This window comes from Arthrobacter sp. TE12232, from assembly GCF_054062615.1.
This window is the reverse complement of record NZ_JBSSFK010000001.1, coordinates 4,678,331-4,782,822: the sequence shown is the minus strand read 5'-3', so window position 1 is coordinate 4,782,822 and position 104,492 is coordinate 4,678,331. Positions and strand designations below refer to the sequence as shown.

The following is a 104,492-nucleotide window of genomic DNA, read 5'->3' as shown; positions in this document are numbered from 1 at the left end:
GGCGGCGGCTCGGACCTGATCTTCCCGCACCACGAAATGGGTGCCGGCCACGCCTACTCGCTGGCGGGTGTTCCGCTGGCCCGCCACTTCGCGCACGCCGGCATGGTGGGCCTGGACGGCGAGAAGATGAGCAAGTCCAAGGGCAACCTGGTCCTGGTGTCCCGGCTCCGCGCTGACGGTGAGGAGCCGGCTGCGATCCGCCTGGCGATCCTGGCCCACCACTACCGCACGGACTGGTCCTGGACCGAAGCCGGGTTCGCGGAGGCCAAGGACCGGCTCCGCACCTGGCGCGAAGCCCTCGCGGTGGCTCCGCACGGCTCCGCCGCGTCCCTCCTCGGGCGGCTGCGGACCGAGCTCGCCAACGATCTCAACGCGCCCGGCGCCCTGGCCGCCATCGACGCCTGGGCCCAGGCCGCGCTGGCCACCCCGGGAACCGCGTCAGCCACGGACGCCGCACTGGTGGGCGATGCCGTGAACGCCCTGCTCGGCGTCGAACTCTAGGAGCCGACAGCCGCGGCCTGGCCGTTAGGGTTTGTCCTTGTTGCGGCGCTTGAGGTAGCGCTCAAATTCACGGGCGATAGATTCGCCGCTGGCCTCCGGGAGGTCAGCGGTGTCCTTGGCCTCCTCCAGCTGGCGCACATAGGCCGCAATCTCGGGATCCTCGGTGGCGAGCTCGTCCACGCCGCGCTCCCACGCGTCGGCCTCTTCCACGAGTTCCTGTGTGTCCAGGGGGACCTGCAGGAGCTCTTCGATCCGGTTCAGGATGGCCAGCTGCGCTTTGGGCGACGGCGCCTGGGCCACATAGTGCGGCACGGCCGCCCAGAGCGAGACCGTCGGCAGTCCGGCAAGCAGCGCCACCTCGCCGAGCACGCCCACGATTCCCACCGGGCCCTCGTATTGTGACGCTTCAAAGTCCATCCGCTCCCGCAGGGCGTTGTCGTCGGTGGACGTGCTGACCGGAATCGGCCGGCTGTGCGGCACATCGGCCAGCAGGGCACCGACCAGAATGACGTAGTCCACGTGCAGGGCTTCGGCATGCACCAGCAACTCGGCGGTGTAGGCGCGCCACTTATAGGACGGCTCTGTGCCCTGGACGAAGATCACGTCCACATTCGAGTCGGGGACACTTGCCTTGAAGATCCGGGTGGACGGCCACTTGATCTTCCGCTCGCCGGACGCCGTCCGGCGAATCGTAGGCCTGGTGAACTGGAAGTCGTAGTACTCGTCGGCGTCGATCGACCCGACCTTTTTGCCGCCCCAGAGTTTGTTCAGGTAGCGCAGGGCGTCGCTGGCGGCCTCCCCGGCGTCATTCCAGCCTTCAAAGGCGGCCAGCATGACCGTGATGCGCCGGCCCTCGGGGACGGGCTGCAGCAGCCGCTCCGGCTCGGAGACGGCGCCTGGTTCGGTGGGGTCTGCCTCGAAGCTGTTCATGCCATCACCCTACGTCCAAGTCGCTTCCCCGTGCAGGCATTGAAGCGCCGCGAAGAGGCAAAAAACTGCACGGAGACTGCGGCCCGCCGGCCAAAATTCGCCGTAGGCGTAGCGCGGGCGCCCCGCATCCGGCTTCCCCGTAGACTGGAAGGCATGCGATCCTCAGCTTCCCGGCCCCTCCTTAAAGCAGCGCTATGGGACATGGATGGCACCATTGTCGACACCGAGCCCTACTGGATAGAAGCCGAACGCACCCTCGTTGAAGCGCACGGCGGACAGTGGTCCCATGACCAGGCCATGCAGCTCGTGGGACAGTCCCTGGTGTTTTCCGCCGGCCTGCTGCAGGAGGCCGGCGTAACGATGGAACGACGCGACATCATTGACACCCTCACGGGCCATGTGGTCAGCCAGGTCCGCAAGTCCGTTCCCTGGCGGCCCGGGGCCCGCGAACTGCTTGACGAGCTCTACAACGCCGGCGTCCGCTGCGCCCTCGTCACCATGTCAGAGGCCCCGCTGGCCCGGGAAATCGTTGCCAGCCTCCCCGCGCCCTACTTCGATTTTCTCGTCACAGGGGACACCGTCTCGCAGGGAAAGCCCCACCCGGAGGCCTACCTCAAGGCCGTTGAGCTCCTGCAGCAGCAGGACCCCGACCTCAGCCACCACCACTGCGTGGCCCTGGAGGATTCCGCCCCGGGCGTCGCCGCCGCCGTGGCCTCGGGCGTCGTCACCGTCGCCATCCCGCACATCGTGCCCCTCCCGCATGATCCCCGCCGCGCCACCTGGGATACCCTCGAGGGCCGCACGGTGGCGGACCTTGAAGAGCTGGTGGCCCTGCGGCACGAATTCCCCGATGCCACCTTCGGGCTCGACTCCGACGCCGGCTCCGTCGCCCGCACGACTGCGAGTCCCGTCCGTGGCTGACACCGGGGGCCAGGGACAGCCCGGCAAGGTGGCGGCTTCCCGCAAGGACGGTATCCCGCTGGGCCGCATAGCCGGCATCCCGGTATATCTCGCCTACTCCTGGTTCATCATCGCGGCCTTCACCGTGATCGCATACGGGCCGGTCCTCGAGACCAACAACCCGCATCTGGGCATCACCGCCTTCCTCGTGGCCTTCGCGTACGCCCTGCTGCTCCTGATCTCCGTGCTGGCGCACGAACTCGCCCACGCGCTGACCGCGAAGGTGTTCCACTGGCCCACGGAGAAAATTGTCCTCAACCTCTGGGGCGGCCACACCCAGTTCCAAAGCTTCACCGCCTCACCGGGCCGCTCGGTCCTGGTCGCGATGGCCGGCCCTGCGGCGAACTTTGTCCTCGCCGGCGCCGGCTGGCTCCTGCTCGCCTATGGCCAGTTGAGCGGTGTGGCCGACATCCTGGCCAACATCTTCGTCTGGGCCAACCTGCTGATCGGCATCTTCAATGTGCTTCCCGGTCTTCCGCTGGACGGCGGGCGCCTGGTTGAATCGGCCGTCTGGAAGGCCACCGGAAACCAGGACAAGGGAACCATCGCGGCCGGCTGGGCAGGGCGGATCATCGTGATCGCCCTGGCGCTGTGGTTCATTGTCCTGCCCCTGGTCAGCGGAGCGCGGCCGGACATTTCCTTCACCCTCATCACGGCCCTCGTCGGCAGCTTCCTGTGGATGGGCGCTTCGGCGTCGATCCAGCAGGCCCGCATGCGGGGCCGGCTGTACTTGGTCGACGCCGCGGCCCTCGCCGAGCCGGCCGTCGGCCTTCCAGACACCGCCACGGTTGCCGACGTCCTGCACCGGGCGCCGTCCGGCAGTCCCGCCGTGGTGGTGTGCGACCGGGACGGCCGTCCGGCGGGCATTGTCGACGCCGGCGCAGCGGCCATGGTGCCTGCCCCGTTGGCCGCGACGACCCCTGTTTCGGCAGTGTCGTACGCCCTGGGCGCGGGGGCCTACGTTCCTGAATGGTCCAAGGGCCAGGAGCTCGTCCAGTACCTGGCTCAGCTCGATGGCCAGGAGTACGCGGTGGTGGACCGCGATGGCGCCGTTACCGGGCTGCTGCACCAGTCCGCCGTCCTCGGCGCCATTACGGGCAAGTACCGGCCCCAACCCCAGAACCAGGGGCAGAACCGGTAGAGTTACTGGTCGGTCGTGAATTTCCGGCCCCCACGCGCAAGGACCGGTGCCCGCCGGCATGTCCGCGGCCACACAGCTTTACAGGAGCGAGGAACATTTTCATGAGCAGCGATACTGCCGCCACCGCCGCCGCAGGCATTAACACAGCCGCAGCCACTGGCACCGCCGATGCAGGCACTAGTACTGCCGCGGCCGGTGCTGCACGCCGCCGCGGACCGTTCCGCGAGGGCGAGCGGGTGCAGCTCACGGACGAGCGCGGACGCATGAACACGATCACGCTCGAGGTCGGCGGAGCCTTCCACACCCACCGCGGCTTCCTGAACCATGACGAGATCATCGGCAAGCCCGACGGCTCCGTCGTCGTGAACAACGTCGGACAGCAGTACCAGACCCTGCGCCCGCTGCTTTCGGACTTCGTGCTCTCGATGCCGCGCGGCGCCGCCGTCGTATACCCCAAGGACGCCGGCCAGATCGTCACGATGGCGGACATCTTCCCCGGCGCCCGCGTCGTTGAAGCCGGTGTCGGCTCGGGCGCCCTGTCCATCTCCCTGCTTCGCGCGGTGGGGGACAACGGCTACCTGCACTCCTTCGAGCGCCGCCAGGAATTCGCCGATATTGCCCGCGGCAACGTTGAGACCATCTTCGGCGGCCCGCACCCGGCCTGGAAGATCTCCCTCGGAGACTTCCAGGAAGAAGTGGTTCGCACCGAAGAGCCGGGATCCGTGGACCGGGTGGTTCTGGACATGCTCGCCCCGTGGGAATGCCTCGACGCCGTCGCCACGGTCCTGACGCCGGGCGGGGTCTGGATCAATTATGTCGCGACTGTGACGCAGCTTTCGCGGACAGCCGAAGCCATCCGCGCCGACGGCCGCTTCACCGAGCCCGACGCGTGGGAATCCATGGTCCGCGGCTGGCACCTCGAAGGCCTGGCCGTGCGCCCGGACCACCGCATGGTCGCCCACACAGGCTTCCTGCTGGTCACCCGCCGGCTCGCCGACGGCGTCACGGGAATCTCCGTGAAGCGCCGCCCGTCCAAGACCGATTTCAACGAAGAAGACGTCAACGCCTGGACTCCCGGCGCCGTCGGCGAACGCGCTGTCTCGGACAAGAAGCTGCGTCGCGCCGCCCGTGACGCAATCGCCGGAACAAACGTCGTGGACACCCCGGAGATAACGAACTAGGCAGCATATTTCGGATGTCTCCAGCGGCACCCGCCTTCTTAGGGCTAAGGTCTTAATAGAAGAGCAGGAAGGGGCTGATGCACGATGGAGACTCCGAACACTGACCCGGGCCGCACACCGGCCGAGGACGCAGCGGATGCTGCCGCACGGGCGGACGCGTCCCGGGCCGCTGCCGGCGAGGGGGAGCGGTACGCCGCCAATGAACTCTCCGTCGCCGAGCGGCAGGTCAATATCCTCCGGGACAAGCTCCGGCACATTGACCGCCAGCTCGCCGCGGCCACGCAAAACAACTCAAAGCTTGTCAGCATGCTGGAGACCGCCAAGGCGGAGATCCTGCGGCTCAAGAACGCCCTCGACCAGGAGGGACAGCCGCCGTACAGCTTCGGCACCATCCTTCAGCTGAACCCGAAGCGTCAGCCGACCGCCGGGAACAGCGGCCAGGCGGCCACTGAGGAATCGGTCGATATCTTCAACGCCGGCCGCAAAATGCGCGTGGGGATCAGCCCGCTGGTGAACATCAACCAGCTGGCAGTCGGCCAGGAAGTCCTCCTGAACGAGGCCCTGATGGTGGTCGCCGGGCTCGGCTACGAGCGCGCCGGGGACCTGGTCACCCTGAAGGAGATGCTGGGGACGGACCGCGCCTTGGTGGTGGGCCGGGCCGACGAGGAACGGGTCATCCGGCTCTCCGGGGCCCTGCTCGCCCAGCGGCTCCGGGTCGGCGACGCCCTCTCTATCGATTCCCGCACCGGTTACGCCCTGGAGAAGATCCCGCGCTCTGAGGTCGAAAACCTCGTGCTGGAGGAAGTCCCGGACATCACCTACCAGGACATTGGCGGTCTCGGCCCGCAGATCGAACAGATCCGCGACGCCGTCGAACTGCCGTTCCTGCACCCCGACCTCTACCGCGAGCACGGACTCAAGGCCCCCAAGGGAATCCTGCTGTACGGCCCGCCGGGCTGCGGCAAGACCCTGATCGCCAAAGCCGTGGCCAACTCGCTGGCCGCCCGGGCCGCCGAACGTGCCGGCAAGACGGACATGAAGAGCTACTTCCTGAACATCAAGGGACCCGAGCTCCTGGACAAGTACGTCGGCGAGACGGAGCGGCACATCCGCCTGATTTTCGCGCGCGCCCGCGAAAAAGCCTCCGAGGGCAGCCCCGTGGTCGTGTTCTTCGACGAAATGGATTCGCTGTTCCGCACCCGCGGCACCGGCATCTCCTCCGACGTCGAAACCACGATCGTTCCGCAGCTCCTCAGCGAGATCGACGGCGTCGAACGGCTGGACAACGTGATCGTGATCGGCGCCTCCAACCGCGAAGACATGATCGATCCGGCGATTCTGCGCCCGGGCCGCCTGGACGTCAAGGTCAAGATCCAGCGTCCCGACGCCGAGGCCGCCGCCGACATCTTCAACAAGTACATCACCACGGACCTTCCCTTCCACGAGTCCGACCTCGCCGAGCACAACGGCGACGTCCAGGCCACCGTGGACGCCATGGTCCAGCGGACCGTCGAGGCGATGTACTCCACCGAGAAGTCCAACGAATACCTCGAGGTGACCTACGCCAACGGCGACACCGAAATGCTCTACTTCAAGGACTTCAATTCCGGCGCCGTGGTGCAGAACGTCGTGGACCGGGCCAAGAAGTACGCCATCAAGGACCTGCTGACCATCGGGCAGAAAGGCCTGCGCATCGATCACCTGCTCCGGGCGGTCGTGGATGAGTTCCGTGAGCACGAGGACATGCCCAACACCACCAACCCGGACGACTGGGCACGGATCTCCGGCAAGAAGGGTGAGCGCATCACATACATCCGCACCATCGTCCAGGGCAAGGCCGGCCAGGAGCCCGGGAAGTCCATCGAGACGATGCCCAGCACAGGGCAGTACCTGTGACGGCTGGTGTCCCGGGACGGCCGGCCGACACAGCCGGCGGCCTGCCCGTCGGCGGTGCGATGCGGGTGATGGGCTCGGAGACCGAGTACGGCATCCACGCGCCGTCGGCCCCCGGCGCCAACGCCACCATGATGTCTGCCCGCGTCATCCAGGCATACGCCCAGGTCACGCGGCAGCGGGCGGCCGGCGGGGCCGAAACCCGGTGGGACTACACCGACGAAGAGCCGTTGCACGACGCCCGCGGCTGGACCTTGGAGCGCAGCAGCGCGGACCCCGAACAGCTCACGGACCAGCCTCCGGTCCTGGACGCCGAGGCCATAGCCCTCGCCTACGGCCGTCAGGAGCTGGAGGCCGACGGCGAGGACGAGGCCGGCACGCTGCTGATGAACATGGTGCTGGGCAACGGGGCACGGTTGTACGTCGACCACGCCCATCCGGAGTACTCCAGCCCCGAGGTCACCAACCCGCGCGCCGCCGTCACGTGGGACGCCGCCGGAGACCTCGTGGCGCTGGCCGCCGTCCGCCGCCTCGCCGCCGACCCCGAGCTGCCGCCGGTCAACCTCTACAAGAACAACACGGACAACAAGTCCGTCTCCTACGGCTCGCACGAGAACTACCTCATGCCCCGCTCCGTGCCGTTCGGCGAGATCGTTCGCGGGCTCACCCCGTTCTTCGTCACCCGGCAGATCATCTGCGGCGCCGGACGCGTGGGCCTCGGGCAGGACAGCTCCCGGCCCGGGTACCAGATCAGCCAGCGGGCCGACTTCTTCGAAACCGAAGTGGGACTGGAAACCACTATCCGCCGGCCCATCATCAACACACGGGACGAACCCCACGCCACCGCGGACAAGTACCGCCGGCTCCACGTCATCATCGGTGACGCCAACCTCAGCCAGGCATCCAACTTCCTCAAGTTCGGCACCACCGCGATGGTCCTGAGCCTGATCGAGGCCGGCCTGGCGCCCCGGATTGAGGTTCACGAGCCCGTCGCGGCCCTGCAGACGGTCAGCCACGACACCTCGCTGACCGCGATGCTGCGCCTGAGCGACGGCCGGCGGATCACCGCCCTGGACCTGCAATGGATCTATTTCGAGGCCGCCTCCAAACACGCTCAGGACACCGGCGTTGCGGATGCCGTGGACGGTGACGGGCACACCCACGAGGTCCTGGAACGCTGGTCCGGCACCTTGAGTGAACTCGGCGGTGACCGGGCGGCGGCCGCCTCCTCCGTGGAATGGCTTGCCAAACTGTCCCTGCTGGAGGGCTACCGCCAGCGCGACGGCCTTGAGTGGGACAATGCCCGACTGGGCCTCGTGGACCTGCAATGGGCGGACATCCGCCCCGAAAAAGGGCTCTACTACCGCCTGCTGGCCCGCGACCGGATGCAACGGATCGTCGACGACGCCGCGATCGGCCGCGCGGTGACCGAACCGCCGTCGGACACGCGCGCGTACTTCCGCGGACGCTGCGTCAGCCGTTTCGGCGCCGACCTTGCGGGAGCGAGCTGGGACTCGGTGATCTTCGATCTTCCCGGCCGCGGCCGGCTCCAGCGGGTCCCCACCCGGGAGCCGCTGCGCGGAACCGAAGCCCTCACCGGCGGCCTCTTCGCCCGGCACCGGGAGGCCGGGACGTTCCTGGCCGAGCTGCTGGGACTCAGCCCCGGTTCCTAGGAACAAAAGGCCCCCGCGGGCGCCCCGCTCGTGGCACTATTGCTACAGGATGTCCCTTACGAGAAAAAGGGACGGACATGAAGGAGAGAACAATGGCAGGCCAGGAGCAGCAGCAGCCGCAGTCGCGGGACACCGAGGTTGACGAGGACGTCCCCGCCGCGCCGCCGGCCCCCGCAGACGCCCAGGCATCGGCAGCCACCCAGGGCGTTGACGATCTCCTCGACGAGATCGACGGCGTGCTGGAATCCAATGCCGAGGAGTTCGTCCGCGCATTCGTCCAAAAGGGCGGCCAGTAGGAGCGCCGCCGGCCGCCGGATGAGGGCGGCAGGAGGGGCTAAGAGCCGGAAGAGTCGTTGATCCACCACGTTGAGGGAGCGTCAGTGCAGGAAACAACAGCCAACCGCGTAGCAGCCAACGCGACGTCCTCATTCACTGAGCATCTGCAGCGCGAGCGGCCCGACTTAATGCCCTTCGGCCACATGCCTTTCAACCAGCTGCCCGCCGCCGGCCAGGCCGCAGCACCCCTCCAGGCCCCGCACGGCACCACGATTGTGGCGATGAGCTACGCCGGGGGAGTGCTGATGGCCGGCGACCGACGCGCCACGATGGGCAACGTCATCGCGAGCCGGCACATCGAGAAAGTCTTCCCCGCCGACCAGTACTCCGTACTGGGCATCGCCGGAACCGCCGGAATCGCCCTCGACATCACCCGGCTGTTCCAGGTTGAGCTGGAGCACTACGAGAAGATCGAAGGCACGCTCCTGAGCCTGGACGGCAAGGCGAACCGGCTCGGCGCCATGGTCCGGGGCAACCTGCCCATGGCGATGCAGGGCCTCGCCGTCGTCCCCCTGTTCGCGGGGTTCGACCGGCCCGCCGGCTTCGGCAGGCTCTTCTCCTACGACGTCACGGGCGGCCGCTACGAGGAACAGGAACACCATGCCGTGGGATCCGGCTCGATGTTCGCCCGCGGCGCGCTGAAGAAACTCTGGCGCCCCGGGCTCTCGGAGCAGGATGCCGTGGCGGTCGCCGTCGAGGCACTCTACGACGCCGCCGACGACGACTCCGCCACCGGCGGACCCGACCCGGTCCGGCAACTGTGGCCGGTGGTCTACGTGGTGAACCGGACGGGCGCCGTCCGGGTCTCGGACCGCGACCTCGCCGCCGTGGCCGGCCGCATCATCGAATCCCGGGCCGTCGCCCAGCGGGAGGCCTAAGATGACGCAACAGTTTTATGTATCCCCCGAACAGCTGATGAAGGACCGTGCGGACTTCGCACGGAAGGGCATCGCCCGCGGACGCTCGGTGGTGGTCATCAGCTGCAAGGACGGGATTGCCCTCGTGGCGGAGAACCCGTCCCCGTCACTGCACAAGATCGGCGAGATCTACGACAAAATCGCGTTCGCCGCCGTCGGAAAATACAACGAGTTCGAGAGCCTGCGACAGGCCGGGGTGCGGTACGCCGACGTCCGCGGCTACTCCTACGACCGTGAAGACGTCACGGCCCGCGGTCTAGCCAGCGTCTACGCCCAGAGCCTCGGAGCGGTGTTCACGGCCGAGCAGAAACCCTTCGAGGTGGAACTGGCCGTCGCCGAAGTCGCCCAGACCCAGGAGGCGGACCACCTCTACCGGCTGACATTTGACGGGTCCATCGCCGATGAACACGGCTTCATCGTGATGGGCGGGCAGGCGGACAAGGTGTCCGAGGCTGTTGCGGCGGGCTGGCAGGGCGAACTCGACTTCGCCGGTGCCATCCGGCTGGCCCTCGCCGGGCTCGTCGCGGACAAGGAAACAACCACCCTGCCGGCGTCCGCGCTGGAAGTTGCGGTACTGGACCGCGGTTCGGAAACCGGCCGCGGCACCCGCCGGGCGTTCAGGCGGCTCGAGGACGCGGACATCGTGGCACTGCTGGCTGAGGAGAAGTGAGATGGACAAGCGCATATTCGGCATCGAAACCGAATTCGGAATTTCCTATTCAAGCCCGGAATCCCGGCCGCTCGCGCCGGAGGAAGTCGCCCGCTACCTCTTCCGCAAGGTGGTCAGCTGGGGACGGTCCTCCAACGTCTTCCTGACCAACGGCTCGCGCCTCTACCTGGATGTCGGATCCCACCCCGAGTACGCCACGGCCGAGTGCGACGACCTCGCCCAACTGATCGCGCACGACCGCGCCGGGGAACTGATCCTGTGCGACCTCGTGGACGAGGCCCAGGAACGGCTGGCGGCCGAGGGCTTCAACGGCACCGTCTACCTGTTCAAGAACAACACCGACTCGGCCGGAAACTCCTACGGCAGCCACGAAAACTACCTCATCCCGCGCCGCGGGGAATTTTCCCGACTCGCCGAGATCCTGATCCCGTTCCTCGTGACGCGCCAGCTGATCGCCGGGGCCGGCAAAATCCTGAAGACCCCGCACGGGGCCACCTTCGCCTTCTCCCAGCGGGCCGACCACATCTGGGAGGGCGTGTCCTCGGCCACCACCCGCTCCCGGCCCATCATCAACACCCGGGACGAGCCGCACGCGGATGCCGAGTTCTACCGGCGCCTGCACGTGATCGTGGGCGACTCCAACATGTCGGAAACCACGGCCCTGCTCAAGATCGGCACGGTGGACCTGATCCTGCGGATGATCGAGGCCGGGGTGATCATGCGCGACATGCGGATGGAGAACCCGATCCGCAGCATCCGGGAAATCTCACACGACCTCAGCGGCCGGGCCCTGGTGCGGCTAGCCAACGGGCGGCAGCTCACGGCCTTGGAGATCCAGCGCGAGTACCTAAGCAAGGTGACCGCGTTTGTGGCCGAAAACGGTGCCCACAACGCCCACGTGCCGCTCATCCTTGACCTGTGGGAGCGCACCCTGGATGCGATCGAAAGCGGTGACACCAGCACGATCGACACCGAAGTGGACTGGGCCATCAAGAAGAAGCTCATGGACAACTACAGCGAACGGCACGGCCTGGGGCTCGACGCCCCCCGGATCGCGCAGCTTGACCTGACCTACCACGACATCTCCCGCAGCCGTGGCCTCTTCTACCTGCTCCAGGCCCGCGGGGCCACCCGCCGGGTAGTGGACGACACCACAGTCAAGGACGCGGTGGACGCCCCGCCGCAGACCACCCGGGCCAAACTCCGCGGCGACTTCGTCCGGCGCGCCCAGGAACTGGGCCGTGACTACACCGTGGACTGGGTTCATCTGAAGCTCAACGACCGCGCCCACCAGACCATCCTGTGCAAGGATCCGTTCCGGAGCGTGGACGAGCGGGTCGATGCCCTGCTGGACTCGATGGGCTGATACCCAGCTTTGCACGTTATTCTGAGGTAGGGCCGCCTTGCGGCCGCCGCTTTCTTTGCCCCGGGAAACCGAACGGCACTGAGTCCACCCTGCCTCGACGAAAGTTTCCAAGTGCGCCGACTACTTGCAATTCTTCTGCCCGGACTGCTGCTGCTGACCGCCTGTGGCGGCAGCGAAGCGCCCCCGGCGCCGGAACCCACCAGCCAGTCCGCGGGTGAGACCGCCAAGCTGGACTCGGTCAAACTCACGGAGAACGGCGACAAGAAGGCCCCCGGTGTTGAATTCACCAAGCCGCTCGACGTCAAGGAACCCACTGTCAAAGTGGTCACCGAGGGCAGCGGCGACCGGGTGAAAGCCAACCAGATCGCCGACATCTCGATCGTGGCCTTCAACGGCACGGACGGCTCCACCCTCGAAGACACGTTCCCGAACGATCCCGAGCCGCTGGAGCTGAACGACGAGCTCAAGACCAGCAGCCCCGTGATCTACAACGCTTTCGTGGGCGCCAAGGTGGGCTCCCACATTGCCCTGGCCGTCCCCGGCCAGGCCGCAGCCGAAGGCACCGAGGCCAAGCCCACGCAGCTCCTGATCGTCAAGGTGCTCTCCGCCAAGGACGCCCCGCCGGTCCTGGACAAGCCGCAGGGCGACGCCGTCACCCCGCCGGCCGGACTGCCGACCGTCAAGGAAAACGACAAGGGCGTTCCGGAGATCTCCGTTGCAGGCGTCCCGGCACCGACCGCGCTGATCTCCCAGGACCTCATCACCGGCAAGGGCCAGGCCGTCAAGGATTCCGACACCATCACAGTCAACTACGTGGGCGTTGCCCTCGCGACCGGCAAGGTGTTCGATTCCAGCTTTGACCGCGGCCAGAAGGCCACCTTCCCGCTCACCGGCGTCATCAAGGGCTGGACCCAGGGCCTGACCGGCAAGACGGTCGGCTCGCGCGTCCTTTTGGTGGTCCCGAAGGACCTCGCCTACGGTGATCAGGGCCAAGGCGACGCCAAGGGCGACCTCGTCTTCGTCGTCGACATCCTCGGCGTCAAGTAATCCACCGCATTCACCACACGTCACCCCCAAAGGAGCAACCATGTCATTTGGACAGCGCAACCTCGACCGCGAAAAGCCGGAAATCGACTTCCCCCAAGGAGACGTCCCCACCGAACTGGTCATCACGGACCTGATCGAAGGCGACGGCGCCGAGGCCAAGGCCGGCGACACCGTTTCCACCCACTACGTGGGCGTCGCCTGGTCCACCGGTGAAGAATTCGACGCGTCCTGGGGCCGCGGCGCGCCACTGGACTTCCGGGTCGGCGTCGGCCAGGTCATCCAGGGCTGGGACCAGGGCCTCCTCGGCATGAAGGTCGGCGGCCGCCGCCGCCTCGAGATCCCCTCCGAGCTTGCCTACGGTTCGCGTGGCGCCGGCGGGGCGATCGGCCCCAACGAGGCCTTGATCTTCGTCGTAGACCTCATCGCCGTCCGCTAAGGGACGCCGAGCACCACTAGCAGGGCCGGCTGCATCAGCAGACTGAACCGGCACCTGATCACCCCCTTGGGGCGCAAGCGCGGTAACAATCGGAAAAGTTCTTCCGGCTGTTGCCGCGCTTTCGTCTTTTTCGGGGATCGGCTTTAGTAGCCTTGCGGGGTGTCCGCCTCACGTACAGAACGCCTCCTGAACCTGCTCATTGCCCTGCTCAACACCAAGTACGGCCTGCGCCGCAGCGAGCTGCGCGCAAAGGTCTACCGCGACACCACGAGCAGTGATGTCGCGTTCGGCCGCATGTTCGAACGCGACAAAGGAGAGCTGCGCCACTTTGGCTTCGATGTTGAGGCCGTGACGGACCCGGGCTGGGGCTCCGACGACCCGGCCACCACCCGGTACCGGATCGGCAAGGAATCGAACCGGCTCCCGGACGTCAGTCTCACCCCCGAAGAGTGCACGGTGCTGATCCTCGCGGCGCAGCTCTGGGAGCACGCCGCGCTCGGCTCCGCCGCCGTCGACGCGGTCCGCAAGCTGCAGGCCGCCGGCGGCCTCGTCGACGCCGAACTCCCCGTCGGGGTCCAGCCGCGCATCCGACCTGCCGGCCAGGCGTTCGAGGACCTGGTGGCCGCCATGCACGCCCAGCACCCGGTCAGCTTCAGCTACCTGGCCGGCAGCACCGGCAAGGAGCAGGAACGCCTCGTGGAGCCCTGGGGCCTCGGCAGCCGCTTCGGCCAGTGGTACCTCGTGGGCCACGACCGGGACCGTGGGGACAAGCGGTTCTTCCGGCTGTCCCGGCTGACCTCCGCCGTGACAGTGCTGGACAAGGAGAGCTTCACCCCGCCGGCCGGGTTCAACGTCCGCGCCGAACTGGCGGGCCTGGCCGAGCTGCCGCTGCAGACCGCCGTCGTCGACGTCGACCAAGGACGGCTGCTCGGCCTGCGCAAACGCGCCCTGTCAGGGCCCGCCGCCCCGGAAGCCGGTGCCGCCCTCGAAGCCGGGGAGCAGCCTGCGGCGGGACGGGACCGCCTTACGGTGCCCTTCCGCGACGCCGAAACGCTGGGCGAGGAGCTCGCCTCCTACGGTCCCCGGGCCGTCGTGGTGTCGCCGCCCGAACTCGCCGCCGCCGTCCGCCGCCGCCTCGCCGCGGCCGCAGCGTTCGCCGCCGCGCCGGTCCCGGAGGTGGCCTTCCCGGAGGCCGGCCGCGCCGCCCGGCCCCGAAAACGCACGTCCGAGGACCAGCTCAAGCGGATGCTGCAACTGGTTCCCTTCCTGGTCCACAACCAGGGGCTGCACATCAGCGAGGTCGCCGCCCGTTTCGGAATCACCCGCAAGGCCCTCGAGGACGATCTGCGCATCCTGATCTGCTCGGGCCTGCCGGAAGGCTACCCCGACGATCTGCTGGACATTCAGTGGGACGATGACCACGTCTTCATCACCCAGGACCTGGACCTGACCCGCCCGGTACGTTTCACCGTGGACGAGGCCTGCGCGCTCCTGACGGGCCTGGAGACGCTCAACGGCCTGCCCGAGCTCGCCGGAGGCGGCGCGCTCGAATCGGTGACGCTCAAGCTCATGGCCGCGGCGGGGGAGGAGGGGCTCAAAGCGGCCGCGCTCTCCGGCCCCGAGGTGGCCCCCGGCAACTCCGCCACCTTGGAGACCGCCCGCGCCGCGATCCGGTCCGGCGCGCAGCTTCATTTGAAGTACTTCTCCCCGCAGCGCGACAGCGTCTCCGAACGCGACGTGGACCCCCTGCGACTGTATTCGCTCGACAACACGTGGTACCTCGAGGCTTACTGCCACTTGGCCGGGGGCCTGCGCAACTTCCGCCTGGACAGGATTGAGGATCTCACCCCCAACGGGCGCCCGGCAGCCGAAACGGCGACACCGGCGGACAGCTTCCCGGTAAAGCTGTTCACACCGAACGACGACGACACGTTGGTGGTGGTGCAACTTGCCCCCCGCGGCACCGGCCTCGCCGACGACTACTATGCCGAACGGACCGCCGCCCTGCCTGATGGCGGCCTGCTGGCCGAGATCCGGTTCGGCAGCACGGACTGGCTGCCGATGTTCGTCTCCCAGCACGGAGGCATGGTGCGGATCCTGCAGCCGGCCACCCTCGCCGAGGCGTCGCGGCAGTGGCTCGCCGCCGCCCTGACGCAATACGAGGACTTACCGGACCTCCCGATAGACTAATCAGCATGCCTTGGTGGTCCTGGATCCTGATCTGGATAGCGCTCGTCGCGCTTTCGCTGTTGTTCTATGGCGTGCTCGGCGTGCGGTTGTACCGGCAAGCCACCACCGCGCTCAGGGAACTCGGTGAAGCCATGGACCGGTTTTCCCGCCTTCCGTCACCCGCTGAAGATGGCGCCGGCGCCTCGGGCGGCGCGGCCCCTCAACCGGTACCCGGTGGCGCCGTTTTTGCCTCGCCTGCCCGGATGCGTCATGATTACGACGCATCCAAGCTCGCCCGGCAGGACGCCCGCCGGCTGCGCCGCATCCAGCGCAAGAAGGAACGCGGGCAGCCCCAGGCGCTGTGCGACATCGAATTGGGTTAGACGTAGGATGTATTCAAACGAAAGGACCTCCTGACATGAGGCTTGAAGGCTGGCATCTCATCATCATCATCGTTCTGGCATTGGTGCTGTTCGCTGCACCGAAGCTGCCGGGCATGGCCCGCAGCCTGGGCCAGTCGATGCGCATTTTCAAGTCGGAAGTCCGGGAAATGAAGAAGGACGGCACCTCCGACGCCAAGGACGGCTCCGAGCCGGTGGAGGGCCGGGTTGTTAACCACCCGCAGGCCGCCGCCCCGGAAAGCCGCACGGGCGACGGAACCGACGTTCCGCCGTCGACCCGCGCCTAAGACCGCATGGCAGTAACCATGAGCCGTCGATCAAACCCCGAGGGGAAGATGGCGCTCCTTGACCACCTGAAAGAGCTGCGCAACCGGCTCTTCAAGGCGGCAATCGCCGTCGTCATCGGGACGGTGGCGGGCTTCCTCGTCTACCAGCCGTTTCTGGCTGCGCTGACCAAGCCGATCCGGGACCTGAACGAACAGCAGGGCCGGCAGGCCACGCTGAACTTTGACGGGGTCGCGAGCTCGTTCGACCTCATGATCCAGGTCTCCGTGTTCCTGGGCCTGATCATCGCCAGCCCCGTCTGGCTTTACCAGCTGTGGGCCTTCATCGTGCCCGGGCTGCACAAGAAGGAACGCCGCATCGCCCTGTCGTTCGTGGCAGCGGCCGTGCCGTTGTTCGTCGGCGGTGTCCTGCTGGCTTGGCTCGTGCTGCCCAACGCGGTGCGCGTGCTGACCGAATTCACGCCGGCGGGCGGCTCCAACTTCATCAGCGCCCAGGTGTACCTGACCTTTGTCCTGCGGCTGCTGCTGGCCTTCGGCATCGCCTTCCTCCTGCCGGTGGTCCTGGTCGGGCTGAACCTGGCCGGCATCGTCAAGGGCCAGCAACTTCTCAAAAGCTGGCGGATCACCGTGTTCCTGGTCTGCCTTTTCGCCGCCATGGCGGCTCCCGGCGCCGACGCCACGAGCATGTTCTACCTCGCCGTCCCCATGCTGGCCCTGTTCTTCGCCGCGATCGGGCTGTGCATGCTCAACGACCGCCGGCGCGAACGACGCGCCGTCAAACGCGCCGCCGAGACCGAAGCCACCGCGGACCAGGCCACCCCAAGTTCCGAGCTGGAGAATCTCTAGGCCTTCGCGCATTAGGCTGGAAGCATGTCGTCACACCCCGGGCCGGAGTCGCCGTCCGAACGTTACCGCGCCAGCGTCGAGCGGGCCACCGAAGCCAAGACCTACCTGGGGGGTTTCATCCGCTCCCTGGAATTCGAACTCGATGAGTTCCAGCGCGAGGCATGCCTGTCCCTGCAGGCCGGCCGCGGCGTGCTCGTGGCCGCCCCCACCGGGGCCGGGAAGACGATCGTGGGCGAGTTCGCCATCTACCTGGCCCTCCAGCGCGGGCTCAAGGCTTTCTACACCACGCCCATCAAAGCCCTGAGCAACCAGAAGTACTCCGAACTGGCCGCCAAGTACGGTGCCGCCCAGGTGGGCCTCCTCACCGGCGATACGAGCATCAACGGCGACGCACCCGTGGTGGTCATGACCACCGAAGTGCTCCGCAACATGCTCTACGCGGACTCGGACACGTTGGATGACCTTGGTTTCGTCGTCATGGACGAGGTCCACTACCTGGCCGACCGCTTCCGCGGCGCCGTGTGGGAGGAAGTCATCATCCACCTGCCCAGCGAGGTCCAGGTGGCCTCCCTGAGTGCCACGGTCTCCAACGCCGAGGAGTTCGGCGCGTGGCTCGATACCGTGCGCGGACAGACCGACGTGATCGTCTCCGAGCACCGCCCAGTGCCCTTGTGGCAGCACGTCATGGTGGGCCGGAAGATCGTGGACCTGTTTGCCGGCGATACCAGCTTCGACGAGATCGCACCGGCCGGTGAGGGCACTGGCAGTGAGGCGGCTGCCACTGCTGTGACAGCCACCGCCGTGAAGGCAGAGGTGCCCGGGCGGGCCGGATTCGAGGTCAACCCGGAGCTGCTCTCCATGGCACGGGCCGAGAGCCAGATGAATTTCCGCGGCCGCTTCGGCCATGGCGGCCGGAACCAGCGCCGCCAGCAGCGTGGCCAGCGGGACGAACCCCAGGGCGGCCAGCGCAGCCCTGTGCGGAAGGCCAGCCGGCCCCAGGTCATCGCCAGCCTGGACCGGCAGGACCTCCTGCCGGCCATCACGTTCATCTTCTCTCGGGCCGGCTGCGACGCGGCCGTGGCGCAGTGCGTCTCCGCCGGGCTCTGGCTGACCAATGAGCGCGAGCAGCAGATCATCGCCCAGCGCGTTGACGAAGCTGCCCAGGACATCCCCTCGGATGATCTCGATGTGCTCGGCTTCTGGAGCTGGCGGGACGGACTGCTGCGCGGACTCGCCGCGCACCATGCCGGCATGCTGCCGACGTTCAAGGAGGTCGTGGAGAAGCTGTTCGTCGACGGCCTGGTCAAGGCCGTCTTCGCCACCGAAACGCTCGCCCTGGGCGTCAACATGCCGGCGCGCTGCGTCGTGCTGGAGAAGCTGGACAAGTTCAACGGCGAGGCGCACGTCAACATCACGGCGGGGGAGTACACCCAGCTGACGGGCCGTGCCGGCCGCCGGGGCATCGACGTCGAGGGCCACGCGGTGGTGCTGTGGCAGCCCGGCACCGATCCGGCCGCCGTCGCCGGTCTCGCCTCACGCCGGACGTACCCGCTGAACTCAAGCTTCCGTCCCACCTATAACATGTCCATCAACCTCCTGGCGCAGTTCGGCCGGCCGCGCGCCCGGGAAATCCTCGAATCGTCCTTTGCGCAGTTCCAGGCCGACCGGTCGGTGGTGGGACTGGCCCGGCAGGTCCGGAGCCGGGAGGAGTCCCTCGAGGGGTTCAGCAAGTCCATGACCTGCCACCTGGGCGACTTCACCGAGTACGCCCGGTTGCGGCGCGCGCTGGCCGACGCCGAGAAGATGGCGTCCAGGAGCAGCTCCCGGGCGGTGAAGTCGCTCACGGAGGACTCCCTGAGCCGTTTGCTTCCTGGCGACGTGGTGGATGTTCCCTCCGGAAAGTCGCCGGGCCTAGCGGTGGTGCTCAGCTCCGACCACGAATCCAGGGAGCCCCGCCCTGCCGTCATGACGCTGGACAACCAGCTCCGCCGGATCGGCCTGCAGGACGTCGAGGGTCCGTTGTCGCCCATCACGCGGATCAGGATTCCCAAGTCCTTCAACGCCAAGGTCCCCAAGTCGCGCCGCGACCTGGCGTCCTCGGTGCGCAACGCCATCCGCGAGCACCGTCCGCCGGCGCCGCCGCGCCGCGACGAGGACTTCGGCCGGTCTGCGGCCGCGCCCAACCAGGAGAAACGGATCGCTGAGTTGCGCAGGGAGCTCCGCGCCCACCCGTGCCACGGCTGCAGCGAACGTGAGGACCACGCCCGCTGGTCCGAACGCTGGTGGAAGCTCCGCCAGGAGACGGACGGGCTGATTCGTCAGATCCAGGGCCGGACCAACACCATCGCCAAGACATTCGACCGTGTGTGCGGCGTCCTGACGAGCTACGGCTACCTGGAAACCTCGGACACCGGCGTGCTGTCCATCAGCCCGGACGGTCAGCGGCTGCGGCGGATTTACGGCGAAAAAGACCTGCTGATCTCGCAGTCCCTGCGGATGGGTGCATTCAATGACCTCGACGCCGCCGAGATCGCCGCCCTGGCCAGTGTGCTCGTCTACCAGGCTAAGCGCGAGGACCGCGGCTTGCGGCCCAAGATGCCGAACATCTCGCTGGAATCCGCCGTCGATACCGTGGTGCGCGAGTGGTCCGCCCTCGAGGACGTGGAGGAGGCCAACAAGCTGCCGCTCACCGGTGAGCCGGAACTCGGGCTGGTCTGGCCGATCTTCAAATGGGCCAAGGGCCGGCACCTCCAGGACGTGCTCAGCGGCACCGACCTGGCCGCAGGCGACTTTGTCCGCTGGGTCAAACAGGTCATTGACCTTTTGGACCAGCTCGCCGACATCCCGAACCTCGACCCCCGGATTGCGCGGCTCTGCGCGGAGGCGATCAAGCTCATCAAACGCGGCGTCGTCGCCTATTCCTCAGTGGCCTAGGCTGCTGGCCGTACCGGGCCGCTCGCTGGCCCGCTAACACGGCCTGCCAAGACTTTTAAACCCGCCGGCGCCACGCCGGCCACCGTTACAAGGAGTTACCGACCCATGACCGATTCGCCGGCTGCCGCAGCCCCGCAAAGTCACGCTGTACCGCAACGGCTCCGTCTACACGGCGGCCGACCCTTTCGCGACCGCGATGCTGGTCGACGGCGATACCGTCGCCTGGGTCGGTTCCGAACAGGCTGCCACCTCCATTGCGGACTCTTCGATGGAGGTGATCGATCTGCAGGGCGCGCTGCTCGCCCCCGGTTTCGTCGACTCCCACGTCCACCTGACGGAAGCTGGTATCGCGCTCGATTCGCTGCAGCTGGCGGGCGTGCGCTCCGCTGCTGAACTGCTCGACGCCGTCTCCGCCTCCAGCGCCTCCGCCTCCAGCGCGGGCGGTACCGTGCTGGGCCACGGCTGGGACGAGACCACCTGGACCAACCCCGCGCTGCCCAGCCGGGAGGAAATCGAACGTGCCGCCGGCGGCCGCAAGGTCTACCTGGCCCGTGTGGATGCCCACTCGGCCCTCGTGTCCAGCTCCCTGGCGGCATCGGCGGGGCTGGAAGGGCTCGACGGCTTCGCCGCCGACAGCCAGGTCAAGCGCGGCGCCCACACCGCGGCCCGCCAGGTGGCCCGCCAGCTGCCGGCGGACACCCTGCGCGGCTACCAGCGGCGCGCCCTCGCCGAGGCGGCCGCGAACGGATACGTGGCCCTCGCGGAGATGGCCGCTCCGCACATCGGGACGGTTGAGGACCTGCGGGTCGCCGCGGGCTGGAACAGAGCCTCCGGCGCAGTGGTCGATGCCGCGCATCCGGTGCCGGAGATCCTGCCCTATTGGGGCGAGCTGGCCACCTCCGAGGACCACGCCCGGTCCATCCTTGACGGGCTGGGCGTCCCGGTTCTGGGCCTTGCCGGCGACCTCAACATCGACGGCTCGATCGGCTCACGGACCGCGTCCCTGCGTGCCGACTACGCGGACGCGCCGGGGGAGCGCGGCAGCCAGTACCTCTCCGTGGCCGAGGCGGCCGCCCACCTTGCGGCGTGCTCGCTCCTGGGCGTTCAGGCCGGCTTCCACGTGATCGGTGACGCCGGCCTGGACGCAGCCCTGGATGCCCTCGACCTGGCCGCTGCCGAGGTGGGCGAACAGCGCGTCCGCGCCGCGGGGCACCGCTTCGAGCACGTCGAGCTCGCGGATCCCGCGGCAATCACCCGGCTGGCCCGCTACTCCGTCACCGTCAGCGCCCAGCCGGTCTTCGACGCGCTGTGGGGCGGCGGGGACAGCCTGTACCAGCAGCGCCTCGGCGACCGCAGGCTGGGCATGAACGCTTTTGCAAGCCTTTACGCGGCCGGTGTGCCGATCTGCTTCGGCAGCGACACCCCCGTCACGCCGCTACGGCCGTGGTCCAGCGTGCGGGCGTGCCTGGAGCACACCAACCCGGCGGAGCGGATCTCGGCCCGCGCAGCGTTCCTTGGCCACACCCGGGCCGGCTGGCGGGCAGCCCGCTACCGCAACCCGATGGCCGGGCAGCTGGTGCCCGGGGCCCCGGCCAGCTTCGCGGTCTGGGAGGTCGAGGAACTCATGGTCCAGGTTGCCGACGGCCGGGTGCAGTCCTGGAGCACCGACCCGCGGGCCCGCACGCCGCTCCTGCCGGCACTGGATACGGGCACGGACCCCGTCTGCCTCCAGACGGTGCGCGACGGCCAGGAACTCTATGCCAGCGGTGCGCTCGGCGCCTGACCGTACGGGCGACGCATACAGCCGGCTGCCCAGAAACATTGACCCGCGGACCCCTGCCCTGAGCTGGGGCGATGGATGAAACGGCAGGTCACGGCTCGGTTGACAGATTGGGGCACCGCCGTAGCATTGAGGGTCAACGGAGGGTTGCGTACGGCGCAGGCTCCGCAGTCCCCGGTCCATTCCAGGTTGCCGCACCCGCGGGAGCTTTACTGGTCATGACCACGGGCACCCCGAGGGGGCGGGTCTACTTCGCAGCAGAAAACGGTTCCGGCGCCGAAATTTTCAGGCCTGCCGGTACTGGCCCGAAGCGGGTGGACCTGCCCGGGGCCGCCATGCGGCCCGTCACGCGCGTGCGACTCCCTATAATGGGAAGTTGCGCCTGAAAGTCTTCGACGATTCTCTGCCGGCGCACCGACTGCTCCCTTCAAGGAAAGGCCTCGCTGTGCGTGTCCTCACCATCATCCCCACCTATAACGAGCTGGAATCGTTGCCCAAGACGCTCGGTCGCCTGCGCACAGCCGTGCCTGCCTCCGATGTGCTGGTTGTCGACGACAACAGCCCGGACGGCACAGGACAGCTGGCGGACCGAATGGCCGCCGACGACAGCCAGATCCACGTCCTGCACCGGGCCGGTAAGGCAGGGCTCGGCGCCGCGTACATCGCAGGCTTCAAGTGGGGCCTGGACGCCGGCTACGACATCCTCGTGGAGATGGACGCCGACGGCTCGCACCAGCCCGAGCAGCTGCCCCAGCTGATCGAGGCCGTGGAGCAGGGCGCGGACCTCGCCATGGGCTCACGCTGGGTTCCCGGCGGCAGCGTCGTCAACTGGCCGCTCTACCGGCAGGCCATCAGCCGGGTCGGCAGCACGTACGCCCGGATCATGCTGGGCGTTAAGATCAAGGACGTCACCGGCGGCTTCCGTGCCTTCCGCCGGACGACGCTCGAGAAGCTGAACCTGGATGCGGTGGACTCGGTCGGCTACGGCTTCCAGGTGGACCTGGCCTGGCGCGTGGCCAAGCTCGGCCTGACGATCGTGGAACGCCCCATCACCTTTGTTGAGCGTGAACTCGGGGCCTCGAAGATGAGCGGCAACATTGTCATCGAAGCCATGATCAACGTCACGAAGTGGGGCCTGACTGCCCGCTGGAACAAGCTCAGGGGCAAGAAGGACGCCTAGCGGCCCGGACGGCACCGTCCCGGAAGCAGACCGCCCACGAAAAAGGACAGGGCCCGCATCACTAGTGATGCGGGCCCTGTCCTTTTTTAGCCGGTGGTATCAGCTGGCCGTCTAGGCCGACCGGCGTTCGCCGCGGCGTTCGCGCAGGATCGTGAGACGGTCTTCGAGGATCTGCTCAAGCTCGGGGAGGCTACGGCGTTCCAGCAGCATGTCCCAGTGCGTGCGCACTGCCTTTTCGTTGCTGTTGACGGGGCGTTCGCCGTCCACCAGCAAGGCCTCCTTGCCCGTCTTCGAAACCCAAACCGGGGGGATTTCGGCTTCCGAGGAGAACGTCACAAACACCTGCTCGCCGTCCTCGCAACGGTATTCAACCCGCTGGCGCGGAGCCGGTTCGACGCCGGATTCGGTCTCCATGCTCTGTGCGCCAAGGCGCATACCCCGCAGGCTGCGATCGCTCATCTTTTCTCCCTCTATTCGGTTCGCAGGGTCCAGCCCTGCGTTATCCGGGGACCGTCAGGCGCCGGACTTCTGGTTGCACTGTGCTGTACCGCGAGTGGCCCGCTGACCGGGCCGGATGACAGTCACCAGTGACAAAAACTGTTTGGCACGTCATTGGAATCAACGCTGTACGAAGCGTTTTTGTTCCGGACGGCTGAACCGGCCGGACAAATACCCAAGTATACGGCAGCGGTGCACACGAGGTAAAGCGAGTAGCCGGGCAGCGCGGACCACGTAAGGAGTACCCGCCTGCCTGGTCCGGCCTTAAACGGCGGGCCCCACGGCCGGGCCTCAATGACCGGGCCATGGGGCCTGCGGGGGCTCCCTTGAACCGTGATGCGGGCGGTGCCCGACGGTCCGGGAGGTGCCGGGCGCCTAGGCCTGGCTTCCCGGGGTGTCGACCCCGCCGGGCGCGGCCAGCGTTTCGGCATCCGACGACGTCGCCGTCGGGGGAGCTGGAGCCGGAGCCGGAGCTGGTCCGGTACCCAGGACGCTCCCGATCCCCTTGAGTGCGTCGCCGACCTCGCTGGGAATGATCCACAGCTTGTTCGACGAGCCCTCGGCGATCTTCGGGAGGGTCTGGAGGTACTGGTAGGCCAGCAGCTTCGGGTCGGGGTTGCCCTTATGGATGGCGTCGAAGACCTTCTGGATGGCCTGCGCCTCGCCGTCGGCCCGCAGGATCGCCGCCTTGGCGTCGCCTTCGGCCTTCAGGATGGAGGACTGGCGCTGGCCTTCGGCGGTGAGGATGGCCGATTGTTTGGTTCCCTCCGCGGTCAGGATGGCGGCGCGGCGGTCGCGTTCGGCCCGCATCTGCTTCTCCATCGAGTCCTGGATCGAGTGGGGCGGATCGATGGCTTTGAGCTCCACCCGGGAGACGCGGATGCCCCATCGTCCCGTCGCCTCGTCGAGCACTCCGCGGAGCTGGCCGTTGATCTGGTCGCGCGATGTCAGCGCTTCCTCGAGGTTGAGCCCGCCGACCACATTGCGCAGTGTTGTGGTGGTGAGCTGCTCCACGGCCTGGATGTAGTTCGCGATCTCATAGGTGGCGGCGCGGGCATCGGTGACTTGGAAGTACACCACGGTGTCGATCGAGACCACCAGGTTGTCCTCGGTGATGACGGGCTGCGGCGGGAAGGAAACCACCTGCTCGCGGAGGTCCAGCAGCGGCAGCAGGCGGTCCACAAACGGAATGAGCAGGGTGAGGCCGGGATTCAGGGTGCGTTGGTATTTGCCCAGCCGTTCAACGACGCCGGCCCGGGCTTGCGGAATGATCCGGACCGACCGGACCAGCACAATAATTACGAACGCAATCAGTACCAGCAGCACAATTGCGATTGCGATATCCATACATCACCTATTCCCCAGTTGTTTGATTTTGGTGTCGCTGTGGCAGATCCGCGGCGGTGCGGCCCGCTGCCGGTGCCGCAGGATGTCCTGCCGCCTCTTTATTGGATGGCCGATTCCGGCTGCGGGGCCACGATCGCCGTGGCCCCGTCGATGGCGCTGACCACGGCCTGCTGGCCTGGCGCGAGCACCCCGGATTCGGACCGTGCGCTCCAGACGTCCCCGCCAATCTTGACGAGGCCGCCGGTCTCGCTCACTGCCTCCATGACGAGGGCGGATTCGCCGATGAGTCTTTCGATGTTGCTGCGCTGGTCCGCCGGGCCCTTGTGGAGGTGCTTGAGGGCCACCGGCCGGACAAAGCCGATCATCAGCAGGGACACAACGCAGAAGGCGATGATCTGCAGCCACAGATCGGCGCCGGCGAAGTCCGCCACCAATCCGGCGAGGGCACCTCCGCCGAGCATGATGAAGAACAGGTCCAGGGTGAGCATCTCGACCACGGCAAACAGGAGGAACAGGGTGAGCCACAGCGCCCACCAGTTCTCGACCAGCCATACAGACATCAATTCCCCCTTGAGTTCCGGGAGCTGAAAGCACAGCTCCTCAGTAACTGTCTTTCCATCCTAAACTGAAGGGCAACGACTGGACCCGGGCGCCGAAAATTGGTGGACAACGTGGCCAAGTCGTTACGTGCCGGGCTGATTCCCCGCCCCGGGGACGGGTTCAGCGGTGCGGACGCGGTGCAGGCGTGCCGCACCGCCGCGCCGGGTCAGCTCGCGGGAACCGGTTCGAAGACGCTGATCCGGAATCGGGCCGAGACGGCGGTGCGCGGCGGAAGTCCGGCCTCAAGCGCCGCGAGGGCGCTCCGGTCCAGATGGTGTCCCGCCGGACCCATCAGGGCAAGGTTGGTGACGTCGCGCGGGCTCAGGGAGAGAGCCAGGTCCAGATCCCGGGTTCCGACGGGAGCGAAGTGCGTGCCCAGGGATGCCGCGAGCCGCTCGTCCTTGGCCGGCTCGATCCCCAGCATGCCGGTCTGTCCGGCGATCTCGGCCAGGTGGCCGGGCCGGGGCGTGACCACCACGAGGCGGCCGCCGGGCCGGAGCACCCGGGCGAACTCCGGCGCGTTGCGCGGCGCAAAGACCACCGTAACGACGTCGACGGCGTTGTCCTGGACCGGCAGAGGCTGCCAGACGTCCCCGGCCACGTTGAGGGCTTCCGGGTTCATCCTGGCGGCGCGGCGCAGCGCGAACTTGGAAATGTCCAGACCGATGGCCGCAGCCGAAACACTACCCGCCGGAGGGCGCTCGGGGTCCGCCCCCTCGGATTCAGCCCTGTCCTGGTCAAACCTGTCCAGCAGTGTCCTGAGGTAGTGGCCTGTGCCCGTTCCGGCATCCAACACCGTGGGCCGCCCGCCCGCTGAAGCTGCGAGCGCCGGTAAGGACACCTCGGCAACGGCATCGGCCAGCGGCTGATAGTGCCCTGCGGAGAGGAAGTCGAAGCGGGCCGCGACCATGTCCGCGCTGTCCGCCTCAAATACCGTCCCCTTGCCGACCAGAAAGTTGAAGTACCCCTGCTTGGCGGCATCGAAGCTGTGGCCGGCGCCGCACTGCAGGGTCGGGGCGCCAGCGTCGCTGGACCGGAGGCTGGTCCTGCACACCGGGCACAGCAGGGGGAAGTCGGGGGCGGGAGGCATACCTTCATCCTAAGCGCGGATGCCGGGGGAGCTTCGCGGAATCGCCCCTGCGGAATCAACCCTGCGGAATCACTCCTGCGGAATCAGCCTCGGGGGATCGGGGGTGGGCCGGAGGCATCGCCGCTGGGACCGCCGTGTCAGCTGATCCGCTCAGCCAAGGCCACGATGATTCCCTCCGGACCCCGCACGTAGGCCATGCGCCAGACGTCCTCATACTGGCCGATGCCACCGACCAGCCCGTACCCCTCCCCGGCCAGCCGATCGACGTGCGCCTGGAGATCATCGACCTCGAAGGCGACACTGCGCAACCCGAGTTCGTTGGCCATGGCGGCGGGCGATCCCGGCTCGGGGTCGGGCCGGACGAAGCTGGAAAGCTCCACCCCTGTACCTCCGTCAGGCGTTCGCAACATAACGATCTCTGTGCGGGAATCAGGGATCGCTATGACCGTGTCGATGAACTCGCCCTCCACGAACGTCCGGCCCTCAATCTCGAGACCGAGTCCAACGAAGAACGCTGTCACCTTGTCGAGGTCCTGGACCGTGACGCCGACGTGGTCGAACCGCATGATGCGCGACATGAGCAAAGCCTCCAAGTGTTCGTTCCAAGCCGCCCAAGACCGAGCCTACGGTGAAATCACAGCGCGAGGAACACTCTCGAAATAGGAGCTGATCGAAGGGATAAGACATGCCGTCGGTATCGGCGGGAATCGACAAACGACATGTCCCCAGTCCGCGCCGCACCGGACCGGCGTGAGGTATTTCACAGTCTGCGTACCTCGCGTTAGGCTCGCAAGCGTGAAATCTGAACATCTACCGCTGCTCAATTCCGTTTCCACCCCCGCCGTGCATCCGGACGGCTCACGTGCCGTGGTGTCCGTGATCCGCCCGGACTTCGATGCCGACACCTACGTGGGCCAGTTGTGGACCGTCCCGCTGGGCTCGGACCACCCTGGTCAGGTCCCCCTCGATCCGGACCGGCGGCCCCGCCGCCTGACCCGCGGTTTCCGTGACACGGCGCCGGATTTTTCCCCGGACGGCCGGGCCCTTGCGTTCCTGCGGGCGGCCGCGGGCGGGAAGCCGCAGCTCCACGTCGTGGAAGCGGCCGGCGGCGAACCCCAGCAACTCACCGCAGCACCGCTGGGTGTCAGCTCGTTTGCGTGGTCGCCCGATTCCGGGAGCATCGTCTTCAGTGCCAGGACCCCGGAGGAGGGCCGGTACGGCAGCGTCGACGGTGTCGGTGCCGGCAGCGAGGACGCCCGGCTCATCACCGACTTCAAGTACCGGATGAACGGCCTTGGCTATACCGCCGACAAGCCGCTGCAGCTGTTCATCGTGGACGTGCCGCCGCTTGACGCTGAACCGAAGGTCGCCCCGGCCGGACGCGCATTGAAGGCCCTCGGCGCCGCGGCCGATCCGCATGAGCCCGCCGCCAGCCTGCTGCCGGCCGCCCGGCAACTCACCAGCGGGGCGGCCGATCACGACGGCGCAAGCTTCAGCGCCGACGGCGGCACGATCTTCTTCACCGCGGCCCTCCACGAAGGGAGCGACACCGACCTCGTCAGCGGCATCTACTCGATCCCCGCCGCCGGAGGGGAGCCGGAGGCCATCCGGCCGGCCGATGCCGGGCGGCAGAGCATCAGTGCCGTCCGCCAGTCCGCCGATGGCCAGTGGATCTTCTTCCTGGCCCAGGACATGGGACCCTCAGGCCACGACTTTGTCGCCAGGAACACCGCCCTGTTTGCCATGCCGGCCACAGGCGGCCACGCCACTGCGCTCAGCGATGTGGAGACCTTTGACCTGTCCGGCGGCAGCCGGATCGAACTGCGCGGCGCCGCGGGCGCCCTGGTGCTGAACAACGCGCGGGGAACCGTGGAACTGCACGAGTTCCTCGTCGACGGCGGCCACACCGTGCTCCTGGACGGCAACCGGGTAGTCACCGGCGCCGCCGGCGGCGGAGGCTCCCTGGCGGTGAGCTTCAGCGACTCCACCACGGCCGGCGACGTTGCCGTGCTCGACGGCGGGCAGCTGCGGCGGCTGACGGACTTCTCCGCGCCGCTGCGGAGCGTGGCGGACATCGGCGAGCCGCAGGAACTCACGATGCCCTCGACCGACGGCTACCCGGTCCATGGCTGGCTCGTCAAACCTGCAGGCCCCGGCCCGCACCCGGTGCTGCTGACCATTCACGGCGGCCCGTTTGCCCAGTTCAGCGTGGCCTTGTTCGACGAAGCGCAGGTCTATGCCGGGGCCGGCTACGCCGTGCTCATGTGCAACCCGCGGGGCTCGGCCGGCTACGGGCAGGCCCACGGGCGGTCCATCAAGGAGCGGATGGGCACCGTGGACATGCAGGACGTTCTGGCTTTCCTGGACGGGGCCGTGGAGAAGTTCGACGAACTGGACGCTGCCAACGTCGGCATCATGGGCGGATCCTATGGCGGCTACCTGACGGCCTGGACCATCAGCCACGACCACCGCTTCCGGGCGGCCATCGTGGAACGCGGCTTCCTGGATCCGGTGAGCTTCACCGGGTCCTCGGACATCGGCTGGTTCTTCGGCGGTGAATACACGGGCCGTACGGCGGAGCAGATGGCCGCCCAAAGTCCCATGGCGCGAGTGCACAACGTGCGGACGCCGTCGCTGGTGATCCACAGCGAGGATGACCTCCGCTGCCCCGTGGAGCAGGGCCAGCGCTACTTCACGGCCCTCAAGCAGCAGGGGGTTGAGACCGGATTCCTGGTCTTCCCGGGCGAGAACCACGAGCTATCGCGCTCCGGCACCCCACACCACCGCAAGCAGCGCTTCGACGAAATCCTCAAGTGGTGGGCCCGCTACCTGCCGTCCGGGAAGAATCCGGCACCGCAGCCCTAGTCCTCCGCCGGGTCCGGCAGGAAACCGAGTTCCTGCCGGGCACGGCTGATGTCCGGCTGGGCCCAGCGGGCGGAGTATTCAGCGTTGTTGCTAATGGAGCGCAGCTCGGCCCGGTCGAGGTACAGGATGCCGTGCAGGTGGTCGGTTTCGTGCTGGACAATCCGGGCCTGCCAGCCAGTGAAAGTCCGCTGCAGCTGTGTGCCGTCCGGTGTTGTGAAGTCGAGCTGGACCGACTCCGGCCGCAGCACGGCAGCCTGCAGGCCGCCGACGGAGAGGCACCCCTCATAGAACGCCACGGACGTCCTGCCAAGGGACTGATAGCGCGGGTTCAGCATGGCAAAGAACGGCAGCGGTTCCCGTCCGCGGACGGCAGCCACCTCGGGATCGACGGCAAACTGGTCCTCCAGGACGGCGATCTGCAGGGGGATCCCGAGTTGGGGTGCTGCCAGGCCAACGCCCGGTGCCTTGTGCATCACGCTGCGCATGAGGTCGATGAGGTGACCGAGTTCGGCGTCGGTCACCTGGCCTTCGAACGGCGCGGCCACGTGCCGGAGGACTGGATGCCCGGCCTGGACGATCGGCGGCAGGATGCCCGCGCTCAGGATCTCCTGGACGGTCTCCTGGATCCGGGCGGCGCTGTAGTCGGTGGGCCTGGCGTCAATGGACATGCCCTCAGACTACTGGCGGCCGCAGGCAGTTGTAACAAAATCGTAGATCTGTCCCCGAAGTTTGTCGCCGGCAGCGATCTTTAGGACGCCCTCCCGGCCCGCCACCGTGATGCGCAGCGGCAGGAGTGTGCCCACTTTGTCTTCGGCCACGGCGTGGGGATCGCAGCGGGCTGGCCGGATTCCAAGCCGCAGTTCCGCAGCCGCCCCGCCGGCGCGAACCGTGAACGCCCGCGGCCACGGAGCAGCCGGGGACTCGGCCAGCAGGGTGGTTTCGTCAATTCGGTCTATCACCAACTCACCGGCGCCCGCTCCGCCGGTGCCCCCTGCCTTGGCGGCGGCCGGTGTAACGAGCAGACGCACGACGGCGGTCCGGCCGTCCGCGGCGACCTCAAGGTCCGGAGCCAGTGCGAAAGCCGCCACCGCTGCGGCTTCGCGGGTCAGGCACATCTCAGCGTTGTTACGCGCCAGGACCCCGAAGGGATCTTCAGCCGTGGTTGGGCCGGTGGCCGGGTCTGTTGCAGCGGCTGCTGGCGGCGCCAGCCGGAGGGTCACCTGCGCTGATCCGGTGGTTCGGGTGGTCCCGCCGGTTTCGTCCCCGGGCACCCCGCGGGATGCGCCAGTGCTGTTACATTCCGGCGCGGATAACGGTGCCGGCAGACTCTTCATCTGGCCGGGCGGCAGCACGATACCGCCGGCGGTCGCCGGCCAGGCGATCGGGGCCGCGAAGAGCGGCGTGCTCAGTTCAGCACCGAGGACCGTCAGAGGAGCGACCGTGGTGTTCGTGAGTTGGATTTCGATGATCTGATTGCTGTAGTTGTCGCGAAACTGGTTGAGTTCAACGGTCACCGGCCCGGCGGAGGTGGCTGTCGCTACGGCTGTTGGAGCGGAGGGCGTGCCGGCGGACCCGCCACCGGTGCCCGTGCTGCAGGACGCTGCGGCACCCAGTACGGCCACGGCGGACGCTGCGCTGCACAGTATGCGGAACACTGTGCGGAACACTGTGCGGCGCCGCGGCACCGAGAGGCCGTCCATGCGCACAGTCTATTCCGCGCCACGGTCACCCATGGGCCGGGCAGCCACGGGAGCTTCAATGCATGGTGAACCGGCGCGCGATCAACGAATTCACCGCCGGGACTGCGGCCACGCCGCCGATGGCCCGATTCCGCGCTGCCAAGAGGCCGTCCGCGAGGGGCCGGCCCAGGGCCATGTTGATTTCCGCCCGGCGGGCGGCCTTGGCGGCTGCCCTCAGGCGGGCGAGTTCAAAAGTCCGCAGACGGTCCGCCACATTGTGACCGCGCGCCGCTGCCGTCATGATCGGCGCCAGGTCCGCGGCATCCAGCCAGCCCAGGTTCATGCCCTGCCCGCCGATGGGGCTCACCTCGTGGGCCGCATCCCCGATCATCACCACCCGGCCGGCTGCCATTCGGCGCACCAGGCGCGTGCGGACACCAAAGCTGCTGAGCATGCTGTTGGTCCCGGCATCGATCTCGAATCCCGTCCGGTCCCGCACACACTGCATCAGCCACCGGGCATCGCCGTCACGATCGCCGGCGGCCGGGTCGCGGGCAGCGAGTTCACGGCCAATGAAGTCTCCGGGGCCCAGCCGGACCACCCAGCGGCGCAGACGACCGGGCAGGGGAAACGACTCCACGATTCCCGCACCGGCCAGGAACAAAGCCGCGTCGGGACCAAAGCCGGTCCCGTCCGCGAAGTCGCCCATGAGGTAGCTGTCCGGATGGTCCTTGGTGCGCAGGGCGATGCCCTGCACGGACCGCACGGTGGATCGCACGCCGTCGGCGGCGATGACCAGCGGCGCCGTGTATCGGAGGGCGCCCCCCGGGGATGCGGCTTCCACCGTGACCCGGACGCCGTCGTCAGACAACCCGGTGACACGGACGGTGCGGTGCACAGCGCCGCCGTCGAGCTCGTTGACCCGCTGTTCCAGCAGCGCCTCAGTACGGCCTTGCGGCAGTGACAGCACGAACGGGAAGCGGTCCGAGACTCCGGCGAAAGACATCGTGGCGAGCGTCCTTCCGCGGGCCAGGGCGACGCCGCGGCGGATCTGGACGCCCTCGGCAACCAGGGTTTCCCCGACTCCTGCGCGGGAGAGGGCCTCGAGGGCCGGCGGATGGATGCCGATGGCCCGCGAATGGGGTTCCGGGGCGCTCCGTTGCTCCAGCACCTGCACCTCCACCCCCTCCTGGAGCAGCAGGGCGGCCATGAAAAGTCCCACCGGGCCGCCGCCGATGATCAGCACATCAGCCACCGGCGGGTGGTCCTTCCGGGTGGCCGGCGTCGGCGGTGTCCAGCAAAAGGAGGTTGCGGAAGGGGGCGTGGCGGGCAACCGTCCAGCCCGGGGGAGCGGCGGCGGTCAGTTCCGCTGCGGTGAAGCTTCGCCGGATCGAGGTCAGCCCGTCCTGCCGGATGTAGGAGCCGGTGAACACCCAAGAGGCTGCACCGAAGAGCGCGTAGGCGGCGGGGCTGCGGCGGATGTCGTTGTGGATCACCGTGCCGCGGGACAGCCTGGCGGATTCGGCCAGGAATCCCGGCAGTCCGTCCAGGTGGTGCAGTACATGGTTGGACACCACGAAGTCATAGCGGCGGCCTTCTGCGACAAGCTCGGCGGCGGCCGCCTGGCGGAAGGTGATACCCGCAGACGCGTGCCGGTCCGTGGCGAACAGGCTGGCCCGCGGATCCGGGTCAATGGCCGTGATGTCCAGCCGCAGCCCGTCCCGGCCGGCCCAACGCGACAGCAGGACCGGAACATCGCCCCCGCCGCAACCGATGTCCAGCAGGGTCATCGGGGTGTCCGGGGTCAGCCGCGGCCGCACACGGCGCCGATAGATGCCGCGCCACCCGGCGACCGCGCGGTTGACGAGCGCGAACTGGGCATAGGTGCGCTCCAGTCGGCCGGGATCGCAGCCGGGCAGGTCCATTTCCTCGACGGCGTCGGACGCGCGGTCCCGCAGAAGGACCGAACGGAGTCGGTCCGTCGTGAATAGCCGCACGTTGGAGGGTTTCAGCGTGGCCGCTTTCAGGCCCGCACCGAGACCGGGCGCGCCGGGTCTGCGCCGGCGGTCTCGGCGTCGGGAGTTTCCGCGGCTGCGGCGGCCCGCCGCACCGGAAGTCGGGTGAAGAGCGCTGTTTCCACGGTCAGGCCCGGGCCGAAGGCCATGGAGCAGATCCGTTCCGCACCCGGATTGACTGCAGGAACGTCTTTCCCGTCCCGGTCCTCGCCGGCGGCCGGCAGGTCAAGGATGTGCTTGATGACGAACAGGACGGTGGCACTGCTCATGTTGCCGAAGTTTCGCAATGTTTCCCGGGCAGGGACAAGTTGTTCATCGCTGAGCTCCAGCCGGGACTGAACCTTGTCCAGGATGCTCCGGCCGCCGGGATGGATGGCCCAGTGCTGGATGTCGCCGTAGCGGAGTCCGTGCAGCGAGCCGTCCCGTGACAGGAGAGGTTCGAGGGCGCCGATAATGTGGTCGTCGATGATGTGCGGGACATAGTTCCCCAGAACCATCTCGAAGCCTTCGTCGCCGATGTTCCAGGCCATGGATTCCTCCCCGACCGGCGTCAGGACGGTTTCGAAGTGGTCCAACTGCAGCAGGGCAGGCTCACCGGGGATATCCCGGGCGGTGACGACTGCCGCAGCGGCGCCGTCGGCAAACAGTGCCGACCCCATGATGGTGTCGGGGTCGTTGGAGGTCCGGACGTGGAGCGAGCACAGTTCGGCGCAGACCACCAGGACCACAGCCTCGGGATCTGCCTCGCAAAAGGACTTCGCCGCCCGCAGCGCCGGGAAAGCGGCGTAGCAGCCCATGAAGCCCAGGTGGTACCGCTGAACGGCCGGGTTCAGGCCCAGGGCGCGGACGATCTTGTAGTCCGGCCCGGGATTGAAGAATCCGGTACAGGAAACGGTGATCAGGTGGGTTACGTCCAGCACATCGACCCCGGGACAGGCATCCAGGGCTTTTTGGGCGGCTTCAATGAAGAGCTTGGTGGCTTCCGTGGCGAAGATGTCGTTCCGGACCTTGGTGCTCGGGCTGAGCAGCAGGCCCGTGGCAGGGTCGAAGAATTGCGGATCTTGCGCCCGGCTGTCGGTGGTGAGCTCCTTGACCGCCGTATGCCGGGTGTCGATGGCTGCGGAGTCAAAGCAGGTGTTGACGAGCCGGGATCCGAGCCGCGTCAGGCCCGGCTGGGCGGCGAACACGGCCCTGGCCTCGGGCTGGACCAGAATGGTTGGCGGGACTGCAGTTTCCAAAGACCTCAGGTAGACCGTCATGGTTCATTCTCAGTGAGCCCGGCGTCAAAGACAATGCATGGGACGGAGATTCGGGGGCGCCGGCGGCGCTGGACAAGTCCGGCGGAGCGTAGCACGATCACAGATGTGACCAGCATGCCCGCCCCGGATCCGCAGCAAAGTGATCCACAGCCACGAGACGAGCAACGCCTCCGCGATCTCGCGCGGCTGCGCCGCGTCCGCGACCGGATGGACAGGGAGTACGCGCAGCCACTAAACGTCGAGGCCCTTGCCCGCGGCGTGCACATGTCCGCCGGACACCTCAGCCGCGAGTTCCGTCTGGCCTACGGTGAGTCCCCGTACAGCTACCTGATGACGCGCCGGATCGAGCGCGCCATGGCACTGCTGCGCCGCGGCGACCTCAGCGTCACTGAGGTCTGCTTCGCCGTCGGCTGCTCCTCGCTGGGCACCTTCAGCAGCCGCTTCACCGAGCTGGTCGGGGTGCCTCCCAGCGTCTTTCGGCGGGAGGCAACGCGCACGACGGCGGGCATGCCGTCCTGCGTGGCGAAACAGGTCACCCGACCGGTCAGGAATCGAGAAGCGCGGGCCCACGAGCCGCAGCTAGCATGAACGCCATGGACATCACCATTCTCTCGAGTTTCCTCCCACACACCGATCCGGACGCCTCGCTGGCCTTCTACCGCGACACCCTCGGTTTCGAGGTCCGCAACGACGTCGGCTACGGCGGGATGCGCTGGCTCACGGTCGGCCCCGCCGGGCAACCGGGCACGTCAATCGTGCTGGAACCGCCGGCCGCGGACCCCGGAATCACCGACGACGAGCGCGGCACCATCGCCGAGATGATGGCCAAGGGCACCTACGCACGGGTCCTCCTGGCCACGACCGACGTCGACGGCACGTTCGAGCGGCTGCAGGCCAGAGGCGCCGAGGTCGTCCAGGAGCCCACCGACCAACCCTACGGGGTTCGTGACTGTGCCTTCCGCGATCCCGCGGGCAACCTGATCCGCATCCAGGAACCGCGCTGAGCCCTCCGCGGACCAGCCCATGAAACAGGACCGTGGCTGCCTCCCGATGCTGGTTAGATAGAGCACAGCGACGCCGACAGAGACCGCGAAGGCGGTCCCGTAGAACAGATGGAGACACCATGAGCATGGCCACGGGGACGGACACGGAGGCGCCCGCGCAGCAGATTGCCGATACCCACGACATGATCCGTGTGCAGGGCGCCCGCGAGAACAACCTCAAGGATGTCAGTATCGAGATCCCGAAGCGCCGCCTGACGGTGTTCACCGGCGTCTCCGGCTCGGGTAAGAGCTCCCTGGTGTTCGGCACGATCGCCGCGGAGTCGCAGCGGATGATCAACGAGACCTACAGTGCCTTCGTGCAGGGCTTCATGCCGACGCTGCAACGGCCCGATGTCGACCTCCTGGAAGGCCTGACGACGGCGATCATCGTCGACCAGGAACGGATGGGCGCCAACCCGCGCTCCACCGTGGGCACCGCCACCGACGCCAACGCCATGCTCCGGATCCTCTTCAGCCGACTCGGGCAGCCGCACGTCGGTTCGCCAACCGCGTTCTCCTTCAACGTCCCGACGCGCAAGGCGAGCGGGGTGATGAGCACCGAGAAGGGCGGCAGGGTCGAGAGGAACGTGGTGCGCGACGTGGTGTACCAGGGCGGCATGTGTCCGCGCTGCGAGGGCATGGGCGCGGTGACCGACTTCGACCTCACGGCGCTGTACGACGACACCAAGTCACTCAGTGAAGGTGCGCTCACGATCCCCGGTTACAGCATGGACGGCTGGTACGGCCGCATTTTCAGCGGTTCCGGATTCTTCGACATGAACAAGCCGATCAGCAAGTTCACCAAGAAGCAACTGGACGACCTCCTCTACAAGGAGCCGACCAAGATCAAGGTCGAGGGCATCAACCTCACGTACGAGGGGCTGATCCCGAAGATCCAGAAGTCGATGCTATCCAAGGACGTCGACGCGCTGCAGCCGCACGTGCGCGCGTTCGTGGAACGGGCGATCACGTTCACGACCTGCCCCGCATGCGGCGGCACCCGGCTCAGCCAGGAGGCGTTGTCCTCGAAGATCAAGGGGAAGAACATCGCTGAGGCCTGCGCCATGCAGATCAGCGACCTCGCCGACTGGGCCCGCGGCCTTGACGAACCCTCCGTGGCCCCGCTGCTCGCCGGACTCCAGCACATCCTCGACTCGTTCGCGGGGATCGGCCTGGGCTATCTCTCCCTTGACCGGCCGGCGGGCACCCTGTCCGGGGGAGAGGCACAGCGGACCAAGATGATCCGCCATCTTGGCTCCTCGCTGACCGACGTCACCTACGTCTTTGACGAGCCGTCGATCGGCCTGCATCCCCATGACATCGAGCGGATGAACAGGCTGCTGCTCCAACTTCGCGACAAGGGCAACACCGTGCTCGTCGTGGAGCACAAGCCGGAGATGATCGCGATCGCCGACCACGTCGTCGACCTCGGCCCCGGCGCCGGCACCGGGGGCGGCAGCGTGTGCTTCGAGGGCACGGTAGAGGGCCTGCGGGGGAGCGGGACCATCACCGGGCGTCACATCGACGACCTGGCCAGCCTCAAGGACTTGGTGCGTTCGTCGTCGGGCACGCTGGAGATCCGCGGCGCGTCCATGCACAACCTCAAGGATGTGGACGTCGACATTCCGCTCGGGGTGCTCTGCGCCGTCACTGGCGTCGCAGGCTCCGGGAAGAGTTCGTTGATCCACGGCTCAATCGACGGCCGCGAGGGCGTAGTGGTGGTCGACCAGAGCGCGATCCGCGGCTCAAGGCGGAGCAACCCGGCGACGTACACCGGGCTGCTGGACCCGATCCGCAAGGCGTTCGCGAAGGTCAACGGGGTGAAACCGGCGCTCTTCAGCTCCAACTCCGAGGGCGCCTGCCCCGCGTGCAACGGCGCCGGCGTCATCTACACCGACCTGGGAGTCATGGCCACGGTCGAATCCGTTTGCGAGGAGTGCGACGGGAAGCGATTCCTGGCGTCAGTGCTGGAGTACAGGCTGGGCGGCCGGAACATCGCCGAAGTCCTCGCGATGTCGGTGGCCGAGGCCTTGGACTTCTTCGACGACGGCGAGGCCAAAACACCCGCCGCGCACAAGATCCTGGGCCGGCTCGCCGACGTCGGCCTCGGCTACCTGACCCTCGGCCAGCCACTCACCACGCTGTCCGGCGGGGAACGGCAGCGGCTCAAGCTCGCCACCCAGATGGCCGAAAAGGGCGACGTCTACGTCCTCGACGAGCCGACCACCGGCCTGCACCTGGCCGACGTCGAGCAGCTGCTTGGTCTTTTGGACCGCCTCGTGGATTCGGGCAAATCGGTCATCGTCATCGAGCATCACCAGGCGGTCATGGCGCACGCCGACTGGATCATCGACCTTGGCCCCGGCGCCGGCCACGACGGCGGGAGACTGGTCTTTGAGGGAACACCCGCTGACCTCGTCGCCGGACGTTCAACACTCACCGGCCAGCACCTCGCGGCTTACGTCGGCGCCTGAACACGGCGGCGGCTTGCCGGCTTGTCCGGAGCCGGCAAGCACCGCATCCGCGGGCTGTCCCCGAAGGGCCTAGTCACTGGTTTGTGCCCTGAGATGTTGGCGCAGGCCGGGGATGGCGAAGTCGACTTTTCCGTGGCCGGCGGCTTCAATGAGGCCCGCTGCCAGCAGTCTTGAGCGGTAGTTCGCGACGAGATTTGTCCTGGCTCCGATGCGCCGTCCGATGTCCCCGGCCACGGAGGGTCCGTCGTCCTCGGCCATGGCGTGCAGGAAGTCGAGGTCTTTGGGGGAGACGGTGGCGAGCGCGGCTTCGATCACGGTACGGGCGTTGCGTCGGTGTGCCGCCGCGATACCGCGTTCGACTGACTCGGGAGTGAGTGTTCCCTGGTTGATCTCCGCTTCCCTCCAGAGGAAGTATCCGACCAGTTGGATGAGGAACGGATACCCTCCCGTGGCTTCTGCCGCACGGCGGACCAGGGCGGGGGAGACCTCGAAGGACGCTTCGGCGAAGGTGTGGGCGAACGACTCTTCCACTTCCCGCACGGCGGCAGCGTGAAGGTCAATCTTGTCGGCCCGGCGGAGGAAAGTGGCGACCCCTTCGTTGAGCAGGTCCGACACTGCGGCCGGCAGTCCGGCGAAGACCAAACCAATGGGGAGACGGTCCTGGGTGAAGTGCTGGACACTGGCGGCCAGCTGGGCCAGTTCGCCGCGGTCGGCGGCATGAATCTCGTCTACCGTGATGACCAGGCCGGTGCCGTGCTTGTCAAGAAGCGTCAGGAGGTTCTGGCCCAGGGTCCGCCACGCTACCTGGCGTTCGGGCGGGAGCTGCGTAGTGATGCTGAAACCTGCGGCGGCCACCGCAGTGATGCGCCGGACCACCGGGCCAGTGCCGAGCTCTTCGGCGAGCTGGCGCATGGATTCGCCAATGCGACCCATGAAACCTGCGGTGGCGGTCTCGGAAATCACGGCCCAGCCGTGTTCGCGGGCGACATCGTGGGCGGCGCCGATCATCACGGTCTTGCCGATTCCCCGGGCGCCGGTGAAGATCGTCAGGAGGCCGGGGGCGCCGGAGCCCAGGCGCAGCCCATACTCGAACTCATCCAGCACACCGGCCCTGCCGAGGATTTCCGGCGGTGTGGCACCTGCCGAGGGTCGAAACGGGTTTTCCATCGGCGGGCTCCTATGAGTTCCTGTGTGTCTTGTGAGTTTGGTTGAACGCTATGAGCATATGTGAGTTTTGTGAGTTATCGCGTGACGTGACGTTTGGGCGTCCATAACCTGGCTGGAATGGATCCAGGTGCGAGGGCGGGCTTGTTCGTCACGTCCAGCTCGCTCGCCGGTTTCCGAGGTCGATCTCAGCCGCCGGAACCCAGCCGATTCTGATTGTCGCGGCAGGCGCCGATACTTTGGCGATGCAGCTATAGCGCGGAATTCTAAGACGCAGCTCTGATAGCACCGACACGCAAAGGGTCGGGCTCCGCTAAGCCACTTCCGGCTGATTTCTCAACGCCGATAATCAACATTATGTAAAGTAGAATCGTGATTATTGCACCTGATGCAATATCGCCCCTCCTCCGCAAACCTTTCCGGCGCGCATCACCTCGACCCCAATACCCTGCTCTGGCCTGCGGGAATACTGCGTTCGTGGGCCCACTGGAATCGGGGTTAGAGCGTTGGCGTAAAACCAGCGTGACCGTCCGTGCATTGCGTGAGACGTGCTCCTGACCCGGGGGTTGGCATGAATTTTGCATTAGTTGCATGGATCATTCCTCAACTGCAATGTGACGGAGGGTTCACGGCGGTTGATTCTGCGCTAGGAGTGTTGGGTGGCTAAGTTCGGCCCCGGACGGCGGCTGGGAACGGCTCTGTGAAGTGTTTTTCCGAACGCATCCTGTCCAGGTCTGCTTTGACTGGAACACCGCGGGGTTCTCCCCCAAGCCTGCAGTGTCCTGAGCGTGTTCAACGGGCCGGGAGAAATCGCCGCCGACTGGTTCGAGCGCGGTCAGGAGCACATGAACGACGGGCTGGATCTCTTTCCCTCCGAACGCGACACACTTGTGTCCGAATCCGCTTTTAACCGGCGGTTCAACCCTACGGCGAAGCTCTGGGCCTCTCCCCCGGCCTGGACAAACCCAAAGTGCGTTGCGCTGCGGGATTCAAGGGTTTGTGATTTCTCAACGGCGCGGATCCAGGTCTTGTTCGGTACGTCCTCTGCGAACCATTCATAGGCCAAGCTAAGTGCGGTCAATCCGTCTCCAGCATTTACCGACGCCACCATGAGCGGCCCGGTCCCCCGCAGGCCTTGAGGTAGAGACTCTAACCAATTTCGGCCTTGCGGCTGCTTCCAGGCGTCGGGACGTGATCCGTCTTATCCCTCGCACTCAATGCAGTATTGGTGGCCGTCCTTTTCGCGAGCGAGCTGGGACCGGTGACGGACCAGGAAGCAGGAATAGCAGGTGAACTCATCCTGCGCCTGGGGTATGACCTGAACGATCAGCTCCTCGGCGACAAACTCGCCGCCCGGAGTCATCGCTTCATCCAGTGCGTCGGCCTCGTCCAACTCACGTGCAACGCTGCGGGCATCCGGTGCGTTGGCGGACTGCAACGCCTCAAGGGACCGGTCCTGGGATTCCTTGACGTCGGAACGTACTTCGTCGTAATCAGTTGCCACTGGGGTCATTCTCTTCTCTGACGTTCTTACCTGACGGAACTGCAACGTATATCACGGCTCCGTTGTTCCCCAGTCGAGAGGACCGGTTGGCCGGCCGCGGGAAATGTGTCGCGAGCCGACGGCGCATCGTCGTGCGTGTCCCGCCAGGCGGTCGGTGCGGCCGCAGCAGCACGGTCTGAAATAGATAGACCGTGCTGCCCGGCGGGTGTGCCGCCTGCCGCTCCCTCGGCGTCGTGCCGTCAGTTCGCCTCGGCGCCGACTCCTGCCTCGACGGCCCCGCCGGCGAGCCTGAGCCAGGTATCCACCACGGTATCGGGGTTCAAGGAGACGGAATCGATGCCTTCCGCCACCAGCCACTCAGCGAAGTCCATGTGGTCACTGGGACCCTGGCCGCAGATGCCCACATATTTGCCGCGCGCCTTGCAGGCCTTGATGGCCATGCTCAGGAGCTTCTTGACGGCAGGGTCGCGTTCGTCGAAGCCGCCCGAGACAATCGCGGAATCCCGGTCCAGGCCCAGGGCCAGCTGGGTCATGTCATTGGAACCGATGGAGAATCCGTCGAAGTAGTCCAGGAACTCGTCGGCGAGCAACGCGTTGGACGGAATCTCACACATCATGATCACCTCGAGGCCGTTCTCACCGCGCGTGAGGCCGTTCTCCGCCAGCAGGTCAATGACGCCGCGGGCCTCGTCCAGGGTCCGCACGAACGGGATCATCAGCTTGACGTTGGTCAGCCCCATCTCGTTGCGGACAAAGGACAGGGCCTCGCACTCGAGGTCGAAGCAGTCCCGGAAGGACGGCTCCAGGTACCGTGAGGCGCCGCGGAAGCCGAGCATCGGGTTCTCTTCGTGCGGCTCGTAGGCGGGACCGCCAATCAGGTTGGCGTACTCGTTGGACTTGAAGTCGGACATGCGCACGATCACGGGTTCCGGCGCGAAAGCCGCCGCGATGGTGGCCACGCCTTCGGCCAGGCGCTTGATGTAGTACTCGCGCGGGCTGTCGTACGCGGCGATCCGCTCGCGGATTTCCGCGGCGACGTCCGCCGGCTGCTCGGCCAGGTTAAGCAGCGCCTTCGGGTGGATGCCGATCTGTCGGTTGATGATGAATTCGAGCCGGGCCAGTCCCACTCCGTGGTTGGGCAGCTGCGCGAAGGTGAACGCCTGTTCCGGGGTGCCGACGTTCATCATGACCTTGATGGGAGCCTCGGGCAGCTGGGTGATCTCGGTTTCCTCGACGCTGAAGTCCAGGAGCCCTTCGTAAATAACACCGGTCTCACCGTCGGCGCAGGAGACGGTCACTTCGAGGCCGTCGGACAGGGCTTCTGTGGCGTCCCCGGTGCCGACGACGGCGGGAATCCCCAGTTCCCGGGCGATGATGGCCGCGTGGCACGTGCGGCCGCCGCGGTTGGTCACGATGGCAGAGGCGCGCTTCATGATCGGTTCCCAGTCCGGGTCGGTCATGTCGGCGACGAGGACATCGCCGGTCTTGAAAGCGGCCATCTGGTCGATCGCGGTGAGGATGCGGACGCTGCCGGCGCCGATGCGCTGGCCGATGGCACGGCCCTCGACCAGCACCCGGCTGGTTCCGTTGAGGCGGAAACGGCTCAGGCTTCCGGAGGCCCGGCGGGACTGCACGGTCTCCGGGCGGGCCTGCAGGATGTACAGGCCGCCGTCGATCCCGTCCTTGCCCCATTCGATGTCCATCGGGCGGCCGTAGTGGTTTTCGATGGCGACAGCGTGCCGGGCGAGCTGTTCGACGTCGGCGTCGCTGAGGCTGAAGCGGTTCCGCAATGACGCCTCAACCGGCACGAAGTCGATGGTGCGGCCGATTTCGCGGCTGGTGGTGTAGGTCATCTGGAGGGCCTTCTCGCCCAGTCCTCGTTTGAGGATGGCGGGGCGTCCGGCCTGCAGCGCGGGCTTGTAGACGTAGAACTCGTCGGGGTTGACCGCGCCTTGAACGACGGCCTCGCCGAGACCGTAGGAGGACGTGACGAACACGGCGTCCTGGAACCCGGACTCCGTGTCCATAGTGAACATGACGCCGGAGGCGCCGACGTCGGAGCGCACCATGCGCTGGATGCCGGCCGAGAGCGCCACCTCAGCGTGCTCGAATTTGTGGTGCACGCGGTAGGCGATCGCCCGGTCGTTGTAGAGGGACGCGAACACATCCTTGATGGCGAGCAGGATGTTCTCGATCCCGCGGACGTTCAGGAACGTTTCCTGCTGCCCGGCGAAGGAGGCATCGGGAAGGTCTTCCGCGGTGGCGCTGGAACGGACTGCCCAGGACAGGTCCTCCGAGCCGCCGTGCTTGTCCACCAGTTGCTGGTAGGCGTTCCGGATCTGCGCTTCGAAGTCCGGCAGGAAGGGCGTCTCGCGCATCAGGGCACGGATCTCCTGCCCGGCGGAGGCCAGGGCCGTCACATCGTCAGTGTCCAGGCCGACCAGCCTGTCGGCAATCTTCTGGTCCAGGCCGGAATCTGCCAGGAAGTTGCGGTAGGCATCCGCTGTCGTGGCGAAGCCGTCGGGGACCTGAACCCCGGCCGAGGTCAGGTTCTGCACCATTTCGCCGAGGGAAGCGTTCTTTCCGCCCACCCGGTCCAGGTCCTTGAGTCCGAGTTCTGAAAACCACAGGATGTCTGTCGTCATAATTACTGCTCCTTTGCAGAAGATGGCATGCAGGTGCACCGCCCCGCTCGCGGCGATGGCCGGTTGATGGGCGCAAGTCCTGTCCACACTGACAGGTCTGAGGCTCTCTTTCCATATGACGTCCGCCACACAGGGTTTGTGAAACTTTTCCCTAATGCTTGAGGTTCATCCGCTGCAGAATGGTGGCCGCCATTTCCTCCACGGAGACCGTGGCTGAATTCAGGTACGGAATCCTATGGGAGACGTATAACTGCTCGGCGCTGCGCAGCTCGAACCCGCACTGCCGCAGCGAAGCGTACGATGAGCCGCGGCGCCGTTCCGTGCGGATCTGGCTCAGGCGCAGGGGGTTGGAGGAGAGACCGAAACATTTCTCCACAAAAGGCCTCAGCGGCTTGGGGAGCCCTTCGCGTTGGAAGTCTTCATCCACCAGCGGGAAGTTCGCGGCGAAGATGCCGTGTTGCAGCGCCAGGTACATGGTGGTGGGCGTTTTGCCGCATCGTGACGGGGCCACCAGGATGACCTGGGCCTTTTCGAGCGCACGCAGGCTCTGGCCGTCGTCGTGTTCCATGGCGTATTCGACGGCGGCCATCCGGGATTGATACCGCTCCGCATTGCCCAGGCCATGCGCCCTGCCGGGTTCGCCGCTGGCCGGCGAACCGAGGGCCCGCTCCAGCTGTCCGACATGCGTACCGATCAGGTCCACGATGATCCCGTTGCACGTCGCCAGGACCTGCCGGATGTCGCTGCTGACCGCGGTGGAAAAGACGATCGGTTGGAGGCCGGAGACGGCCAGGCTGTCGATCGTGCCGACCACGGTCTTGGCCTGCTCTACGGTCGTGATGAAAGGGACCGTGATGCGGTCAAAGTTATTCGCGGGGAACTGGGTGAGCAGGGTGTTGCCGAGGGTTTCTGCGGTGATGCCGGTGCTATCCGAAAGGAAGTAGACAGGCCGAAGATCGTCTTTGGTCATGAACGCATTCTCCACCAGAGCGGACCTGGTCCGGTATCGGGCAGCCGGCGGGGTCCTTTCCGGCCTCTGGGTCCAGACGTAGACTGCTCGCGTACGAGTCGCCAATGCCACCAACTGTCGGGGAGATGGACATGAGCTATGCAGGAACCGGGAACGAGAAGGCCGTCGCGGCAAGCGACCTGAGCCGGGCGCATGTCGGGCTGACCGTGAGCTTCCAGCCGGACGAATTTACCGTGGTCTTCGGCCGGATCGGCGCCATTGCGCGCAAGGAAGGCAGCGTGACCATCGCACTGGAAGGCGTGGACGGCACGGGTGGCCTGCCGTCCCACTACAGCTTGTCTCCCGCCCAACAGGTCTACGTCCAGCCGGACATGCTCACTAATACGGAGTCGACCATCAAGGATTTGTTCGGCAAGGTGCAGGAGAACCTGCGGAGCCACAAGGGTGATCAGCGGCCCGACGCCGTCTAGGACACTTCCCGGCGTACGCAGGCTGAAAATGGCCTTCTTACTTTGACGACGTAGCCCGACTACCGCAGCACAGGGCCGTGGAGTGCCACTCCCCCGCGGTGACCGCTCCCTATAACTCCGAGGCGGCCCTCGCTAAACTTAAACTGCGCCGCAGAAGACGCAAAGTTCGCTTCGGGAAAGGCACGATCATGACCGACAACAGCGGCTTCGAGAACACCCCGGATGAAGCGGGAACGAAGAAGAAGCCCGAAGAGCCAGACCTGCGGGGCCGTTACGTGGAAGGCAACTATGGCAAAGCCGGCGCGCAACCCGGCCGCCACGCGGAGGACGAGGAAGGCCAATATACCGAAGGGGATTACGGCGCGGCCGGCAGCGAGGGCGGCCTGCCCGAGCCCCTGGGCGACAAAGCCACGGAATCGGGACGGTATGTGGAGGCCGACTATGGCGACGCCGGGACTATTCGCGGCCGCACGGCAGAATCTGAAATAGGCCGATATTCAGAGGGCGACTACGGCGCGGACGGCACCGTAGATGCCACCCGTAAACCCGGTGAGGATTCCGGCCCACATACCCAGAAGTAGTCCAGCGGCCCGAGCATCGACTACCCCGGTCGGCGAACACCGCCGTCCGCGTTCAGAGCTGACTCCCGCCTGGGGCACCTGTATTGAGCACCCATTGACCCGGTACACCCCCGGACCCGGAAAGATACGGCTCAGAAGGCCCCGCATGACAATCAAGCTCAACACTGCGGCGCTGCGTCACGCCAAGCGCCTGTGGACCGCGTGTCGCCGCGGTCGTTACAAACAGGAAGACAGTGGATTTATTCTCGAACAGGGCAACTGCGCCACGCGTCCGACGGCCGATCGAATCGCCAATCTCGCACGGGTTCCCCTCGCTCCCCCGTGGACCACAGGCGCCCGCGACTGTGCTGGTAGAAGGCCCGGATGAAGCAGGTGGCCCAGCGGGCCCTCCATGTGGCGCAATCAGGTTTTCGCCTAAACAACGGCGAACACGAAGGGCGGAGCCGGACTGACGAGTCGAAAAACTTCGTCATTCGCCGTTCACCCGGTATTGCGAACTACTAAGCATGCTGATTGAATCATGCTTACGGCCGCATTCCACGGCCAGTCCACGGAAAGGAAGTACAGTCATGGGGATTCTCGCTTTTCTCATTCTCGGGCTTATTGCAGGGGCCATCGCCAAGGCACTGCTTCCCGGCCGGCAGGGAGGCGGCTGGGTAGTCACGCTCGTGCTGGGCGTCGTGGGCGCGATCCTCGGCGGCTGGATCGGATCGTTGATTTTCGGAGGAGGCCTCGGGAACTTCTTCGACCTGCGGACCTGGCTCCTCTCCATTCTGGGCGCCGTCATTGTGCTGCTCATCTTCGGCGCAGTAGCCGGTCGCAGAAGCAGGGCATAGGGGCCGCCAGGCCGTCCAGGCGCTAGAATTGTGTTGACCCTCCAGTCCCCCAGCTTGGAGAGTCGGGAGCCTCCGCGCTTGAGTCCTTGACTCGCGCGGAGGCTTTCCTATTGGACCGATGCCGCGTGAGCGTGCGCCGCCGCCGGGAAATCGCACCCGCCGCGCCGGTCCCGGCATGGCCTCCATCCGATTTTCCGTCCAGCAGCGGTTGACGCGTAGGATTTTTCCTAAATAAAAGGGTGCTGTGCCTGTCAGAACGAAAGCCTCGCCAGCCGACCTGCTCTTTGCTGCACTGGCCAACCCGACCAGGCGGGACATTCCTTTTCTCCTGCCTGGTGGCCCTCGAACTGCCGGCGAAATTGCGAGCAGTTCGATATGGACCGGCCCAGCTCGATTGTTGGAGAAGCGCAGCGCCCGGACACCAGCTCTCAAACGATTCTTGGTTATCGGGTCAGCACCCGCGTCGAGGACAGGCCATGCCGCTATTTTTGTCGGAGGGTCCTGAGATGCTGTGGGTGTGGAGAGCAGAGCAGCCTCGAGTGTGGATCGCGGCGCGGACGCCAACGCGGCGGCGGAGGCCGTTGCGGCGTCTGTGGCTGTGCTGGCTGCCTTGCTCGGGTCCGGTGCCGGCGGCCCGGACCGCTCTGATCCGGCCGCCGCCGATGCCCAGCGGGATGCCAATGACTTGCGGGATGCTGATGCCCTCCGGGACGCTGATCCGTTGCGGGATTTGGCGGATGGGTTGTTGGACGGGTTGGCCGAGGTGGCCCGGTTGGAGGCCCGGACGGCGGCGCTGAAGGTTCAGCTGGCCGCCGATTACGCGCGGGCGGCGAGGTTCCTGGCCCCGCCGGCGGGATCCGTGCGGGACCGTGCCGTCCAGGAGATGGCCCTGGTCGCCGAGGTGGCGTGTGTCCTGACCGTGAGCGAACGCACCGCCGGGGCGCTGTTGTCCGAGGCCCGGGCGTTGACGACCGGGCTGCCGCTGACCTGGGCGGCGTTGCGGGCCGGGACGATTTCCTGGCAGCACGCCCGGATCCTTGTCGAGGAAACCAGCGGCCTGGATTCTGCCGGGGCGGCCTCGCTGGAGGGGCATTTCCTGGACCCGGCCGCGCCCGGGGCGGCCCGGGGCTGTGCGGCCGGGGAGCTCGTGCCGTCCCGGTTCCGGGCCAAGGCCCGCACCTGGCGCGAACGCCACCATCCGGAGAGCATCGAGGCACGCCACACCGTGAGCGTCGCGGACCGGCGGGTCGAGTTCGTCCCGGACCGGGACGGCATGGCCTGGCTCTCGGCCCGGCTCCCGGCCGAGACCGCGGCCGGAATCTGGGAACGGACCACCGCCGCCGCCCGGGCCCTGCAGGGCCCGGCCGAGACCCGGACCCTGGCCCAGCTGCGCGCCGACATCGCCGCGACCTGGCTCCTCACCAACGCCACCGGCGGAACAGGCGACGGCACCACCAACGTACTTGCCGGCGGGGGCACCACCAACGGACTTGCCGGCGGCGGGACGGGCGGGTGTGTGGGCGGGGGTGTTCCGGTGCCGCGGGCGCAGGTCCTGGTCACCGTGCCGGTCCTGTCGCTGCTGGGCCTCACGGACGAACCGGCCGTCCTGGACGGGTACGGTCCGATCCCGCCGTCGATGGCCCGCCGCCTCGTCGCCGGCGGCGCGGGTTCCTTCTACCGGGTCCTGACCGATCCCCGGGACGGGGCGCCGCTGGAAATCGGGCGGAGCAGCTACCGTCTGACGGCGGCGCAGCGGCACTGGCTCCGGCTCCGTGACGGCAGGTGTCCGTTTCCCGGCTGTAACAACCATTCCCTGGACAACGAGGCGGACCACCTCCTGGCCTGGGCCGACGGGGGCACCACCGGTATCGCCAACCTGGGCCAGCCCTGCCCGAAACACCACCGCCTCAAACACTCCTCCGCCTGGACACCCGTCGGGGCCACCACAACGAGCCCGCCGGGCTGGATTTCACCCTCAAAACGCTACTATCCGAGCGAGCATCAGGACTGGGAACCGCCCCGCTGGCCCGCCCACCTCCCGATCACGAAAACAGACACAGACCCACGGGCGGAGCGAGGCGTGCCCGCGGATCCCGAGCCGGAACTGCCTCCGGATCCCTTCCCCGACTGGCACCACTTCACGGCCGGGCACCCATTCCCCGCCGCAAACACCGACGACCCCGGCTGGCCGGCACCCCTCGACGACCCCATCCCGGAATGGGGCCTGTACCAATCCGCCTGAACGACAAGGCCCTCCCGTGCTTGACGTGCAGCCGGTGACGGGCGGGCACGGAGCCGCTAAACTTCGCTTAGTCCAGACACCACTATGAGCTAGGTGGACCCAATGCAGCTTGACGAGGTCATCGCCCGCTTTCATCAAGCAGTAAATGCGTTTGCCAAGGGCGATCCGGAACCCGCCAAGGACATTTTCTCCCACAGCATGGACGTGTCCCTTGCTAATCCCTGGGGCCCTCCGGCGGTGGGCTGGGAACGAGTATCAGGGGCCCTTGATTCAGCAGCAGCACGTTTCCAAGATGGACGCGTCACCGCCATTGAAACGCTCACCAAACACGTCACTTCCAATCTCGCCTGCTTCCTGGACATAGAACACTGGCAGGCGAAGGTTGGAGGCGGAGACCAAATATCGGTGTTTGATCTGCGGGTAACAAGCGTCTATCGCCCCGAAGGCGATACGTGGGCACTCGTGCATCGACACGCAGACCCGATCACCACACCGCAGGCCCCGGACGCCGTCCTGCGGAAATAGTTCACGCCATTCGTTTCCACTTTGGTTGCCGAGCATCCGACAACAATCTGGGCGCACGAGCGACATGACCTCAGCAGATGACGACGTCGTTCGCGCGGCAAGCGGCACACAGGGGGCTGACGCACGCCCGCGCCGTCACCTACTGGACGGCATGCCCCGGCGGTGGTCACTAGCGGAGCCCCGGACACCTACTCTTCTAAGCGGCGGCTTCCACGGGCAGGCCGCCGAGGCGCCACTCAAGCATTCCTTCATTGAGTCGCTGGGCGCTCCGGCCGGCAGAGCGCAGCAGGTCCACCGCTTCGTACGCCAAGACGCAGTACGCGCCGCGGCAGTAAGCGACGATCTCCCTGTCCTCGGGCAGTTCAGCGAGCCTGTCGTGGAGCTGGTCGAGCGGGATGGACACGGCTCCGGGGATGTGCGCGGAGTGATACTCCTCGACAGGGCGAACATCGAGGACCGTCACGGTGCCCGCCCGGGCGCGGGATAGGAGCTCGTCGCGGGTGACTTCCCCTTCTTCAGACCTCGCACCCTCCAGTCCCAGGTAGGCGACGCGCTTGGGCTCGACGTCCGCCACGTGCTCCTGCCCGACGGACCGGAGCAGGCTGTAGAGCTGAAGTACGTCGGGACCGGCGATGTCGTAGTGGATTCTGTTGCCGTCCCGCCGGGTGGTGACCAGTCCGGCCTGGCGCAAGGCCTGCAAGTGCGCGGAGGCCGTGCTGAGCCCCAGTCCGGCGGCCGCGGCCAGGGTTTCCACGCTGCGCTCCCCCTGCGTGAGCAAGTCCAGCAACTCCAACCGCTTGCCATTGCCGAGGGCCTTGCCCACCCGGGCGAACTCCGCAAAGAGCTCTGCCTTCTTGACCCTGTCGCCCACAATCTCCTCCACAAATCCATGTAATACTGGAATAAATACTATTCCATGTTTATCTGGAATACCACCGTACCGCCGTTTCAGCCGGCGTGGAAGGACTGCGAGTCGTGAGCTCCTTGACGTTGATTCCCTTCTTGGACGAGGCGCCGGCAACCCCGACCTGGCTGCCCGACCTAGCGGCTGCCAAATGAGCAACCGCGACACCAGCGGAGAGACCGGCACCGCCGCACGGCCCCCGCTCACTCTGGGCCTGCGCCAGAACCTGGCCCAGTTCATGCTCCTGGTCGCCGTCAACGCGCTTGTCGGCGGCACCCTCGGCCAGGAACGCACCGTCCTGCCGCTGTTGGCGGACCGGGTCTTCCACCTGGACCTATACACGTCCGCCCTGACCTACATCCTGGCCTTCGGGCTCGCCAAGGCCGGCACCAACTACTTCGCAGGAACCCTCTCGGACCGCTACGGCCGAAAGCCCGTCCTCGTGACCGGCTGGCTCGTCGCCGTGCCCGTGCCGCTGCTGCTGATCTTCGGACCTTCCTGGGGCTGGATCGTCGCTGCCAACGTGATCCTCGGCATCAGCCAGGGCCTGACGTGGTCCACCACCGTGGTGATGAAAATGGACCTCGTCGGCCCGTCCCGGCGCGGCCTGGCCATGGGCCTGAACGAGGCTGCCGGTTACCTCGGCGTCGCCGGCACCGCGCTGGCAACCGGCTACATCGCCGCGAGCTACGGGCTGCGGCCCGGACCGTTCCTGCTCGGCGCCGCCTACATCGCGCTGGGCCTGGGCCTGTCCGTGTTTGCAGTGAAAGAAACCCGCGGCCACGCCAGGCTTGAGGCCGCCAGCCACACGGCGGCCCACGCCGGCGCCCACGGGGAACTGAGCAACCGGGAGATCTTTACCCTCACCAGCTTCCGGGACAAGTCACTGTCCTCGGTCAGCCAGGCCGGCATGGTCAACAACCTCAACGACGGCCTCGCCTGGGGCCTGTTCCCGCTCCTTTTCGCCGCAGCGGGGCTGAGCATCGAAAAGATCGGCATCCTCGCCGCCGTCTATCCCGCTGTCTGGGGAGCCGCGCAACTCGTCACCGGAGCGATGTCGGACCGATACGGGCGGAAATGGCTGATCGTCGGAGGCATGCTTGTCCAGGCCGTAGCACTGGGCATGGTCGCCTTCGGAACCGGTTTCGGGATCTGGCTCGCCGCCGCCATCTTCCTGGGCCTGGGAACCGCCATGGTCTACCCCACCCTGCTGGCGGCCATCGGCGACGTCGCGCACCCGGAATGGCGGGCACGCTCGGTGGGCATCTACCGGCTCTGGCGCGACGGCGGTTTCGCCGTCGGCGCCCTCCTGGCCGGCATCCTCGCGGACGCCTTCGGCATCCCGGCAGCAGTCGCCGTCGTCGGCGCCCTCACCGCACTGTCCGGGGTCCTCGTCGCGGTGCGCATGCGCGGTTCGGACCACGTCGTCACGACCTAGGGCGCTCTGGGCATCAAGTCGCCTCCGTGAGCGGGCACCGGCATCCACGGGACCGCCGAGATCTTGCGCGGCATGATGGCATCGGCGAGGATGAATGCGTTCCCCCGTGCTGCGAACAAGGAGTGGACGCGATGACCAAGTATCTGATCTCGTTTCCGAGTGCCGCCATGGTCTTCCCTGACGAAGACCTGCAGGCCGTTTCGGATGCGGCGCACGCGGTCGTTCAGGAGGCGAAGGACGCCGGGGTCTGGGTGTTCGGCGGCGGCATCGATGAAAGGATCCCGCCCGTCATGGTCGACGGCGATGGGACCGTGCGCGAGGGCACCTACCCGCAGACGACGCAGCTCGAAGGCGGCTACTCGGTGCTGGAGCTGCCCTCGTACGATGCGGCCTTGGAGTGGGCCGCGAAGATCGCGGCCTCCTGCCGTTGCGCGCAGGAGGTGCGCGCATTCCAATACGACCCCGCCAGCTAGGTCTCGGACCGTAGGGACGCCTAGGCCATGGACTTCGAACTGCGCACCATCCCGGGCTGCCCGAACAGCGGCCCGGCATTGAAGCTGTTCCGTGGGGTTCTGGCCGCAGAAGGGAGGGACGCGGAATCCCTGACCGTCCATGAGGTAGCCTCCGAGCGCGAGGCGAAGGAACTCCACCCTCTGGGCGCCCGGGCATAATGAACGCAGTCCGGCCACAAGGCTGCGGCCGATAGTGGACCTGAGACCGCGAAGGGCACGGCATGGAGCCATCGAAGGAAGAGATCCTCGCCGGGTATGGCCGCGCCCGCCGCGAGCTCCGCGCCTGGCTGGCGGGTGCAACGGCTGCGGATCTTCGCCGCGCGAGCGACGGCACGAGGTGGACCAATGAAGAACTGCTCTTCCACATGGTCTTCGGCTACATGGTTGTCCGCGTTCTGCTTCCCCTGGTGCACGTTGTCAGCCGCCTCCCACCGCCGGTGGGCAAGGCATTCGCCGCCGTCCTGAACGCCGGAACGCGCCCGTTCGACGCCGTGAACTACTGGGGATCCCGCGCCGCCACGCTGGTCTACAACAGGGAAAGGATGGGCAGAAAGCTGCACAGAACTATCGCTGCCCTGAGCCGCCGACTCGAACACGAGAGTTCCAGATCACTCATGCGCTCCATGGCGTTCCCCGACAGGTGGGACCCGTTCTTCAAGCCGCGGATGACGCTCAACGCCGTCTATGCCTACCCCACGTGGCATTTCGACTTCCACGCCAGGCAATTGACTCTTCGGCTTCCGGATGACCCGGGAGCGTCCTGAAGCCGCGCGAAGTTCCCGGGAGCGGGAGTCCCGCCCGCAGGGGCTAACCCCCACGAACGTCAGTGTGCCGTCTGCATCCGGTGGGAATCCTGCGCGGCCGGGACCATAAGCCCTTGGCGCCAAGAACCCAAGCGGCGAGGATCAATGGCGTGGCATTTATGTTTGACGCCACCCCGGGCGCCCGTTGGGTCACCCGCTGCCCCACTCCCGGAGGTTTCTCATGCGTGTAGTCGTTGCGGAATCCGTAGCCATGTTTGCCATCGGCGACGGTGTCCTCGGCGTGTTGTTTCCGGTCCAGCACTCAACGCGGTGGGATCTGGGCCCCAAGCCTTGGGGCGCGTACATGCGCTGGTTCGCGGACCATCCCGGCATCACGCGGACACTGAGTGCGGCCCAGATCGCCGCCGGCGTCGCCTGCGCGGCGCGCCTCCCATCAACACCGCGCTAGCATCCCGCCTCTGAGCCGGTAGAAACTCAGGGCGGCTGAATTTCACACAGCCAAGATTTCAGCGCTAAGCGGCGCCGCGAAGCGTGTCAAGGGCGGCGCGGAGCCGGGTGTCGGCGTCGTTGGCTACGTCCCGGACGGCCGGGCTGTCACTGAGCTTGACCATGGTCTGCGGGTCGATCGCCTGGATGGTTGTCTCGGCGGCGTCCTTGCCCCGGCGGACGACGACATTGCAGGGCAGCAGTGCGCCCATGTCCGGTTCCGCCGTGAGGGCCCTGCTGGCCAGGGCCGGGTTGCAGGCGCCCAGGATCATGTAGTCGCCGAGGTCCTCGGCGGCACCGGCCCCGAGCTTGGCCTCGAAGGTGGCGCGGACGTTGATCTCCGAGAGTATGCCGAATCCCTGTCCGGCCAGGGCTTCCCGGGTGCGCTGCAGGGCTTCATCCCAACCCAGCGGGACCGTAACGGTATGCGTATAGCTCATGGCTGCTCCTGCAGGGATAGTCGGTGGTCTCAGGCGAGAGAGAGGAAGAGTTTTTCCAGGTCCTTGGTGTCCATGCTCGAATCTCCGCGGATGAGGCACTGCTCGAGGCCGCTCGCGATGATGGCGAATCCTGCCCGGTCCAAAGCCTTCGAGACAGCGGCGAGCTGGGTGACGATGTCCTTGCAGTCCTTCCCCTCCTCGAGCATGCGCGTAACGCCGGCGAGCTGTCCCTGGGCTCGCTTAAGCCGGTTGATGATCGGGGTGAGTTCTGTCGAATCAAGTTCCATGGCGGGCTCCAAAGATGGGTGGGTACTTTGCCAATTCTATACCCCGGAGGGTATAACGGCTAGCGACGGAAAGTAAGCGCCCGGCCCGTTCCGGACGGCTTGCAAGATACCCCCGGGGGTATTATCGTTGTGAGTAGACCGATGGAGGATCTCCTCCCGGAAACTCCCCCACCGCCCAACGAAAGAGAGCATCATGCTTATCGAGCGCATCTACGACGAAGACCTCGCCCAGGCCAGCTACTTCATCGGCTGCCAGGCAAAGGGTGAGGCGGTCGTCGTTGACCCCCGCCGCGATATCGACGTCTACCGCAACCTCGCAACGGCCAACGGGATGAAGATTGTTGCCGTCACCGAAACCCACATTCACGCAGACTTCCTCTCCGGCACCCGTGAACTGGCTGCCGCAACCGGCGCCACCGCGTACGTTTCCGGCGAGGGCGGCGCCGACTGGCAGTACGGGTTCGAGGCCGAGCGGCTGAACGACAACGACTCGATCACCCTTGGCAATATCACCGTCAAGGCTCTGCACACCCCGGGCCACACCCCGGAGCACCTGTCCTTCCTGATCACCGACGGCGCGTTCGCCGACACCCCCGGCTACCTGCTCTCCGGTGACTTCGTCTTCTCCGGTGACCTCGGACGACCGGACCTGCTGGACGAGGCCGCCGGCGGCGTCGACACCCGCTTCGCCGGTGCCCGGCAGCTCTTCGCGAGCCTGCGCGATAAGTTCCTGACCCTTCCGGACCACGTCCAGGTCCACCCCGGCCACGGCGCCGGCAGCGCATGCGGCAAGGCCCTCGGCGCCATCCCCTCCTCCACGGTCGGCTACGAACGGCTCTACTCCTGGTGGGGCCCCTACTTGGCCGCCAATGACGAGGAAGGCTTCGTCGCCGAACTCCTCGACGGCCAGCCCGACGCCCACGCCTACTTCGGCCGGATGAAGCGGGAAAACCGTGAGGGCCCGGCCGTCATGGGCGAACGTACTCCCCTGACCGAACTCGCCACCGCCGACGTCGTGGCCGGCCTCGCCGGTGACACCGTGACGTTTGTGGACACCCGCTCCAACGCCGAGGTCCACGAAGGCACCGTCGCCCGGTCCCTGAACATCCCGGCCGGGAAGTCCACGGCCAGCTTCGGCGCCTGGGTGGTCAACCCTGAAACCGACACCAACCCCCTCGTGCTCCTGGCCCCCACCCAGGCCGCCGCGCAACAGATGTGGGACCACTTGGTCCGGGTCGGCATCGACAAGGTCGCCGGCTATGTCACCAGCGTCGAGGGACTGCCCGCCAGCACCCCGCAGCTGATCCAGCCTGAGGAGCTGGAGGGCTTCGACGCCGCGATGGTCCTGGACGTCCGCAACCGCACCGAGCACGCCGCCGGACACATCCCCGGCTCCCACCAGCTCAGCGGCGGCCGCGTGATGTGGAACCTGGACCAGCTCCCCGCTGAAGGCACCATCGTCAGCTACTGCCAGAGCGGCGTCCGCAACTCCGTCGCGGCCAGCGCGCTGCGCCGGGCCGGGTACGACGTCGTCGAACTCGACGGCAGCTACGCCGGCTGGGCTGCCTGGCAGCAGGCACGGGAATCCGTTTCCAGCAACTGATCCAGGCAATAATTGAACTGATTGATTGACAGCGTTGGCGGCGGTCCGGGAACACCGGGCCGCCGCCAACGCTTTGTCACCGTCCACGAATGTGAAACGCCGCGGTACTTGGCGTTGTCTTGTCAGCGCTATCGGGGCGCCCCGGACGCCTCGGCGAGTTCGGTGACGGTTTTCGGTCCGGTGGAGAGCTGCCAGAGCACGTGCAGGCGGGTGGGAGGGTTCCCCGGGTGCCGTACATCTAGCGCTTCAATAACAGCGCCACCTATCGCTGCGAATCGGATCCATGGCTCGCTGAACATGCCCTGGAGTGTCTTGCGAACGATCTTTACCGGACGCCAACCGACAAATGAATCAGCACTCTCTTCCGCAATTTGATCCTCGCCCCCGCTAAGTTCCCGCCGGCTCATCCATGCTCCACAGGCCTAGAATTTAAGCGTTCCCAAGGATCCCTTCAGGAGGCATGCCATGGACTTCGACACCGCCCTCGCCCAGTACCACGACGCGTTGGACACCTTCGCCAGAGGCGACGCCGAGCACCTCAAGCGTTTGTACTCCCACGGCAACGACGTCGTGCTCGCAAACCCGTTCGGCCCTGCTGTCCAGGGCTGGGCCGATGTCGAAGATCGAACGGATTTCGCAGTAGCGCACTTCCGTGGCGGGGAGTGCAGGTCATTCGAAAGCCTGTACCGTCTGGTGTCGGCTGACACAGCCATCATCCACGAAGTCGAACACTGGAAGGCCATGGTTTCTGGGCGGGCGGAAACAAGTCCGTTCACCCTTCGGGTCACCACGGTCTTCCGAAAGGAAGACGGTACGTGGCGTGTCCTGCTCCGCCACGCGGACCCGATCAGCAGCCCAGACCATAACGGACCACTCCGGGGCGGGACTGCGTAGTCAAATGGCCCGCAGTATCAGTAATGGCGGGAGCTACTGCACAGGTTCCACGAGCCGTTTCCGCTGATCGAACACTACGGGCTCGTGAACTCTGCTCCTCGGTAAAGCGCCCGTAGGCTGGCCGGCCGACGTCGTCCCGGAAGGGGATCCCTTACCGGGCACGTCACCACGGAACTGCCGCTTGGACACCAATCGCGGCGCGGCATGCCTTGAACTGAACATCGCGAGACGGGGGGGTAGCCTTCTGGCTATGCAGCCACTCGTGACGACTTGCATCCGACGGCCGTTTCATTGGGGAATCGTCATCATCGCCGATGCCAGGTCTGGAAGCCAGATTCCGGACGTGGACCCCGAGAAAGCTGTTTCGTCGAACGAACATGGCATTGTCGCGCTGATCCGTCATGCACAGGACATCGACACGTTCGAGGGCGAATTCGACTGGGCCGAGGCTCAAGTGCTCGTTCGCCTTCTGACCCGGCCGGAGCCTCCCTCGACGGATAGGCGCGAGGTGTTCCGAGGAAGGCTAATGATAGCTAGCGGCAGAATTTCAATCGGGGACGCCGATGGTGAAGTAGTCCATCCCGCCCACGAAGGTTGGAACGAGCTCATCGTCACGGTCGCGTCCAATGTCGCTGTCAGCAACCTCTCACCGGAAGAACTCCGGATCGACCTTATTCCCGCCGGTTAGCGTTCGAGCTTTCAGCAAGAACGAGGCGCCCGAAAGCTGAACACCTGCAGGCAAGCTAAGGCTATGGCATCCAGATCTTGGGCATTACGGTGGCTCCATGAGGGACAGGATGCTGCCGATCATATGCGGGACGACAGAGTTCCATGACGCCCTCGACCACGACAAGACGGAAGGCTGGCGCCATGCGAAAACTGATCTACGGCATGAACCTGACCCTGGACGGGTACATCGCCGCGGCCGGCGACGACATCGGCTGGGGCGGGCCGAGCGACGAACTGTTCCAGTGGTGGCTCGACCAGGAGCGGGCTAGCAGCCTGTCGCTGTACGGCCGCAAGCTGTGGGAGACCATGAGCTCCTACTGGCCGACCGGCGACCAACAGCCCAACGCGACCCCGGCGGAGATCGAGTTCGCGCGGAACTGGCGGGACACGCCGAAGGTGGTGTTCTCCTCGACGATCGACAAGGTCGACTGGAACACCCGCCTGGTCACCGGCGACGCGATCGCCGAGATCACCCGGCTCAAGGCCGGGGACGGCGGACCGATGAGCGTCGGCGGCGCAACGCTCGCCGGGGCGGCCATGAGGGCAGGGCTGATCGACGAATACGCGCTGGCCGCCCATCCGGTCCTGGTGGGCGGCGGCACTCCGTTCTTCACCTCGCTGGACAGCTGGGTGAACCTGAACCTGGTGGAGACGCGGACGTTTCCCGGCGGCGTGGTCCTGACCAGGTACGAGACGAGGCGCTGAGAGCGATTCCTCCGCGCGGTCGGGGAAGTCCTCCACCACCAGCGGGCCCACGTCGACGGGCTGCAGATAGTCCGGAATGCGCCTGCGCACCGCCCCCGCCCCGCGCATCGGCGACATAAATGGCGGTCGCCAAGGCGAAGGGCCGCCTCCATGGGAAACAGCCGAAGCTTTCCACGAAGCAGGAGGCCCACCTGGTCTCCGTTGACCAGGCAGGAGTGCACACGACGGCGGAACCTGCCGAACTCTTCACCGTGGCGCGCTCAACCGTATACCCGCGCCAACAGAAGCGCAGGCGACATCGCATAACCCTTGGCGCAGACACCAAGGGCAGTGACTTCAGCGTTGAACTGTATCCGCGCCGGTACGGACTACCACCACAGGGCAATGGGCATGGTGCACTGCATGGCTCGACACCGACCCCAGGAGCACTCCGGCGAAGCCGCCGTGGCCATGCGATCCGACCACCAGGAGATCGGCCCCGGTTGCAGCCTTCGCGAGTACGTCGGCGGAATGCCCCTCCGTCACTTCACCGGGGACCACAAGGCCGGTACCGGATGCCCGCCGCAGCGCACCAGCGTTTGCCCGCCGGGCGTTGTCGCCGAACGAATCATGGTCCTCAGCCCTGCCGGCAGCATCACCGATGACGGGGTAATGCCATGCAGTGACGACGTGAACCTCCCCGGTTCTCAGCCGGGCTTCCTCAAGGGCCCAATCCAACGCCGCCAGCGACGAGTCCGACCCATCGACCCCGACGACAATCCGGAAAACCGTACCTGCCGCCATCGTGCCTCCCTACGGAAACTGCGTGTTCGCCACACGGCGTCGTGCCGCACGGCCCACGATCCTCCCGTCGCACCGTGGAATCAAGGCGCCACTGTTGGAGGCGGCCGTGGCGGGCAACGAGAAGGGCGCCGGAGGACAGGTCCTCCGGCGCCCTTCTCAATCCACGGGCAGCCACTCTCAGGAGAGGAGCGCCTGCATAGCGACGTAGGCGGCGATCACCAGCACCAGGATGCCAAAGCCCCGCTTGAGGACTTTGTCCGGGATGCCGGTGCCGATCCGCCCCGCCATGAGCGATGCGACCATTGCGGCCCCGGCAAAGGCTGCCGTGACGGCCCAGTCGATCTGCAGATCACCCAGGTGGGCGGCGAAGCCGGCCGCCGAGTTGATCACGATGATCACCAGGGAGGTCCCGACGGTCAACGCCATCGGGAGTCCGAGAACCAGGGTGAGCGCCGGGACGATCAGGAAGCCGCCGCCGACGCCCAGCAGACCGGTCAGGAACCCGACGACGGCGCCGGTGGCGATTGCCTTGGGCAGGCAGCTGCGCCAGTTGACGCCGCCGCCGGGCAGTGCGCAGGCACCGCCCAAGGATTTGGACGGCATCAGCATCCGGATGCCGGCGAAGACCATGATTGCGGCAAAAGCCAGCAACAGGATCTTCGGGTCCAGAAGCCGGTTGACCATCGCGCCAAGGTACGCCGTCACGGTTCCTGCCGCGCCGATGATCAGCGCCAGGCGCCAGTTGACGCCGGCCCGCAGCCGGGGCAGCACCGCGACGGCGGAGGAAGCGCCGACGACGACCAGCGACGTCGGGATTGCCGCCGCAAGCGGCAGCCCCACGCCATAGACCAGGGCGGGCACGGCGAGGATGGATCCGCCGCCTCCGACCAGGCCCAGCAGGCCACCGACGATCAGCCCGAAGGCCGCCGCGGAGATGATCATGCCCGGGCGTCCAGGTTCTTCAGGGCCTGGTGCGCGGTGGGCTCATTCGCAGAGCGGTTCCACGGCATCTTGGAGAGCATCTGACCCATGGCACAGCTGTTGGTGGCCGCGGAGAACGTCAGGCCGGCGCCGATGCCGCCGGCAATCAGGCCGAGTTTGGGCGAGATGAACTTGCTGCCGAGCACGCCGGCAAGGACAAGGGAGCCGGCCGTCATCCGGACCTGGCGTTCCAAGGCCCAGGCGCCACGGCCGCGGACAACGTTACCGCCGGCCGCTTCATAGGCGGGCACCCCGCCGGACAGGACACTGGCACTGGCCAGGCCGACAGAGTCCAGGTGCTTGCGGGCCTGCTCGGCCCGGTTGCCGGACTGGCAGACAAGGACCACGCGGGTGCCCATCTTGGCCGCGAACTCTTCGGTGTGTTCGCTGAGCATGGCCAGCGGCACATGGTAGGAGCCATTGATGTGCATGGCATCGAACTCTGCGCCGCTGCGCACGTCGATGATCATCAGATCATCGTGGTTGTCTTCCCAGGCCTTCAGGGTCGAGGCATCGATGGATTTGGGGGCTGCATCAAGGGCATTGGTCGTGTTCAAGGAAGTCATGATCTCTTTCGGTATATCTTGGAGCATTTCTTGTGGCGGCCCCGCGCTTGCGGGTGGCCGCCCTCCACCGCCCGGTTCGCCATGTCAGGGACACGGTCCGGGCAAATGGAAGCCCGGGCTGCATGTGGGGGCATGCCGCCCGGGCAGTCTGGTGTGATCAGGCGGTCGGGAAGCCCGCGGCCGTCCAATCAAGCATTCCGCCGGGCACGGTGTACGCCGTGTAGCCCGCGGCTGACAGCTGGTCCGCGGCGGCCGCACTCCGGCGTCCGCTGCGGCACACGGCGATGACGGGACGGGCCTTGTCCAGGTCGCTGAGACGGCCGGCCAGTTCGCCAAGGGCAATGTGCCTGGCACCGGGGATCATGCCTTCAGCGATTTCGGCTGGTTCTCGCACATCCACAATCTGGGCATCGCTGCCGCTCTTGAGCTGTTCTGCGAGCTGCTGTGGGGTGATTTCCATGTGCTGGACCTTTCGGTAGGACGGGGCTGAGGTGCCACACAAACTAAGGACCCTGCGGTTCCCGGCGGGCATCTCCCTCCTTCAATAATGATACCCCCAGGGGTATAAAAGCAAACCGGCGCCGCCCTTGAAGTAATACCCCCCGGGGTATAGAATTCCTGCATGGCAACCATCGACATTTCCGAAAAGACCTTCAACGACACCATCACCGGCAACGGCATCGTGCTGGTTGATTTCTGGGCAGCCTGGTGCGGACCTTGCCGGATGTTCGCCCCCACCTTCAGCAAGGCCTCCGAGAACCACAAGGACGTCGTCTTCGCCAAGGTGGACACGGAGGCCGAGCCGGGCCTCTCCGCTGCCGCCCGCATCACCTCCATCCCCACCCTGATGGCCTTTCGGGAGGGGATCCTCGTCTTCTCCCAGCCCGGGGCAATGAACGCGGCCGGGCTGGAGCAGCTCATCACCGCCATCAAGGACCTGGACATGGACGCGGTCCGGGCAAAAATGGCCGCTGTCCCGGCATCGTAGGACAACCCGAGCACAGCTAGGCACAGCCATGGATACGAACAATACGGTCGCGCCGGAAACCGCAGGCGGCGATGCCCAGGGAAGGGTCCACGAACGGCTCAGGTCCCTGGGCGCTGACTGGCGCCGGCTTCGCGGCTGGCAGCGGTCACGGGTGGCCGCCGCGGGCATCGCCGCTGCCGCCGCCGCCGCGGTTGTGGTCTCAACGAATGGCATGATGACAGCAGTGGGTGCCCCGTGGTGGTCTTTTGTGATCGGCGGGGCCGGTTCGCTCCTGGCCGGACTGGTGGTGGGCAGTTACATCAGCGCACCCGTCGGGGCCGAGGCGACCGTCTGTGACGCACGTTGGCCTTTGATCGGTCTCACAGGACTGGTGCTGTCCACGTCCACCGGGGCGGGAAGCCTGGCCGCGCATCTGTTCACCGGCGCGCCACCTGCAGTGTTGGCAGGGGTGATCCAGCCCGCCTTCGCGCTCCTGTCATTTGCCCTGTTGGGCTGGGCTTTGCGGGAGCGGCTCGGACTTGAGCGGACGGCCGCATCGCCCGTTGCCGGCGAGGATGCGGGCGAGGTGTGTTCTACCTGCCGCCCGCTCTTTCCGTCCAAGCCGGGCTCGTAGGGCCGCCCCGATGCCTGAGGCATCGGGCATCACAGACGGATAGACGCCCAGTTTTCCGGCAGCCGGGGCCTTCATCACCCCAGCATGGACGCCGGCGGCAGGGCAAACGGCGCGGCGGGGAACTGCTGCGCTGCAGCATCCATGAGGTGCCCCCATTGGCCTCCGGCAATATCGGCGCCGTCGACGGCGGCATAGTACTTTCCGTTGATGGTGATGTTCTGGTTGACCCAGCGCGGGCCGATGCCCTGGTAGCTTCCGAACCATGATGCTGTGGATATGCCCGAGGTGGCACCGACGGTCCAGGTCATGGTGTTTCCGTCGGTGGTGCCGGTTTTGGCGAAAATGTCATGGCTCTTGGTGACCGGGATGTTGTAGCCGGAGCCCCTGGTCAGCACGTTCTTCAGGGCGTAGGTGACGCCGGCAGCGACATTGGGGTCGATGGCTTGCCGGCAGTCCGCGCCGGGCACAGGGTAGTTCCGTCCATGCGGGCCGGTCACCGAGTCCAGGGCGATCGGGTCGCAGTGCACTCCCTTGGCGGCGAACGTGGCGTAGGCGTTGGCCATGGTCAGCGGGGCGACGTCCTGGGTCCCGATCAGGTTGGCGATGCTGGACAGGTCGTAGGGCTGGTTCGTGTGTCCGTTGGTGACTCCTGCCGCCGTCGCCATTTTTTGGATGTTGCAGAAATCCAGCTGGGCGGCCGACTGGAAGGTGATGGTGTTGATCGACTGGTAGAGGCCCTGCAGGACACTCATCGGGTAGTAATGATTGGGGTCGTCGTTCGGCAGCGGGGTCTGGCCGAGGGCCGGGTCGTAGGATCCGGTGGTGACACCGCAGGAGTTCTTCCAGGGGTATCCGGCCCTGTAGACGCGGACCGATCCATCCAGCTGGGTGGCCATCGATTTTCCGGCGTTGAGCCATTCCGCGAAAATGAACGGCTTCATGGTGGAACCGATCTGGAACCCGCCGGCACCGTCGAGCGGCTGGCCGTTGGCGTCCTTCTCGGGCAGGGCGAAGTTGCCCATATAGTTGCCCGGCGCCGTGGCAGGGTTGTAGACGGTGTTCTGCGCCATGGTCAAAACCCTGCCGGTGCCGGGTTGGACGCTGACCAGCGAGGAACCGCGCTGCAGGGGATCCGCGGCGGGCAAGGAGGCGTCAACTTGCTCCTGGGCTACTTTTTGGAGCGCCGGGTCCAGTGTCGTGTGGATGGTGAGCCCGCCCAGGTAGAGGAGCTTCTTGCGGGCCGCTTCATCGGCCCCGAAGGCGGGGTCGTTGAGGATCAGCCGCTGGACGTAGTCGCAGAAGTACGGCGCCGTCGCCGCGCCGAAGCAGCCCTGGCTGCTGGGGTGGACGTTCAGTCCAATCGGCGCTTCCACGGCGGCGTCGTGTTCCGATGCGGTGATACGTCCTTGTTGGAGCATCTTGTCCAGGACTTCGTTCCGGCGGGCCACCACATGGTCAGGCTCGGTGAGCGGGTCGTAGTAGACGGGACTGTTCACGACGCCGGCCAGGGCCGCGGCCTCGGGCAGGGTCAGGGCACTGGCGGGGACGTTGAAGTATTCTTCGGCGGCGGCGTCGATGCCGTAGGCGCCGTTGCCGAAATAGACGATATTCAGGTAGCCCTGCAGGATCTGGCCCTTGGAGTATTTCGTCTCCAGGGCAATCGCAAGCTTCATCTCCCGCAGCTTGTCGCCGATCGTCTTGGCGTAGCCCAGCTTGACCTGATCGCCTTTGCCCTGCTGGACAAGGGATTCGATGATCATGTTGTTCACGTACTGCTGCGTGATGGTCGAGGCGCCCTGGCGTCCGCCCTGCGCGGTAGCCACGATCGCCCTCAGGATCCCGGTGGTGTCGATTCCCCCGTGCTGGTAGAAGCGCGCGTCCTCGATGGCGACGATCCCGTCCCGGATGAACGGGGACATCTTGTCCAGCGTCACGGGCGCACGGTTTTCTGCGTAAAAGGTGGCAATCACGGACCCGTCGTTGGCCAGCACCGTCGAGGCCGCGGGCGGGGCGCTCATATCCAGGTCATCGGGCAGCCGGTCAAACATGCCGATCGAATTGCTGACAGTTGTTCCCGCCACGGCGGTCGCCGGGAGGAAGAGCCCCGCGACCAGGACGCCGCAAAGTGCGCCGGCAATAACGAACGAGAGGATCTTCCCCCATCGCGAGTCCCTACTCGGCATCGGCGTGTTCCCTCGGTGCACTCTCCTGTTTCGGCCGCAGGCCGGACGACGGCGGTTGTTCATCGGCGTCGACGCCGGCGTCGATGCGGGCTCCATCCGGCAAGGCGACCGAGCGACCGCGGCGGAAGAGCAGGACGAATCCGGCGGCCCCTGCCAGGAAGATCAGTGCCGCCACCCAGGTGTTCACCCTGAGCCCCAGTATCAGGTTGGCGTAGTCCGAGCGCATCAGCTCAAAGGCAAACCGCCCGGCCGTGTAGCCCGCGACGTAGAGAGCGAAAACGCTTCCGGCTCCGAGGCTGAATCGCCGGTCCAGGTAGAGGATCAGGAAGCCGACCGCGACGCACCAGAGGGACTCGTAGAGGAATGTGGGCTGGAAATAACCGAGAACGACCGGAGCGCCGGAGGCGTTGGTGAGCGCGGACCCGGTGGCGTAGTCCATCTGGTGGATCTGGAGTTTCCACGGCAGCGTGGTCGGGTCCCCGTAGAGTTCATTGTTGAACCAGTTCCCCCAGCGCCCCAGGGCCTGGGCAAAGAGCACGCCCGGCGCCACCGCATCCAGGAATGCAATGAGTGACACATTCGACCTGCGGCAGCCGATCCATGCCCCAAAACACCCCAAGGCGATCGCGCCCCAGATGCCCAGGCCGCCGTCCCAGATGGCGAACGCATTCCAGGGGTTCGCTCCGGGAACGAAGTACAGCTCCGGATCGGTGACGACGTGGTAGATCCGGCCGCCGACAATTCCTGCAGGCACCGCCCACAGGCAGATATCCAGAACCTGCCCGGCGTCGCCGCCGCGGTCCGCCCAGCGGCGGGATCCCAACCAGACGGCCACTGCGATGCCGGCCATGATGCACAGGGCATAGAAGTGAACGGTCAGCGGGCCCAGATGAATGGCACTGACCGTGGGTGAAGGAATGAAGGAATCACTGTCAAGAATTAGTTCGGTCACAGAACTATTCTATAGGGGGAATATTCGGGATAGGCTGGCGTCGTGGACATGGCCGATGTATCGATACAGGAAACGGGGACGGCCGGCACCGCCGCGTGGTCATTGACCGGCGCCATCACACGTCTGCGCCGCGTCCTGCGCTCGAGCGTGCGGCAGGAGTTTCCTTGGGAATCACTGCCCATGGCCCAGGTCGAGGTCCTCCAGCGGCTGGCCGACGAACCGGGCCTGGGCGTTAGCGGGCTTGCCGCTCGTCAGCGCTTGGCAACCAACACGGTGAGCAACCTGGTCCAGCAAATGGTGGCGTCCGGACTCGTTGAACGCGTGGCCCGTCCCGGCGATCGCCGGTCCGTGAGCCTGAGCCTGACCCCTCAGGGCACTGAGGTGCTAAGCGCGTGGCAGGCAGCCAATGACCGGCGGCTCGGCCATGCCCTAAAGCGTTTGCCGTCGACCTATCAGAAAGCCATCGAAGACGCCGTGCCGGCCTTGGCCGCGCTCGCGGCCCTGCTGGAATCCGACGAGCAGAACCGGGACAGCCGCCCGGGAACAGAGCCGACCCCGCCCAGATGAGTGCTACAGGCTAACGCGGCCCTCACGCAGCGCCCGATGGCGCGGAATCAGTCTCCGATTCCTCCGTCGGCTTCCGCCGGACCAGTGCGGTGGGGATGTTCTTCGAGAACAGCAGTGAAAGCGATCCAATGAATACCAGGGCCACCATCGATGCCCTGAGCGAGGACACCTGCGAGTCGGCGTAGAGCGTAGTGAGCGTGGCGGCGTCGCCAGGTGAAAGGCCCGCCTGCGTCGCAATGTCGTCCACGGTGGACACGGGCACAATGTTGACGCCGGCCTGCGTTTGGGCCGCAACGAGATCCTTCACGTTGCTTGGAAGGTCGCTGCTGTCCACAGCACCCAGGAACGAGCTTGAGAGCGACGCGATCAGGACGGATCCGATGAGGGCCGTTCCCAGCGAGGAGCCGAGGTTCTGGAAGATCCCCTGGAGGCCGCCGATCTCACTGGACCGCTCGACCCCGACACTCGACATCGTCACGTTGCCGATCTGGGATGCAAGCAGCCCCAGGGCGGCTCCCGCGAAGAACATTCCGACCGCAAAGAGCACGCTCCGGAGGTCCAGGGACACCGATCCGAGCAACACGAAACTGCTCGCCACCAGGATGAGCTGCCCGAGCCGAACAATGCGGCGCGGGGACCAGATGGCCGTCAGCCGGGTGCCAACAACCGAGAACAGAATCAGCGAAACCGAGAGCGGAAAGATCTTGATGCCGGTATCGAGCGCGTTGAGTCCAAGGGTCATCTGCAAATACACCGGAATCATGAAGAACAGGCCCGCCGTGATCATGTATTGGGCGGCGAGGACGGACAAGCCGGAACGCAGCTGCTTGATTGACAACATCGAGACGTGAACCAGCGGGGGGCGCCCCCGCCGGATGAGTGCTTCCTGCCGGGCAAAGAAGGCCCACAGCAGGAATCCTCCGGCCAATATCAAGTAGGGCACCAGGGACAGGCCCAGCGGATTGATGGGAACGCCGCCGATCTCCGGCGAGTGCTTTGGCAAAATCCAGCCCCACGTCTTGCTTTGGAGCATGGCGAAAACGATCAGGGTCAGGCCCGCCGCCGAGAGCAGGACACTGACACCATCAATTTTGATGCTTTGCGGGCGGCTGGTGTCGGGCACAAGGCGTGAAAGGACGACCACGGCCGCCATCACCACGACTTCCCCAACGAACACATACCTCCAGCTCAGGTACGTTGTGACGTAGCCGCCGATGAGGGGGCCCAGTGCGACGGCGGCCCCCGAGGTCGCCCCGATGATCGCGAACCCTGTCACCCTGTCCTGGTCCTGGTAATTGTTGGCGATGAGGGCCGCGATGGCAGGTATCACCAGGACGGCCCCGACGCCTTCGATCACGGACCACCCGATGAAGAGGACCACGATGTTGGGGCTGAGTGCGGTGAGCAGGGAGCCGCAGGCGTAGATGATGGAGCCGATGACGAAGGCGCGCCTCCTCCCCCAGACGTCGCCGAGTTTCGCGCCGAGCAGCATCAGTGAGGCCATGGTCAGCGTATAGAAGGTGATGGCAGCCTGCATCGCGGCTACGGTCGTGTTGAGGTCATTCACGACTGTCGAGATCGAAACGTTCATCACGGTGCTGTCCAGCACCATGACGAATTGTGCGCAGCCTAGGATGATGCCGGCGGTCCACTTTTTCATTGGGTGACACGCAGTTCTCGAGGTGTTGTGCGCAGCCGCTGCGGGGCGCGGCGTGCGCCTGGCTCACGTCATGCCGCCCGCACCGGGCCCCGCGGCGCAACTCACCAACGGTCCGCCGGGCCCGCTGACGGCACGGGCGACGATGAAGCCCATGAGGGCAGGACACAAACGGCCGGTCAGGCCCGGCTCAACGCTTTCGCCTTGAGCGCATCGAACTCGCCTTGGGTCAGGGTGCCGGCGTCGAGGAGTTCCTTGGCCTTGGCGATTTCCTGGGTGGGGGAAGCCGTGGCAACGGAGCGGATGTATTCAGTCGTTTCGGCTTCCGCCTGTCGTGCACTCTTGGCCTGGCGTTCCGCCATGCTGCGGCCGCGCGCGATCAGGTAGACAAGAACGGTGAGGAACGGCACGAAGACCAGGAATAGTATCCACACGGCCTTGAGCCAGCCGTTGAGGTCGCGGTCCCGGAAAATATCGGAGATCACGGCAAAAAGTGCAAACAGGTACGAGACGAAGGCAAATCCCCAAAAGAATAGCCAGATGACGTTCCAGAATTGCTCCACGGGAGCCATCCTTTCGTTCCGAGGAAGCCCTGCTGGCATTCCCTTAAGGGCCAAAGTAGCCTTCCCTGGCACTCGCCATTAGGACCATAAGGCCTGTATTGAGCGGGGTGGGGCCGCCATGCTCCATCTCTATGCACGGAGAGCGCAACCGCCTCGAAATCCGGCATTACCCAAGTGACATTTATCCCAAGGCCCTGGCCTTGAGCATCTGGAATTCGTCGCGGGTGATCGTGCCTTCATCAAGGAGCCTTTTCGCCGCCGCGATCTGTTCGGCGGGGTTGCTGTTGGCGGTCCGACGAACGTAGTCAGCCATGTCATCACTGGCCTCTCTCTGGGTTGCGTCCTGCCGCACGGATTCCCGTACGGCCATTTGCTGCCCGTAGAACAACATGTAGGCAAGGCAACCGAGGAGCGGGAAGAGGAGAACGGCGAGAATCCACATGGCCTTTACCCACCCGGGGCGCAGACGATCCGAAAAAATGTCCTTGATGACCAGAAACAGCACTATCAGGTACGCGGCGAACATAACGAACGAAAACATGAGCCATATGGCATCCCAAAAACCCATTGCCTCCGCCTTTCGAGAGACCTTGATGCCTTCATAAGCCGGGGCGACTCAGGCGATCGACTCAGCTCGCCCCAAGCCTACGCACGGGGCCCGCATTGTCAATGAATCGCATTGTCTCTCCAGTGGGCGACGTCGGTCCTCGTCCAGTCGGACCGGACTCGACGAGGTGAACGAACGATGAATTATAGTTCCGTAGCAACGACGGCGGCACGCCGCCTGATAGCACCTGATAGCATCAGCCCAAATGGGCACACCCGGCGCGGTGGATGGCGTCATTGAGGGTCGACGGCGACCAAGTCTTGGGCCGCGGTCCGGGCATGTCTTGAGAGATTTGGGCGTCACCACTTCCTGGGAGGACCTCATGACCGACGACACGACGCCGCCAGCGGCACCTCGAATTGCCACCGCTGAGCATGCCCGGCTGGCCGAGGCCACGGGTGCGGCGGAGGATGTCCTGTTCGAGGCGAATCCCTGGTACGAGTGGGGGCCTTACCTGTCGGAGCGGGCCTGGGGCACGGTTCGGGAGGACTACAGCGACGGTGGTGACGCGTGGGATTATTTTCCGCATGATCATGCCCGGTCCCGTGCGTTCCGATGGAACGAGGACGGCATGGCGGGGCTGTCCGACATTCACCATGACCTGTGCTTGGGGTTGGCGCTGTGGAACGGGGCCGATCCTATCCTGAAGGAGCGGATGTTCGGGCTGACCGGTCCCCAAGGCAACCACGGGGAGGACGTCATGGAATACTGGTGGTACCCGGACGCGTTGCCCAGCCATGCATGGCTGCGGTGGCGGTATCACTACCCCCAGGGAGAGTTTCCCTATCAGCAGCTGGTTGAGGAGAACGCCCGTCGTTCCCGGGACGAACCCGAGTTCGAGTTGCTGGATACCGGCGCCTTCGACGGGGGCCGGTACTGGTCCGTGGACGTCGCATACGCAAAGGCCTCACCGACCGAGGTACTTGCCCGGATCACCCTCGAAAACCATTCAGCCGAGGAAGCAGCGATTTCGGTGTTGCCCACCATGTGGTTCCGCAACACGTGGCGGGTCTCGGGCGGCGAGGCGCCGTCGTTGTTCCTGGACGGGGACGGGGTTGCGGTCGAACACCCGCGACTGTCCGGCTACCGCCTCGATGCCGCTCCCACCAAGGACGGCGTCCGGCCACAGGCGTTGTTCTGTGACAACGAGACGAACACAGCCCGCCTGTTCGGGTCGGCTCCGGTCACCGCCTATCCGAAGGACGGCATCAACGACCACGTGGTCTCGGGCGCAGACACCGTAAATCCGCAACATCGGGGCACCAAGGCATCCTGGTGGTATCAGGTGACCGTGCCGGGAGGCGGTCGGGTCGAGCTGCGGCTGAGGCTGCACCGGCCGTTCCCCGACCAGGCCACTCCCCCCGCCGGCTGGTCCGACTCCTACTTCGATGACGTCATGGCAGCCCGGGAGCAGGACGCGGACGAGTTCTACACAGCGATCGCCCCCGCTGAGATCGGTGCCGAACCGATGCAGGTGATGCGCCAGTCCTGCGCAGGGCTGATCTGGAGCAAGCAAATGTACCCGTATCGGGTCAACCGGTGGTTGGATGGCGACCCCACCCAGCCGGCGCCGCCGGCCGGGCATCGTAACGGCCGGAACACGGGGTGGCGGCACCTGGACTCGTTCGACGTGCTTGCCATGCCCGACCCGTGGGAGTACCCGTGGTTCGCGGCCTGGGATCTGGCGTTTCACTCCATCACCTGGGCGCACCTGGATCCCGCGTTCGCCAAATACCAGCTGTTGGTGCTCCTTCGGGAGTGGTTCCAGCATCCGAACGGTGCGTTGCCCTCTTACGAGTGGAACTTCGACGATGTGAATCCCCCCGTCCATGCGCTGGCCGCCATCCGGGTGTTCGTCATCGACGGAGGCACCGACCTGCACTTCCTGAAACGGGTGTTCAACAAGCTGCTGCTGAATTTCACCTGGTGGCTCAACCGGCAGGACCCCGACGGGAACAACCTGTTCGGCGGCGGCTTTTTGGGTTTGGACAACATCAGCCCAATCGACCGATCCCACCTGCCCCCCGGCTTCAAGCTGGACCAGGCCGACGGCACCGCATGGATGGCGTACTACTCCGTGGCCATGCTCACCCTGGCCACCAAACTCGCCGAATACGACGACGTCTATGAGGACATGGTGGTGAAATTCCTGGAACAGACCGTACTGATCATGGACGCACTGGAGGATTCAGGCTGCTATGACACCGAGGACGGCTTCTTCTACGACCGGCTCACCGACCCTTCCGGGAACAGCTTCCCGATCAGGGTGCAGACCCTCGTCGGGTTGATCCCGGCACTGCCCGCGGTGGCGCTCCCCACCCAGGACACGGACCGGAACCGCCGGCTGCGGAAGCGGTTCGCCGGACGGTTGGAACAGACCGAGCGGCACGAGATCCTCGATTGGCAGGTCCGTGGCTCCGGGGAGTCCAGGCGGACGCTGCTGTCGGTCCTCCCGATGGACAAGCTCGCCCGGCTGTTCGGTACGTTGTTCGACGAGGAGGCATTCCTGTCTCCCCACGGCCTGCGATCGCTCTCCAAGCGCCACAACACGCCCTACACGGTTCCGGGACTGCCCACCGCCGCAATCCAGTACGAACCAGCCGAATCGCGGACCGCCATGTACGGCGGCAATTCCAACTGGCGGGGACCTGTGTGGCTGCCGGTCAACTACCTCATCATCCGGGCGCTGCTGCAGTACGACCAGTTCTTCGGTCCCGACTTCACCGTCGAATACCCCACCCGTTCCGGTCACCACCTGACCCTGCGGGAGATTGCCGGTGACCTCAGCGATCGCCTGGTGAGCATCTGGCTCCCCGGGCCGGACGGACGCCGACCGGTCTATGGTGGCGCGGACCTGTTGCAGAACGATCCCGCGTGGAAGGACAACCTGCTGTTCTACGAGTACTTCCACGGCGACAACGGGGCCGGACTCGGCGCCATGCACCAGACCGGGTGGTCCGCGCTGGTCGCGGACCTCCTTCTGGACCCGCCCCACCATAGCCACCGGCTGGTGTTCGGGGACACCGCGGACCCCACCACCACGACAGGACCGCAGGAAACGCACCACCGAAACCATGTCCAACAAGACTGAGGGGCGGCTGTCCGTCTCAGGAGAGTCACGATCGGCGAGGGAGCTGTGATGGACGAGATGCCAGCGCCGGACCGGCCACCGGGCCTGACGCCACCGGTGGCCCACCCCTTTATCTACGAGATCAACACATGGGCATGGCTCGAATCACTCAGCGTGGAAGAAAACAAACCGATCGATCTTGGCTCCGTCCCGCCTCGGCACTGGGACGAGATTGCCGGCCTGGGCTTCGATTCGGTCTGGTTGATGGGAGTCTGGCGTCGCAGCGCCGCCGGAATCGCGATCGCACTGGCAAATCCAGCCCTGCGGTCCGATTTCCAGGCCGCTCTTCCCGATTGGCGTGCCGAGGACGTCGTCGGGTCGCCGTACTGCATCAGGGACTATGTGGCCGACGACCGCCTCGGTGGCCCCGCCGGGCTTGCCGCCGCCCGAGAGGCGCTCGCCGCGCGAGGTCTCCGCTTGATCCTGGACTTCGTGCCCAACCATGTCGCCCCGGATCATCCGTGGACCACCGGGACACCCGAGCTCTTCGTATCGGGAACTACCGCGGATCGGGACCGGGATCCGACGTCCTTCATCGAGGTGGGCGGCCGGGTGCTCGCCAACGGACGGGACCCCTACTTCCCGGCGTGGCCTGACGTCGTTCAGCTCAATGCCTTCGACCCGGCCCTGCGATCGGCGGCAGTGGAGACGCTCAGATCGATCGCCGATCAGTGCGACGGGGTACGTTGCGACATGGCGATGCTGGTCATGAACGACGTTTTCGCCCGCACTTGGGGTGCCCGGGTCGGGCCGGCACCCAGCGCAGAATACTGGCCCACAGTGATCACCGCCGTCCGCGAATCCCACCCGGGTTTCGTGTTCCTCGCCGAAGCCTATTGGGATCTTGAGTGGTCCCTGATGCAGCAGGGCTTCGACTACTGCTACGACAAGCGCCTGTATGACCGTCTTCTCCGCGGCAGTGCCGAGGAGGTGCGGCTCCACCTGCTGGCGGAGCCAACGTATCAGAATGCCCTCGTCCGGTTCGTGGAGAATCACGACGAGCCACGGGCCGCGGCTGCGTTCGGGGGCGGCCGGACACAGGCGGCAGCGGTGGCGGCCCTGACCCAGACCGGGGCTCGGCTGATTCACCACGGCCAGCTGTTGGGGCGGCGGGTACGCCTTCCCGTGTTCCTCGGTCGTTTCCCTGCCGAGCCGGCCGACGACGAGCTGGCGGCCTTCTACCGCCGGCTCCTGGCGGTTGTCGCCGACCCGACCCTTCGGGCCGGGCACTGGCAATTGTGTGAACGGGCGGGGTGGCCGGGCGACAACAGCTTCGAAAACCTCGTCGCCTGGAGCTGGAACGGCGCCACCCGGTGGCTGATCGTCGTGAATCTGAGCGATGCGCCCGCAACAGGTCGAGTGAGCGCGCCGTGGCCGGACCTGCGGGGACACCGGTGGCAGTTGACCGACCCGACCCGGGACATGCGTTTCGACCGCGCCGGCGACGATCTGGCCGACGGGCTGTTCGTCAGGCTTGACGCATGGCAATGGCATTCACTCCGCCTCGACCCATTGCCGGAAGGCGCTGACCACGGCTGACAGCAAATTCCGCTACAACGGCGCCCCTAGAAGAAGTGCCGTTCGCTGGCGGCGTCAGGCGAGGGATGCACGACGGGAGCCTCGCCGAGTTCGAGCAGGATGTCGTTGATGCTCAGCTGGCCGTCCAGCTGTGGGTCCAGCTGCACCGGGACGATCGCGTCCGGGACGGCGTCGGTACTCATGCCACGATCATATGTGCGGACCGGCACGGGGCCCGGGGGCCACGCCGTCCGGGCATTATGCGCCGTCGTAAGCCTGATTGCGCATGGCGAGGCTGCCACCGGCCGGACACCACGACGCCGGAGCGGCAAGGCTACGCTTGTAGGTATGCCTTCTCGAAGCCCGCAAGCCCCCCGCCCGTCAGTCCACGACGCCGCCAAACCCGGCCTCCGGCCCGGGCAGACGGCGGCCCTGGCCGCCTGCGCCGATGCCTTCCTGATTCTGCTCTTCGCGGCGATTGGCCGCGACGCGCACCAGCGGGGTGAAATCATCACGGGCGTCTTTGCCACCGCGTGGCCGTTCCTGGCAGGCGCGGCACTCGCATGGCTCGTCCTCCGGCTGTGGCGCGACCCCCTGCGGCTGTGGCCGGCCGGCGTCGGCGTCTGGCTCGGAACAGTCGGCGTCGGCATGATTCTGCGCGCCGTCACCGGGCAGACGGTGGTGCTCCCGTTCATCATCGTGGCCCTGCTGAGCCTCGGGGTGTTCCTCATGGGTTACCGCCTTGTGGCAGCCGGCGTGCGGCGGCTGCGTTCACGCCGCCGGCAGGCCTGATGCACTAGGCTTGCAGAAGATGGCAGGGCCCGCACACGGGCCGCCGACAGGCCCGCAAACGGCGCAACCGATCCGGAAAGGCTCACACGTGGTCACCGCATTCGTCCTGATCAAGACAGACGCTTCACGCATTCCGGAGACCGCTGAGGAAATCTCCGCCATCACGGGCATCAGCGAGGTCTATTCGGTGACCGGCGAATGGGACCTGATCGCCATTGCCCGGGTCGCCAAGCATGAAGACCTGGCCGAAGTCATCGCGGACAAACTCTCCAAGGTTCCGGGCGTGGTGCACACCACCACACAGATCGCCTTCCGCGCCTACTCCCAGCACGACCTCGACGCGGCTTTCGCCCTCGGGTTCGAACAGTAGCCGGCACCAAGTAGCGCAAACGTCAGGGGCGGGGCCGGCAGATTCTGCCGGCCCCGCCCCTGACGTTTGCGGCTCAGGCAGCCTGTGACAACGCGACCCACCTGTCCAACACCGCGGAGGCCGCCCCCGACTCAATGGACTCCTCGGCCCGCTTCAGCGCAGCCGCCATGCGCTCCGCGAGAGGACCGGCGGCGTCGAGGTCGAACGCCACGAGGCCGGCGGCGGCATTGAGCAGCGCCGCATCGCGGGCCGGCCCGGGCGCGCCGGCGAGGACAGCACGGACGACGGCGGCATTGGCCGCAGCGTCGCCGCCGCGCAGCTCCTCCAGCGTCGCCTGCCGGATACCGAGTTCCCGCGGGTCAAACGTCTCTTCCGTAACCTCGCCGTTGCGGATCTCCCACACCCGGGACGGGCCGGTGGTGGTCAGTTCATCCAGGCCGTCATTGCCGCGGAACACCAGGCCCCGGCTCCCCCGCTTGGCCAGCACGCCGGCCACGAGGGGGGCCATCCGTTCATTGGCGACCCCCACGGCCGAAGCCTGGACATGTGCCGGGTTGATCATCGGGCCCAGGAAGTTGAACGCGGTCGGGACGCCGAGTTCCCGGCGGGCGACGGCGGCATGCCGCATCGAGGGGTGGAACACCTGGGCGAAGCAGAAGGTGATCCCGGCTTCTTCGGCGTTGAGCGCCACGCGGGCAATCGGCAGATCCAGCCGGACGCCGAGCGCCTCCAGGACATCGGCAGATCCCGACGACGACGACGACGCCCGGTTGCCGTGCTTGACCACCTTCGCGCCGGCGCCGGCACAGATCAGCGCGGCCATCGTCGAGATGTTGACAGTGTTCTGCTGATCGCCGCCGGTGCCGACGATGTCCAGCTTCTCGCCGGCTATGTCAATGGGGTTGGCGTTGGCCACCATGGCTTCCACGAGGCCGGCAACCTCATCAACGGTCTCGCCCTTGGACCGCAGGGCCACGAGGAAACCGGCCACCTGGACCGGCGTGGCCTCGCCCGACATGATCGAGTTCATGGCCCATTCGGTGCTCCCGGCGGTGAGGTCCGCGCCGCCGATGAGTGCGTTGATGAGCCGCGGCCAGGTGTTGCCTGCCGCCTGTGCGGATGCCTGAGAAGTCACCTCCCGATGCTATCGAGGTCGGCCCCGCAAAGACCAATGTGAACCCCTCCGGGAACTTTTCCGCGCGAATTCGCGTCTTTGTAGAAAAAGTCCTCCGAAATGGCGGTTTGCGTTGGGCAGGACGGACTTTTATAGACATAATGTCTATGTGACATCTGCGACCCATGCCCCCAGTACCCCGGCGCACCCGACGCTGAACCGCCCGAACATGGTTTCTGTTGGAACCGTTGTGTGGCTGTCCAGTGAGTTGATGTTCTTCGCCGGTCTCTTCGCCATGTACTTCACACTCCGTTCGACCTCCGGACTGATGTGGGCTGAAGAGACAGCCAAGCTCAACTTCCCCTTTGCGCTCGTTAACACGATCGTCCTTGTGGCAAGTTCCTTTACTTGCCAGATGGGCGTCTTCGCTGCGGAGCGGCTCCAGCCGCGCCGGACCGGCGGAGTCTTCAGCTTCACCCGCTGGGGGATGAACGGATGGTTCATCCTCACGTTCCTCATGGGTGCCTTCTTCGTTGCCGGTCAGACGACCGAGTACTCCATGCTCGTATCCGAGCACGTCTCGCTGTCCTCCAACGCCTACGGTTCCGCCTTCTATATAACGACAGGCTTCCACGGCCTGCACGTCATCGGCGGCCTGATTGCCTTCCTGCTCATCTTGGGCCGCTCCTTCGCCGCGAAGAAGTTCGGCCACTTTGAAGCAACCTCGGCGATTGTCACCTCGTACTACTGGCACTTCGTGGACGTCGTCTGGATTGGCCTCTTCCTGGTCATCTACGTCCTCAAGTAGCCCTGACTTGACTCTTTTTCTACAAGAGGCAGAATTTCAAGAAGCGGCTCCAGGAGCCACCGCAGGATCGAATAAAGGAACCACCACGTGAAGGCACTCTCGCAGAAGCGACGTCACCCACTGGCAGCAATTGCGCTGCTGCTGATGGGCCTCTTGGTCACGGGTGGGCTGTACGCCGTTGCCACCACCGTCAACCAGGCCAAGGCCGACACCAACACCTATAGCGCAAGCGACGTAGAGGAAGGCGGCAAGCTCTTCGCCGCCAACTGCGCAACCTGCCACGGCATGGGTGCCAGCGGCTCTCAGTCCGGACCGTCGCTTGTGGGCGTCGGCGCCGCCGCTGTTGACTTCCAGGTCGGCACCGGCCGCATGCCCATGCAGATGAACGGCCCGCAGGCCCAGAAGAAGCCCAACCAGTTCAACGAGGAACAGACCAAGCAGCTCGCTGCTTACGTTGCCTCGCTGGGCCCCGGCCCGGCCGTCCCCGAAGCGGGTGTGCTCGATGAGAAGGGCGACGCCGCCAAGGGCGGGGAACTCTTCCGCACCAACTGCGCCATGTGCCACAACGCCGCCGCCGCCGGCGGTGCCCTGACCCGGGGCAAGTTCGCCCCGGCGCTCTCGGGTGTCTCCGGACAGCACATCTACGAAGCCATGGTCACCGGCCCCCAGAACATGCCGGTATTCAATGACGCGAACATCTCCCCCGAGGGGAAGCGCGACATCATCACCTACCTGAAGCAGATTGAATCCAATGGCTCGCCCGGTGGCGCAGATCTTGGAGCTTTGGGACCGGTTTCCGAAGGTCTCTTTGTCTGGATCGCCGGGTTGGGCGTCATCATCGCGTTCACGATCTGGCTCACATCCCGCACCTCCTAAGCGGACCTTGCACCTGTAAGAATTTTCTGCTGACCCGTCAGCAGTTTGAATTGAAACCTAACTCGGCATAGGCCGAGACGAGAGAAGGATGAGGCGAATTATGGGCAACCATAGTGACGGCAGTCCGAACCACTCGGGCACCGTAGCTACGGCTGGTCAGAATGAGGTGGAGAAGTTCCAGGATCCTGGAATTCCCCCGCACCGTTTGCGCCTGGCTGACACGGACCCGAGGGCCGCAAAGAAAGCAGAACGGCAGGTAGCCCTTCTGTTTGGCACCTCGGTCGTTGGCACCCTGATATTCCTGGTGTCGTACTTCGCGATCGATCTGGGGAACGATTCCTCGATCGCCACGATCCGACTCCAGAATGCCTTGCTGGGCATCGGCACCGCGTTCGCGATGCTGGGCATCGGCACCGGCATCGTCCACTGGGCCAAGGCCCTGATGCCGGACCACGAGGTCTCGGAAGAGCGCCACGCGATCCGCACCGAGGAAGACCGCCAGGCTGCCGTCCGCATCGTTGATGACATTGTCGAAGAAACCGGCATCAAGCGCCGGCCGCTGATCCGCAATACCCTGCTCGGCGCGGTCGCACTCGCGCCCCTGCCGGCCCTCGCCATCTTCGGTGACCTCGGCCCCCGGCCGGACTTCGCGCTGGCGCACACGCTGTGGGCTCCGGCCCCGGATGGCAAGCTGAAGCGCCTTGCCCGCGACCCCGATGGCACTCCCATCAAGGCCGCGGACGTCACCATCGGCTCCGCTTTCCACGTCATCCCGGAAGGGCTGAACGAACTGAGTGAAGGCAAGCTGAACGAGAAGGCCAAGTCCGTCGTTCTGCTCATGCGCCTGGACCCGAACGAGCTCCACCCTTCCCCCGGCCGTGAAAGCTGGGCCTACAACGGGATTGTCGCGTACTCCAAGATCTGCACCCATGTTGGTTGCCCTGTTGCCCTGTACGAGCAGCAGACCCACCACCTGCTGTGCCCGTGCCACCAGTCAACCTTTGACCTCACCCAGCAGTGCAAGGTTATCTTTGGCCCGGCCAGCCGTCCTCTCCCCCAGCTGCCTATCGCAGTCGACGCCGAGGGCTACCTGGTCGCCACGAGCGACTTCCATGAACCCGTCGGACCGAGCTACTGGGAGCGTGAGCAGCATGTCCTCAACAACAACGCCTGATGCCCCTGTCTTCGTCGCCAAGACTACAGGCGGCCGCATCACCGACTTCGTCGACCAGCGTGTTGGCGGCTCCGGAATCCTCCGCGAATTTGGCCGGAAGGTCTTCCCTGACCACTGGTCATTCATGTTTGGCGAAGTGGCACTGTACTCCTTCGTCATCCTGCTCCTCTCGGGCACGTTTCTGACGTTCTTCTTCGATCCGTCCATGGCGGAGACGCACTACGCTGGCTCGTACACGCCGCTGAAGAACGTTGAAATGTCCGTGGCGTACAGCTCCTCCCTGAACATCTCCTTCGATGTCCGCGGCGGTCTGTTCATGCGCCAGGTACACCACTGGTCCGCACTTCTGTTCGTCGCCTCCGTGTCTGTGCACATGCTCCGCGTGTTCTTCACCGGCGCTTTCCGCAAGCCCCGCGAGCTGAACTGGGTGGTGGGCGGCGTCCTGCTCATCCTGTCCATGGCTGCAGGCTTCACCGGCTACTCGCTCCCCGATGACCTGCTCTCCGGCAACGGCCTGCGCATCATCGACGGCGTCATCAAGTCCATTCCGGTCATCGGCACCTACACCTCGTTCTTCCTCTTCGGCGGCGAGTTCCCCGGCACCATGATCATCAGCCGCCTCTACATGCTGCACATCCTCCTGGTTCCCGCGCTCATCCTGCTGATGATCGTGATGCACCTCTTCATGGTGGTTGTGCACAAGCACACGCAGTACCCCGGCCCCGGCCGTAACGACGGCAACGTCGTCGGCTACCCCCTGGGTCCGGTTTACGCGGCGAAGGCCGGTGGCTTCTTCTTCATCGTGTTCGGTGTGGTCGCCCTCATGGCGGCGTTCTTCACCATCAACCCGATCTGGAACTACGGTCCGTACGACCCTTCACCGGTGTCGGCAGGCACGCAGCCTGACTGGTACATCGGTTTCGTTGACGGCGCCCTGCGCCTGATGCCGGGCACGATCGGCGACTGGAAGGTCGAGCAGGTGTGGTTCGGCTACGTCTTCACCTTCAACGTCCTTCTGCCGGCGCTCGTCCCGGCCGGCATCCTGTTCACCGTGATGTTCACCTACCCGTGGATCGAACGCTGGATCACGAAGGACAACCGCGAGCACCACGTCCTGGACCGTCCCCGCAACGCTCCTACCCGTACGGCTATCGGCATGGCCGGCTTCGTTTGGTACTGCGTGATGTGGGCCGCCGCAGGCTCGGACCTCATCGCCACGCACTTCAACGTTGCCCTGAACGATGTGACCTACTGGCTGCGCGCACTGTTCTTCGTCGGCCCGGTGATCGCGTTCGTCGTGACTAAGCGCGTCGCCCTGGCGCTCCAGCGCAAGGACCGTGAGATCGCCCTGCACGGCCGTGAAACCGGACGCATCGTGCGCCTGCCGCACGGTGAGTTCATCGAGGTTCACGCCCCGCTGGACGAGTACAAGCGCTACAAGCTGGTCGGCTTCGAGTCACCGGCCCCGCTTCCCGCGGTGCCGAACGAACACGGCGTCGTGGACCGCAAGGAAAACCGCCGCGCCAAGCTCTCCCGCTGGTTCTTCGAGGACCGGGTTGCCCCGGTCACTCCCGCCGAGTTGGAAGCCGCACACGGCCACCACGGCAGCCACGAGGCCGTCGAGGCAGCAGCTTCGCAGAAGACGCTGAGCCACTAGGCAGCACCAAGCAGCACTAGCAGAAAGGCCCGGTCCCCCTTGGGACCGGGCCTTTCTGCATCTGGCTGGCTGCTGTGGCTACGGGCGGTAGCCCGAGGCGTAGTTACGAGTGGGCCGGACGCCGGGGCGCTGCAGGGGCACCCAGAGCTTGTACCGGTCGGCCCGGTAGTAGGACACGGAGTAGTCCACCATCGCGCGGGCCACAAAAGCATGGCGCTGGATCTTCAGCAGCGGCGTGCCGACCTCCACGTTCAGGAGCCTGGCCGTTGACGGCGAGGCGGCCGTCGCCTCGATCATGTCCTCGCCCCATTCCATGACCAGCCCGTAGCGTTCGCTCAGCACGTTGTAGAGGGACGTGGGCGGTGCCTCATCCAGCAGGCCCGGCACCCGGTGGGCCGGGATGAAGTTCTCGTCCACGCTCATGGGCTCGTTGTCGGCCAGCAGCAGCCGCCGGAACCGGACCAGAGGCGTGCCCTCCTCCAGTTGCAGCTCGCGGGCCAGGAAGGCGCTGGCGCCGATCTGCTCGAAGCTCAGGACCTTGGCCGCCGGGACCATGCCGCGGCGCTGCATCTCCTCGCTGTACGAGGTCAGTTTGACCTGGAGGTCGAGTTTGGGCTTGCGCACGAACGTGCCCAGCCCCACGACGCGTTCAATCACTTCCTCACCCACGAGCGCATCGATGGCCTGGCGGACGGTCATCCGGGCGAGTCCGAACCGCTCGGCGAGGTCACGTTCAGACGGCAGCGCCGAACCCGGCGGGCAGGCCGCAGCGATGTGCGCACGGAGGATTTCACGCAGCTGGACGTAAATGGGGATGCCGCTCTGCCGATCAATGTCGCCAACCATCGCGGACGCGTTAGAAGACGGCATGATGCAGCCTCGCAGCGGGTCCCGGCGTGGGAAAAACAGTCATGTATCAAGGGTAAACCCGCAGCCCGGCAGGTCTAGACCACCCGGCCGTCGCAGTTCGTCCCGTCCGCTCCCCCGCGACTACCCTTGAAGATACGGACCGGCACCGGGTGACCTGATCCTGTCGCTCCGGACTGGTTCCCCGTCCGGATGCGCGCGTCCGCCAGACCATCATGAGCAGAACCTGCACCAGCACAAGGGAGTCCCGTTGCCAGTTCGCAAGGCAATCGTCACGGCCGCCATCGGCCTTCACGCCCGCCCGGCGGCGGTATTTGTCCGCGCCGTCACCGCCACCGGGCTTCCGGTGACCATCAGCAAGGACGGCAGACCGGGCGTGGACGCCCGCTCGCTGCTGGAGGTCATGACCGAGGACTTCGCATGTGGCTGTGAAGTGGAGCTTGCCGTCGCGGCGGACGCCCTCCCGGACCGTTTCACCCTGGCGCAGGCAGAGAACGCACTCGAGGAGCTTAGGATCCTCCTCGAATCGGCGGCCGCCGCCTGAGGCCCCTGGGCGGCGCTCCCGGTTCGCGGTGCGGACTCGGATTACCGCCCCGCCTGCGGACCGCTCTCTGAACTTCCCCAGCCTTAAGCACGCATACGACGGCGGGCCCCACCTTCTTGGGTTCTAACGGTCGTTGCAACACCCATAGATTTTGGGAGTTGCAACGACCGTGCCGCATTTAAGCGACGCTTCATCGGAGTTCCGGAAGTATGCGAGATCGACTGTTCAGCAGAGGGAAGAGTTCTTCCGGGTCTTTGATCGACTTGGAAGTGTGACGGACGCCGCGGCAGAGCTCGGATTGAACCGGAACACCTGCTATCAGTGGGTTCGAAAGGCCGGCCTGACTTCCGCGGTCAGAGCCAAGTACACGCTTGAACAGAAAAGGGAGTTCTTCTCCGTTCTCGAGCGGGAAGGGAGCGCCACTGTTGCTGCCACCGAGCTCGGCCTGAACGTAGACACCGCGTCCCGCTGGGCACGCGAGGCGGGCATTGCCAGCCGGCCCGTGAGCCACCGCCGACGAGAAGAATACGTGCGGCTGCGTGCTACGGGACTGAGCCGGCGCGAGGCCGCTAAGGCTCTGGACGTTCCCCGTGGCCAGGCCCGGGAATGGGATCTGGGTGTCAGGAAATCCGGCGGGCGACGCATTTATCCGACCGGACGCGGAATGAACTACAACCAAGACGTGGACTCTTTGACTGCTTCTGCCCGTCCCGCCGGGAAACCGCCTGCCCGGCCCCCGGTATCGATCCCGGCCCTTGAGAAACCTATCGATCCGCGATACCTCAGCGTCCAGGAGCGGGAGATGATCCGGGACCTGACGGCCTCCGGTGCATCGATCAGGGCGATTGCCCATACCCTGGGACGATCGCCTTCAACGATCAGCCGCGAGCTGGGCCGGAATACCGATCAACGGATGGGCTACCTGCCCCACGCGGCGCACCGGAAGGCCACTGCCCGGCGGGCGCGGCCCAAACCCGCCAAACTCGCGGGAGAGTCGGATCTGCGTGACTATGTGAAGAACAAACTGCTCCTACGCTGGTCACCGGAGCAGATCAGCCACACGCTGGTCGAGGAGTTCCCCGACAACCCGGAGATGCGCGTGAGCCCAGAGACGATCTACCAAGCCCTCTACGTCCAGGCCAGAGGCGGACTCAAACGCGAGATACAGGCAGCCCTGCGCAGCAGCCGGACACGTCGCAAACCGCACAACACCGGGGAACAACGCACTCCCCGGTTCGTGGACCCCATGGTCATGATCTCCGAGCGTCCGCCCGAGATCGAGGACCGCGCCGTGCCAGGCCATTGGGAGGGGGACCTTATTACCGGCGCCTACAACCAGTCAGCGATCGCGACCCTGGTCGAACGCACCACCCGTTACGTGATGCTCGTCCACCTGCCACATGACCACACGGCCGAAACCGTCCGTGACGGACTCATCAAGACCATGGCCACCCTGCCGGAGCACCTGCGAGGCTCCCTGACGTGGGACCAGGGCGCGGAAATGGCAGGACATAAATCCTTCACCCTCGCCACCGATATGCAGGTCTATTTCTGCGACCCCGGAAGCCCCTGGCAACGCGGCTCGAACGAGAACACCAACGGGCTGCTGCGCCAGTACTTCCCCAAAGGCACCGACCTCTCCGTCTACGGACCCGAAGACCTCGAACACGTCGCCCAGGAACTCAACGGACGCCCACGCAAAACGCTCGGCTGGAAAACTCCAGCCGAGCGCCTACGTGATTTACTACTAACCACCTAACCAACAGGTGTTGCAACGACCCCTAGAAACCGCCCTTTGTGGTGGGGCCCGCCGTCGTATGCGTTATGGAGATTTGTCCGTGTGGACGCTAGTGAGCGTGGTCACCGCGGCTGTACTCGTAGACCCAGCCGACCAGGGCGACGACCGCGAGGCCGCCCGCGATGAAGACAATCCAGAATCCGACGGCCATGCCGAGGAATCCGGTAGCGCAGGCGATGCCGAGAACCAGCGGCCACCAGCTCCAGGGGCTGAAGTGGCCCTGTTCGCCGGCACCTTCGTGGATTTCGGCGTCGTTGCGGTCCTCGGGTCGCATACCCACGCGCCGGCCGGTGAAGCCGAGGTAGGCACCGATCATGCCGGCAAGGCCACCGACCAGCAGGATGGCAAGTGCTCCCACCCATTCGGTCCAGTTCGTCAGGTACCCGTAAATGAACGCCACCGGGACAAAGAAGAAGACGCCGAGGCCAAAGATCCTTGATTCGATTTTCACTTGCCGGAGTCCTTCTGGTCGGCGTTACCGAGCGCTGCTGCTGCCGGAGCAGGAGAATCGACGGTGTAGTTCTGGGAGAGCTCCGGGTGGTGCAGGTCCAGCGCGGGACGTTCGGAGCGGATGCGGGGCAGGGACGTGAAGTTGTGGCGCGGCGGCGGGCAGGACGTGGCCCACTCGAGCGAGGCACCGAAGCCCCACGGGTCATCAACTTCCACGCGGTCGTTGCTGCGCCAGGTGATGTAGATGTTCCAGAAGAACGGGATCAGCGAGGCGCCCAGGACGAACGAGGAGATGGTGGAGAACTGGTTCATCCACGTGAAGTTGTCCTGCGGCAGGTAGTCGGCGTAGCGGCGCGGCATACCCTCGACACCCAGCCAGTGCTGGATCAGGAAGGTGCCGTGGAAGCCCAGGAACAGCATCCAGAAGTGGATCTTGCCGAGACGCTCGTTGAGCATCTTGCCGGTCCACTTGGGCCACCAGAAGTAGAAGCCCGCGAACATGGCGAACACGACCGTACCGAAGACCACGTAGTGGAAGTGCGCCACGACGAAGTAGGAGTCCGAGACGTGGAAGTCCAGCGGCGGCGAGGCCAGGATGATGCCGGTCAGGCCACCGAAGAGGAAGGTCGCCAGGAAGCCGATGCTCCACAGCATGGGGGTTTCAAAGGTGATGGAACCCCGCCACATGGTGCCGATCCAGTTGAAGAACTTCACACCGGTCGGAACGGCGATCAGCATCGTCATGAAGGAGAAGAACGGCAACAGGACCGAGCCGGTGACGTACATGTGGTGTGCCCACACGGTCACGGACAGTGCGGCGATGGAGATGGTCGCGTAGACCAGGCCCTTGTAGCCGAAGATCGGCTTGCGGCTGAAGACCGGGAAGATCTCCGAGACGATGCCGAAGAACGGCAGGGCGATGATGTACACCTCAGGGTGGCCGAAGAACCAGAACAGGTGCTGCCAGAGGACGGCACCGCCGTTCGCGGGGTCGAAGATGTGAGCGCCAAAGCGGCGGTCGGCACCGAGCGCAAACAGTGCGGCGGCCAGCGGCGGGAAGGCCATCAGGACCAGGATGGACGTCACGAGTGCGTTCCAGGTGAAGATCGGCATGCGCCACATGGTCATGCCGGGGGCACGCATGCAGATGATCGTGGTGATGAAGTTGACGGCGCCGAGGATGGTGCCGAAGCCGGAGAGCGCCAGGCCGAAGACCCAGAGGTCACCGCCCACGCCGGGGCTGAACGTCGTGTCAGACAGCGGCGCGTAGGCGAACCAGCCGAAGGACGCGGCGCCCTGCGGGGTGATGAAGCCGGACACCGCAATGGTGGAACCGAAGAGGAAGAACCAGAAGGCCAGTGCGTTCAGTCGCGGGAACGCGACGTCGGGTGCACCGATCTGCAGGGGCATGATGACGTTGGTGAAGCCGGCGAAGAGCGGCGTCGCGAACATCAGGAGCATCACTGTGCCGTGCATGGTGAAGAGCTGGTTGTACTGCTCTTTGGTCTGCAGGATCTGCATGCCCGGCTCGAAGAGCTCGGCACGGATCAGCAGCGCCATGATGCCGCCGAAGCAGAAGAAGATGAACGACGCGATCAGGTACATGTACCCGATCGTCTTGTGGTCGGTCGAGGTGATCCAGTTGACGACGATGCGTCCCTTGGATTTGGGTACTACGGGAGCCTCGAGGATCCCGGCGGATTGAGTGTAAGTTGCCACGTCGCTCCCCTTACTTGGTTTCGGTCGGGACCGGGTTGCGGTCGTACTCGTCACCGAGCAGGCCGGTGTTCCCGTCCTGGCGCAACTGGTTCATGTGCGCCTGGAACTCCGAGTCGGAGACAACCTTCACGCGGAACAGCATTTCGGAGTGGTACTCGCCACAAAGTTCGGCACACTTGCCGTCGTAGGTTCCCTCCTTGGTGGGAGTGAACCGGATGTAGTTGGTCTTGCCGGGGATCATGTCGCGCTTCTGCAGGAAGGCAGGCACCCAGAAGGAGTGGATGACATCGCGGGAATTCAGTTCGAGGTCAACCGACTTGTTGACCGGCAGGTAAAGGGTGGGCAGCTTTTCCTTGTCCACGTCGTTACCGGTCAGGTGGGCCTGGACGCCGGCTTCGTGGACGTCGTCGGTGATGACGTCGCCCTTCTTGTAGTTGAAGTCCCATGCCCACTGCTTGCCGCGGACGTCGACGACGACGTCGGCCGGCTTGGAGCGGTCATCGATCTGCTGCTGGTCGCGGTCGGTGAAGTAGAAGAACACCAGGACCATGAAGAGCGGGATCGTCAGGTAGAACACTTCCAGGGGAAGGTTGAAGCTGTTCTGACGGGGGAAGCCCACCGTGCCTTTGCGGCGGCGGTAAGCAACGATGCACCAAATCATCAGGCCCCAAGTGATGATGCCGACGACCAGCGCGGCAATCCATGAGTTGACCCAGAGGTCCATGATGCGGTCAGTATTACTGGTGGTGCCACGTTCGGTGGGCAACCAGCCCCTCTGTACCTCTGGTGAACATCCAGTCAAAGCCAACGCGCCGGCTAGTGCCAAGCCAGTGATCGTAGTGATCTGTTTGCGTCGGCTGCCGGTTCGGTTCTGCGAACTCACAGACGGCCCTTCCTACTTGTTGCTGTTGCCCCGCGAATTACGGGCAGGGCAAACGAAAAGTTTTACTACTCGGTGTAGAGCTTACCGCTCCCCGGGAGTTTTCGCCCACATGTCCGCGCCGTGCGTCGGGACCTTTTTCCGGGTCCCGCTCGTTGAGGCCCGGGCGGCACTAAGGCCGGGCAATATGCCCGGCCTTAGTGGAAGGAATTAGTGGAAAGAATCCCCGCAGGCGCAGGAGCCGCCGGCATTCGGATTGTCGATCGTGAAGCCCTGCTTCGAGATGGTGTCCTCGAAGTCGATGCTGGCACCGCTGAGATAGGGAACGCTCATCTTGTCGACGACGACTTCCACGCCGTCGTAGTCGCGCACAGCGTCTCCGTCGAGCAGGCGCTCGTCGAAGTAGAGCTGGTAGATCAGGCCGGAGCAACCGCCGGGCTGCACGGCAACGCGCAGGCGCAGATCAGTGCGGCCTTCCTGCTCGAGGAGGCTGCGGACCTTGCCGGCCGCGACGTCAGTCAGCATGACTTCGTGCGTGGCCAGCTCGCCGGCCTCGGGGGCCGTGGCGTCGGCGCTGTTTTCATTGGTTGTAGTGCTCATGGCCTACCTTCTTGCAACGGTGGTGGCGGCCCCGCTTGCGCGGTGCCCGCCCCTACTTAAACGGTATGGGCTATAGCTACATGCTACGTCGATCAGCCCTGTAGCTCTAACTCCTGACGTAACCGTCCCAGCACGCTGGATGTTCCCCGGGAACGGAGGTTAGAGCGCCCCTTCCTCGTTGAGGCGCGCCAGCAGCAGCGCCTCGGCGATGATCGCGTTCCGGAAGTCGCCCAGGTGGAGGGATTCATTGGCGCTGTGCGCGCGGGAATCCGGATCCTCGACGCCGGTCACCAGGATCTGCACGTCCGGGTACAGCTCGGTCAAGTCCGCGATGAACGGGATGGACCCGCCGATCCCCATTTCCACCGCCGGTACGCCCCAGGCTTCGCCGAGGGCCCACATGGCCACGCCCGCGGCCTTGGAAGCCGTGTCCGTCAAGAAGGAGTTGCCGCTCTCCCCCGGCGTGAACACCACCTGCGCGCCGAACGGCGCATTGGCTTCGACGTGCTTGCGGACGGCTTCCATGGCGGCTGCCGGATCCTGCCCGGGAGCCAGCCGCAGGCTGAACTTGGCCCGGGCGCGGGGCAGCAGGGTGTTGGAGGCGACGTCGACGGCCGGAGCGTCAAAACCGATGATCGACAGGGCCGGCTTGGTCCACATGCGTGAGGCAATGCTCCCGGTCCCGGCGAGCTTGACGCCGTCGAGCACGGAAGCGTCCGCCCGGTATTCCTCTTCGGTCAGGTCCACGGTGACGTCGTCACGGCTCACGAGGCCCTCGATCGCGACGCTGCCATCGGCGTCGTGAAGGGTCGCGATCAGACGGGACAGCAGGGTCGGCGCGTCAAGCACCGGACCGCCGAACATGCCCGAATGCACCGCGTGGTCGAGCACCTTGACTTCGATGGTGCCGTCCACCAGGCCGCGCAGGCTCGTGGTCAGGGCCGGGATGCCGACCTTCCAGTTGCTGGAGTCGGCCACGACGATCACGTCAGCGCGCAGCAGTTCGCGGTGGGTCTCGAGGAATGTCCGGAACGTCGGTGAACCGGCCTCTTCTTCCCCTTCGAAGAAGAATGTCACGCCGAGGCCAAGCTCGTCACCGAGCACGCGCGTCACGGCGGAGTAGGCGGCGACATGGGCGAGGATGCCCGCTTTGTCATCCGCGGCGCCGCGGCCGAAGAGCCGCCCGTCGCGTTCGACGGCGGTAAAGGGGTCGGTTTCCCACAGCGCGAGGTCGCCGGTGGGCTGGACGTCGTGGTGGGCGTAGAGCAGAACGGTGGGCTTGCCGGCGGCGGCCGGGCGGCGGGCGACGACGGCGGGCCCGCCTGGCGTTCCGTCTTCCTTGTCGCAGCGGAGGATCCGGACGTCCTCGAAGCCGCTGGCGCGCACGAGGCCGGCGACGGCGTCTGCGCTGCGGTTCAGCGGGGCCGGGTCAAAGCTGGGCCAGGCGATGCCCGGAATGGCGACAAGGTCTTTCAGCCGGCTGATCGTTTCATCGAACGATTCCGTCACGGCCTGGCGGAGGGCCTCGGCATCGATGGTGCCGGCGTGGTCCATGGTGGTTTGCGGGTTCCCCGCAGTTGATGAAGTCATGGCGAAAACACTACCGTGTGCTGGATCACGGCAAACAGCGTGAGGGCGTGGCTGACCGCGTGTGTGCTGGGTCTCGCGCCGGGATCTGCGGGGTATTCTTTAGGGGTGTTTGGACGAAAAAAGGAAGCGCCCGCGGCGCAGAACGTAGTTGACCAGCAGGCGGCCGAGGCGGCAGCCCGGGGCACCGTGACCGGCAAGGGCGCGCCCACGCCCAAGCGGAGCGCCCAGGAGGCCGCCCGCAAGCGGCCGCTCGTGCCGGAAGACCGCAAGGCTTCCAAGGCGGCCGAGCGCGCCGCCGTCACGGAACAGCGGCTCAAGATGCGGCAGGCCATGGACAGCGGTGACGAGAAGTTCCTGCCGGTGCGCGACAAAGGTCCGCAGAAGCGTTTCACCCGTGACTACGTCGATGCCCGCTTCAGCCTGGGCGAGTACCTCATGTTCGGGGCACTCCTGTTCGTCGTCATCTCGCTGCTGGTGCCGGCTTCCAGCCAGCAGATGATCTACGTCCTGGGCGCCTTCTGGGTTATGTTCCTGGCCGTCTTCGTGGATGTCTTCATCCTCTCCCGCAAGCTCAAGAAGCGGCTCAGCGAGAAGTTCGGCGAGGTGGAACGCGGCACCGTCTGGTACGGCTCGATGCGCTCCCTGCAGTTCCGCCGGCTGCGCCTGCCCAAGCCCCAGGTCAGCCGCGGAGAGTTCCCCGCCTGATCATTTGTCCCTAGGATTTCCAACCACGAAGCCCCCGGCAGTTCAATACTGCCGGGGGCTTCGTCGCGCGGGGCAGGTGGCCCGGCCCGCGGCGGCTTAGCGCCGGCTCGGGTGCGTGGCCAGCAGCCGGTTGATGCGGGCGGCCCAGAACGGGCCTTCGTACAGAAACGCCGTGTAGCCCTGGACGAGGGTGGCGCCGGCGTCCAGCCGCGCCTGCACATCCTGGGCGGTTTCGACGCCGCCCACGGAGACGAGGGTCAGTGCGCCGCCCGTAACGGACTTAAGCCGGGCCAGGACCTCCAGCGCCCGCTTCTTCAGGGGCGCCCCGGAGAGTCCCCCGGCCCCGCAGACCTCGACCTTCTCCGGGCTGGCCGAGAGTCCGGTGCGGGCGATGGTGGTGTTGGTCGCGATGATGCCGTCCAGCTTCAGGTCCAGCGCCAGGCGCGCGACGTCGTCGATGTCCTCGTCGCTGAGGTCGGGTGCGATCTTGACCAGGAGCGGAACGTGGCGGCCCGCCGCTTTGTCCGCTTCCTCGCCGACGGCGGTCAACAACGGGCGCAGGGTCTCGACGTCCTGCAGCAGCCGCAGGCCGGGCGTGTTGGGCGAGCTGACATTGACCACCAGGTAGTCGGCGGCCGGGGCGAGGCTGCGTGCGCTGATCAGATAGTCGGAGACTGCATCCTCTAGTCCCACCACCTTGCTCTTGCCGATGTTGACCCCGATCACGGGCCGCACGCCGGGGTAATGCCGCTGCAGGGCGGCCCGGGCGGACTTCAGACGCGGAGCCACCGCCGCGGCGCCGTCGTTGTTGAACCCCATCCGGTTGATGACGGCCCGGTCCTCCACGAGGCGGAAGAGCCGGGGTGCCGGGTTGCCGGGCTGGGCCTGGCCGGTGATGGTGCCGACTTCCACGTGGCCGAAGCCGAGCTCGGTGAGCGCCTCGATGCCGTGGCCTTCCTTGTCGAAGCCGGCCGCGAGGCCGAACGGCGACGGAAAGGTCAGGCCAAACGCCTCGGTCTGCAGGGACGCCGCCGGGGCGGTGAACTTCTGCAGCACCCGGCCGGCGCCGCAGCTGTGGGCGAGCCGGATGGCTTTGAACCCGATCTTATGGGCGCGTTCGGCGTCCATCCATGAGAAGGCCAGCCGGAAGAATGTGGGATATACGCGCATGCCTCTAGTTTTCCGGTTCGGGCCGTCCAGACCAAACCAGCGCGCTACGGGCAACCGTTATGACTGCCGGTATGACAGCCGGTATGACAGCCGTTGCAACTGCGGTGCTGCGTGCCGTGGATGCGGCGCCCAAGAACCCCGGGGCGCGTTAGCATGAAGCCATGACCAGCATTGATGGTGTCGGGACGGGCAGCCGTGGGGTGCCGGGGCGCGGGATCGAGGCCGATGTCGTGGTGGTCGGCGCGGGCCTGGCCGGGCTCGTGGCCGCGGCGCAGGCGTATGCTGCCGGCCGGCGGGTGGCGCTGCTGGATCAGGAGCCGGAGGCATCCGTCGGCGGCCAGGCACACTGGTCCTTTGGCGGCCTCTTCCTGGTCAACTCCCCCGAACAGCGCCGGCTCGGCGTGCGGGACAGTGAAGAGCTGGCCCTCGCCGACTGGCACGCGTCCGCAGGATTCGACCGGCCCGAGGATGCGCTGGCGAAGGAGTGGGCGGCGGCGTACGTGAACTTCGCGGCCGGGGAAAAGCGCGCCTGGCTCGCCGCGCTGGGCGTCGGGCTGTTTCCCCTGGTGCAGTGGGCCGAACGCGGCGGCTACGGCCCGGACGGCCACGGCAACACGGTCCCGCGCTTCCACGTCGTCTGGGGCACGGGACCCGCCCTGCTGGCGCCCTTCCTGGCAAAACTCCGTGAAGGCGTTGACGCCGGACGCGTGAGCTTCCATTTCCGGCACCGCGCCACCGGGCTCGTCAAGACTGCGGGCCGGATCAGCGGCGTCCGCGGCGAGCTGCTCGAGTCCAGCGCTGCGGGGCGGGGCGAAAAATCCTCCAGGCACCGGGCCGGCAACTTCGAGGCAGCGGCAGCAGCTGTCGTGGTCACGACCGGCGGGATCGGCGGGAACCACGAGTCGGTCCGCAGACAGTGGCCGGGAGGCGGAGCGCCGGAAACGATGCTGAGCGGTGTGCCCGCCTCGGTGGACGGAGACTTTCTGCCGGCCGTGAGCCAGGCCGGCGGGAACCTCATTAACGGCGACCGGATGTGGCACTACCCGGAGGGCATCCATAACCATTCCCCGGTCTGGCCGCGGCACGGCATCCGGATCCTGCCCGGGCCTTCGGCCCTGTGGCTGGATGCGGCGGGGCGGATGCTCCCCCCTCCCCTGTTTCCCGGCTTCGACTCCCTCGGGGCGCTGCGCCACATTCTGTCCACCGGACATGCCCATTCGTGGTTCGTCCTTAACAGGACGATTGCCCTGAAGGAGTTCGCACTTTCCGGCTCCGAGCAAAACCCCGATCTCACGGGCAAGGACGTCCGGCTGCTGGCCTCGCGGCTGCGGCCGGGCAGCGACACGCCGCTCCAGCGGTTCCTGGACCGCGGGGTCGACTTCCTGCAGGCCAAGACTCCCGCCGGGCTGGCCGGAAAGATGAACGACCTCACCGGCGCCGGGCTCATTGATGCCACGGAACTGGAGCGCCTGGTCCGTGCCCGCGACCGGCAGTTTTCGAGCGGGTTGGGCAAGGATCCGCAGCTGGCCGCCATCCGGGCCGCCCGCCGCTTCGCCACGGACAAGATCATGCGGGTGGCGCCACCGCACCGGCTCACGGATCCGCGGCACGGGCCGCTGCTTGCCGTCCGGCTCTCCGTCCTGACGCGCAAGAGCCTTGGCGGCCTCCACACGGATCTGCAGTCGCGGGTGCTGGACGCCGCCGGTCAGCCCGTACCGGGACTGTTCGCGGCCGGTGAGGCCGCCGGGTTCGGCGGAGGCGGAATCCACGGCTACCGCGCGCTCGAGGGGACCTTCCTGGGCGGATGCCTCTTCTCCGGTCGCTCAGCGGGCCGCGCCGCGGCGCTGGCCGTCTAGTCAGCAGCACAGTCAGAAGCATGGGAGGAATGTCGATGCAGTGGCAGACCGACATCCTGGGGGACGATTTCCAGGCGTGTGCCTTCGAGGCGGCCGGCCCCGACGGCGTACTGCGCACCGCCACCCTGGTCCGTCACACGCCCGCCGGCCCGGAAGGCGCCGCCGCAGCCGGGACAGGAGCCGCGCTGCCGCCGCGGGCGGTCCTGTTCCTGCACGGGTGGAGTGACTACTTCTTCAACGAGGAACTTGCGGAGTTCTGGACCGGCAAGGGCTTTGAGTTCTTCGCCCTGGACATGCACAACCACGGCCGCAGCCTCCGGCCAGGAACCCACGGCGGCTACGTCGCGGACCTGGACAACTACGATGCCGAGATCACGGCGGCGATCGGCATCATCGCCTCGCTCCGGCCGGCCGGCGCGGCGCCGCAGCTGGCGCTCATGGGCCATTCCACCGGCGGGCTGATCGCGGCGCTGTGGGCGGACCGGCATCCGGGAGTGGCGTCGCAGCTGGTCCTGGACAGTCCGTGGCTGGAAGTCCATGGCAGCCCGGCGTTGCGCCGCGCCGCGCGGACCATGGTGGAGCCCTTCGCCCGGTTCTGGCCCGAGTCGGTGATCCGGCTGCCGGAGCGGGCCTTCTACTGGCGCAGCATCAGCAGCGCGGCGGAGGGCGAATGGGCATTGGACGACGCCTACCGTCCGCCCCATGCCTTTCCGGTCCGTGCCGGCTGGCTCAGCGCCGTGCTCTCCGGACAGTCCAAGGTGGCCCGCGGCCTGACCATCGACGTACCCATCCTCGTGCTCATCTCAGCGGCCAGCGCCAACGGGATGTTCTGGAAGGAGTCCATGCGCCGCACCGACGCGGTCCTGGACGTCAACACAATCGCCCTGCGCGCCCTGAGCCTGGGCCGCACCGTCACGCTGGAACGGATCGACGGCGCGCTGCACGACGTCTTCCTCTCGGCGCCGCGGGTCCGCGCGGACGCTTATTCCCGGCTGTCCCGCTGGATGAGGGCCTACGTGTTTGATTGAGGCTCAGGCGCCTTGGCTGCCTGTGGCGGGAGCGGCGTCGACGGCTCCGCCGTACCGCCGGTCGCGCTGGGCATAGATCTCGACGGCGTCCCAGAGCGTCCGCCGGTCCACGTCCGGCCACAGGGTGTCCAGGAACACGAATTCGGCGTAGGCGGACTGCCACAGCATGAAGTTGGAGAGCCGTTGCTCGCCGGAGCTGCGCAGGAACAGGTCAACATCCGGCAGGTCGGGCTCGTCCAGGAACTTCTGGATGGTCCGTTCGGTGATGGCCCCCGGCTTGAGCCGGCCCTGCGCCACTTCCTCCGCGATCGCGGCGACGGCATCGGCGATCTCGGCGCGTCCGCCGTAGTTGACACACATGTTCAGGGTGCAGGTGCTGTTGCCGCGGGTGTAGTCCTCGGCCTCTTCGAGTTCCCGGATCACCGAGCCCCACAGTTTCGGGCGCCGCCCGGACCAGCGGATGCGGACCCCCCACTCATCGAGCTGGTTCCGCTGCCGGCGCAGCACGTCCTTGTTGAATCCCATGAGGAAGCGCACCTCCTCCGGGGACCGGCGCCAGTTCTCGGTGGAGAAGGCGTACACGCTGACGTGCTCGATCCCCAGTTCGATCGCGCCGGCCATGACGTCCAGGAGGGCAGGCTCCCCCGCCTTGTGGCCCTCGATCCTTGGCAGGCCGCGCTGGTTGGCCCAGCGGCCGTTGCCGTCCATGACGATCGCGACGTGCCGCGGAATGAACTCCGCGGGGATGGCGGGCGGAACTGCCCCGGACGGGTGCGGGTAGGGGGCCACCACCGGGGCTGTCCGGCGCCGGACCGCACCCTGCTTTGCCTGGCTCTTCTCCAGGTTCCTTCCCAAGCTTCTTCCCAAGGCCACTTCTACGTTCGCTCCACATGTTTGAGGGATTTCAGGACTCTCTCCAGGTGCCACTGGAGGTAACTTGCCACCAGGCCGGCCGCTTCCCGCCGGTGAAGGGACGCCGAGGCATCCGCCGTCGTCCAGTTCCCGGTGAGCAGGGCACCCAGCAGGAGCACCGTCTCCGCGGCCGGCGCCGGGGAACCCGGCGGCCGGCACTCGGGGCAGACCATGCCGCCCAGCGGTGCGGAAAAGGCGGTGTGCGGGCCGGGTGCACCGCACCTGGCGCAGTCGGTGAAGCTGGGCGCCCAGCCGCCGGTCGCGAGGGCGCGCAGCAGGTACGAGTCGAGGATGAGCTCGGGGGCGTGGTCGCCCCTGCTCAGCGACGCCAGCGCTCCGACCAGCAGGTTGTATTGGGCGGTGCCGGCCTCGCCGTCGACGTCGGTGAGCCTCTCCGCCGTCTCGGTCATGGCCGCGGCCACCGTGTAGCGGCCGTAGTCGGCGGCGATGTTGCCGCCGTAGGCGCCCTTGGCCACGGCCTGCGTCACGACGTCCAGGGTGCGGCCGGAAATCAGTTGGAGATCGGCCACCATGAACGGCTCCAGCCGGGCGCCGAAACGGCTGCTGGTGCGGCGGACACCCTTGGCCACCGCACGGACCTGGCCGTGGTGCTTTGTCAGCAACGTGATGATCCGGTCCGCCTCGCCCAGCTTGTGGGTGCGCAGCACGACGGCGTCATCACGGTAGGCGCGCGCTGCAAAGGATTGTTGGACCACAGTTAATCTTCGCACTCTCTGTGCGGAAACACGGCACGGGCAACGCCCTGTTGGAGCAAAGAAGACTGCGCCGCCGGAAGGTTCCGGCGGCGCAGTGCGCTGTGCCTCAGTTGCGTCAAGGGCCGAATCAGGCGCGGGCGTCCCGGATGGCCCGGTTCACGGCCGAGATGACTGCCTTGAGCGAGGCCGTAATGGTGTTCGCGTCGATCCCGACACCCCACAGAACCCGCTCGCCCACGGCGCATTCGACATACGCGGCGGCCAGGGCGCTGCCGCCCTCGGACAGGGCGTGCTCGCTGTAGTCCAGCACGCGGACGTCGACGCCGTCCTCGCGCAGGATGCTCAGCAGGGCCGCGATGGGGCCGTTGCCGGTGCCGGTGCGGCGGACCTGGGCGCCGTCGATCTTCAGCGACGCGGTCAGGGTCATCGCCCCGGCCTCGTCCGTTTCGGTGCCAATCGCCCCGAGCGCGTAGCGTCCCCACTGGGTGTCGGCGGCCGTGGACGGCAGGTATTCGTCCTGGAAGACCTGCCAGAGCTGGGCACCGCTGACCTCGCCGCCCACGGTGTCGGTCTGCTTCTGGATGACGCCGGAGAACTCGATCTGGGCGCGGCGAGGCAGGTCCAGGTTGTGCTCGTTTTTCAGCAGGTAGGCGACGCCACCCTTGCCGGACTGCGAGTTGACGCGGATGACGGCCTCGTAGCTGCGGCCGAGGTCCTTCGGGTCGACCGGCAGGTACGGAACCTGCCAGGTGTAGTCGGCGACGTCCTTGCCGGCGGCGGCGGCGTCCTTTTCGAGGGCTTCCAGGCCCTTCTTGATGGCGTCCTGGTGCGAGCCGGAGAACGCGGTGAAGACGAGGTCCCCGCCGTACGGCACGCGCTCGGCGACCGGCAGCTGGTTGCAGTACTCCACCGTGCGGCGGATTTCGTCGATGTTGGAGAAGTCGATCATGGGATCGATGCCCTGGACGAACATGTTCAGCCCCAGGGTCACCAGGTCCACGTTGCCGGTCCGCTCGCCGTTGCCGAAGAGGCAGCCTTCGATCCGGTCTGCGCCGGCCAGGTAGCCGAGCTCGGCAGCGGCGACGCCGGTGCCGCGGTCGTTGTGCGGGTGCAGGGACAGGATGATGCCTTCGCGCGGGTGCAGGTTCCGGCTCATCCATTCGATGGAGTCGGCGTACACATTCGGGGTGGCCATCTCGACCGTGGCGGGCAGGTTGATGATGACCTGGCGGTCCGCCGATGCCTCGAAGACGTCGGCGATCGCGTTGCAGACGCGCACGGCGTAGTCCAGCTCGGTTCCGGTGAAGGATTCGGGCGAGTATTCGTAGGTGATGTGGGTGTCGACGAGGGTTTCCTCGTACTTCTTGCACAGCCGGGCGCCCTGCAGGGCGATGTCCAGGATGCCGTCTTCGTCCTGGTTGAACACGACGCGGCGCTGCAGGACGGACGTGGAGTTGTAGAGGTGGACGATGGCCTGCTTCGCGCCGACCAGGGACTCGTATGTCCGCTCGATCAGGTGTTCACGGGCCTGGGTCAGCACCTGGATCGTGACGTCGTCGGGGATGTGGTTGCCTTCGATCAGCTGCCGGACGAAGTCGAAGTCCGTCTGCGACGCCGAGGGGAAGCCGACCTCGATCTCCTTGTAGCCCATCCGGACCAGCAGGTCGAACATCTTCAGCTTGCGGGCCGGGCTCATGGGATCGATGAGGGCCTGGTTGCCGTCGCGCAGGTCCACGGCGCACCAGCGCGGGGCCTTCGTGATGAGCTTGTCCGGCCAGGTGCGGTCCGGCAGTTCAACGGTGATCTGGTCCTGGAACGGGATGTAACGGTGGACCGGCATTCCTGAGGGCTTCTGTGCGTTTCGCATTACTATCGGGGCCTTTTCTGTGATTCCTGGTGAAAGGGTGGCCGGGCAACACAAACTCCGCAGCGAGGGTTGGCCTTGCGCTAGATCGCGTCTGAGGCCTCGCCGCGGCAGCTAAGGAGAAGCAGTTCTGCGCGCACCTTTTCACAGTAACACGGGTGCGTAAGATGAAGGAGCCAGACCACCGCAACGTCCACTATGCAGACCGTGCACCGACACAAGCTCCGGTGCCGGCCTGCCTCTCAAAGGAGCATCCGTGCCACTTTCGGGGATCGACCTGTCCACCATCGATGCCGGCGTCCGTCCGCAGGATGACCTGTACCAGTACGTGAACGGCGGCTGGCTCACGAGCACGGTCATTCCGGACGACCGGCCACTGGAGGGCACGTTTACGGCCCTGAGGGACGCGTCGGAGCTTGCCGTGAAGGAGATCATCGAGCAGGCGGCCGCCCGCGGCGCAGAGGCCACCGGCATCGAGCGGAAAATCGGGGACCTCTACAACAGCTTCATGGACGAGGCCGCGGCCGAGGCGAAGGGCCTGGATCCGCTCCGGGCCCGGCTGGCGGAGGTGTTCGCCACGACGTCGGTTCCCGAACTCGTGGCGCTGGCCGGACGGCTGTTCCGCGCCGACGTGGGCGGCCTCTTCTACATCTACCCCGCGCCGGACGCCGGCAACCCGGACCGGATCCTGCTCTACACCGGCCAGGGCGGCCTCGGCCTTCCGGACGAGTCGTACTACCGCGAAGAGAAGTTCGCGGCCATGGTCCAGGCCTACCAGGAGCACGTCGAGGCCATGCTTGCCCTGGCCGGCGTTGCCGATCCCGATGGCGCGGGCGGGCGGGTCGTCGCGCTGGAAACCGCACTGGCCTCGCACCACTGGGACAACGTGACGCTGCGGAATCCGCAGAAGACGTACAACCTGAAGTCCGCCGCCGAGGCAGCGGAACTCTTCCCGCTCCTGGCCGACTGGTTCGACGCGGCCGGCATCGCCCCGGAAAAGCGCACCGAACTGGTGATGAGCACTCCCGACTTCTTCTCCGGCGCCGCCTCCTTGCTGGACAGCGAACCGCTGGCCACGTGGCAGGAATGGCTCGCCATGCGCGTCGTCAGCGCCGCTGCCCCATACCTGTCCTCCGCGTTCGTGGACGCGAACTTCGCCTTCTACGGCACGACCTTGAGCGGGACGCCGCGGATCAAGGACCGCTGGAAGCGCGGCGTCGCGGTAGTCGAGGCGGCCCTCGGCGAGGCCGTAGGCCAGATCTACGTTGCCCGGCACTTCCCGGAAGGCAATAAGGCACGTATGCAGGGCCTCGTGGCCAACCTGATCGAGGCGTACCGGGAGTCCATCACGGGGCTGGAGTGGATGGGCGAGGAAACCAAGCTCGAGGCGCTCAAGAAGCTGGACTCCTTCCGCGCCAAGATCGGCTACCCGGACAAGTGGATCGACTACTCCGCCGTCGAGGTCGATCCCGCGGATCTGCTGGGGAACGTGGAGCGCGCGCACAGCGCCGACGTCGACCGTCACCTTGACGAGGTCGGCAAACCCGTGGACCGGGAGAAGTGGCTCATGACCCCGCAGACGGTCAACGCCTACTACCACCCGCTGCTCAACGAGATCGTGTTTCCCGCCGCCATACTGCAGCCTCCCTTCTTCACCGCCGACGCCGACGACGCCGTCAACTACGGCGGCATCGGCGCGGTGATCGGGCACGAAATCGGCCACGGCTTCGATGACCAGGGCTCGCAGTATGACGGCAGCGGCCTGCTCCGGAACTGGTGGACCCAGGACGACCGCACCGCCTTCGAGGCCCTGACCTCCAAGCTGGTGGCGCAATTCGACGCCCTCTCCCCCACGGCCGCGCCCGGCCATAACGTCAACGGCAAGCTCACCCTGGGCGAAAACATCGGCGACCTCGGGGGCCTCACCATCGCCTACAAGGCCTACCTGATCAGCCTCGACGGGCAGGAGCCGCCGGTGCTCGACGGGATGACGGGGTTCCAGCGGTTCTTCGCGTCCTGGGCCGCGGGGTGGCGGCAGGTCATCCGGACGGAGGAAGCCGTCCGCCGGCTGGCGACAGACCCGCACTCCCCCAACGAATTCCGCACCAATGCGATCGCCAAGAACCTAGACGCCTTCCACGAAGCGTTCGGCGTCACCGAGCAGGACGGCATGTGGATGCCGCCGCAGGAGCGCGTCAGCATCTGGTGATGCCGGTCGCCGGCCCTGCACCGGCACCAGCACCGGCACCAGCACCAGACGACGGAAGGGACCACCCATGGCCCGCGTTTTCATCACCGGTTCGACCGACGGGCTCGGACTCGCCAGCGCCCGGACGCTGTTAGACGAAGGCCATGAGGTCCTGCTCCACGCCCGCTCCAGGGAGCGCGCGGCTTCCCTCGCTCAGCTCGCTCCACAGGCGGCCGGCATCGTGATCGGGGACCTCAGCAGCGCCGCCGAAATCCGGGACCTCGCCGGGCAGGTCAACGGGCACGGGCGGATGGACGCCGTCATCCACAATGCCGGCGTCTACGTTTCACCCACGCGCGTCGCGACCCCGGAGGGGCACTCCCTCACGTTGGCGGTCAATGTGCTCGCGCCCTACGTGCTCACCGCGCTGATCGAGCGGCCCGGCCGCCTGGTCTACATCAGCAGCGGCATGCACCTCGGGGCGAACGGCAATCTCCGGGACATCGACTGGACCGAGCGGCGCTGGAGTGCCAGCACCGCTTACTCGGAGAGCAAGCTCTGCGTTTCCGCGCTCTCGGCTTCTGTCGCGCGGCACTGGCCCGCAGTGCTCAGCAACTCCGTGGACCCCGGCTGGGTGCCCACCAGGATGGGCGGCCCCGGCGCGCCGGACGACCTTGCCTTGGGCCAGGACACCCAAAGCTGGCTCGCCGTCAGCAACGACCCCGGCGCCCTGGTCTCCGGCAAGTACTGGCACCACCGCCGGCAGCGGACAGCCGCACCGGAGGTCACGGATCCCGGCTTCCAGGACAAGCTCACCGACAGGCTCGCCGAACTGACCGGCGTCGCGCTGTTCTAAGTCACGCTGGTCGCGCTGTTCTAAGTCACGCTGGTCCCAAGAAACGCTTTTCCAGCGCAGCGAAACCGGACGGCCCCTGAGGATCAGCGGGTGATCAGGGCCGGGTTCGCCTGCTGGCAGACGGTGTCGCCGGCCGTCTGGTTGACGATGTCCGCGGGGAGTTGCGGCGTCGCGGCGGCCGTCGGTGTTCCGTTGGCGAAATCGGCGCCCAGGTACACCTGGACTCCGACGACACCGGCCGCCGGGAGCACCTGGCCCGGCGCCACGCCGAGGAGGGCCGCGACATCGGCGGCCACGTCAGCGTAGTCCGCACCGTAGTAGACGGCAGTGGTCGCGACGGGCCGGGCCGTCAGCTGGCCCACCTTGGTGAAGCCCGCGCCCTTGATGGCCTGGATGATCTCCTGGGCCCGCGTGGGCACCCCTGAACCGTTGGCAACGGTGACCGGCTGCAGCGTCTTGTCGTAGGCCGGTGCCGGGGCGCTCGGGGCCGGCGTGGCACTGGCAGCCGGGGCGGCGCTCGGCGTCGCGGTCGGATCCGTCAGGTCAACGTCGTTGCGCATGGCGGCAAAAAGCTGCGACGCCGCGGGTTCGGCCAGCTGCAGCCGGTTGGGGTCCGATTCGGCCGGAACGGTGGGCGTGGCCACGAAGGCCACCTTGCCGACGTCGATGTTCTTGAGCCGGTTGCCCACGGTCAGCAGCGTCGGCACCGACGCCAGGCCGTCGTCGATGGTGAGGTTCTTGGTGATCGCGTCCGCGATGCCGAGCATCCGTGCCGGGTTGGTGAGGGTGCCGTCGCTCTTGATCTTCCGGGTGAGGGATGACAGGAAGCCCTGCTGGGCCTTGATGCGGCCAAGGTCACCGCCGTCACCGAAGGCGTGCCGCGTGCGGACGAAGGACAGCGCCTGCTCCCCCTGCACGGTGGACGTGCCCTTGGGCAGCCGGAGCTTGGAGTCGGGGTCGTAGACGGCGTCACTGACGCACACCTCCACACCGCCGACGGCGTTGGAGAGTTCCTTGACGGCGTTGAAGTCCGCCATCATGAAGTGGTCGATCTGGAGTCCGGTGAGCTTGTTGACGGTGTCCACGGCGCAGCCGATCCCGGCCTCGGACATTGCCGAGTTGATCATGACGCCCTTCTGGGCCGGGTAGACCTTGTTGGTCTTCGGATCCGTGCACTGGGGGATATCGACCAGGAGGTCGCGCGGGAAACTGACGACGTTGACGCGCTTGTTGTCCGCGGAGATGTCCATGAGCATCATGACGTCCGAGTGCCCGTAGCCGGTGGAATCAGCGCTGGAGCCGTACTGGGCATTCTTCCCGTCGCGCGTGTCCGAGCCGAGGATCAGGATCTGCATCCGGTCCGTCGAGTCGTTCACGGAGTTCTCGGACTTGACGCTGCCGGCGCTCAGCGGGGCCTTGGTGATGTTGCCCTGGAGCCGGATCACCCAGTAGGCGCCAAACGCGATCACGCCGACCAGGAGGACCGCGAGGACGCCCGTGGTGACTTTCAGCCAGGTGGGAGTCCGCCGGACGGCGCCGAGGTGGCGGGCCGGCCCGACGGCGGTTTCGCCGGTGTGGCGGGCAGCAGCGGATGACCGAACCGGCGGGGCGGATCCGTCGGCGCGGTTATCACGGGGTCGAGCCACTTGTTGAGCCTTCCTTCACGAACGGGGAGTTTGCCCATTTTAGTGTCCGAAACTGAGAAAATGCCGATGGGCCCGCTCTTGGGAGCGGCGGGGCGAACCCGCGGCCCGGTCACAGCCCAACTACCGGCCCCGTTAGAGGCCTTACTAAAGGTACGGCTCAGAAGCCGAGTTTGACGAGCTGCTTCGGATCGCGCTGCCAGTCCTTTGCCACCTTGACGTGCAGGTCGAGATAGATTCGGGCACCGAGCAGCGCCTCAATCGCCTTGCGCGCGTTGGTGCCGACCTCGCGGAGCCGGGCGCCGCCTTTGCCGATGATGATGGCTTTCTGGGACGGGCGTTCCACGTACAGGTTGACGCGGACGTCGAGGAACGGCCGGTCTTCGGGACGCCCTTCCCGCGGCACGATCTCATCGACCACGACGGCCAGGGAGTGCGGCAGTTCATCGCGAACGCCCTCAAGGGCAGCTTCCCGGATGAGTTCGGCGATCATGACAGCTTCGGGCTCGTCCGTCAGGTGCCCGTCCGGGTACAGCGGCGGCGAGGCCGGCATGTGGCTGATCAGGACGTCGGCCACGGTGTCGACCTGGAAGCCGTCGGTGGCGGAGACCGGGACGATGTCGTTCCAGCCGTCCTCGCCGCGGACCTCGCGGCCCAGGGCGGCGACGGCGAGCAGCTGCTCAGTGAGGGCCTGGCGGTCCACGGTATCGGCCTTCGTCACGATTGCGATGATGGGCTTGTTGCCGACGGCGGCCAGCTGGGCGGCGATGAACTTGTCGCCCGGGCCGATCTTTTCGTTGGCAGGAAGGCAGAAGCCGATCGCGTCGACCTCGGCGAGGGTGTCCGCGACGAGTTCGTTCAGCCGCTTTCCCAGCAGGGTGCGCGGGCGGTGCAGGCCCGGGGTGTCCACGAGGATCAGCTGGGCGTCGTCCCGGTGAACGATGCCCCGGATGGTGTGGCGCGTCGTCTGCGGCTTGGCCGAGGTGATCGCCACTTTCTGGCCGACAAGGGCGTTGGTGAGGGTGGACTTGCCCGCGTTGGGGCGCCCTACCAGCACCGAGAAACCGGCGCGGTAGCCGCCGTGGGCTGCTTCGCCGTCGGACTTATTCTGCTTGCTCACGTGAGACTCCCTGTTGAATTGGTGCGGCCTCGTCGAGAAGGTCTTCAAGGTCAGTTTCTTCTTTTGCTACGGTGGCCGCAATGATGTGGCTGACGCGGTTCCGCCGGCCCTCGAGCCGGTCGGCGCGGAGGGACAGCCCGTGGACCTGGACGGTGCTGCCGACGATCGGCACCCGCCCGAGGGCCTTGGCGAGCAGGCCGCCCACGGTGTCCACTTCGTCGTCGTCGAGCTCCAGGTCGAAGAGCTCGCCGAGGTCATCGATGCTCATGCGGGCGCTAACCCGGTAGCTCCCGTCACCGAGTGCCACGGCCTCGGCGCTTTCGGTGTCGTATTCGTCCACGATCTCACCGACGATCTCCTCGATGAGGTCCTCGAGCGTGACCAGCCCTGCTGTTCCGCCGTATTCGTCGATGACGATCGCCACGTGCGTCGATTCCTTCTGGAGTTCCCGCAACAGGTCGCTGACCGGCTTCGAATCCGGCACATAGCGGACCTCCCGGGCGAGTTCGTCGACCACCGGCGGCTCCTCGGCCGGGCCCAGGTTGTGCAGCGCAGCGGCGACGTCCTTGAGGTACACAATGCCCAGGATCTGGTCGGTGTTTTCGCCGATGATCGGGATCCGCGAGTACCCGGAGCGCAGGAAGAGCGACATTGCGCGGTGCAGGCTGGATCCGGAGTCGATGGTGAGGATGTCGGTCCGCGGCACCATGACGGAACGGACCAGGGTGTCCCCGAAGTCGAAGACCGACTGGATCAGCTCGGCCTCGTTGTCCTCGATCACGTCGGACTCGGTGGCGCGGTCCACGAGTTCGCGGAATTCCTCTTCGCTGAAGAAGGCCTCGTTGTCCGCCGGCGCGCCGGGGGCGACTGCGCTGCCCAGGCTGACCAGCCAGCCCGGAATCGGGCCGAGCACGGCATAAAGGAATCGAACGAGCGGCGCGCTGAAGCGGACCAGGGCGGCGGAGTGCACCCGGCCAAGCTGCCGGGGAGAGACGCCGACGATCACGAAACCGATCACTGCCATGATGCCGGTGGCGGCCAGGCCGGCGAGCCACACGTTGTCCAGCAGGCTGTGCAGGAGGACGGTCACGGCGACGGCGGAGGCCATCTCGAACCAGATCCGCCAGAACCGGAGGGCGCGCATGTGTCCCACGGGCTGCGCCAGGATCCGCTTCAGCGACGTGCCCCGGCTGTTCAGGACCGCCTGTTCGGCGTCGTGCCGGGGCAGGAAGTTGAAGGCGGACTCGGCAGCGGTCAGCACCGCGGCAAAGCTAAGGAACACCAGCGCCATGCCGGCAAGAATCAGTGGGGTCACTGAATCGTCTCTGACGGGGCCTCTTTGCCGGTGAACGCGGTCAGGAGTTCGCGCTGCAGCCCGAACATCTCTTCCTTTTCCTCCGGCTCGGCGTGGTCATAACCCAACAGGTGCAGGATGCCGTGCGTGGTGAGAAGCAGCATCTCGTCCTGGGTGGAGTGGCCGGCGTTCCGGGCCTGGACCTCGGCCACCTGGGGGCAGATGGCGATATCGCCGAGCATGCCCTGCGGGGTCGGCTTGTCCGGCGTGCCCGGGGTCAGTTCGTCCATCGGCACCGAGAGGACATCGGTGGAGCCGGGCTCGTCCATCAGTTCGATGTGCAGCTTTTCCATGGCCGGTTCGTCCACCAGCAGGATGGACAGTTCCGCCTGCGGGTGGATGTAGAGGCGTTCGAAGATGAAACGCGACAGGGCCACGAGCTCGGACTCGTCGACCGCCACGCCGGATTCGTTGTTGACCTCAATGCTCATGCGTGTTCTCCCCGCGTCTCCCGGGCAACGGAATGCTTGACCCGGTTCCTCTGGACTTCGTCCCAGATGCTGTAGGCGTTGACGATGTCCCCCACCAGGCGGTGCCGGACGACGTCGGAGGCATCCAGCACGGAGAAGTTGACGTCCTCGATCCCCTGCAGGATTTCCTCGACGATCCGCAGCCCTGAACGGGTGCCGAAGGGAAGGTCCACCTGGGTGATGTCGCCGGTGACTACCATCTTGGAGCCGAAGCCCAGGCGGGTCAGGAACATCTTCATCTGCTCCGGCGTGGTGTTCTGGGCCTCGTCGAGGATGATGAAGGCGTCGTTGAGCGTGCGGCCGCGCATGTACGCCAGCGGGGCCACCTCGATGGTGCCGGCGGCCATGAGCCGCGGAATGGACTCGGGGTCCATCATGTCGTGCAGGGCGTCGTACAGCGGCCGCAAGTAGGGGTCGATCTTGTCGCTCAGGGTGCCCGGCAGGAAGCCCAGACGCTCCCCCGCCTCGACGGCAGGACGGGTCAGGATGATCCGGCTGACTTCCTTCTGCTGCAGGGCCTGGACCGCCTTGGCCATCGCCAGGTACGTCTTGCCGGTACCGGCCGGCCCGATCCCGAAGATCACCGTGTTGGCGTCGATCGCGTCCACGTAGTTCTTCTGGTTCAGCGTCTTGGCCCTGATGGTCTTGCCGCGGGTGGAAAGGATGTTGGTGGTCAGCACTTCCACGGGGTTCTGCAGTGACTGGCTGCGGAGCATGGACACAAGCTGCTGCAGGACGGCAGGGGTGATGACTGTGCCCCGGGCCACCAGCCCGCGCACCTCGTTGAGCAGGCGCATGATGCGCGGCACGTCGGCGGCCGGACCGCTGATCGCGAGCTCGTTCCCCCGGACATGGAAGTCAACGGCAGGGTACTGGTTTTCGATGAACCGGAGGGCTTCGTCATGGCTGCCCAGCGACTGGACCATCTGCTCTGAGTCGTCGAACAAGACCACCTCCGTCCGCAACCCTGGTAGGGAGTGGGGGAATTCCCCTGCGGTGCGCTCTCCGGCGCTGAACCGGGCCTTGCCGTTCGCTGCTTCAGTCATGGT

The 104,492-nt window shown here is 66.3% G+C and carries 98 protein-coding genes and 2 pseudogenes; 56 read left to right on the top strand and 44 right to left on the bottom strand.

What is annotated here, in order from left to right; all coding sequences use genetic code 11:
* Positions 1–501, top strand: a pseudogene (locus ACVWZ7_RS21420) (cysteine--1-D-myo-inosityl 2-amino-2-deoxy-alpha-D-glucopyranoside ligase); the annotation flags it as partial.
* Between the two features lie 24 nt (positions 502–525).
* Here ACVWZ7_RS21420 and ACVWZ7_RS21415 read toward each other — a convergent pair.
* Entirely contained in the window at positions 526–1,431 is a 906-nt protein-coding gene (locus ACVWZ7_RS21415; RefSeq protein WP_116765682.1) for a PAC2 family protein, read from the bottom strand.
* Positions 1,432–1,584: 153 nt separating this feature from the next.
* Here ACVWZ7_RS21415 and ACVWZ7_RS21410 point away from each other — a divergent pair, with 153 nt between their 5' ends.
* The 18 genes from ACVWZ7_RS21410 (at position 1,585) to ACVWZ7_RS21325 (ending at position 22,645) form a co-directional block, all read left to right on the top strand.
* Positions 1,585–2,352 (top strand): HAD family hydrolase, encoded by a 768-nt coding sequence (locus tag ACVWZ7_RS21410; protein WP_456509035.1) that lies wholly within the window; start codon positions 1,585–1,587, stop codon positions 2,350–2,352.
* A complete protein-coding gene (locus ACVWZ7_RS21405; protein ID WP_456509034.1) occupies positions 2,345–3,532 on the top strand; it encodes a site-2 protease family protein in 1,188 nt (395 codons plus the stop codon). The genes ACVWZ7_RS21410 and ACVWZ7_RS21405 overlap by 8 nt, the downstream gene beginning before the upstream one ends.
* Before the next feature lie 101 nt (positions 3,533–3,633).
* A complete protein-coding gene (locus ACVWZ7_RS21400) occupies positions 3,634–4,713 on the top strand; it encodes a tRNA (adenine-N1)-methyltransferase (RefSeq protein WP_456509033.1) in 1,080 nt (359 codons plus the stop codon).
* 84 nt (positions 4,714–4,797) lie between these two features.
* The gene (gene arc / locus ACVWZ7_RS21395) at positions 4,798–6,609 is read left to right on the top strand and encodes a proteasome ATPase (protein ID WP_344367684.1); all 1,812 of its coding nucleotides are present in this window, start codon (positions 4,798–4,800) and stop codon (positions 6,607–6,609) included.
* A complete protein-coding gene (gene dop / locus ACVWZ7_RS21390; protein WP_425547242.1) occupies positions 6,606–8,279 on the top strand; it encodes a depupylase/deamidase Dop in 1,674 nt (557 codons plus the stop codon). Before arc ends, dop begins: the two co-directional genes overlap by 4 nt.
* Before the next feature lie 92 nt (positions 8,280–8,371).
* Positions 8,372–8,575, top strand: a complete 204-nt coding sequence (locus ACVWZ7_RS21385; protein ID WP_026266331.1) for a ubiquitin-like protein Pup — start codon at positions 8,372–8,374, stop codon at positions 8,573–8,575.
* An 84-nt stretch (positions 8,576–8,659) separates the two neighbouring features.
* Positions 8,660–9,493, top strand: coding sequence for a proteasome subunit beta (prcB, locus tag ACVWZ7_RS21380; protein WP_456509032.1), 834 nt, complete (start codon positions 8,660–8,662; stop codon positions 9,491–9,493).
* Position 9,494: 1 nt separating this feature from the next.
* Complete coding sequence (prcA, locus tag ACVWZ7_RS21375; RefSeq protein ID WP_091254221.1) at positions 9,495–10,202, top strand: proteasome subunit alpha; 708 nt, start codon at positions 9,495–9,497, stop codon at positions 10,200–10,202.
* 1 nt (position 10,203) lies between these two features.
* The gene (gene pafA, locus ACVWZ7_RS21370; protein WP_344367683.1) at positions 10,204–11,568 is read left to right on the top strand and encodes a Pup--protein ligase; all 1,365 of its coding nucleotides are present in this window, start codon (positions 10,204–10,206) and stop codon (positions 11,566–11,568) included.
* Positions 11,569–11,679: 111 nt separating this feature from the next.
* Positions 11,680–12,615 (top strand): FKBP-type peptidyl-prolyl cis-trans isomerase, encoded by a 936-nt coding sequence (locus ACVWZ7_RS21365; protein ID WP_344367682.1) that lies wholly within the window; start codon positions 11,680–11,682, stop codon positions 12,613–12,615.
* Positions 12,616–12,655: 40 nt separating this feature from the next.
* Positions 12,656–13,051, top strand: a complete 396-nt coding sequence (locus ACVWZ7_RS21360; RefSeq protein WP_456509031.1) for an FKBP-type peptidyl-prolyl cis-trans isomerase — start codon at positions 12,656–12,658, stop codon at positions 13,049–13,051.
* A 159-nt stretch (positions 13,052–13,210) separates the two neighbouring features.
* Positions 13,211–15,241: a helix-turn-helix transcriptional regulator gene (locus tag ACVWZ7_RS21355; RefSeq protein WP_456509030.1), complete on the top strand. Its 2,031-nt coding sequence runs from the start codon at positions 13,211–13,213 to the stop codon at positions 15,239–15,241.
* 5 nt (positions 15,242–15,246) lie between these two features.
* Positions 15,247–15,603, top strand: a complete 357-nt coding sequence (locus ACVWZ7_RS21350; RefSeq protein ID WP_456509029.1) for a hypothetical protein — start codon at positions 15,247–15,249, stop codon at positions 15,601–15,603.
* 35 nt (positions 15,604–15,638) lie between these two features.
* Positions 15,639–15,908, top strand: a complete 270-nt coding sequence (gene tatA, locus ACVWZ7_RS21345) for a Sec-independent protein translocase subunit TatA (RefSeq protein WP_344367679.1) — start codon at positions 15,639–15,641, stop codon at positions 15,906–15,908.
* A gap of 48 nt (positions 15,909–15,956) precedes the next feature.
* A complete protein-coding gene (gene tatC, locus ACVWZ7_RS21340; RefSeq protein WP_344368079.1) occupies positions 15,957–16,751 on the top strand; it encodes a twin-arginine translocase subunit TatC in 795 nt (264 codons plus the stop codon).
* 24 nt (positions 16,752–16,775) lie between these two features.
* On the top strand, positions 16,776–19,685 hold the full coding sequence (locus ACVWZ7_RS21335) for a DEAD/DEAH box helicase (protein WP_456509028.1): 2,910 nt from the start codon (positions 16,776–16,778) through the stop codon (positions 19,683–19,685).
* A 196-nt stretch (positions 19,686–19,881) separates the two neighbouring features.
* Positions 19,882–21,468, top strand: a complete 1,587-nt coding sequence (locus ACVWZ7_RS21330; RefSeq protein WP_456509027.1) for an amidohydrolase — start codon at positions 19,882–19,884, stop codon at positions 21,466–21,468.
* 442 nt (positions 21,469–21,910) lie between these two features.
* A complete protein-coding gene (locus tag ACVWZ7_RS21325) occupies positions 21,911–22,645 on the top strand; it encodes a polyprenol monophosphomannose synthase (protein WP_091256196.1) in 735 nt (244 codons plus the stop codon).
* Between the two features lie 111 nt (positions 22,646–22,756).
* Here the strand turns inward: ACVWZ7_RS21325 and ACVWZ7_RS21320 are convergent, their stop codons facing one another.
* The 5 genes from ACVWZ7_RS21320 to ACVWZ7_RS21300 all read right to left on the bottom strand — a co-directional run bounded on the left by ACVWZ7_RS21320 (position 22,757) and on the right by ACVWZ7_RS21300 (position 26,758).
* Positions 22,757–23,104 (bottom strand): RNA polymerase-binding protein RbpA, encoded by a 348-nt coding sequence (locus ACVWZ7_RS21320; RefSeq protein ID WP_026266329.1) that lies wholly within the window; start codon positions 23,102–23,104, stop codon positions 22,757–22,759.
* Positions 23,105–23,518: 414 nt separating this feature from the next.
* On the bottom strand, positions 23,519–24,490 hold the full coding sequence (locus tag ACVWZ7_RS21315; RefSeq protein WP_456509026.1) for an SPFH domain-containing protein: 972 nt from the start codon (positions 24,488–24,490) through the stop codon (positions 23,519–23,521).
* A gap of 98 nt (positions 24,491–24,588) precedes the next feature.
* Positions 24,589–25,050, bottom strand: coding sequence for an NfeD family protein (locus tag ACVWZ7_RS21310; protein WP_456509025.1), 462 nt, complete (start codon positions 25,048–25,050; stop codon positions 24,589–24,591).
* Positions 25,051–25,256: 206 nt separating this feature from the next.
* On the bottom strand, positions 25,257–26,180 hold the full coding sequence (locus ACVWZ7_RS21305; protein WP_456509024.1) for a putative RNA methyltransferase: 924 nt from the start codon (positions 26,178–26,180) through the stop codon (positions 25,257–25,259).
* Between the two features lie 137 nt (positions 26,181–26,317).
* A complete protein-coding gene (locus ACVWZ7_RS21300; protein WP_456509023.1) occupies positions 26,318–26,758 on the bottom strand; it encodes a VOC family protein in 441 nt (146 codons plus the stop codon).
* Between the two features lie 217 nt (positions 26,759–26,975).
* On the opposite strand from ACVWZ7_RS21300, the gene ACVWZ7_RS21295 reads away from it, so the two are divergent.
* Positions 26,976–29,045, top strand: a complete 2,070-nt coding sequence (locus ACVWZ7_RS21295; RefSeq protein ID WP_456509022.1) for a S9 family peptidase — start codon at positions 26,976–26,978, stop codon at positions 29,043–29,045.
* On the opposite strand, the gene ACVWZ7_RS21290 is transcribed toward ACVWZ7_RS21295, so the two are convergent.
* The 5 genes from ACVWZ7_RS21290 to ACVWZ7_RS21270 all read right to left on the bottom strand — a co-directional run bounded on the left by ACVWZ7_RS21290 (position 29,042) and on the right by ACVWZ7_RS21270 (position 33,998).
* Positions 29,042–29,713: a peptide deformylase gene (locus ACVWZ7_RS21290; RefSeq protein ID WP_456509021.1), complete on the bottom strand. Its 672-nt coding sequence runs from the start codon at positions 29,711–29,713 to the stop codon at positions 29,042–29,044. The genes ACVWZ7_RS21295 and ACVWZ7_RS21290 overlap by 4 nt on opposite strands.
* 9 nt (positions 29,714–29,722) lie before the next feature.
* Complete coding sequence (locus ACVWZ7_RS21285) at positions 29,723–30,745, bottom strand: hypothetical protein (RefSeq protein ID WP_456509020.1); 1,023 nt, start codon at positions 30,743–30,745, stop codon at positions 29,723–29,725.
* Between the two features lie 55 nt (positions 30,746–30,800).
* On the bottom strand, positions 30,801–31,979 hold the full coding sequence (locus ACVWZ7_RS21280; RefSeq protein WP_456509019.1) for an FAD-dependent oxidoreductase: 1,179 nt from the start codon (positions 31,977–31,979) through the stop codon (positions 30,801–30,803).
* Positions 31,972–32,649 (bottom strand): class I SAM-dependent methyltransferase, encoded by a 678-nt coding sequence (locus ACVWZ7_RS21275; protein ID WP_237563307.1) that lies wholly within the window; start codon positions 32,647–32,649, stop codon positions 31,972–31,974. The genes ACVWZ7_RS21280 and ACVWZ7_RS21275 overlap by 8 nt, the downstream gene beginning before the upstream one ends.
* A 98-nt stretch (positions 32,650–32,747) precedes the next feature.
* Positions 32,748–33,998 (bottom strand): type III polyketide synthase, encoded by a 1,251-nt coding sequence (locus tag ACVWZ7_RS21270; RefSeq protein ID WP_344367665.1) that lies wholly within the window; start codon positions 33,996–33,998, stop codon positions 32,748–32,750.
* A 114-nt stretch (positions 33,999–34,112) separates the two neighbouring features.
* Here ACVWZ7_RS21270 and ACVWZ7_RS21265 point away from each other — a divergent pair, with 114 nt between their 5' ends.
* The 3 genes from ACVWZ7_RS21265 to ACVWZ7_RS21255 all read left to right on the top strand — a co-directional run bounded on the left by ACVWZ7_RS21265 (position 34,113) and on the right by ACVWZ7_RS21255 (position 37,515).
* On the top strand, positions 34,113–34,586 hold the full coding sequence (locus ACVWZ7_RS21265; RefSeq protein WP_456509164.1) for a helix-turn-helix transcriptional regulator: 474 nt from the start codon (positions 34,113–34,115) through the stop codon (positions 34,584–34,586).
* Positions 34,583–35,002: a VOC family protein gene (locus ACVWZ7_RS21260; protein WP_456509018.1), complete on the top strand. Its 420-nt coding sequence runs from the start codon at positions 34,583–34,585 to the stop codon at positions 35,000–35,002. Before ACVWZ7_RS21265 ends, ACVWZ7_RS21260 begins: the two co-directional genes overlap by 4 nt.
* A 119-nt stretch (positions 35,003–35,121) precedes the next feature.
* The gene (locus tag ACVWZ7_RS21255; protein ID WP_456509017.1) at positions 35,122–37,515 is read left to right on the top strand and encodes an ATP-binding cassette domain-containing protein; all 2,394 of its coding nucleotides are present in this window, start codon (positions 35,122–35,124) and stop codon (positions 37,513–37,515) included.
* 69 nt (positions 37,516–37,584) lie between these two features.
* Here the strand turns inward: ACVWZ7_RS21255 and ACVWZ7_RS21250 are convergent, their stop codons facing one another.
* From ACVWZ7_RS21250 to ACVWZ7_RS21235, 4 genes are all read right to left on the bottom strand, one after another.
* The gene (locus ACVWZ7_RS21250; protein WP_456509016.1) at positions 37,585–38,682 is read right to left on the bottom strand and encodes an ATP-binding protein; all 1,098 of its coding nucleotides are present in this window, start codon (positions 38,680–38,682) and stop codon (positions 37,585–37,587) included.
* Between the two features lie 1,198 nt (positions 38,683–39,880).
* Positions 39,881–40,183 carry a DUF4193 domain-containing protein gene (locus ACVWZ7_RS21245; RefSeq protein WP_116765661.1) on the bottom strand — a complete coding sequence of 101 codons (303 nt, stop codon included), beginning with the start codon at positions 40,181–40,183 and terminating at the stop codon, positions 39,881–39,883.
* A gap of 239 nt (positions 40,184–40,422) precedes the next feature.
* Positions 40,423–42,828, bottom strand: a complete 2,406-nt coding sequence (ppsA, locus tag ACVWZ7_RS21240) for a phosphoenolpyruvate synthase (protein ID WP_344367654.1) — start codon at positions 42,826–42,828, stop codon at positions 40,423–40,425.
* Between the two features lie 151 nt (positions 42,829–42,979).
* Positions 42,980–43,798 (bottom strand): pyruvate, water dikinase regulatory protein, encoded by an 819-nt coding sequence (locus ACVWZ7_RS21235; RefSeq protein ID WP_116765659.1) that lies wholly within the window; start codon positions 43,796–43,798, stop codon positions 42,980–42,982.
* A 131-nt stretch (positions 43,799–43,929) separates the two neighbouring features.
* Here ACVWZ7_RS21235 and ACVWZ7_RS21230 point away from each other — a divergent pair, with 131 nt between their 5' ends.
* From ACVWZ7_RS21230 to ACVWZ7_RS21210, 5 genes are all read left to right on the top strand, one after another.
* Positions 43,930–44,268 (top strand): hypothetical protein, encoded by a 339-nt coding sequence (locus tag ACVWZ7_RS21230; protein WP_091256138.1) that lies wholly within the window; start codon positions 43,930–43,932, stop codon positions 44,266–44,268.
* A gap of 188 nt (positions 44,269–44,456) precedes the next feature.
* Positions 44,457–44,849 carry a hypothetical protein gene (locus ACVWZ7_RS21225; RefSeq protein ID WP_456509015.1) on the top strand — a complete coding sequence of 131 codons (393 nt, stop codon included), beginning with the start codon at positions 44,457–44,459 and terminating at the stop codon, positions 44,847–44,849.
* Positions 44,850–45,418: 569 nt separating this feature from the next.
* Entirely contained in the window at positions 45,419–45,685 is a 267-nt protein-coding gene (locus ACVWZ7_RS21220) for a GlsB/YeaQ/YmgE family stress response membrane protein (protein ID WP_091256129.1), read from the top strand.
* A 517-nt stretch (positions 45,686–46,202) separates the two neighbouring features.
* A complete protein-coding gene (locus ACVWZ7_RS21215) occupies positions 46,203–47,927 on the top strand; it encodes a DUF222 domain-containing protein (protein ID WP_456509014.1) in 1,725 nt (574 codons plus the stop codon).
* 102 nt (positions 47,928–48,029) lie between these two features.
* Positions 48,030–48,452 carry a YybH family protein gene (locus tag ACVWZ7_RS21210; protein ID WP_456509013.1) on the top strand — a complete coding sequence of 141 codons (423 nt, stop codon included), beginning with the start codon at positions 48,030–48,032 and terminating at the stop codon, positions 48,450–48,452.
* A 196-nt stretch (positions 48,453–48,648) separates the two neighbouring features.
* Here the strand turns inward: ACVWZ7_RS21210 and ACVWZ7_RS21205 are convergent, their stop codons facing one another.
* Positions 48,649–49,335, bottom strand: a complete 687-nt coding sequence (locus ACVWZ7_RS21205; protein ID WP_456509012.1) for an ArsR/SmtB family transcription factor — start codon at positions 49,333–49,335, stop codon at positions 48,649–48,651.
* 172 nt (positions 49,336–49,507) lie between these two features.
* Here ACVWZ7_RS21205 and ACVWZ7_RS21200 point away from each other — a divergent pair, with 172 nt between their 5' ends.
* The 5 genes from ACVWZ7_RS21200 to ACVWZ7_RS21180 all read left to right on the top strand — a co-directional run bounded on the left by ACVWZ7_RS21200 (position 49,508) and on the right by ACVWZ7_RS21180 (position 52,518).
* Entirely contained in the window at positions 49,508–50,794 is a 1,287-nt protein-coding gene (locus ACVWZ7_RS21200) for an MFS transporter (RefSeq protein ID WP_344365568.1), read from the top strand.
* 131 nt (positions 50,795–50,925) lie between these two features.
* Positions 50,926–51,267: a YciI family protein gene (locus ACVWZ7_RS21195; protein WP_344365571.1), complete on the top strand. Its 342-nt coding sequence runs from the start codon at positions 50,926–50,928 to the stop codon at positions 51,265–51,267.
* 27 nt (positions 51,268–51,294) lie between these two features.
* On the top strand, positions 51,295–51,465 hold the full coding sequence (locus tag ACVWZ7_RS21190; protein ID WP_344365573.1) for a hypothetical protein: 171 nt from the start codon (positions 51,295–51,297) through the stop codon (positions 51,463–51,465).
* Between the two features lie 62 nt (positions 51,466–51,527).
* On the top strand, positions 51,528–52,070 hold the full coding sequence (locus tag ACVWZ7_RS21185; protein WP_456509011.1) for a DinB family protein: 543 nt from the start codon (positions 51,528–51,530) through the stop codon (positions 52,068–52,070).
* Between the two features lie 220 nt (positions 52,071–52,290).
* On the top strand, positions 52,291–52,518 hold the full coding sequence (locus ACVWZ7_RS21180) for a hypothetical protein (protein WP_456509010.1): 228 nt from the start codon (positions 52,291–52,293) through the stop codon (positions 52,516–52,518).
* Positions 52,519–52,582: 64 nt separating this feature from the next.
* On the opposite strand, the gene ACVWZ7_RS21175 is transcribed toward ACVWZ7_RS21180, so the two are convergent.
* Positions 52,583–52,996, bottom strand: a complete 414-nt coding sequence (locus ACVWZ7_RS21175; protein WP_456509009.1) for a DUF302 domain-containing protein — start codon at positions 52,994–52,996, stop codon at positions 52,583–52,585.
* Positions 52,997–53,025: 29 nt separating this feature from the next.
* Positions 53,026–53,283 (bottom strand): metal-sensitive transcriptional regulator, encoded by a 258-nt coding sequence (locus ACVWZ7_RS21170; RefSeq protein WP_116768751.1) that lies wholly within the window; start codon positions 53,281–53,283, stop codon positions 53,026–53,028.
* 193 nt (positions 53,284–53,476) lie between these two features.
* On the opposite strand from ACVWZ7_RS21170, the gene ACVWZ7_RS21165 reads away from it, so the two are divergent.
* The 5 genes and pseudogenes from ACVWZ7_RS21165 to ACVWZ7_RS21145 all read left to right on the top strand — a co-directional run.
* Positions 53,477–54,886 (top strand): MBL fold metallo-hydrolase, encoded by a 1,410-nt coding sequence (locus ACVWZ7_RS21165; RefSeq protein WP_456509008.1) that lies wholly within the window; start codon positions 53,477–53,479, stop codon positions 54,884–54,886.
* A gap of 465 nt (positions 54,887–55,351) precedes the next feature.
* A complete protein-coding gene (locus tag ACVWZ7_RS21160; RefSeq protein WP_456509007.1) occupies positions 55,352–55,780 on the top strand; it encodes a YybH family protein in 429 nt (142 codons plus the stop codon).
* Positions 55,781–56,030: 250 nt separating this feature from the next.
* Positions 56,031–56,468 (top strand): hypothetical protein, encoded by a 438-nt coding sequence (locus ACVWZ7_RS21155; RefSeq protein WP_456509006.1) that lies wholly within the window; start codon positions 56,031–56,033, stop codon positions 56,466–56,468.
* A 182-nt stretch (positions 56,469–56,650) separates the two neighbouring features.
* A complete protein-coding gene (locus tag ACVWZ7_RS21150; protein ID WP_456509005.1) occupies positions 56,651–57,214 on the top strand; it encodes a dihydrofolate reductase family protein in 564 nt (187 codons plus the stop codon).
* A 119-nt stretch (positions 57,215–57,333) separates the two neighbouring features.
* Positions 57,334–57,501, top strand: a pseudogene (locus ACVWZ7_RS21145) (recombinase family protein); the annotation flags it as partial.
* Positions 57,502–57,550: 49 nt separating this feature from the next.
* On the opposite strand, the gene ACVWZ7_RS21140 reads toward ACVWZ7_RS21145, so the two are convergent.
* From ACVWZ7_RS21140 to ACVWZ7_RS21125, 4 genes are all read right to left on the bottom strand, one after another.
* Positions 57,551–57,997 (bottom strand): universal stress protein, encoded by a 447-nt coding sequence (locus tag ACVWZ7_RS21140; RefSeq protein WP_456509004.1) that lies wholly within the window; start codon positions 57,995–57,997, stop codon positions 57,551–57,553.
* A 177-nt stretch (positions 57,998–58,174) separates the two neighbouring features.
* Positions 58,175–58,939, bottom strand: a complete 765-nt coding sequence (locus ACVWZ7_RS21135) for a sulfite exporter TauE/SafE family protein (RefSeq protein ID WP_344367410.1) — start codon at positions 58,937–58,939, stop codon at positions 58,175–58,177.
* The gene (locus tag ACVWZ7_RS21130; protein WP_456509003.1) at positions 58,936–59,544 is read right to left on the bottom strand and encodes a rhodanese-like domain-containing protein; all 609 of its coding nucleotides are present in this window, start codon (positions 59,542–59,544) and stop codon (positions 58,936–58,938) included. Before ACVWZ7_RS21130 ends, ACVWZ7_RS21135 begins: the two co-directional genes overlap by 4 nt.
* Before the next feature lie 157 nt (positions 59,545–59,701).
* Entirely contained in the window at positions 59,702–60,004 is a 303-nt protein-coding gene (locus ACVWZ7_RS21125; RefSeq protein WP_456509002.1) for a rhodanese-like domain-containing protein, read from the bottom strand.
* A 162-nt stretch (positions 60,005–60,166) separates the two neighbouring features.
* Here ACVWZ7_RS21125 and trxA point away from each other — a divergent pair, with 162 nt between their 5' ends.
* Together trxA and ACVWZ7_RS21115 are read left to right on the top strand one after the other, a co-directional pair.
* A complete protein-coding gene (gene trxA / locus ACVWZ7_RS21120) occupies positions 60,167–60,532 on the top strand; it encodes a thioredoxin (protein ID WP_116768741.1) in 366 nt (121 codons plus the stop codon).
* A 28-nt stretch (positions 60,533–60,560) separates the two neighbouring features.
* On the top strand, positions 60,561–61,145 hold the full coding sequence (locus tag ACVWZ7_RS21115; RefSeq protein ID WP_456509001.1) for a hypothetical protein: 585 nt from the start codon (positions 60,561–60,563) through the stop codon (positions 61,143–61,145).
* A 74-nt stretch (positions 61,146–61,219) separates the two neighbouring features.
* Here ACVWZ7_RS21115 and ACVWZ7_RS21110 read toward each other — a convergent pair whose 3' ends face one another.
* The gene (locus ACVWZ7_RS21110) at positions 61,220–63,328 is read right to left on the bottom strand and encodes a transglycosylase domain-containing protein (RefSeq protein WP_456509000.1); all 2,109 of its coding nucleotides are present in this window, start codon (positions 63,326–63,328) and stop codon (positions 61,220–61,222) included.
* The gene (gene lgt, locus ACVWZ7_RS21105; protein WP_344367415.1) at positions 63,318–64,280 is read right to left on the bottom strand and encodes a prolipoprotein diacylglyceryl transferase; all 963 of its coding nucleotides are present in this window, start codon (positions 64,278–64,280) and stop codon (positions 63,318–63,320) included. The genes ACVWZ7_RS21110 and lgt overlap by 11 nt, the downstream gene beginning before the upstream one ends.
* A gap of 48 nt (positions 64,281–64,328) precedes the next feature.
* Here lgt and ACVWZ7_RS21100 point away from each other — a divergent pair, with 48 nt between their 5' ends.
* Positions 64,329–64,847 (top strand): MarR family winged helix-turn-helix transcriptional regulator, encoded by a 519-nt coding sequence (locus ACVWZ7_RS21100; protein WP_456509163.1) that lies wholly within the window; start codon positions 64,329–64,331, stop codon positions 64,845–64,847.
* Between the two features lie 22 nt (positions 64,848–64,869).
* Here ACVWZ7_RS21100 and ACVWZ7_RS21095 read toward each other — a convergent pair whose 3' ends face one another.
* From ACVWZ7_RS21095 to ACVWZ7_RS21085, 3 genes are all read right to left on the bottom strand, one after another.
* Positions 64,870–66,507, bottom strand: coding sequence for an MFS transporter (locus tag ACVWZ7_RS21095; protein ID WP_116768738.1), 1,638 nt, complete (start codon positions 66,505–66,507; stop codon positions 64,870–64,872).
* Between the two features lie 176 nt (positions 66,508–66,683).
* Complete coding sequence (locus ACVWZ7_RS21090; protein WP_116768737.1) at positions 66,684–67,076, bottom strand: SHOCT domain-containing protein; 393 nt, start codon at positions 67,074–67,076, stop codon at positions 66,684–66,686.
* Between the two features lie 172 nt (positions 67,077–67,248).
* Positions 67,249–67,635, bottom strand: a complete 387-nt coding sequence (locus ACVWZ7_RS21085) for an SHOCT domain-containing protein (RefSeq protein ID WP_116768736.1) — start codon at positions 67,633–67,635, stop codon at positions 67,249–67,251.
* A gap of 361 nt (positions 67,636–67,996) precedes the next feature.
* Between ACVWZ7_RS21085 and ACVWZ7_RS21080 the strand changes: the two genes are divergently transcribed.
* Both ACVWZ7_RS21080 and ACVWZ7_RS21075 read left to right on the top strand, forming a co-directional pair.
* Positions 67,997–70,765, top strand: coding sequence for an MGH1-like glycoside hydrolase domain-containing protein (locus ACVWZ7_RS21080; RefSeq protein ID WP_456508999.1), 2,769 nt, complete (start codon positions 67,997–67,999; stop codon positions 70,763–70,765).
* Positions 70,766–70,813: 48 nt separating this feature from the next.
* Positions 70,814–72,343: a hypothetical protein gene (locus ACVWZ7_RS21075; protein WP_456508998.1), complete on the top strand. Its 1,530-nt coding sequence runs from the start codon at positions 70,814–70,816 to the stop codon at positions 72,341–72,343.
* Positions 72,344–72,369: 26 nt separating this feature from the next.
* Here ACVWZ7_RS21075 and ACVWZ7_RS21070 read toward each other — a convergent pair whose 3' ends face one another.
* Positions 72,370–72,525 (bottom strand): hypothetical protein, encoded by a 156-nt coding sequence (locus tag ACVWZ7_RS21070; RefSeq protein ID WP_161958273.1) that lies wholly within the window; start codon positions 72,523–72,525, stop codon positions 72,370–72,372.
* Between the two features lie 145 nt (positions 72,526–72,670).
* On the opposite strand from ACVWZ7_RS21070, the gene ACVWZ7_RS21065 reads away from it, so the two are divergent.
* Positions 72,671–73,114 carry a DUF3054 domain-containing protein gene (locus tag ACVWZ7_RS21065; protein WP_456508997.1) on the top strand — a complete coding sequence of 148 codons (444 nt, stop codon included), beginning with the start codon at positions 72,671–72,673 and terminating at the stop codon, positions 73,112–73,114.
* Positions 73,115–73,202: 88 nt separating this feature from the next.
* Positions 73,203–73,484, top strand: a complete 282-nt coding sequence (locus tag ACVWZ7_RS21060) for an Lrp/AsnC family transcriptional regulator (RefSeq protein WP_091251634.1) — start codon at positions 73,203–73,205, stop codon at positions 73,482–73,484.
* Between the two features lie 73 nt (positions 73,485–73,557).
* On the opposite strand, the gene trpD is transcribed toward ACVWZ7_RS21060, so the two are convergent.
* A complete protein-coding gene (trpD, locus tag ACVWZ7_RS21055) occupies positions 73,558–74,619 on the bottom strand; it encodes an anthranilate phosphoribosyltransferase (protein WP_456508996.1) in 1,062 nt (353 codons plus the stop codon).
* A gap of 148 nt (positions 74,620–74,767) precedes the next feature.
* Here trpD and ctaE point away from each other — a divergent pair, with 148 nt between their 5' ends.
* The 4 genes from ctaE to qcrB all read left to right on the top strand — a co-directional run bounded on the left by ctaE (position 74,768) and on the right by qcrB (position 79,113).
* Positions 74,768–75,406, top strand: coding sequence for an aa3-type cytochrome oxidase subunit III (gene ctaE / locus ACVWZ7_RS21050; protein ID WP_202615894.1), 639 nt, complete (start codon positions 74,768–74,770; stop codon positions 75,404–75,406).
* An 87-nt stretch (positions 75,407–75,493) separates the two neighbouring features.
* Positions 75,494–76,282 carry a cytochrome bc1 complex diheme cytochrome c subunit gene (gene qcrC, locus ACVWZ7_RS21045; RefSeq protein WP_344367420.1) on the top strand — a complete coding sequence of 263 codons (789 nt, stop codon included), beginning with the start codon at positions 75,494–75,496 and terminating at the stop codon, positions 76,280–76,282.
* Between the two features lie 100 nt (positions 76,283–76,382).
* Entirely contained in the window at positions 76,383–77,456 is a 1,074-nt protein-coding gene (gene qcrA / locus ACVWZ7_RS21040; RefSeq protein WP_344367421.1) for a cytochrome bc1 complex Rieske iron-sulfur subunit, read from the top strand.
* Positions 77,434–79,113 (top strand): cytochrome bc1 complex cytochrome b subunit, encoded by a 1,680-nt coding sequence (gene qcrB / locus ACVWZ7_RS21035; RefSeq protein WP_456508995.1) that lies wholly within the window; start codon positions 77,434–77,436, stop codon positions 79,111–79,113. Before qcrA ends, qcrB begins: the two co-directional genes overlap by 23 nt.
* 78 nt (positions 79,114–79,191) lie before the next feature.
* Here qcrB and ACVWZ7_RS21030 read toward each other — a convergent pair whose 3' ends face one another.
* The gene (locus ACVWZ7_RS21030) at positions 79,192–79,983 is read right to left on the bottom strand and encodes a GntR family transcriptional regulator (protein ID WP_116767714.1); all 792 of its coding nucleotides are present in this window, start codon (positions 79,981–79,983) and stop codon (positions 79,192–79,194) included.
* A gap of 247 nt (positions 79,984–80,230) precedes the next feature.
* On the opposite strand from ACVWZ7_RS21030, the gene ACVWZ7_RS21025 reads away from it, so the two are divergent.
* Entirely contained in the window at positions 80,231–80,524 is a 294-nt protein-coding gene (locus ACVWZ7_RS21025; RefSeq protein WP_456508994.1) for an HPr family phosphocarrier protein, read from the top strand.
* A 550-nt stretch (positions 80,525–81,074) separates the two neighbouring features.
* Positions 81,075–82,283 carry an IS30 family transposase gene (locus tag ACVWZ7_RS21020; protein ID WP_456509162.1) on the top strand — a complete coding sequence of 403 codons (1,209 nt, stop codon included), beginning with the start codon at positions 81,075–81,077 and terminating at the stop codon, positions 82,281–82,283.
* A gap of 88 nt (positions 82,284–82,371) precedes the next feature.
* On the opposite strand, the gene ACVWZ7_RS21015 is transcribed toward ACVWZ7_RS21020, so the two are convergent.
* The 5 genes from ACVWZ7_RS21015 to ACVWZ7_RS20995 all read right to left on the bottom strand — a co-directional run bounded on the left by ACVWZ7_RS21015 (position 82,372) and on the right by ACVWZ7_RS20995 (position 87,561).
* Positions 82,372–82,773, bottom strand: a complete 402-nt coding sequence (locus tag ACVWZ7_RS21015) for a cytochrome c oxidase subunit 4 (protein ID WP_116767710.1) — start codon at positions 82,771–82,773, stop codon at positions 82,372–82,374.
* The gene (gene ctaD / locus ACVWZ7_RS21010) at positions 82,770–84,491 is read right to left on the bottom strand and encodes an aa3-type cytochrome oxidase subunit I (RefSeq protein WP_116767708.1); all 1,722 of its coding nucleotides are present in this window, start codon (positions 84,489–84,491) and stop codon (positions 82,770–82,772) included. The genes ACVWZ7_RS21015 and ctaD overlap by 4 nt, the downstream gene beginning before the upstream one ends.
* 10 nt (positions 84,492–84,501) lie before the next feature.
* Positions 84,502–85,374: an aa3-type cytochrome oxidase subunit II gene (ctaC, locus tag ACVWZ7_RS21005; protein WP_116767707.1), complete on the bottom strand. Its 873-nt coding sequence runs from the start codon at positions 85,372–85,374 to the stop codon at positions 84,502–84,504.
* A gap of 207 nt (positions 85,375–85,581) precedes the next feature.
* Positions 85,582–85,971, bottom strand: a complete 390-nt coding sequence (locus tag ACVWZ7_RS21000; protein WP_091251656.1) for a HesB/IscA family protein — start codon at positions 85,969–85,971, stop codon at positions 85,582–85,584.
* A gap of 159 nt (positions 85,972–86,130) precedes the next feature.
* Positions 86,131–87,561: a dipeptidase gene (locus ACVWZ7_RS20995; protein WP_202615893.1), complete on the bottom strand. Its 1,431-nt coding sequence runs from the start codon at positions 87,559–87,561 to the stop codon at positions 86,131–86,133.
* Positions 87,562–87,666: 105 nt separating this feature from the next.
* Between ACVWZ7_RS20995 and ACVWZ7_RS20990 the strand changes: the two genes are divergently transcribed.
* Positions 87,667–88,266, top strand: coding sequence for a DUF3043 domain-containing protein (locus tag ACVWZ7_RS20990; protein WP_116767703.1), 600 nt, complete (start codon positions 87,667–87,669; stop codon positions 88,264–88,266).
* 96 nt (positions 88,267–88,362) lie between these two features.
* Here ACVWZ7_RS20990 and ACVWZ7_RS20985 read toward each other — a convergent pair whose 3' ends face one another.
* Positions 88,363–89,436 carry a quinone-dependent dihydroorotate dehydrogenase gene (locus ACVWZ7_RS20985; RefSeq protein WP_456508993.1) on the bottom strand — a complete coding sequence of 358 codons (1,074 nt, stop codon included), beginning with the start codon at positions 89,434–89,436 and terminating at the stop codon, positions 88,363–88,365.
* Positions 89,437–89,597: 161 nt separating this feature from the next.
* Here ACVWZ7_RS20985 and ACVWZ7_RS20980 point away from each other — a divergent pair, with 161 nt between their 5' ends.
* Both ACVWZ7_RS20980 and ACVWZ7_RS20975 read left to right on the top strand, forming a co-directional pair.
* Positions 89,598–91,292, top strand: a complete 1,695-nt coding sequence (locus ACVWZ7_RS20980; protein ID WP_456508992.1) for an FAD-binding dehydrogenase — start codon at positions 89,598–89,600, stop codon at positions 91,290–91,292.
* 35 nt (positions 91,293–91,327) lie between these two features.
* Entirely contained in the window at positions 91,328–92,320 is a 993-nt protein-coding gene (locus ACVWZ7_RS20975; protein ID WP_456508991.1) for an alpha/beta hydrolase, read from the top strand.
* Positions 92,321–92,323: 3 nt separating this feature from the next.
* On the opposite strand, the gene ACVWZ7_RS20970 is transcribed toward ACVWZ7_RS20975, so the two are convergent.
* The 3 genes from ACVWZ7_RS20970 to leuA form a co-directional block, all read right to left on the bottom strand.
* Positions 92,324–93,175, bottom strand: a complete 852-nt coding sequence (locus tag ACVWZ7_RS20970; RefSeq protein ID WP_344367425.1) for an isoprenyl transferase — start codon at positions 93,173–93,175, stop codon at positions 92,324–92,326.
* Positions 93,176–93,195: 20 nt separating this feature from the next.
* Positions 93,196–93,948 carry a DNA repair protein RecO gene (recO, locus tag ACVWZ7_RS20965; protein WP_344367426.1) on the bottom strand — a complete coding sequence of 251 codons (753 nt, stop codon included), beginning with the start codon at positions 93,946–93,948 and terminating at the stop codon, positions 93,196–93,198.
* Between the two features lie 127 nt (positions 93,949–94,075).
* Positions 94,076–95,815 carry a 2-isopropylmalate synthase gene (leuA, locus tag ACVWZ7_RS20960; protein WP_344367427.1) on the bottom strand — a complete coding sequence of 580 codons (1,740 nt, stop codon included), beginning with the start codon at positions 95,813–95,815 and terminating at the stop codon, positions 94,076–94,078.
* 253 nt (positions 95,816–96,068) lie between these two features.
* Between leuA and ACVWZ7_RS20955 the strand changes: the two genes are divergently transcribed.
* On the top strand, positions 96,069–98,021 hold the full coding sequence (locus tag ACVWZ7_RS20955) for a M13 family metallopeptidase (RefSeq protein WP_344367428.1): 1,953 nt from the start codon (positions 96,069–96,071) through the stop codon (positions 98,019–98,021).
* Between the two features lie 67 nt (positions 98,022–98,088).
* Positions 98,089–98,856, top strand: a complete 768-nt coding sequence (locus ACVWZ7_RS20950) for an SDR family NAD(P)-dependent oxidoreductase (RefSeq protein WP_456508990.1) — start codon at positions 98,089–98,091, stop codon at positions 98,854–98,856.
* Between the two features lie 83 nt (positions 98,857–98,939).
* Here the strand turns inward: ACVWZ7_RS20950 and ACVWZ7_RS20945 are convergent, their stop codons facing one another.
* The 5 genes from ACVWZ7_RS20945 to ACVWZ7_RS20925 form a co-directional block, all read right to left on the bottom strand.
* Positions 98,940–100,502, bottom strand: a complete 1,563-nt coding sequence (locus tag ACVWZ7_RS20945; protein WP_116767685.1) for an LCP family protein — start codon at positions 100,500–100,502, stop codon at positions 98,940–98,942.
* Positions 100,503–100,659: 157 nt separating this feature from the next.
* The gene (era, locus tag ACVWZ7_RS20940; RefSeq protein ID WP_116767683.1) at positions 100,660–101,619 is read right to left on the bottom strand and encodes a GTPase Era; all 960 of its coding nucleotides are present in this window, start codon (positions 101,617–101,619) and stop codon (positions 100,660–100,662) included.
* A complete protein-coding gene (locus ACVWZ7_RS20935) occupies positions 101,603–102,934 on the bottom strand; it encodes a hemolysin family protein (protein WP_116767681.1) in 1,332 nt (443 codons plus the stop codon). The genes era and ACVWZ7_RS20935 overlap by 17 nt, the downstream gene beginning before the upstream one ends.
* Positions 102,931–103,404 carry an rRNA maturation RNase YbeY gene (gene ybeY / locus ACVWZ7_RS20930; RefSeq protein WP_091251681.1) on the bottom strand — a complete coding sequence of 158 codons (474 nt, stop codon included), beginning with the start codon at positions 103,402–103,404 and terminating at the stop codon, positions 102,931–102,933. Before ybeY ends, ACVWZ7_RS20935 begins: the two co-directional genes overlap by 4 nt.
* Positions 103,401–104,489, bottom strand: coding sequence for a PhoH family protein (locus ACVWZ7_RS20925; RefSeq protein WP_116767679.1), 1,089 nt, complete (start codon positions 104,487–104,489; stop codon positions 103,401–103,403). Before ACVWZ7_RS20925 ends, ybeY begins: the two co-directional genes overlap by 4 nt.
* Between the last annotated feature and the right edge of the window lie 3 nt (positions 104,490–104,492).

What these genes read in the sequence shown, in the direction of transcription:
- ACVWZ7_RS21415 (WP_116765682.1), bottom strand. Translation starts at nt 1,431, where the DNA reads ATGAACAGCTTCGAGGCAGACCCCACCGAACCAGGCGCCGTCTCCGAG.
- ACVWZ7_RS21410 (WP_456509035.1), top strand. Translation starts at nt 1,585, where the DNA reads ATGCGATCCTCAGCTTCCCGGCCCCTCCTTAAAGCAGCGCTATGGGAC.
- ACVWZ7_RS21400 (WP_456509033.1), top strand. Translation starts at nt 3,634, where the DNA reads ATGAGCAGCGATACTGCCGCCACCGCCGCCGCAGGCATTAACACAGCC.
- arc (WP_344367684.1), top strand. Translation starts at nt 4,798, where the DNA reads ATGGAGACTCCGAACACTGACCCGGGCCGCACACCGGCCGAGGACGCA.
- ACVWZ7_RS21385 (WP_026266331.1), top strand. Translation starts at nt 8,372, where the DNA reads ATGGCAGGCCAGGAGCAGCAGCAGCCGCAGTCGCGGGACACCGAGGTT.
- prcA (WP_091254221.1), top strand. Translation starts at nt 9,495, where the DNA reads ATGACGCAACAGTTTTATGTATCCCCCGAACAGCTGATGAAGGACCGT.
- pafA (WP_344367683.1), top strand. Translation starts at nt 10,204, where the DNA reads ATGGACAAGCGCATATTCGGCATCGAAACCGAATTCGGAATTTCCTAT.
- ACVWZ7_RS21360 (WP_456509031.1), top strand. Translation starts at nt 12,656, where the DNA reads ATGTCATTTGGACAGCGCAACCTCGACCGCGAAAAGCCGGAAATCGAC.
- ACVWZ7_RS21350 (WP_456509029.1), top strand. Translation starts at nt 15,247, where the DNA reads ATGCCTTGGTGGTCCTGGATCCTGATCTGGATAGCGCTCGTCGCGCTT.
- tatA (WP_344367679.1), top strand. Translation starts at nt 15,639, where the DNA reads ATGAGGCTTGAAGGCTGGCATCTCATCATCATCATCGTTCTGGCATTG.
- tatC (WP_344368079.1), top strand. Translation starts at nt 15,957, where the DNA reads ATGGCGCTCCTTGACCACCTGAAAGAGCTGCGCAACCGGCTCTTCAAG.
- ACVWZ7_RS21335 (WP_456509028.1), top strand. Translation starts at nt 16,776, where the DNA reads ATGTCGTCACACCCCGGGCCGGAGTCGCCGTCCGAACGTTACCGCGCC.
- ACVWZ7_RS21330 (WP_456509027.1), top strand. Translation starts at nt 19,882, where the DNA reads ATGCTGGTCGACGGCGATACCGTCGCCTGGGTCGGTTCCGAACAGGCT.
- ACVWZ7_RS21320 (WP_026266329.1), bottom strand. Translation starts at nt 23,104, where the DNA reads ATGAGCGATCGCAGCCTGCGGGGTATGCGCCTTGGCGCACAGAGCATG.
- ACVWZ7_RS21315 (WP_456509026.1), bottom strand. Translation starts at nt 24,490, where the DNA reads ATGGATATCGCAATCGCAATTGTGCTGCTGGTACTGATTGCGTTCGTA.
- ACVWZ7_RS21310 (WP_456509025.1), bottom strand. Translation starts at nt 25,050, where the DNA reads ATGTCTGTATGGCTGGTCGAGAACTGGTGGGCGCTGTGGCTCACCCTG.
- ACVWZ7_RS21305 (WP_456509024.1), bottom strand. Translation starts at nt 26,180, where the DNA reads ATGCCTCCCGCCCCCGACTTCCCCCTGCTGTGCCCGGTGTGCAGGACC.
- ACVWZ7_RS21300 (WP_456509023.1), bottom strand. Translation starts at nt 26,758, where the DNA reads ATGTCGCGCATCATGCGGTTCGACCACGTCGGCGTCACGGTCCAGGAC.
- ACVWZ7_RS21290 (WP_456509021.1), bottom strand. Translation starts at nt 29,713, where the DNA reads ATGTCCATTGACGCCAGGCCCACCGACTACAGCGCCGCCCGGATCCAG.
- ACVWZ7_RS21285 (WP_456509020.1), bottom strand. Translation starts at nt 30,745, where the DNA reads ATGGACGGCCTCTCGGTGCCGCGGCGCCGCACAGTGTTCCGCACAGTG.
- ACVWZ7_RS21275 (WP_237563307.1), bottom strand. Translation starts at nt 32,649, where the DNA reads ATGGACCTGCCCGGCTGCGATCCCGGCCGACTGGAGCGCACCTATGCC.
- ACVWZ7_RS21270 (WP_344367665.1), bottom strand. Translation starts at nt 33,998, where the DNA reads ATGACGGTCTACCTGAGGTCTTTGGAAACTGCAGTCCCGCCAACCATT.
- ACVWZ7_RS21265 (WP_456509164.1), top strand. Translation starts at nt 34,113, where the DNA reads ATGCCCGCCCCGGATCCGCAGCAAAGTGATCCACAGCCACGAGACGAG.
- ACVWZ7_RS21260 (WP_456509018.1), top strand. Translation starts at nt 34,583, where the DNA reads ATGAACGCCATGGACATCACCATTCTCTCGAGTTTCCTCCCACACACC.
- ACVWZ7_RS21255 (WP_456509017.1), top strand. Translation starts at nt 35,122, where the DNA reads ATGAGCATGGCCACGGGGACGGACACGGAGGCGCCCGCGCAGCAGATT.
- ACVWZ7_RS21250 (WP_456509016.1), bottom strand. Translation starts at nt 38,682, where the DNA reads ATGGAAAACCCGTTTCGACCCTCGGCAGGTGCCACACCGCCGGAAATC.
- ppsA (WP_344367654.1), bottom strand. Translation starts at nt 42,828, where the DNA reads ATGACGACAGACATCCTGTGGTTTTCAGAACTCGGACTCAAGGACCTG.
- ACVWZ7_RS21235 (WP_116765659.1), bottom strand. Translation starts at nt 43,798, where the DNA reads ATGACCAAAGACGATCTTCGGCCTGTCTACTTCCTTTCGGATAGCACC.
- ACVWZ7_RS21230 (WP_091256138.1), top strand. Translation starts at nt 43,930, where the DNA reads ATGAGCTATGCAGGAACCGGGAACGAGAAGGCCGTCGCGGCAAGCGAC.
- ACVWZ7_RS21225 (WP_456509015.1), top strand. Translation starts at nt 44,457, where the DNA reads ATGACCGACAACAGCGGCTTCGAGAACACCCCGGATGAAGCGGGAACG.
- ACVWZ7_RS21220 (WP_091256129.1), top strand. Translation starts at nt 45,419, where the DNA reads ATGGGGATTCTCGCTTTTCTCATTCTCGGGCTTATTGCAGGGGCCATC.
- ACVWZ7_RS21210 (WP_456509013.1), top strand. Translation starts at nt 48,030, where the DNA reads ATGCAGCTTGACGAGGTCATCGCCCGCTTTCATCAAGCAGTAAATGCG.
- ACVWZ7_RS21200 (WP_344365568.1), top strand. Translation starts at nt 49,508, where the DNA reads ATGAGCAACCGCGACACCAGCGGAGAGACCGGCACCGCCGCACGGCCC.
- ACVWZ7_RS21195 (WP_344365571.1), top strand. Translation starts at nt 50,926, where the DNA reads ATGACCAAGTATCTGATCTCGTTTCCGAGTGCCGCCATGGTCTTCCCT.
- ACVWZ7_RS21190 (WP_344365573.1), top strand. Translation starts at nt 51,295, where the DNA reads ATGGACTTCGAACTGCGCACCATCCCGGGCTGCCCGAACAGCGGCCCG.
- ACVWZ7_RS21185 (WP_456509011.1), top strand. Translation starts at nt 51,528, where the DNA reads ATGGAGCCATCGAAGGAAGAGATCCTCGCCGGGTATGGCCGCGCCCGC.
- ACVWZ7_RS21180 (WP_456509010.1), top strand. Translation starts at nt 52,291, where the DNA reads ATGCGTGTAGTCGTTGCGGAATCCGTAGCCATGTTTGCCATCGGCGAC.
- ACVWZ7_RS21175 (WP_456509009.1), bottom strand. Translation starts at nt 52,996, where the DNA reads ATGAGCTATACGCATACCGTTACGGTCCCGCTGGGTTGGGATGAAGCC.
- ACVWZ7_RS21170 (WP_116768751.1), bottom strand. Translation starts at nt 53,283, where the DNA reads ATGGAACTTGATTCGACAGAACTCACCCCGATCATCAACCGGCTTAAG.
- ACVWZ7_RS21165 (WP_456509008.1), top strand. Translation starts at nt 53,477, where the DNA reads ATGCTTATCGAGCGCATCTACGACGAAGACCTCGCCCAGGCCAGCTAC.
- ACVWZ7_RS21160 (WP_456509007.1), top strand. Translation starts at nt 55,352, where the DNA reads ATGGACTTCGACACCGCCCTCGCCCAGTACCACGACGCGTTGGACACC.
- ACVWZ7_RS21155 (WP_456509006.1), top strand. Translation starts at nt 56,031, where the DNA reads ATGCAGCCACTCGTGACGACTTGCATCCGACGGCCGTTTCATTGGGGA.
- ACVWZ7_RS21150 (WP_456509005.1), top strand. Translation starts at nt 56,651, where the DNA reads ATGCGAAAACTGATCTACGGCATGAACCTGACCCTGGACGGGTACATC.
- ACVWZ7_RS21140 (WP_456509004.1), bottom strand. Translation starts at nt 57,997, where the DNA reads ATGGCGGCAGGTACGGTTTTCCGGATTGTCGTCGGGGTCGATGGGTCG.
- ACVWZ7_RS21135 (WP_344367410.1), bottom strand. Translation starts at nt 58,939, where the DNA reads ATGATCATCTCCGCGGCGGCCTTCGGGCTGATCGTCGGTGGCCTGCTG.
- ACVWZ7_RS21130 (WP_456509003.1), bottom strand. Translation starts at nt 59,544, where the DNA reads ATGACTTCCTTGAACACGACCAATGCCCTTGATGCAGCCCCCAAATCC.
- ACVWZ7_RS21125 (WP_456509002.1), bottom strand. Translation starts at nt 60,004, where the DNA reads ATGGAAATCACCCCACAGCAGCTCGCAGAACAGCTCAAGAGCGGCAGC.
- trxA (WP_116768741.1), top strand. Translation starts at nt 60,167, where the DNA reads ATGGCAACCATCGACATTTCCGAAAAGACCTTCAACGACACCATCACC.
- ACVWZ7_RS21115 (WP_456509001.1), top strand. Translation starts at nt 60,561, where the DNA reads ATGGATACGAACAATACGGTCGCGCCGGAAACCGCAGGCGGCGATGCC.
- ACVWZ7_RS21110 (WP_456509000.1), bottom strand. Translation starts at nt 63,328, where the DNA reads ATGCCGAGTAGGGACTCGCGATGGGGGAAGATCCTCTCGTTCGTTATT.
- ACVWZ7_RS21100 (WP_456509163.1), top strand. Translation starts at nt 64,329, where the DNA reads ATGGCCGATGTATCGATACAGGAAACGGGGACGGCCGGCACCGCCGCG.
- ACVWZ7_RS21095 (WP_116768738.1), bottom strand. Translation starts at nt 66,507, where the DNA reads ATGAAAAAGTGGACCGCCGGCATCATCCTAGGCTGCGCACAATTCGTC.
- ACVWZ7_RS21090 (WP_116768737.1), bottom strand. Translation starts at nt 67,076, where the DNA reads ATGGCTCCCGTGGAGCAATTCTGGAACGTCATCTGGCTATTCTTTTGG.
- ACVWZ7_RS21085 (WP_116768736.1), bottom strand. Translation starts at nt 67,635, where the DNA reads ATGGGTTTTTGGGATGCCATATGGCTCATGTTTTCGTTCGTTATGTTC.
- ACVWZ7_RS21080 (WP_456508999.1), top strand. Translation starts at nt 67,997, where the DNA reads ATGACCGACGACACGACGCCGCCAGCGGCACCTCGAATTGCCACCGCT.
- ACVWZ7_RS21075 (WP_456508998.1), top strand. Translation starts at nt 70,814, where the DNA reads ATGGACGAGATGCCAGCGCCGGACCGGCCACCGGGCCTGACGCCACCG.
- ACVWZ7_RS21070 (WP_161958273.1), bottom strand. Translation starts at nt 72,525, where the DNA reads ATGAGTACCGACGCCGTCCCGGACGCGATCGTCCCGGTGCAGCTGGAC.
- ACVWZ7_RS21065 (WP_456508997.1), top strand. Translation starts at nt 72,671, where the DNA reads ATGCCTTCTCGAAGCCCGCAAGCCCCCCGCCCGTCAGTCCACGACGCC.
- qcrA (WP_344367421.1), top strand. Translation starts at nt 76,383, where the DNA reads ATGGGCAACCATAGTGACGGCAGTCCGAACCACTCGGGCACCGTAGCT.
- qcrB (WP_456508995.1), top strand. Translation starts at nt 77,434, where the DNA reads ATGTCCTCAACAACAACGCCTGATGCCCCTGTCTTCGTCGCCAAGACT.
- ACVWZ7_RS21030 (WP_116767714.1), bottom strand. Translation starts at nt 79,983, where the DNA reads ATGCCGTCTTCTAACGCGTCCGCGATGGTTGGCGACATTGATCGGCAG.
- ACVWZ7_RS21000 (WP_091251656.1), bottom strand. Translation starts at nt 85,971, where the DNA reads ATGAGCACTACAACCAATGAAAACAGCGCCGACGCCACGGCCCCCGAG.
- ACVWZ7_RS20995 (WP_202615893.1), bottom strand. Translation starts at nt 87,561, where the DNA reads ATGACTTCATCAACTGCGGGGAACCCGCAAACCACCATGGACCACGCC.
- ACVWZ7_RS20985 (WP_456508993.1), bottom strand. Translation starts at nt 89,436, where the DNA reads ATGCGCGTATATCCCACATTCTTCCGGCTGGCCTTCTCATGGATGGAC.
- ACVWZ7_RS20980 (WP_456508992.1), top strand. Translation starts at nt 89,598, where the DNA reads ATGACCAGCATTGATGGTGTCGGGACGGGCAGCCGTGGGGTGCCGGGG.
- ACVWZ7_RS20975 (WP_456508991.1), top strand. Translation starts at nt 91,328, where the DNA reads ATGCAGTGGCAGACCGACATCCTGGGGGACGATTTCCAGGCGTGTGCC.
- leuA (WP_344367427.1), bottom strand. Translation starts at nt 95,815, where the DNA reads ATGCGAAACGCACAGAAGCCCTCAGGAATGCCGGTCCACCGTTACATC.
- ACVWZ7_RS20950 (WP_456508990.1), top strand. Translation starts at nt 98,089, where the DNA reads ATGGCCCGCGTTTTCATCACCGGTTCGACCGACGGGCTCGGACTCGCC.
- ybeY (WP_091251681.1), bottom strand. Translation starts at nt 103,404, where the DNA reads ATGAGCATTGAGGTCAACAACGAATCCGGCGTGGCGGTCGACGAGTCC.
- ACVWZ7_RS20925 (WP_116767679.1), bottom strand. Translation starts at nt 104,489, where the DNA reads ATGACTGAAGCAGCGAACGGCAAGGCCCGGTTCAGCGCCGGAGAGCGC.